This window comes from Limnospira indica PCC 8005 (assembly GCF_000973065.1).
GTDB lineage: Bacteria > Cyanobacteriota > Cyanobacteriia > Cyanobacteriales > Microcoleaceae > Limnospira > Limnospira fusiformis.
Window position 1 is genome coordinate 3,312,389 of record NZ_FO818640.1, and the last position, 115,343, is coordinate 3,427,731.

97 protein-coding genes, 1 tRNA gene and 4 pseudogenes are annotated in these 115,343 nt (G+C 44.4%); 53 read left to right on the forward strand and 49 right to left on the reverse strand.

Annotation, left to right across the window (positions count from 1 at the left end; genetic code table 11):
- Positions 1 to 179 precede the first annotated feature (179 nt).
- Entirely contained in the window at positions 180 to 1,154 is a 975-nt protein-coding gene (rsmH, locus tag XZ46_RS14430) for a 16S rRNA (cytosine(1402)-N(4))-methyltransferase RsmH (RefSeq protein WP_008051437.1), read from the reverse strand.
- Positions 1,155 to 1,261: 107 nt separating this feature from the next.
- On the opposite strand from rsmH, the gene XZ46_RS14435 reads away from it, so the two are divergent.
- The gene (locus XZ46_RS14435) at positions 1,262 to 2,446 is read left to right on the forward strand and encodes an NAD(P)H-quinone oxidoreductase subunit H (RefSeq protein ID WP_008051438.1); all 1,185 of its coding nucleotides are present in this window, start codon (positions 1,262 to 1,264) and stop codon (positions 2,444 to 2,446) included.
- Positions 2,447 to 2,522: 76 nt separating this feature from the next.
- Positions 2,523 to 3,239, forward strand: a complete 717-nt coding sequence (locus XZ46_RS14440) for a TIGR00266 family protein (protein ID WP_008051439.1) — start codon at positions 2,523 to 2,525, stop codon at positions 3,237 to 3,239.
- A gap of 7 nt (positions 3,240 to 3,246) precedes the next feature.
- Here XZ46_RS14440 and mnmE read toward each other — a convergent pair whose 3' ends face one another.
- A complete protein-coding gene (mnmE, locus tag XZ46_RS14445) occupies positions 3,247 to 4,656 on the reverse strand; it encodes a tRNA uridine-5-carboxymethylaminomethyl(34) synthesis GTPase MnmE (protein ID WP_006625173.1) in 1,410 nt (469 codons plus the stop codon).
- A gap of 113 nt (positions 4,657 to 4,769) precedes the next feature.
- On the reverse strand, positions 4,770 to 7,484 hold the full coding sequence (locus tag XZ46_RS14450) for a DEAD/DEAH box helicase (RefSeq protein WP_006625172.1): 2,715 nt from the start codon (positions 7,482 to 7,484) through the stop codon (positions 4,770 to 4,772).
- 212 nt (positions 7,485 to 7,696) lie between these two features.
- Here XZ46_RS14450 and XZ46_RS14455 point away from each other — a divergent pair, with 212 nt between their 5' ends.
- From XZ46_RS14455 to XZ46_RS14465, 3 genes are all read left to right on the forward strand, one after another.
- Positions 7,697 to 8,857 carry a M14 family metallopeptidase gene (locus XZ46_RS14455; protein ID WP_008051447.1) on the forward strand — a complete coding sequence of 387 codons (1,161 nt, stop codon included), beginning with the start codon at positions 7,697 to 7,699 and terminating at the stop codon, positions 8,855 to 8,857.
- 28 nt (positions 8,858 to 8,885) lie between these two features.
- A complete protein-coding gene (locus XZ46_RS14460) occupies positions 8,886 to 9,785 on the forward strand; it encodes a carbohydrate ABC transporter permease (protein WP_006625170.1) in 900 nt (299 codons plus the stop codon).
- A 288-nt stretch (positions 9,786 to 10,073) separates the two neighbouring features.
- Positions 10,074 to 10,910: a hypothetical protein gene (locus XZ46_RS14465; protein ID WP_006625169.1), complete on the forward strand. Its 837-nt coding sequence runs from the start codon at positions 10,074 to 10,076 to the stop codon at positions 10,908 to 10,910.
- Between the two features lie 6 nt (positions 10,911 to 10,916).
- Here the strand turns inward: XZ46_RS14465 and XZ46_RS14470 are convergent, their stop codons facing one another.
- Complete coding sequence (locus XZ46_RS14470; protein WP_006625168.1) at positions 10,917 to 12,266, reverse strand: lysophospholipid acyltransferase family protein; 1,350 nt, start codon at positions 12,264 to 12,266, stop codon at positions 10,917 to 10,919.
- Positions 12,267 to 12,445: 179 nt separating this feature from the next.
- On the opposite strand from XZ46_RS14470, the gene XZ46_RS14475 reads away from it, so the two are divergent.
- Complete coding sequence (locus XZ46_RS14475; protein WP_008051458.1) at positions 12,446 to 13,207, forward strand: DUF928 domain-containing protein; 762 nt, start codon at positions 12,446 to 12,448, stop codon at positions 13,205 to 13,207.
- Between the two features lie 3 nt (positions 13,208 to 13,210).
- Positions 13,211 to 15,448, forward strand: a complete 2,238-nt coding sequence (locus XZ46_RS14480; RefSeq protein ID WP_008051459.1) for a CHASE2 domain-containing protein — start codon at positions 13,211 to 13,213, stop codon at positions 15,446 to 15,448.
- 22 nt (positions 15,449 to 15,470) lie between these two features.
- On the opposite strand, the gene XZ46_RS14485 is transcribed toward XZ46_RS14480, so the two are convergent.
- The gene (locus XZ46_RS14485; protein ID WP_006625165.1) at positions 15,471 to 16,091 is read right to left on the reverse strand and encodes a hypothetical protein; all 621 of its coding nucleotides are present in this window, start codon (positions 16,089 to 16,091) and stop codon (positions 15,471 to 15,473) included.
- A 211-nt stretch (positions 16,092 to 16,302) separates the two neighbouring features.
- Positions 16,303 to 17,004, reverse strand: a complete 702-nt coding sequence (gene rpe, locus XZ46_RS14490; protein ID WP_008051461.1) for a ribulose-phosphate 3-epimerase — start codon at positions 17,002 to 17,004, stop codon at positions 16,303 to 16,305.
- A gap of 176 nt (positions 17,005 to 17,180) precedes the next feature.
- On the opposite strand from rpe, the gene XZ46_RS14495 reads away from it, so the two are divergent.
- The 4 genes from XZ46_RS14495 (at position 17,181) to XZ46_RS14510 (ending at position 21,410) form a co-directional block, all read left to right on the forward strand.
- Positions 17,181 to 17,570 (forward strand): hypothetical protein, encoded by a 390-nt coding sequence (locus XZ46_RS14495; RefSeq protein ID WP_006625163.1) that lies wholly within the window; start codon positions 17,181 to 17,183, stop codon positions 17,568 to 17,570.
- A 248-nt stretch (positions 17,571 to 17,818) separates the two neighbouring features.
- Complete coding sequence (locus XZ46_RS14500) at positions 17,819 to 19,288, forward strand: LCP family protein (protein ID WP_434475090.1); 1,470 nt, start codon at positions 17,819 to 17,821, stop codon at positions 19,286 to 19,288.
- A 97-nt stretch (positions 19,289 to 19,385) separates the two neighbouring features.
- Complete coding sequence (locus XZ46_RS14505) at positions 19,386 to 19,679, forward strand: hypothetical protein (protein ID WP_006625161.1); 294 nt, start codon at positions 19,386 to 19,388, stop codon at positions 19,677 to 19,679.
- Between the two features lie 39 nt (positions 19,680 to 19,718).
- Positions 19,719 to 21,410 (forward strand): DUF3352 domain-containing protein, encoded by a 1,692-nt coding sequence (locus tag XZ46_RS14510; protein WP_008051465.1) that lies wholly within the window; start codon positions 19,719 to 19,721, stop codon positions 21,408 to 21,410.
- A gap of 12 nt (positions 21,411 to 21,422) precedes the next feature.
- Here the strand turns inward: XZ46_RS14510 and XZ46_RS14515 are convergent, their stop codons facing one another.
- Positions 21,423 to 22,466, reverse strand: a complete 1,044-nt coding sequence (locus tag XZ46_RS14515) for an aromatic ring-hydroxylating dioxygenase subunit alpha (RefSeq protein ID WP_008051467.1) — start codon at positions 22,464 to 22,466, stop codon at positions 21,423 to 21,425.
- Positions 22,467 to 22,748: 282 nt separating this feature from the next.
- Positions 22,749 to 24,935 (reverse strand): serine/threonine-protein kinase, encoded by a 2,187-nt coding sequence (locus XZ46_RS14520; protein WP_228116343.1) that lies wholly within the window; start codon positions 24,933 to 24,935, stop codon positions 22,749 to 22,751.
- 268 nt (positions 24,936 to 25,203) lie between these two features.
- Between XZ46_RS14520 and XZ46_RS14525 the strand changes: the two genes are divergently transcribed.
- A complete protein-coding gene (locus XZ46_RS14525) occupies positions 25,204 to 25,443 on the forward strand; it encodes a hypothetical protein (RefSeq protein WP_006625155.1) in 240 nt (79 codons plus the stop codon).
- Positions 25,444 to 25,453: 10 nt separating this feature from the next.
- Here the strand turns inward: XZ46_RS14525 and glyS are convergent, their stop codons facing one another.
- On the reverse strand, positions 25,454 to 27,595 hold the full coding sequence (glyS, locus tag XZ46_RS14530) for a glycine--tRNA ligase subunit beta (protein WP_008051471.1): 2,142 nt from the start codon (positions 27,593 to 27,595) through the stop codon (positions 25,454 to 25,456).
- 2,606 nt (positions 27,596 to 30,201) lie between these two features.
- Positions 30,202 to 32,277: a cation:proton antiporter domain-containing protein gene (locus XZ46_RS14535; RefSeq protein WP_008051473.1), complete on the reverse strand. Its 2,076-nt coding sequence runs from the start codon at positions 32,275 to 32,277 to the stop codon at positions 30,202 to 30,204.
- Between the two features lie 216 nt (positions 32,278 to 32,493).
- Between XZ46_RS14535 and XZ46_RS14540 the strand changes: the two genes are divergently transcribed.
- Together XZ46_RS14540 and XZ46_RS14545 are read left to right on the forward strand one after the other, a co-directional pair.
- Positions 32,494 to 34,257: a peptide ABC transporter substrate-binding protein gene (locus XZ46_RS14540; protein ID WP_052584711.1), complete on the forward strand. Its 1,764-nt coding sequence runs from the start codon at positions 32,494 to 32,496 to the stop codon at positions 34,255 to 34,257.
- 1,133 nt (positions 34,258 to 35,390) lie between these two features.
- Positions 35,391 to 36,230, forward strand: a complete 840-nt coding sequence (locus XZ46_RS14545; RefSeq protein WP_008051476.1) for a hypothetical protein — start codon at positions 35,391 to 35,393, stop codon at positions 36,228 to 36,230.
- A 90-nt stretch (positions 36,231 to 36,320) separates the two neighbouring features.
- Here XZ46_RS14545 and XZ46_RS14550 read toward each other — a convergent pair whose 3' ends face one another.
- Positions 36,321 to 36,623, reverse strand: coding sequence for a sll1863 family stress response protein (locus XZ46_RS14550; RefSeq protein ID WP_008051484.1), 303 nt, complete (start codon positions 36,621 to 36,623; stop codon positions 36,321 to 36,323).
- 102 nt (positions 36,624 to 36,725) lie between these two features.
- Positions 36,726 to 38,744 carry a protein kinase domain-containing protein gene (locus tag XZ46_RS14555; RefSeq protein WP_048895103.1) on the reverse strand — a complete coding sequence of 673 codons (2,019 nt, stop codon included), beginning with the start codon at positions 38,742 to 38,744 and terminating at the stop codon, positions 36,726 to 36,728.
- Between the two features lie 177 nt (positions 38,745 to 38,921).
- Here XZ46_RS14555 and XZ46_RS14560 point away from each other — a divergent pair, with 177 nt between their 5' ends.
- A complete protein-coding gene (locus XZ46_RS14560) occupies positions 38,922 to 39,704 on the forward strand; it encodes a pantothenate kinase (protein ID WP_006668811.1) in 783 nt (260 codons plus the stop codon).
- On the opposite strand, the gene XZ46_RS14565 is transcribed toward XZ46_RS14560, so the two are convergent.
- From XZ46_RS14565 to bcp, 3 genes are all read right to left on the reverse strand, one after another.
- Positions 39,684 to 40,556, reverse strand: a complete 873-nt coding sequence (locus tag XZ46_RS14565) for an alpha/beta fold hydrolase (protein WP_006625142.1) — start codon at positions 40,554 to 40,556, stop codon at positions 39,684 to 39,686. The genes XZ46_RS14560 and XZ46_RS14565 overlap by 21 nt on opposite strands.
- A gap of 316 nt (positions 40,557 to 40,872) precedes the next feature.
- A complete protein-coding gene (locus XZ46_RS14575) occupies positions 40,873 to 41,340 on the reverse strand; it encodes an NUDIX hydrolase (protein WP_006625140.1) in 468 nt (155 codons plus the stop codon).
- Positions 41,341 to 41,345: 5 nt separating this feature from the next.
- A complete protein-coding gene (gene bcp / locus XZ46_RS14580; protein ID WP_006625139.1) occupies positions 41,346 to 41,813 on the reverse strand; it encodes a thioredoxin-dependent thiol peroxidase in 468 nt (155 codons plus the stop codon).
- Positions 41,814 to 42,079: 266 nt separating this feature from the next.
- Here bcp and XZ46_RS14585 point away from each other — a divergent pair, with 266 nt between their 5' ends.
- On the forward strand, positions 42,080 to 44,008 hold the full coding sequence (locus XZ46_RS14585) for an N-acetylmuramoyl-L-alanine amidase (protein WP_008051495.1): 1,929 nt from the start codon (positions 42,080 to 42,082) through the stop codon (positions 44,006 to 44,008).
- A 15-nt stretch (positions 44,009 to 44,023) separates the two neighbouring features.
- Here XZ46_RS14585 and XZ46_RS14590 read toward each other — a convergent pair whose 3' ends face one another.
- Positions 44,024 to 44,755, reverse strand: coding sequence for a DUF3120 domain-containing protein (locus XZ46_RS14590; protein WP_006625136.1), 732 nt, complete (start codon positions 44,753 to 44,755; stop codon positions 44,024 to 44,026).
- 417 nt (positions 44,756 to 45,172) lie between these two features.
- Between XZ46_RS14590 and XZ46_RS14595 the strand changes: the two genes are divergently transcribed.
- Positions 45,173 to 46,087, forward strand: coding sequence for an undecaprenyl-diphosphate phosphatase (locus tag XZ46_RS14595; RefSeq protein WP_008051496.1), 915 nt, complete (start codon positions 45,173 to 45,175; stop codon positions 46,085 to 46,087).
- A gap of 156 nt (positions 46,088 to 46,243) precedes the next feature.
- Entirely contained in the window at positions 46,244 to 47,593 is a 1,350-nt protein-coding gene (locus XZ46_RS14600; RefSeq protein ID WP_006625134.1) for a TIGR03279 family radical SAM protein, read from the forward strand.
- Positions 47,594 to 47,635: 42 nt separating this feature from the next.
- Here the strand turns inward: XZ46_RS14600 and XZ46_RS14605 are convergent, their stop codons facing one another.
- The gene (locus XZ46_RS14605) at positions 47,636 to 48,598 is read right to left on the reverse strand and encodes a glycosyltransferase family 9 protein (protein ID WP_006625133.1); all 963 of its coding nucleotides are present in this window, start codon (positions 48,596 to 48,598) and stop codon (positions 47,636 to 47,638) included.
- A gap of 286 nt (positions 48,599 to 48,884) precedes the next feature.
- On the opposite strand from XZ46_RS14605, the gene ispD reads away from it, so the two are divergent.
- Together ispD and XZ46_RS14615 are read left to right on the forward strand one after the other, a co-directional pair.
- On the forward strand, positions 48,885 to 49,571 hold the full coding sequence (gene ispD, locus XZ46_RS14610; protein WP_008051499.1) for a 2-C-methyl-D-erythritol 4-phosphate cytidylyltransferase: 687 nt from the start codon (positions 48,885 to 48,887) through the stop codon (positions 49,569 to 49,571).
- Between the two features lie 474 nt (positions 49,572 to 50,045).
- Complete coding sequence (locus XZ46_RS14615; RefSeq protein ID WP_228116345.1) at positions 50,046 to 51,635, forward strand: radical SAM protein; 1,590 nt, start codon at positions 50,046 to 50,048, stop codon at positions 51,633 to 51,635.
- Positions 51,636 to 51,700: 65 nt separating this feature from the next.
- Here the strand turns inward: XZ46_RS14615 and dprA are convergent, their stop codons facing one another.
- Positions 51,701 to 52,831 (reverse strand): DNA-processing protein DprA, encoded by a 1,131-nt coding sequence (dprA, locus tag XZ46_RS14620; protein WP_008051502.1) that lies wholly within the window; start codon positions 52,829 to 52,831, stop codon positions 51,701 to 51,703.
- 157 nt (positions 52,832 to 52,988) lie between these two features.
- Here dprA and XZ46_RS14625 point away from each other — a divergent pair, with 157 nt between their 5' ends.
- The 4 genes from XZ46_RS14625 to XZ46_RS14640 are packed head-to-tail and all read left to right on the forward strand — an operon-like array spanning position 52,989 to position 57,392.
- Positions 52,989 to 54,344, forward strand: coding sequence for an FAD-binding oxidoreductase (locus XZ46_RS14625; protein ID WP_006625130.1), 1,356 nt, complete (start codon positions 52,989 to 52,991; stop codon positions 54,342 to 54,344).
- Between the two features lie 55 nt (positions 54,345 to 54,399).
- Positions 54,400 to 55,314, forward strand: coding sequence for a polysaccharide deacetylase family protein (locus tag XZ46_RS14630; protein WP_046319471.1), 915 nt, complete (start codon positions 54,400 to 54,402; stop codon positions 55,312 to 55,314).
- Positions 55,315 to 55,370: 56 nt separating this feature from the next.
- Positions 55,371 to 56,891, forward strand: a complete 1,521-nt coding sequence (locus XZ46_RS14635; RefSeq protein ID WP_008051505.1) for a hypothetical protein — start codon at positions 55,371 to 55,373, stop codon at positions 56,889 to 56,891.
- Between the two features lie 30 nt (positions 56,892 to 56,921).
- Complete coding sequence (locus XZ46_RS14640; RefSeq protein WP_008051506.1) at positions 56,922 to 57,392, forward strand: M67 family metallopeptidase; 471 nt, start codon at positions 56,922 to 56,924, stop codon at positions 57,390 to 57,392.
- On the opposite strand, the gene XZ46_RS14645 is transcribed toward XZ46_RS14640, so the two are convergent.
- The gene (locus tag XZ46_RS14645) at positions 57,389 to 58,639 is read right to left on the reverse strand and encodes an MFS transporter (protein ID WP_008051508.1); all 1,251 of its coding nucleotides are present in this window, start codon (positions 58,637 to 58,639) and stop codon (positions 57,389 to 57,391) included. The genes XZ46_RS14640 and XZ46_RS14645 overlap by 4 nt on opposite strands.
- 135 nt (positions 58,640 to 58,774) lie before the next feature.
- On the opposite strand from XZ46_RS14645, the gene ruvA reads away from it, so the two are divergent.
- Positions 58,775 to 59,395, forward strand: a complete 621-nt coding sequence (gene ruvA / locus XZ46_RS14650) for a Holliday junction branch migration protein RuvA (RefSeq protein ID WP_006625125.1) — start codon at positions 58,775 to 58,777, stop codon at positions 59,393 to 59,395.
- A gap of 159 nt (positions 59,396 to 59,554) precedes the next feature.
- Positions 59,555 to 60,349: a DUF1963 domain-containing protein gene (locus XZ46_RS14655; RefSeq protein ID WP_008051509.1), complete on the forward strand. Its 795-nt coding sequence runs from the start codon at positions 59,555 to 59,557 to the stop codon at positions 60,347 to 60,349.
- Positions 60,350 to 60,405: 56 nt separating this feature from the next.
- Here XZ46_RS14655 and XZ46_RS14660 read toward each other — a convergent pair whose 3' ends face one another.
- The 8 genes from XZ46_RS14660 to XZ46_RS14695 are packed head-to-tail and all read right to left on the reverse strand — an operon-like array spanning position 60,406 to position 66,822.
- The gene (locus XZ46_RS14660) at positions 60,406 to 61,113 is read right to left on the reverse strand and encodes a Uma2 family endonuclease (protein ID WP_008051510.1); all 708 of its coding nucleotides are present in this window, start codon (positions 61,111 to 61,113) and stop codon (positions 60,406 to 60,408) included.
- A gap of 18 nt (positions 61,114 to 61,131) precedes the next feature.
- Complete coding sequence (locus XZ46_RS14665; RefSeq protein ID WP_048895105.1) at positions 61,132 to 61,902, reverse strand: Uma2 family endonuclease; 771 nt, start codon at positions 61,900 to 61,902, stop codon at positions 61,132 to 61,134.
- An 18-nt stretch (positions 61,903 to 61,920) separates the two neighbouring features.
- Positions 61,921 to 62,733 carry a Uma2 family endonuclease gene (locus XZ46_RS14670; protein ID WP_048895106.1) on the reverse strand — a complete coding sequence of 271 codons (813 nt, stop codon included), beginning with the start codon at positions 62,731 to 62,733 and terminating at the stop codon, positions 61,921 to 61,923.
- An 18-nt stretch (positions 62,734 to 62,751) separates the two neighbouring features.
- A complete protein-coding gene (locus XZ46_RS14675) occupies positions 62,752 to 63,480 on the reverse strand; it encodes a Uma2 family endonuclease (RefSeq protein WP_048895107.1) in 729 nt (242 codons plus the stop codon).
- An 18-nt stretch (positions 63,481 to 63,498) separates the two neighbouring features.
- Entirely contained in the window at positions 63,499 to 64,290 is a 792-nt protein-coding gene (locus XZ46_RS14680; protein ID WP_048895108.1) for a Uma2 family endonuclease, read from the reverse strand.
- 18 nt (positions 64,291 to 64,308) lie between these two features.
- Positions 64,309 to 65,163, reverse strand: coding sequence for a Uma2 family endonuclease (locus XZ46_RS14685; RefSeq protein WP_048895109.1), 855 nt, complete (start codon positions 65,161 to 65,163; stop codon positions 64,309 to 64,311).
- 18 nt (positions 65,164 to 65,181) lie between these two features.
- Entirely contained in the window at positions 65,182 to 65,931 is a 750-nt protein-coding gene (locus XZ46_RS14690; RefSeq protein WP_048895110.1) for a Uma2 family endonuclease, read from the reverse strand.
- Between the two features lie 18 nt (positions 65,932 to 65,949).
- Positions 65,950 to 66,822 (reverse strand): Uma2 family endonuclease, encoded by an 873-nt coding sequence (locus XZ46_RS14695; protein WP_006625122.1) that lies wholly within the window; start codon positions 66,820 to 66,822, stop codon positions 65,950 to 65,952.
- 403 nt (positions 66,823 to 67,225) lie between these two features.
- Here XZ46_RS14695 and XZ46_RS14700 point away from each other — a divergent pair, with 403 nt between their 5' ends.
- Positions 67,226 to 67,807, forward strand: coding sequence for a zinc-ribbon domain-containing protein (locus XZ46_RS14700; protein WP_008051516.1), 582 nt, complete (start codon positions 67,226 to 67,228; stop codon positions 67,805 to 67,807).
- A 117-nt stretch (positions 67,808 to 67,924) separates the two neighbouring features.
- On the forward strand, positions 67,925 to 71,059 hold the full coding sequence (locus XZ46_RS14705) for a transglutaminase family protein (protein WP_006625120.1): 3,135 nt from the start codon (positions 67,925 to 67,927) through the stop codon (positions 71,057 to 71,059).
- 15 nt (positions 71,060 to 71,074) lie between these two features.
- Here XZ46_RS14705 and XZ46_RS14710 read toward each other — a convergent pair whose 3' ends face one another.
- Positions 71,075 to 73,486: a hypothetical protein gene (locus tag XZ46_RS14710; protein ID WP_008051518.1), complete on the reverse strand. Its 2,412-nt coding sequence runs from the start codon at positions 73,484 to 73,486 to the stop codon at positions 71,075 to 71,077.
- 2 nt (positions 73,487 to 73,488) lie between these two features.
- Complete coding sequence (locus tag XZ46_RS14715; RefSeq protein ID WP_006668793.1) at positions 73,489 to 74,226, reverse strand: polysaccharide deacetylase family protein; 738 nt, start codon at positions 74,224 to 74,226, stop codon at positions 73,489 to 73,491.
- 600 nt (positions 74,227 to 74,826) lie between these two features.
- Here XZ46_RS14715 and XZ46_RS14720 point away from each other — a divergent pair.
- The 5 genes from XZ46_RS14720 to XZ46_RS14740 all read left to right on the forward strand — a co-directional run bounded on the left by XZ46_RS14720 (position 74,827) and on the right by XZ46_RS14740 (position 79,448).
- Positions 74,827 to 76,620: an NACHT domain-containing protein gene (locus tag XZ46_RS14720; protein WP_006668792.1), complete on the forward strand. Its 1,794-nt coding sequence runs from the start codon at positions 74,827 to 74,829 to the stop codon at positions 76,618 to 76,620.
- A gap of 89 nt (positions 76,621 to 76,709) precedes the next feature.
- Positions 76,710 to 77,936 carry a BaiN/RdsA family NAD(P)/FAD-dependent oxidoreductase gene (locus tag XZ46_RS14725; protein ID WP_008051522.1) on the forward strand — a complete coding sequence of 409 codons (1,227 nt, stop codon included), beginning with the start codon at positions 76,710 to 76,712 and terminating at the stop codon, positions 77,934 to 77,936.
- Positions 77,891 to 78,244 (forward strand): PspC domain-containing protein, encoded by a 354-nt coding sequence (locus XZ46_RS36750; protein WP_228116346.1) that lies wholly within the window; start codon positions 77,891 to 77,893, stop codon positions 78,242 to 78,244. Before XZ46_RS14725 ends, XZ46_RS36750 begins: the two co-directional genes overlap by 46 nt.
- A gap of 53 nt (positions 78,245 to 78,297) precedes the next feature.
- A complete protein-coding gene (bchM, locus tag XZ46_RS14735; protein WP_008051525.1) occupies positions 78,298 to 78,987 on the forward strand; it encodes a magnesium protoporphyrin IX methyltransferase in 690 nt (229 codons plus the stop codon).
- Positions 78,988 to 79,031: 44 nt separating this feature from the next.
- Entirely contained in the window at positions 79,032 to 79,448 is a 417-nt protein-coding gene (locus XZ46_RS14740; protein WP_008051526.1) for a hypothetical protein, read from the forward strand.
- Positions 79,449 to 79,532: 84 nt separating this feature from the next.
- Here XZ46_RS14740 and XZ46_RS14745 read toward each other — a convergent pair whose 3' ends face one another.
- Positions 79,533 to 80,132, reverse strand: coding sequence for a hypothetical protein (locus XZ46_RS14745; RefSeq protein WP_008051527.1), 600 nt, complete (start codon positions 80,130 to 80,132; stop codon positions 79,533 to 79,535).
- A gap of 132 nt (positions 80,133 to 80,264) precedes the next feature.
- Between XZ46_RS14745 and XZ46_RS14750 the strand changes: the two genes are divergently transcribed.
- Positions 80,265 to 80,699: a gamma-glutamylcyclotransferase family protein gene (locus XZ46_RS14750; RefSeq protein ID WP_006625111.1), complete on the forward strand. Its 435-nt coding sequence runs from the start codon at positions 80,265 to 80,267 to the stop codon at positions 80,697 to 80,699.
- A 7-nt stretch (positions 80,700 to 80,706) separates the two neighbouring features.
- Here the strand turns inward: XZ46_RS14750 and XZ46_RS14755 are convergent, their stop codons facing one another.
- The 6 genes from XZ46_RS14755 to XZ46_RS14780 form a co-directional block, all read right to left on the reverse strand.
- On the reverse strand, positions 80,707 to 81,252 hold the full coding sequence (locus tag XZ46_RS14755) for an anti-sigma factor family protein (RefSeq protein ID WP_006625110.1): 546 nt from the start codon (positions 81,250 to 81,252) through the stop codon (positions 80,707 to 80,709).
- A gap of 164 nt (positions 81,253 to 81,416) precedes the next feature.
- Positions 81,417 to 82,076 (reverse strand): sigma-70 family RNA polymerase sigma factor, encoded by a 660-nt coding sequence (locus XZ46_RS14760; protein ID WP_396442569.1) that lies wholly within the window; start codon positions 82,074 to 82,076, stop codon positions 81,417 to 81,419.
- Between the two features lie 79 nt (positions 82,077 to 82,155).
- The gene (locus tag XZ46_RS14765; protein WP_006625108.1) at positions 82,156 to 82,617 is read right to left on the reverse strand and encodes a molybdenum cofactor biosynthesis protein MoaE; all 462 of its coding nucleotides are present in this window, start codon (positions 82,615 to 82,617) and stop codon (positions 82,156 to 82,158) included.
- 42 nt (positions 82,618 to 82,659) lie between these two features.
- Positions 82,660 to 83,715, reverse strand: a complete 1,056-nt coding sequence (locus tag XZ46_RS14770) for a polysaccharide deacetylase family protein (protein ID WP_008051529.1) — start codon at positions 83,713 to 83,715, stop codon at positions 82,660 to 82,662.
- Between the two features lie 175 nt (positions 83,716 to 83,890).
- Entirely contained in the window at positions 83,891 to 85,465 is a 1,575-nt protein-coding gene (locus XZ46_RS14775) for a bifunctional pantoate--beta-alanine ligase/(d)CMP kinase (RefSeq protein WP_006625106.1), read from the reverse strand.
- A gap of 78 nt (positions 85,466 to 85,543) precedes the next feature.
- Positions 85,544 to 86,491 carry a septal ring lytic transglycosylase RlpA family protein gene (locus XZ46_RS14780; protein WP_006625104.1) on the reverse strand — a complete coding sequence of 316 codons (948 nt, stop codon included), beginning with the start codon at positions 86,489 to 86,491 and terminating at the stop codon, positions 85,544 to 85,546.
- A gap of 351 nt (positions 86,492 to 86,842) precedes the next feature.
- On the opposite strand from XZ46_RS14780, the gene purM reads away from it, so the two are divergent.
- A complete protein-coding gene (gene purM / locus XZ46_RS14785) occupies positions 86,843 to 87,868 on the forward strand; it encodes a phosphoribosylformylglycinamidine cyclo-ligase (protein WP_006625103.1) in 1,026 nt (341 codons plus the stop codon).
- Positions 87,869 to 87,955: 87 nt separating this feature from the next.
- The gene (menB, locus tag XZ46_RS14790; RefSeq protein WP_006625102.1) at positions 87,956 to 88,789 is read left to right on the forward strand and encodes a 1,4-dihydroxy-2-naphthoyl-CoA synthase; all 834 of its coding nucleotides are present in this window, start codon (positions 87,956 to 87,958) and stop codon (positions 88,787 to 88,789) included.
- A 29-nt stretch (positions 88,790 to 88,818) separates the two neighbouring features.
- Here the strand turns inward: menB and XZ46_RS29620 are convergent, their stop codons facing one another.
- Together XZ46_RS29620 and XZ46_RS14795 are read right to left on the reverse strand one after the other, a co-directional pair.
- Positions 88,819 to 89,100 carry a hypothetical protein gene (locus XZ46_RS29620; protein ID WP_006668788.1) on the reverse strand — a complete coding sequence of 94 codons (282 nt, stop codon included), beginning with the start codon at positions 89,098 to 89,100 and terminating at the stop codon, positions 88,819 to 88,821.
- A gap of 255 nt (positions 89,101 to 89,355) precedes the next feature.
- The gene (locus tag XZ46_RS14795) at positions 89,356 to 89,955 is read right to left on the reverse strand and encodes a DciA family protein (RefSeq protein WP_006625100.1); all 600 of its coding nucleotides are present in this window, start codon (positions 89,953 to 89,955) and stop codon (positions 89,356 to 89,358) included.
- 33 nt (positions 89,956 to 89,988) lie between these two features.
- Here XZ46_RS14795 and XZ46_RS14800 point away from each other — a divergent pair, with 33 nt between their 5' ends.
- The 3 genes from XZ46_RS14800 to XZ46_RS14810 all read left to right on the forward strand — a co-directional run bounded on the left by XZ46_RS14800 (position 89,989) and on the right by XZ46_RS14810 (position 94,165).
- Positions 89,989 to 91,209, forward strand: coding sequence for a hypothetical protein (locus XZ46_RS14800; RefSeq protein ID WP_006625099.1), 1,221 nt, complete (start codon positions 89,989 to 89,991; stop codon positions 91,207 to 91,209).
- Positions 91,210 to 91,432: 223 nt separating this feature from the next.
- Entirely contained in the window at positions 91,433 to 92,080 is a 648-nt protein-coding gene (locus XZ46_RS14805) for a PspA/IM30 family protein (RefSeq protein ID WP_006625098.1), read from the forward strand.
- Between the two features lie 66 nt (positions 92,081 to 92,146).
- Complete coding sequence (locus XZ46_RS14810) at positions 92,147 to 94,165, forward strand: adenylate/guanylate cyclase domain-containing protein (RefSeq protein WP_008051533.1); 2,019 nt, start codon at positions 92,147 to 92,149, stop codon at positions 94,163 to 94,165.
- A gap of 14 nt (positions 94,166 to 94,179) precedes the next feature.
- Here XZ46_RS14810 and XZ46_RS14815 read toward each other — a convergent pair whose 3' ends face one another.
- The 5 genes and pseudogenes from XZ46_RS14815 to XZ46_RS14835 form a co-directional block, all read right to left on the reverse strand.
- Positions 94,180 to 94,518 carry a DNA primase gene (locus tag XZ46_RS14815; RefSeq protein ID WP_228116347.1) on the reverse strand — a complete coding sequence of 113 codons (339 nt, stop codon included), beginning with the start codon at positions 94,516 to 94,518 and terminating at the stop codon, positions 94,180 to 94,182.
- Between the two features lie 153 nt (positions 94,519 to 94,671).
- The gene (locus tag XZ46_RS14820; protein ID WP_006668787.1) at positions 94,672 to 96,000 is read right to left on the reverse strand and encodes a S8 family serine peptidase; all 1,329 of its coding nucleotides are present in this window, start codon (positions 95,998 to 96,000) and stop codon (positions 94,672 to 94,674) included.
- Between the two features lie 166 nt (positions 96,001 to 96,166).
- Positions 96,167 to 97,234, reverse strand: coding sequence for an RNA-guided endonuclease InsQ/TnpB family protein (locus tag XZ46_RS14825; RefSeq protein WP_369076469.1), 1,068 nt, complete (start codon positions 97,232 to 97,234; stop codon positions 96,167 to 96,169).
- Between the two features lie 37 nt (positions 97,235 to 97,271).
- Positions 97,272 to 97,847, reverse strand: a pseudogene (locus XZ46_RS29625) (IS607 family transposase); the annotation flags it as partial.
- Positions 97,848 to 97,986: 139 nt separating this feature from the next.
- The gene (locus tag XZ46_RS14835; protein WP_006625093.1) at positions 97,987 to 98,382 is read right to left on the reverse strand and encodes a RidA family protein; all 396 of its coding nucleotides are present in this window, start codon (positions 98,380 to 98,382) and stop codon (positions 97,987 to 97,989) included.
- Between the two features lie 199 nt (positions 98,383 to 98,581).
- Here XZ46_RS14835 and XZ46_RS14840 point away from each other — a divergent pair, with 199 nt between their 5' ends.
- The 6 genes from XZ46_RS14840 to XZ46_RS14865 all read left to right on the forward strand — a co-directional run bounded on the left by XZ46_RS14840 (position 98,582) and on the right by XZ46_RS14865 (position 101,065).
- Positions 98,582 to 99,199, forward strand: coding sequence for a class II aldolase/adducin family protein (locus XZ46_RS14840; protein WP_006625092.1), 618 nt, complete (start codon positions 98,582 to 98,584; stop codon positions 99,197 to 99,199).
- Between the two features lie 16 nt (positions 99,200 to 99,215).
- Positions 99,216 to 99,443 carry a DNA-directed RNA polymerase subunit omega gene (locus tag XZ46_RS14845; protein ID WP_006625091.1) on the forward strand — a complete coding sequence of 76 codons (228 nt, stop codon included), beginning with the start codon at positions 99,216 to 99,218 and terminating at the stop codon, positions 99,441 to 99,443.
- A 60-nt stretch (positions 99,444 to 99,503) separates the two neighbouring features.
- The gene (locus tag XZ46_RS14850; RefSeq protein WP_228116348.1) at positions 99,504 to 100,103 is read left to right on the forward strand and encodes a hypothetical protein; all 600 of its coding nucleotides are present in this window, start codon (positions 99,504 to 99,506) and stop codon (positions 100,101 to 100,103) included.
- A gap of 12 nt (positions 100,104 to 100,115) precedes the next feature.
- A complete protein-coding gene (locus XZ46_RS14855; RefSeq protein WP_006625089.1) occupies positions 100,116 to 100,481 on the forward strand; it encodes a DUF1818 family protein in 366 nt (121 codons plus the stop codon).
- Positions 100,482 to 100,529: 48 nt separating this feature from the next.
- Positions 100,530 to 100,603: transfer RNA gene (locus tag XZ46_RS14860), tRNA-Pro, on the forward strand.
- Positions 100,604 to 100,744: 141 nt separating this feature from the next.
- Positions 100,745 to 101,065 (forward strand): excalibur calcium-binding domain-containing protein, encoded by a 321-nt coding sequence (locus XZ46_RS14865; RefSeq protein WP_006668783.1) that lies wholly within the window; start codon positions 100,745 to 100,747, stop codon positions 101,063 to 101,065.
- Between the two features lie 60 nt (positions 101,066 to 101,125).
- Here the strand turns inward: XZ46_RS14865 and XZ46_RS14870 are convergent, their stop codons facing one another.
- From XZ46_RS14870 to trpB, 3 genes are read right to left on the reverse strand one after another with little or no spacing between them, the layout of a single operon-like run.
- Positions 101,126 to 101,749, reverse strand: a complete 624-nt coding sequence (locus tag XZ46_RS14870) for a ribonuclease H-like domain-containing protein (RefSeq protein ID WP_006625087.1) — start codon at positions 101,747 to 101,749, stop codon at positions 101,126 to 101,128.
- A gap of 39 nt (positions 101,750 to 101,788) precedes the next feature.
- Entirely contained in the window at positions 101,789 to 102,307 is a 519-nt protein-coding gene (locus tag XZ46_RS14875; protein WP_006668782.1) for a CAP domain-containing protein, read from the reverse strand.
- 2 nt (positions 102,308 to 102,309) lie between these two features.
- A complete protein-coding gene (gene trpB, locus XZ46_RS14880) occupies positions 102,310 to 103,560 on the reverse strand; it encodes a tryptophan synthase subunit beta (protein WP_006668781.1) in 1,251 nt (416 codons plus the stop codon).
- A 189-nt stretch (positions 103,561 to 103,749) separates the two neighbouring features.
- Between trpB and argB the strand changes: the two genes are divergently transcribed.
- Entirely contained in the window at positions 103,750 to 104,643 is an 894-nt protein-coding gene (gene argB / locus XZ46_RS14885; RefSeq protein ID WP_006616814.1) for an acetylglutamate kinase, read from the forward strand.
- Between the two features lie 146 nt (positions 104,644 to 104,789).
- Here the strand turns inward: argB and XZ46_RS14890 are convergent, their stop codons facing one another.
- Positions 104,790 to 105,626: a photosystem II manganese-stabilizing polypeptide gene (locus XZ46_RS14890; RefSeq protein WP_006616815.1), complete on the reverse strand. Its 837-nt coding sequence runs from the start codon at positions 105,624 to 105,626 to the stop codon at positions 104,790 to 104,792.
- A gap of 283 nt (positions 105,627 to 105,909) precedes the next feature.
- On the opposite strand from XZ46_RS14890, the gene XZ46_RS14895 reads away from it, so the two are divergent.
- On the forward strand, positions 105,910 to 106,221 hold the full coding sequence (locus tag XZ46_RS14895) for a hypothetical protein (RefSeq protein ID WP_008051543.1): 312 nt from the start codon (positions 105,910 to 105,912) through the stop codon (positions 106,219 to 106,221).
- Positions 106,221 to 107,507 (forward strand): bifunctional folylpolyglutamate synthase/dihydrofolate synthase, encoded by a 1,287-nt coding sequence (locus XZ46_RS14900; RefSeq protein WP_006668780.1) that lies wholly within the window; start codon positions 106,221 to 106,223, stop codon positions 107,505 to 107,507. The genes XZ46_RS14895 and XZ46_RS14900 overlap by 1 nt, the downstream gene beginning before the upstream one ends.
- A gap of 3 nt (positions 107,508 to 107,510) precedes the next feature.
- Here XZ46_RS14900 and XZ46_RS14905 read toward each other — a convergent pair whose 3' ends face one another.
- The gene (locus XZ46_RS14905; protein ID WP_006625081.1) at positions 107,511 to 108,542 is read right to left on the reverse strand and encodes a hypothetical protein; all 1,032 of its coding nucleotides are present in this window, start codon (positions 108,540 to 108,542) and stop codon (positions 107,511 to 107,513) included.
- 437 nt (positions 108,543 to 108,979) lie between these two features.
- Between XZ46_RS14905 and XZ46_RS38310 the strand changes: the two are divergent.
- The 5 genes and pseudogenes from XZ46_RS38310 to XZ46_RS14925 form a co-directional block, all read left to right on the forward strand.
- Positions 108,980 to 109,327 (forward strand): annotated as a pseudogene (locus XZ46_RS38310) (DEAD/DEAH box helicase); the annotation flags it as partial.
- Between the two features lie 1,417 nt (positions 109,328 to 110,744).
- Positions 110,745 to 110,876 (forward strand): annotated as a pseudogene (locus tag XZ46_RS38315) (helicase); the annotation flags it as partial.
- Between the two features lie 34 nt (positions 110,877 to 110,910).
- The gene (locus XZ46_RS14915; RefSeq protein ID WP_008051550.1) at positions 110,911 to 111,630 is read left to right on the forward strand and encodes a Uma2 family endonuclease; all 720 of its coding nucleotides are present in this window, start codon (positions 110,911 to 110,913) and stop codon (positions 111,628 to 111,630) included.
- Entirely contained in the window at positions 111,623 to 112,867 is a 1,245-nt protein-coding gene (locus XZ46_RS14920) for a GIY-YIG nuclease family protein (protein WP_008051551.1), read from the forward strand. The genes XZ46_RS14915 and XZ46_RS14920 overlap by 8 nt, the downstream gene beginning before the upstream one ends.
- Positions 112,868 to 112,975: 108 nt before the next feature.
- Positions 112,976 to 114,283 carry an AAA family ATPase gene (locus XZ46_RS14925; protein ID WP_008051552.1) on the forward strand — a complete coding sequence of 436 codons (1,308 nt, stop codon included), beginning with the start codon at positions 112,976 to 112,978 and terminating at the stop codon, positions 114,281 to 114,283.
- Positions 114,284 to 114,550: 267 nt separating this feature from the next.
- Here the strand turns inward: XZ46_RS14925 and XZ46_RS29630 are convergent.
- Positions 114,551 to 114,703: pseudogene (locus XZ46_RS29630) on the reverse strand (transposase); the annotation flags it as partial.
- Positions 114,704 to 115,343: the final 640 nt, after the last annotated feature.

Below are 115,343 nucleotides of genomic sequence, written 5' to 3' on the forward strand. Positions count from 1 at the left end.
ATGTTTGCGCTTGCGCTAACGCGCACGCTGCGCGAACGCCAATGTTCAGAGTCGGTACTATCCAAATCGCACGTCCTTAACCCCTTAGAGATGTTTAACGATTCGGTTCTAGGGCCTGGAACTAGCACGCATTCCCGGGTAGGAACTTTAACTCTTGCTCTGAACGGAGCCAGTTAAGGCTATAGCTGGTCAGCTACCTGAAAGGGGGGCACGAAGCCCCCGTGCTTCAGCCGGGGGTGCTGACTTGCACTTCTTTCGGCTAATCTAAGTTTAGCGGAACGGGCGCGAGGATTTTGGTTAATTTCATCTGGCTGGGGAGTTATGGGTTTTTTGGTTAAGACTTTCAGTAGGGGATGATGGCGAAATCCGTGTTTAACTGGTCTGTCCTCTAGGCTGTGGAAACTGATGATGCCGATACGTCCTCGGGGTTTGAGCCAGGTGGGGGCGGTTTCTAGGAAGGTTTCTAGGGCGGTTAGTTCTCCGTTAACGGCTATGCGTAGGGCTTGAAAAACTCTGGTAGCTGGGTGTATTCGCCCATAACGGTACTTGGAGGGTACACAATTGGCGATCGCATTAGCGAGGTGTTCGGTGGTCTGAAAGGGGCGTTTTTCGACAATCTGCCTTGCTATGCGCCGAGATAGCCTTTCTTCGCCGTAGGTATAAAAGATGTCAGCCAGTTGTTTTTCGTCCCAGGTGTTAATGATTTCGGCGGCGCTGAGGGGGTCTTGTGGGTTCATTCGCATATCTAATGGTCCACAATGACGGAAACTAAATCCTCGTCCTGGGGTATCGAGTTGATGGGAGTTCACCCCTAAATCGGCTATGATGCCGTCAAATTGTGAGGGACTCGATGGATATTGGCTAAAGTTTCCGTGCCAAAATTTCAGGCGATCGCCACAATTACCGATAGTATCCATTAACATGGACTTGGCAGCGGCGATCGCTTCTAAATCACGGTCAATGGCTGTCACTCGCACATTAGGGGCTGCTTGAAAAATCATCCTTGTATGTCCCCCGCCGCCAACCGTAGCATCGAGATAGTGACCACCCTCCTGGACTGCTAACCCCTCAATTAACTCCCGCCCCAGAACCGGAATATGGACAAATTTCCCACCGAATTCCACATTATCCAAATCTCTACCTTTCTCAGACACCCCAAAATACCTATAATCAGTTAAAGGAAACTCAAATTAATCGGCAAGTTACGCAGATTTGACGAGACTATAAGACCATCATAAACTCTAGCGCGATCAAAAACGATATGAGCAGAATCGAAACTCGCACCGAACCCATGGTCATCAACATGGGACCTCATCACCCCTCCATGCACGGAGTGTTGAGGCTAATTGTCACCCTTGATGGCGAGGATGTAGTAGACTGTGAGCCAGTCATCGGCTACCTACATCGGGGCATGGAAAAAATCGCCGAAAACCGGACTAATGTCATGTATGTTCCCTACGTTAGCCGTTGGGATTATGCCGCCGGGATGTTCAATGAAGCGGTAACAGTCAACGCCCCGGAAATGCTGGCTAATATTGAGGTTCCCAAACGTGCCCAGTACATCCGGGTAATCATGTTAGAGTTAAACCGGATCGCCAATCATTTACTCTGGTTAGGACCATTTCTGGCAGATTTAGGGGCGCAAACTCCCTTCTTCTACATCTTCCGGGAAAGGGAAATGATTTATGACCTTTGGGAAGCTGCTACTGGCTATCGCATGGTTAATAACAACTACTTCCGCATTGGTGGAGTCGCCGCCGACCTTCCCTATGGTTGGGTTGATAAATGCCACGATTTCTGCGATTATTTTCTCCCCAAAGTTGATGAGTATGAAAAACTAATCACCAATAACCCGATTTTCCGCCACCGTATTGAGGGTTTGGGAGTTATTACCCGTGAACAAGCGATTAACTGGGGACTATCTGGCCCTATGTTGCGCGCTTCTGGGGTTGATTGGGATCTTCGTAAGGTGGATCATTATGAGTGTTACGATGATTTTGATTGGGATGTTCACTGGGAAACTGCCGGGGACTGCCTCGCCCGTTATGTGGTGCGAATTCGGGAAATGCGGGAATCTGTTAAAATTCTTCGCCAGGCCTTAGATGGTCTTCCTGGGGGTCCCTACGAGAATTTAGAGGCACAACGGATGATGGGAGGGCCTAAGTCTGAGTGGAATAATTTTGATTACCAGTTTATTGGGAAAAAAATTGCTCCGACTTTTAAGATTCCTTCTGGAGAACATTATGTGCGGGTGGAAAGCGGTAAAGGAGAATTGGGCATTTATATTATCGGTGATGATAATGTTTTCCCCTGGCGGTTTAAAATTCGGGCAGCAGACTTTAATAATTTGCAAATTTTTCCCGATTTAGTTAAAGGTGAAAAAGTGGCTGATATTGTGGCGATTTTGGGAAGTGTAGATATTATTATGGGGTCAGTAGACCGCTAATCTCATTTCCCCTTGACATACAGGGGCAAGTCTTCGGGCTTGCCCTCAATAGTGGCTTTTTACGGTGTTTTTACTTATGGCTGATGTAATTGATTACAAAATCTATGGTAATGATTTGCAATTGGTGGAAATTGAACTAGACCCCGGTGAGGGAGTTCAAGCAGAAGTGGGAACCATGACCTATATGGAAGATGGTATTCAAATGCAAACGGGTATGGGAAAAGGGGGCTTATTCTCTGGTTTTAAAAGGATGATTACCGGAGAAAGTTTCTTTATTACTACGTTTTTAAATAATGGTAAACAACGTTCTAGGGTCGGTTTTGCGGCGACTTCACCAGGGCAAATTATTCCGGTTGATTTGGCTCAAATTGGCGGCGAATTTTTGTGCCAAAAAGATGCGTTTTTGTGTGCGGCTAATGGTACGGAAATTAATGTGGCATTTACTAAGAAATTAGGGGCTGGTTTCTTTGGGGGAGAGGGATTTATTCTGCAACGACTAAAAGGGGATGGTCTGGCTTTTATTCAAGCGGGAGGGGCGATGATTCAAAAAAATTTACAACCTGGGGAAACTTTGCGAGTTGATACGGGGTGTTTGGTGGCTTTTTCTCCCTCGGTGCGCTATGATATTCAATTTGTGGGTGGCTTTCGTAATGCGTTATTTGGTGGGGAAGGCTTATTTTTGGCGAAAATGACGGGACCGGGTATTGTGATTGTTCAAAGTTTACCATTCTCTCGACTTGCCGATCGCATTAATTCTATGATTACTCTCCCTCCTGTCAGTAATGATGGATGATTGTTGATTATTTCCCAATACAAAATCGACTGAAAATCCGGTCTAATACTGATTCGGTAACTTCCTCTCCGGTGACTTCTCCTAGGGCGTGAATTGCGCCGCGTAGGTCGATAGTCCAAAAGTCAAAGGGTAGACGATCGCTTATGGTGTTTTCCACTTGTTCTAGGGCTATTTTCGCGCGGGTAAGGGCTGCTGCTTGACGCTGGTTAATGGCAAATTCCAGATTAGCTGATTGTAGGTTTTCGGTGTGAACAGCGTTAAGGATACTCTCTTCTAAATCGGTAATCCCTTGATTAAGAGTGGCGGCGGTCGCAATAATTAACGAGGGTTTAATGTCCAGTTGGTTAATAATAGATTGACGTAAATTTTCGAGCTGTGCTGAGGATAGGCGATCGCTTTTATTCATCACTATAATTATCGGTCGATTTTTGACCTGCTGATAAATCTCATTTTCCGCTTCTGTCCAGCCGTTTTCACAGTCGAGGGTAAATAATACCAAATCCGCTGATTGAGCCGCTATCTGTGACCTTTCTACCCCAATTTGTTCCACTTTATCATCAGATTTACGAATCCCAGCCGTATCGAGAACTTGAATGGGAATACCACCGACCACTAGCTGAGACTCTACCACATCTCTAGTGGTTCCCGGTAGGTCTGTGACAATGGCGCGATCGCTACGACTCCAAGCATTTAATAAGCTAGATTTCCCCACATTAGGACGACCGACAATTGCCACTTTTAAACCTGTGCGTAAGAGTTCTCCCCTATCTGCTGTGTCTAATATATCCGTTAATTGCTGTAAGACTTCTTGCAATTGGTGGATAATTTCCGATTCATTTAAGGGGGGTAAATCTTCTTCAAAATCGACCCTGGCTTCAATTTCTGCTAAAATATCTAAACAGAGCGATCGCAGATGATGTATGGGAGCCGCCAATTTTCCCCGCAGTCCAGCCAAAGCCGCACTAGCAGCCTGGGGAGACTTAGCCCCAACCAGTTCAGCGACACTCTCAGCTTGAGTCAAGTCTAGTCGCCCATTGAGAAACGCCCGCAGGGTAAACTCTCCAGGGGTGGCTAGTCTGGCTCCCGCTTGTAAACAAAGCTGTAGGACCTGTTGAACGGGGATAATACCACCGTGACAGTGAAATTCTACCACATCTTCGCGGGTGTAGGAGCGGGGAGCGAGCATTAATAGCAATAAAGCCTCATCGACGAGTTGCTGTGTGTGGGGATGATGGATATAACCATAGAGAATGCGGTGACTTGACCAGGGCTGATTTCCTGGGGCTTTAAATAGGGTTTTAGCGATCGCGACAGCTTCCGAGCCAGACATTCTGACAATGCCAATACTGCCCTGTTGTGGTACAATGGCGGTGGCGATCGCTGCAATAGTTTCAGTTTTGGTGGAAATTGGAGACATTTTCGTAATAACCAATATTACCCATTATCAAGTAAGTTGTAGGGGCGACATCTAGCCATCATCTAGCCTCCCTCCCCAGAAGGGAGAGGAAGCCAAAATCATCCATGATCCCTTTACTGCACACCCTCATTAACCGGGAAGCGATCGATTAAATTTTTAGCCTCGATCGCATTATCTTTCAGCGTGCTACTGAGGTGAGGAACATGGGGAATTTGCGAGAGAAAATCTCGAGTGCGTCTGATAATCCTGACAATATCCCCTTCATCAAGAGTGGTATTTTTCACCAATTCCGCCCATTCTACCCCACCAGCCCACTGTTCAAGAATAGCACTGAGGCGCTGATGTTCTCGGCGTTCAGGAAGCACCAAAAACTCTACATGGTGGCGACCTTGAACCTTAATCAGAGATCTACGCAAAGACCAGAGGCGGTTCAAAGTTTCCTGTACCACCTCCGAAAGCTGATAATGAGTCCAACTATCAGACCGAGAAACCTCAGTGACCAAAGCAGAACAAGCACCAGCCAAATTATAAGGCTCTAGGTTATCAAATTCTCCCGACATTAGCACCAACCCCAACCACAACTCATTATCCCCTCGCAGGGCTGCTGTCGCCTGTCCCAACTTAGTTGGCTGCAAATCATCCAAAGCCTCAAACTCTTGTAAAATGTCAATCAGATTCAGAAATTCCCGCCAATTGCGTTCTAAATATTGACGCAACTCCTCCTGATAATCAACAATTTCCTTCTGAATAGCCTTCCGACGGCGCAAGCGTTTGAGGATTTTTTGAGGTTTCCCGAACTTTTCGGCGGGGTGTGTAGCTAAAATTTCCTCCACCTGTTCAATGCGAGTTATTTGATTAGCTACCTCTGGGGCGGTATCTTCCACCAACAGTTCTGGAATTTGTACAGCCAGCGCTTCAGTTATTTCATCTCCCCGTCGTGATTGTCCTAATTTAAACTGCATTTCTGGCATTTCCAAATGATCTGCCCAGGTCAGCCTAGGAAGTTCAGCCTGTAAACTAACCACATCCATAGCACCCACTATATACCAACGGTTATCTCGCCCCAAAACTATGAAATAGGGCGCTTGTCCAGGGCTAGGAGTTTGGGCAACCAGTACGGCGGAAATTGGCTCTGAGTCTGACTTGCGGGCGGTGGGGACGTGCTTACCCCGGAGGCTGACCAAAGTACCAACTTCTGCCAAGTCGAGGGCTTCCGCCATTTTTTGGGTGTGGGCTTCTCGTGCTTGTTTTTGCAGGGTTTTTAACAGTCGTTTTTCCTGCTTGAGGCGTTGCTGCTGCTTTTCATAGTCAGCTAGGGTTTCTTCTAGGGTATTGATGTCTAAGTCCTCTCCTAACCCTAATTCGGCTTCAACTTCCGCTAGTTTTGCTTCTAGGTTTTTAATATATTGTTCTGCGGGAACTAAATGTATGGTGGACGTATACTGACCAAAACTGGATTCAACTAGGTTTTTTGCCTCTTCTAGGCTGTGAGTCTGCAACAGGTTCAGGACCATGCCATAACTGGGGCTAAATTGACTCACTAGGGGGTTGGGTTTGGATGTGGCTAAATAGGCTGCTTCCTGGGCTCCCTCAAAAGGGGTTTCTACGGTCACTACATGGCCGATGGTGTCCATGCCGCGCCGTCCCGCACGTCCTGACATTTGCAAAAATTCGGAGGCTCTCAGGAGGCGATGACCGTCGTCTGTGCGCTTGGATAGGCTAGAAATTACTGTGGTGCGGGCGGGCATATTTATGCCAGCGGCTAGGGTTTCGGTGGCGAAAACTACTTTAATGAGTCCTTCCTGAAATAGTTCTTCTACAAACATTTTCCAGGCGGGAAGTAGTCCGGCGTGGTGGGATGCAATGCCTTTGGCGAGGGGTTCGAGTTGTTTGGGACGAGCCGCACCGGGGGTGTCTTTGATGAAACGGTCAATGCGATCGCGTAAAATAGCCGCCTCTTTTCGGTTGACTAGGGATAGATGGCTAACATCACCCACAGCGCGATCGCACCCACGACGGCTAAATATAAAATAAATGGCCGGTAACATATCCCGTTGTTGCAGTCGCGATACAATATCGGCTAGTTCCGGTACAGTGCTTTTGCGGTTATAACTGCCACGCTGACGCGCTCTACTGCTTTTGGCTAATGATGGACTGATGCGGCGTTTGCTACCATCGAGAAGGGGAAACATCCCTTTGCTATTGCAAAAGTAGAACTCTACTGGGACTGGACGAGAATCGGAAGATATTAATTCTGTCGGACCGTGAACTCTTCTGATCCAATCGGTGAGTTGCTGTTGGTTGTCTACAGTAGCCGATAAGGCTAACAGTTGTATATTTCGAGGACAGTAGATGATTGATTCTTCCCAAACAGTGCCGCGCTGTCTATCATTCATGTAGTGGCACTCGTCAAGGACTACGGCTTCCACTCCTTCTAGGGAAGTGCCTACTTGACCTATGGGAGTACCATAGAGCATATTTCGGAAAATTTCTGTGGTCATTACTAAAATGGGGGCATCCCTATGAAAGGAGATATCCCCGGTGAGTAGTCCCACCATCTCATCACCGAATTGTTCCCGAAAATCTCTTAATTTCTGATTGGAGAGGGCTTTTAGGGGTGTGGTGTAGAAGACTCGGCGACCGTTGGCGAGGGCGCGATGGATGGAATATTCCCCAATTAGGGTTTTTCCGGCACCGGTGGGGGCGCATACTACTACGGATTTTCCCTCGTCTAAAGCGGCGATCGCCTCCTTCTGAAAATCGTCGAGTTCAAAAGGGAATAGATCACTTAAATCGAGTTTGGGGCTGTTTTGGATAGGATTTGACACAGGGTAATGTTTTCAGAAAATGAACAAATAAGTTAAATGATTTTGTTACCAAGCTGGTGAGTTACCAACCTAGCTGGACGCTTTTACCAAGCCAGCTAGATGCTGGCACTAACCTATCAGGCTATTGTAACCTTTCCCTGAAAATCAGGAGTTGCCCAGGCTCCCTGGGTCTTGATACAGGTTTGAGATTATACTATCGGGTGTGTGTCATAATGATACCGACAATTTCGACTATTCCGTTATTGCAGTTGGCTTCGGGCGATCGCCTGGGGTTACAGGTTTATCGGTTTCAGGGTGCAGACCCTGGCAAAAAAGCCTATATACAGTCTAATTTGCACGGCGCGGAAATTAGTGGCAATGAGGTAATTCACCATTTGATTGGGTTTTTGTCTCATTTAGACCCATCCCAATTGGTCGGGGAAATTTGGTTAGTCCCGGTTTGTAATCCCCTAGGAGTTAATCAGCGATCGCACCATTTTTCTGATGGTCGCTATCATGTTTATGATGGCAAAGATTGGAATCGGATTTTTTGGGATTATCAAAAAACCGGGGATGATATCGCCAGTTTTGCCCGGGCTAACCAGCATTTAACCCCCCCAGAAATTATCGCCAACTATCGGCAAACAATCCTGGCAAAATTCCACGATTTACATGATCATAAAATCCAGAGTAACAGTCGCCTGACCTACGGGGAATATTACCGCTATCAACTACAATCCCTGTGCCTTGATGCCGATTATGTCATGGATTTGCACAGTTCCACTAATCAAGCGATCGATTATTTGTATTGTTTCCATAGTCGAGAAGAAAGCGCCAGGGCCTTTTTGTTAGATTATGGTATTTGGATGAATGAATATGATGGAGATGCTTTTGACGAGGCTTTTTTAAAACCTTGGTTAGCCCTAGAACAGCAATTAAAACTTTTAGGAAAACCCCTAATTTTTGACATTGAATCTTGGACTCTCGAATTAGGGTCAGGTATGACCATGAACCCAGAGTCAGTCAATCGCGGATTAATCGGTATTAAAAATTATCTCGCCGCTAAAGGTATGTTAAAGATTGAAGGTTTACCCCAGCCGCAAACCGCTAATTATCCCATTAAACTGATTCCCAAAACTCAGATAAAAAAATACTATGCGCCCCAGGGCGGTATGTTTAAAAATTGTATTAACATTGGCGATGCCATTACCAAAGACAGTAAAATCTATGATATACTATCCTTCCACAAAGATAAACAAACATCCACAATTATCCCCGTCTACGCCGAAGCTGATGGTGTAGTCTTCGATATCGCCACCAACCACAGTGTTAATGAGTTTGATTATGTTTTATCAGTCATGGAAACTCCAGCAGATAAAACTAATCTTACTTAATCAATGAATATTCCCCATACCCTATTATATGAATCCTAAAAAATCAACCCCCAAGTTAACCTTAGATCAAGAATCAGTAGCCGCCTGGGTGTTCCTAACTCCCGCCTTATTTCTGATGGCGATATTTATTGTCTGGCCGATTATTTATTTAATTTACCTCAGTTTCACTCAGGGAAGTTTTACCCGGTCTGGGGTCGAGTTTGTAGGATTCACCAACTATCTGCGCTTAATTGTCAGTCCTGATTTTTGGCAGGTTATTGGTAATACAATTTACTTTACCATTGCTACAGTTATTCCGAGTTTAGTCATCCCCCTCGCCCTAGCTGTAATGCTAGACCAAACCTTGATGTTTAGGGGGTTTTTACGGACGGCTTATTTTATCCCTTCTATTACCTCCTTAGTCGCCGTAGGTTTGGGTTGGCGATGGCTATTTCAAACTGATGGTCCCGTTAACGGGTTTTTATCACAAATTGGCTTCGATCCAATTCCCTGGTTAAGTAGTACCGTCTGGGCTATGCCAGTTTTAATTTTACTAAGTATTTGGAAACAATTAGGCTTTAACTTAGTGGTATTTTTAGCCGGACTGCAAACCATTCCCATTAACCGTTATGAAGCGGCGGAACTTGATGGCGCGGGACCCTGGCAAAAATTTTGGTATGTGACTTTACCGGGTCTCCAACCTACCTTAGTATTTGCTACAGTCACTACAGTTATTTTTACCCTGAGAAGTTTTGAACCAGTTTATGTAATTACTGGCGGCGGTCCCCTCAACTCTACTAATTTACTGGTTTACTATATTTACGAACAGGCTTTTTCCCAGTTTGATTTTGGCTACGCAGCAGCAGCGGCGACTTTATTGTTAGCGATCGCCCTAGTCTTAGTCTATTTCCAGCTTCAGATTTTTGGGGAAGACCAAGCCAGCAAATAATCAATAAGTGATCAATCACACTTGCGGAATTTGCCATAATCCTGTTGTTTATTAATTAGCAGGGGTGGGGATCACCCCACTTAGTCCCCTGGGTGCGTATCTCTAATTAACCGCCAGCCGCAAAAGTCCCTAAAATGATGATGGATAATGCCAAACCTGGTAATAGGAGAATACCTAGCATCAACATTTCGTGTTCAGTCATTGAGTCGATTACCTCATAACGTTAACGAATAGCCTAGCATTTTCGGACAAAAAAAGCACACTCACATCTAGTCGCTGGATTAAACCATGAAAAAACGAGTTAAACTTCTGTCTTTCACTGTAGCGATGACAGTTTGTCTGTTGGTAATAGGCGCGACATTAGCCGTGTTAGGCATTTTTGATGATATGTTAAACTGGGATATTTTTAGCCCTCAAGTTGAACAGGTTTTAAGGGCAATTATGGCCGGGTGTATTGTCTTGAGTGTTTTTGGTGTCGCCATTACTTTTGTGTTGGGTATTCAAGAAATTGTTAAGTCTATTGGCTTACTCAACAAAAGTCGAGGTTTAGAGGAGTTGGAGACCGTTAGCGAAGCGCCCAAAACTACCTATATGTTATATATGTCGGGAGTTGTGGCGGTTTTTGCTGTGTTAATTAGTGTTTTATCTGTCGCTAATTTGATGATTACTAATCATCGTAACCGGGTATTTAAACGCATTGCTACAGAACAAATGCAGCAACTAAGGGATGAGTTTTTGCAGCAGGTATCTTTATTAAATGAACCGCCGAGGACTGATGTTCCTGACACCTTGGATGATTTAATTAGGAGCGTGAAAAAGTTATCCTTTGTCAATGATATTACTCTGTATTTACCTGACCAACAGGATGATATTATTATCTGGAATTATAATTCTATGTGGGTTGATAATCCCAAAAAAGGATTTGAACGTCAAATTGTGGCTAAGGAATATGAACAGGCGATTCAAATCGCCTTTCGGGGACAACCGGAACTTCTGCAAGCCTTGAATGGGAAAAGTAGCTTTCAATGGTATTATTTAATCCGTGATCAACAAAATCAACCCTTGGCTGTGTTACGGATTAATGGTAATGAAAGGGAGAATTTTCGGGAGTATAAATTAAAATAAATCTGCCTAAACAATTAACTCTTCTAGGGCGATTTGTAAATCTTGGGTTAAATCAGCGATCGCTTGACGACGGCTGCTTTGATAACTAGCCCAACGTGGGGATACAGCAATAGGTTCACCCACTCTAGTTTTAACCAACTGTTTACCTAAGTTGGGGGTTTTATTAGGGTTAACGCCTTTTAATCTAGCGATCGCCGTCCAAATAATGATTACCGTATCCGCAAAGCGATCGAACGAGGGATTTTGTTTAATATATTCCCCAGTCACCGCTACAAAACTTTCCACTAATCTCATGTGCCACATTCGCAAACTTGCCTCTTCCGCCAGGCGATTAGCTAGTCCTAAATCTACCGCTGATAAATCTTCTGGAGACTTGAGGTTTTCCCGATATATATACTCCCAACCCGCCTGTTCCAGACGGCGACAACGGCTAGTTAAATCCCCTATAGGTTGAATCCCAAAATAGCTTTCAGAAACCTTTAACGCGATATCTAGCAGCGAATGGAGGCGCTGGGATAAATCTTGATTATCACTTGACTGGGGAATATTTTGATGATAGAATTTACCATAGAGATTTTCCATCAAATTTAGTAAATAGTTACCCAGGTTAATTAAACGGGGATATAAATGCTCAAAAACAGGCTGATGGTTAGATGTCGATAAGCCACAATCTGTTTCCATCTCGGTTAACAGGGACTCTAAGGCTTTCCAGTTATCTTGAACATAAGAGTATTGAACTCCCAGGGGAACAATCAAAACTGTTTCTGTGCGCTGGAGTTTGTGGAGGTCTTCCACACACCAAAAAGCCATTTGGGCGATACCGGGTTCTAGGGGGCTAATTAGTTGATTATGGCCGTTAGTTGCACCTTCTGGAGCCGCAGCTATGGGGAAACGACCGTTAACAAATAAATGGCGGGCAGATTTTAAGCCAGGGCGATCTATCGTGCCGCGTAAAATGGAACTGCCGCCCAATTGAGGAAATAACCAAGTCACGAAATTTCCCGCCCACAGAGGAATACCGCGATCATAAATAAAATGAAAATGCACGGGGTCCTGAAGGTTGACACCCTGAGATTTTGCCAAGGCTGGAATACGTCGCCAAAATACCTGGGAAAGGGCGATGGGGTCATTGGGGTTGGGATGACGAAAAGCGAGGAGGAAGCGAATTTTTGAGGCTTGGAATTGTTGGAATAATTCAATGATGCGATCGCCTTGTTCTATCTGAATATCAGCGATCGGTGTTTTCCCGGCCATCCAGAGAGGCATCAAGATCTGGCACAGTCGCAAAACCAGAGGGTTAAACTTGGGGGGGAGAAATTCTAGGGGGGGTTGGGCGTAGGTTTTAGTTTTGGGCATATAATGTTAGGGGATTTGACTACAAGGTTCGGGAACGTGCCGATTATGCTATGAGTCTCTAAAATAAATTAGTGCTGTTTTTACCAACTTGAATTGAAAAGATTAAACTAGGGTCATCAGTTGAGTGCATCAGTTGTCTGTAAATTGGCTCAACGGATTATGGAGGTATATAGTTTTACATGAAAATCAAATTTTGGCGTGGGCGGACACTGTTAACGGCGATCGCATCTACTATATTAGCGATCGCAACTCCCCTTTCCATGACCACAGCCCTAGAATTTCCACAAGGTCCAAGTCGCCAGCCACCTCAGTCAACCGCTGGGGGAGGAACCCGAGGGAATGCCACCACCATGGTCGATGGCACTTGTGACAACAACAGTGATTTTCTCATCCCCCTATTACCCATAGGTTACGAGGTCTTAAAGACAGCTTCCCCCAATCCCACCTTTTTCCTGTACGTTCCCAAAACCAAAGCCGAAAAGGCTGAATTTTTGGTGCTAGATAGCCAAGGTCGCGATGTCTATGTTGGAAGTTTCGCCACACCTGCACAAGGGTCTATTATGAAAATTAGCCTACCAGAAACCGTTTCCTTGAGAGTGGGAGAAACCTACACCTGGCAATTTTCTCTATTTTGCGATCCTAATCAAAGGGATTTAGACGAATCCATCACCGGGGCTATTGAACGAATAGAATTAGATGACGAACACAAAGCTAGAATTGCCGCCGAAACTGACCCCATTGATCAAGCCACACTGTATGCAGAACAACAGATGTGGCCGGAGACTCTCCTGATTGCGTTGGGACTGCGAGAAACCCATCCCGAAATTTGGGAACAGTTGATGGAGTCCGTAGGATTAAAAGATATCGCCTCTGAGCCCATCGCCCCCTGTTGTCCCCCAGAAATTGACGAAACTGTGGGTTCAGAAATCGAAGCATCCTAACTAATGCCCAAAACCATTAGAGAACGATTCTGGAATTGGCGGGTTGTCCTGGTGACGACCCCCTCTGTCACCCTAGCCGTGATTTTATTACGGCTAACTGGTATTTTGCAAACCTTGGAATTAGCCGCCTATGACCAATATATGCGCTGGCGGCCCCCGGAAACCCGTGATAGTCGCATTGTCATCGTTGGTATTGATGAGAATGACCTTCAATTTATTGGTCAAGGTTATGTACCAGATGGGGTGTATTTTGAGTTAATCCAACGACTCAATGCCATGAATCCTAGGGTAATCGGATTAGATATTTATCGAGATTTACCCTTTGAACCTGGCCATTCCCAATTGGTGCGGCTTTTTGAAACTACAGATAATCTAATTGGTATTGAAAAAGTTATAGGTGATCACTTTTTTAGTCGGGTGGGACCCCCTCCCGCCTTGGCTGCTAGAGGACAAGTTGGGGCGAATGACCTGATTGTTGATCAGGATAATAGGGTGCGTCGCGCTTTGCTATATTTCCCTAGAGAAAATGGGGAAACTGTCCATAGTTTTGCCGTTCATTTAGCCCTCAGATATTTAAGTGCAGAACCTGACTTTTCCGTTGAGATTGTAGAAGGTACAGATAATTGGTGGAAATTTGGTGATGTCGTGTTTGTTCCTTTTGAGGGGAATGATGGGGGTTATGTGCGCGCCGATGATGGTGGCTATCAAGTTTTACTTAACTACCGAGGACCTAGCCAGCATTTTGAAATTGTCTCCATGCGAGATATTTTTGAAAACCGGGTAGCCTCAGACTGGGGAAGCGATCGCATTATTTTAATTGGTTCCGTCGGCGAAAGCATGAAAGATTTATTTTCTATCCCCTACACCCTAGCGCCTGATCAACGCATGACTGGCGTAGAAATTCATGCTAATATTGTTAGTAAAATCATCAGCGCCGCCCTGGAAAATCGACCTCTGATTAGAACTTTACCAGAAGTTGTCGAGTGGCTATTGATTATGTTCTGGTCTGGTCTGGGGGCGACCTTGACTTGGCGACTACGCGACCCCACTAGAGTCGGACAATTCCTATTTAAAAGAGTTGTGATTTTGGTTCTGGCTGGGGGTATTTTATTAGGCTTTACCTGGGTCGCTTTTTTAGGCAGTTGGTGGTTGCCTGTTGTCCCTTCATCCATCGCTTTGGTGGGTTCTGTAGCCGTAATTACTGCTTATATTGCTCGTTCAGCATCAGATATCCGTAAAACTTTTGGTCGATATCTCAGTGATGAAATAGTTGCTAATTTGCTGGAACACCCAGAGGGATTAAAAATGGGTGGAGAACGTCGTAAAATCACTATTTTAACCTCCGATTTACGGGGTTTTACCGCGCTTTCTGAACGCTTACCACCGGAAGAAGTTGTGCAGGTGCTGAATTTCTATTTATCCTATATGGCTGATGTCATTACCCATTATCAAGGGACAATTGATGAATTTATGGGGGATGGTATTTTAGTGTTATTTGGTGCGCCTACCCTGCGCGAAGATGACCCGGAAAGGGCCGTGGCTTGTGCCGTAGCCATGCAATTGGCTATGGCTCAGGTAAATGAACAAATGGAGAAGTGGGAATTACCAGCTTTAGAAATGGGAATTGGCATTAATACCGGGGAAGTTGTCGTTGGTAATTTGGGTTCGGAAAAACGCACCAAATACGGAGTTGTAGGAAGTCATGTTAATCTCACCTACAGAATCGAGTCTTACACCACAGGCGGACAAATTATTATTTCCGAAGAAACCCTAAATTGTACTACTCCTAATTGGGTCAAAATTGATGACAAGAAATTGGTACAACCCAAGGGGGTGAAAAATCCCATAGCTATCTATGAAGTCTCTGGAATTGCCGGTAAATATAACCTATTTTTACCTAAAGAAACCGAAATATTTTATTCTTTGTCTCAGCCGATATCATTACAATATACCGTCTTAGAAGGTAAGCACGTTGGCGAAAACCTATTTTCTGGGCGGTTATTACAACTCTCCGATCGCAGTGCTTTAATAGGTGCAGAAGATGGTACAGACTCTTTACCGCTGGTGTTAACTAACATCAAACTGAATCTGAAATCATCTAACTTGGAACTGCGGGAAGATATCTATGCCAAGGTATTAGAAAAACCAGCAGAACCGGGTAAATTTTATATTCGTTTCACTTCTAAACCTCCTGTAATTGAAGCTAAACTTAATGATATTTACCAGATGATTAAAGGCTAAATCAGATTAGGTATCGGGAAAATTAAGGAATTCCGTCAGTAATTTGGGCTACTTCCTGACGGCGATCGCTCCAAATTTCCATGGCTGTGGCTGCTTCCTCCAAGTCGGAAAATTCCGGCATTTGTCGTTCAATTTCCGGGGCCAAATTATCGAGAGATTCCAGACTTTGGCAGTGTTTCAGAATCACCCGCCAACCTTCCAGCCATTGTTGACAAGCCTGCTGGTGTTCGCGAAGGGGTGATAGATTTTCTTCTTCCTGAATTCTGATAAGTTCTTGTTGTTTGAGTTTCTGGGATTGTTCCGCCCAAGCCGATCGCCACGCTTCTATTTTGGGGGAATTATAGTGTTTCGAGTAGCGTGAGATTTCTGTGCTAAATATTTCCCCCAGAAGATCTAGGCGATCGCGATCGCGCGTCTCCCTAATAGCTGCAATTCCTTGTTCCACCCACAGAGGGAGAACCCGAAAACTAACTAATGTGGCCCTCATCCCTAGGAGTTTAACCCAAATTTGATGTGTCCAGAACTCTAGGCGATCGATTTGGCGAGGTGGGACTCCCAGATAAGTAGCCACCTCCAACCAAACACGGGCTAAAGGCCATTGGCGGGGATTGATGATGCCTGATGTGATTAGTGTTTGAGCCATACTTTCTTAGATAACCTAGATTCTGAAGCCATGCCAATCCTAACTCGATGTCCACATTTAGTAGCTCAACAGGAAGGCTCACCCATAATAACTCACTATGTGGCGTGTGATTGCATTTATCGAATCAAGGGATTAGGGGGAGCGATTTTAGCAAGTCCCTAGTAGGATACTCCCAGATCACGCCCCCCCTGAGTTCACTCAAACTAGGACTTTAGACCGTCGCTAATTCAGGAGTAGGGCGCTTACTATTACGAATACCGGCGATCGCTTCCGAATAATTATCAGCATTAAACACCGCCGAACCTGCCACAATAGCATTAGCTCCAGCTTCCAACACCTGCCAGGTATTATCAATCTTCAGGCCGCCATCAACTTCAATCCAAGGGTCAAGACCCCGCTCATCGCACATTTGGCGCAGTTGACGAATTTTAGGAACCACAGTCGGGATAAACTTCTGACCTCCGAAACCGGGGTTGACACTCATAATCAACACCAGATCGCACACATCCAAAACATACTCAATCAAATCCAGGGGAGTAGAAGGATTTAATACCACACCGGACTGTTTACCACATTCCCTAATCAGGTTGAGAGTCCGGTGGAGGTGGGGGGAAGCATTATGTTCAGCGTGAACCGAGATAATATCAGCCCCAGCCTTAGCAAAATCTTCAACATACTTCTCTGGTTCCACAATCATCAGGTGAACATCCAGAGGCTTTTTCGTAACCGGTCGAATAGCATCAACAATCAGGGGACCAATGGTAATATTAGGGACAAAGCGACCATCCATAACATCAACATGAATCCAATCTGCGCCAGCCTCATCAACGGCGCGAATTTCTTCTCCAAGACGACTGAAATCTGCTGATAATATAGATGGGGCGATAACAACTGATTTTTGGGATTGGCTCATAGCGATTGTGTTTCCTCCAACATCTGGTCTTTTTATCCAGTGTATCAGAATTTGCTGACCCCAAGGGACAAACAAAAAAAGTGCTTTTGCCATCCCCGCTGGTGATTTCCCTAGGGAATATCTTCCCATACCGACCCCAGCCATCCAACCTATCAGCCTGGAGATGAGGATATCTTATGCGGCATGATCCTTACCAACCCACCGATAGAATATCTATCCAACAATTTGTGTATTTAATTCCCGTGTTGGGCTTTGTCCCCGCCATCTGGACTTTGTATCGCCATCAGGGTACACCCCAAGAACGCGCTACCTGTCGCTTAGTGGTGACTTTAGCATTTAGCTGGTTGATTGGCAATTTACTTTTGCGCGGTGGTGCTAGTCTTGCGGAAATCCCCGAACTACCTGTGTTGTTCACTAGCAGTGTCCTGACCACAACTTACTTTTTAGTTAACTTTGGCTTAATGGTGCGTCTATGGAAAGATAAACCCCTATGGTTGCCAGCAATCAGTCCTTTTGCCGAAAAGGTTATGCGTCGTTATCTGCGGGATAATCCCCCTAACTCCTGAGTCTCTTAATATTACAGGACCGGTAGATTTTGGTGAGTTGTATATCCTGTTAGCGCTGGCTGATGCTGAAAGAATGGATTATTCTGGCGGCTCTGATTACTCCCCATTGATCTACCCACTACTGATAGCTAACCATTGCTAACCAGGGCGATCGAAGACTACAATTGATGAGTAGTCAATTGATCTCAAAATTTCTCGGAAGTGTCTGTCAACTCTTTGTATATTAAAATTGGTGTGTGAGGAAGCCTGTGTCAAATCATCGAATCAAACGGCAAAAACCACTTAGATCTCAACCTTCTCGACCTATTCTGAAAAAGTTCACCAGGTCTAGCCCCGCCAAATGGCTTGGTATTGGTATGGGTTTAACTGGAGTGGCTATGATTTCGGCAACGGCCGGAGCCTTGCTGGCTGTTTCCTTATCTTCAACTCCCCTCATGCAGGAAAAGTTAACACCTGAACAAGAGGCGGTTTTTTCTAAGGGTGAAATGGCGCGGGTGAATATGCGTTTACCGGAATTAACTCGTCCGGTAAATATTCTGGTTTTGGGTATTAAAGTTTTAACCTCCGATTTAGATGAACCGCCAGAAGAAGACCTGGGATATCATGCGGTGGTAGACTCCTTTAAGGGTCTTTCTGATACCATGCTTCTGTTGCGTTTTGACCCTAATACTAATAAGTTAAAAGTTCTTTCTATTCCTAGGGATACCCGTACTTTTGTCAAGGGACGGGGGATGACTAAAATTAATGATGCTAACTACTATGGTGGTCCGGCACTTAGCGCTAAGTCCGTCAGTGAATTGATGGGCGGTGTCGGTATCGATCGCTACGTTCGCGTTAATGTCTTGGGCGTTGAAAAGCTAATTGATGCCTTGGGAGGAGTCACCGTTTATGTTCCTAAAGATATGAGGTATCAAGATGATAGCCAACATCTTTATATTAATCTGAAAGAGGGTGAACAACATCTTGATGGTGATCGTGCTTTACAGTTTTTGCGGTTCCGATATGACAATTTAGGTGATATTGGTCGGGTACAGCGTCAGCAAATGCTGATCCGCTCTTTTATTAACCAAGTGTTAGATGTGAGTACCATCTCCCGTATACCTCGGTTAGTGTCCATTATTCAATCTCATATTGATACAAATTTGACCTTAGAAGAATTGGTGGCTTTGGTGAATTTTGCCGCCCAGGTGAGTCCCGATGATGTACAAATGCTTATGGTTCCTGGACAGTTTAGTGACCCGAAAGAGTATAGGGCTAGTTATTGGCTAGCAGATTATAGTCGCCTTGATGCCATGGTGACCAAACATTTTGATTTTGGTCATAACCGTTGGAGTTTTGATAATGTTGATCCCAGGGATTTGAGAATTGCTATCCAAGACAGCACTGATGATTCCTATGCCGTTGATGATTTCATGTCTTCTCTCAATAGTAAGGGATATTGGAATCTGAGACTGACAAGACCCTGGAATCAACCACTTGATGTCACCCGTATTATTGCTCAAGATGGCGATGTCAGAGGCGCACGAACTATTCAGGAGGCTTTGGGATTTGGGGAAGTTGTGGTGGAAAGTACCGGTCATCTACAGTCCGATATTACCATTCAGGTAGGATTGGATTGGCTGGAAAAATACGAAGCTAAATTTCAGGAGGAAACTGAGCCACAATTACAGATCGAGGATGATTTCGGCAGCTCCCGACGGCGACTGTCTGGACCCTAAAACCTATGGTAACACCTTTTTGTCCCGGTTCCCTTGCTTCCTGGTCTGTTCAGGGACTATCCTGGAAAGTAGATGAATTTGACAGCGAGATAACCTGATGAGACTTTGGCAAGTTTGGTGGCAGAATCTGGTTTATCTAACCCAATATAATCCGCCTCAATTTATTGAGGTTCTCATGCTACTGTTGGGGATGACACTATTGCTGCTGTGGGCTTTAACAGGACGGTGGCCATATTTGGTCTTGTGTCTTAGTTATGTGATGGGGTCTTCGGCTTCTATGTTAGTTCGAGAGGCGATTTTTCCCTCTAACCGCTTACTGCTTACCCAATTGGTTGCTATCCTATTGTTGGCTCTAGGTTTCTACACTTTGATTGATTTAGTGCTACTGTGAACTGAGATCTGAGTTTTTTCGATTTCCCATGGGCTAGTTATGCTTGCAAAAAATAAACCGTCCCTGCTTGTAACTATAGGTGCGATCGCTGTTTTGGTTGGTGGTGGGGTTGCTGCCTATTTCGCACTCACCGCTAGAAGAACTATTAGAGATGTGCCTTTGGGGGCTAATATTGTTCCCCAAGATGCGCTGTTAGCTGTTTCTGTTTCTACTGCGCCACAAAAATGGCAAACACTTCAACAGTATGGCACTTCACAGTCTCAGGCGGCTTTTGAACAATTGCTAATTCAGTGGCGCGATCGCATTTTTACTGATCAGGGCTATAATTTTGAGCAAGATATTCAGCCCTGGATTGGTAATGAGGTGATGATGGCTTGGTTGCCTGATCCGGCTTTGGTCTCTGGTCAGCCTTCCCCCTCCGGTGATACTCCCCGTCAGTCTCCCATGGCTTCCGCTAGGATCTTATTACTTCCTATCGCTAATCCTCTCCGCGCTCAAGAAATTTTGTCCGCACGAAAGTCTTTAAATCAAGGAGAAATTCTCGAACGTAACTACCGGGGAATTGATATCTTTGAAACTCAAGGACGATTGCAAAATTATTCTATTGCAGTCCTGGGTCGAGAGTTTCTTCTCGTTTCTGATGACCCTCGTGCTACTGATAGGGCGATCGATACTTATCACGGTGATAGTTCCCTCGCTGCTACTCCTGGATATTCCGCAGCCATTCAACAAATTAGAAATTCCCAGGCTTTTGCTCAGGTTTATCTGAATATTCCCGTCGCTGCTTCTTTGGCTTCTATGACGGCGGCGCAGCCTATTCCCCCAGAAAGTTTGGAACAATTGAAACGACACCAGGGCTTTGCTACTACTGCTATTTTAAGAGATAATGGCATTAATTTTCAGGGGGTTTCCTGGTTGCAGCCTAACACTGATAGAAAACTCACTGTTGGGAATTCTACTGATGGAATGCTCAGACGTATCCCAGATACGGCAATTATGACTCTCGGTGGCGGCAACCTTAAACAGTTCTGGAGTGATTATAATCAGGGTGCTAATGCTAATCCGATCGCTCCTTTTAATCCACAGGCTTTGGCTGCTATTTTACAAGAGTCTCTTGGTATGGAGTTGCAGCGAGATTTCCTTAGCTGGATGGATGGGGAGTTTTCTCTGTCTGTAATTCCGGGTATTTCTAATCCTAACACCCCTCAACGCTTTATGGCTGGTTTGGTGTTTATGGTTAGGGCGAGCGATCGCAATGCGGCGGACAACGCTTTACAACAATTAGATGAAATTCTCAGGGGTCGCGGTTTCCAGGTTGGTGATGCTCAACTTAATGGTCAGCCTGTGGTTCAGTGGACTTCTCCCTATGGCGGCTTTACTGTGCTTCGCGGTTGGTTAGATGGAGATGTCGCTTTTGTCAATTTGGGCGCTCCTGTGGCTAACCAAATTATACCACAACCTCAAACCGCCATTAGTTCCAGTTCTTTATTTCAACAAACTTTCCCCTCTAGTCTTAGTCCTAAACATGGGAATTTTTATATTAATGTTGAACAGGTATTTAATCGCCAAAACCTTTCTTTACCCCCTTTACCCCCTCAACAAGAAGTCTGGATAAATGCTATTCAATCTATCGGTTTGACTACGGCTGTCACTGATGAACACACCAGCCGTTATGACCTATTTGTTAATCTAAAATCTGCCGCTGTATCTACTGATAATCAGGAGAATTAGATGGTTAGTTGATTAATTGGCGATCGCCTGCTTTTTCATCACTCGCTGCACAGATGCGATCGCTTTATTTAATTCATAACCCCGCCGCTGGGGGTGCTTTTGATAAGCCTGTTGTTCCTCCTCTATCATTTTCACATCCTCTGCCACTAAACCATCTAACATTTTTTTCGCACAACCAAATAAGCTGTTTTTGATGAATTTACGAAATTTAATCGGGAGTTTATGCAGTCTCCAAAAGGCGTTAAGTGACGTGAAATGGATTAAGTAGGCGCGGGTTTCACTTACACTAATTGGACAGAGTAAACAGTAAATCTTGAAGTCTTCACCGAGAGTAGAATACCAATGGGGATATATATAACTAACCGTCAGCCTTTCCGGGTGGAGTTGTCGCAGCGACCGGAAAAATAGTTGTGATATAGACCAGATTTTGTCTATTTTATAATAGCTTTGTGCTTCATAATAAGCATCAACTTTATTGTCGGTTTCTGTGATATAATCTAATTGCGCCTCCGTCCAGGCTTGCCAGTTTTGGTGTAGGTGTCCGTGGTACATATCCATCAGGTTTTCGACTAAAAAAGAATAGTGCGCCTGGGTGTGAATTGTCGCCACGGTGGCTATGTAGTTCAGGTGTTCCCATTCGGGAATTTCTAGGGGTTCATTATCTGGCTTTTCCTCTCCTATGAATATCCAAATAAATCCATATAATTCTCGCACTGGATAGGTCTTGATTCCGCATTTTGGTGGTTTTTGACTCTCCTGTAAATACGGTACATAAACACAGTCTCCACCACCATTAAACCTCCAGCCGTGATATGTACATTCTATCTCGTCTCCGATCGCTTTTCCGTGACTTAGTTTCACTTGGCGATGGGGACATCTGTCTTCTAAGGCGTTTATTTTCCCCTGAGTGTCTCTGAATAACACAATCGGCTGATTCCACAAAATTACCCCCACCGGGCTACTGGTGACTTCCTGGCTGCTACTAACAACATACCAGCAATGGGGGTTAATCCCTAATTGTCTGATGTCCCTCCTATTTGCGTAACTTGGGGTCATGCGATCGCCTCTATTTCACCAGCTTCCAATTTTAGCCGAATAGGGATAATCCTAAAATACTCAAAGCACAGCGCAATTTTGACACTCACCGATTATCTTAGCATGATACTAACTTGATGTCAACTGTTTTTTTAGGAAAATCCGAAATTTTTAATCGTGGACTATTCCAGATCTTGAGGTCAACCAGGTTGACCATAAATGGAAAATCTCCCTATCAAAGCCTATCGGAAAATCCCCGGTTTAATCACGACTTGATAATCCCTGCTATAAATAGCTGGTAGATTAGTCAGGAATTTGCCAAATTTCCAGGTTGCGATTATGGCTACCACTAACTAAGAGGGGACGTTTGGGAGAAAAGGCGATCGCTTCAATTTTAGAGGAAGGTCCTCGCAAGGTAGCGATCGCTTCTTGATTTTTGAGGTCCCAAAGTTGGACTGTATCATCATCACCACCACTGGCGATAATTCGACCATCAGGACTCACCGCGATAGATTTAATCGCCTGTGAATGTCCGTGTAAGGTAGCCATAACTTCCTTAGTGGTAACGTCCCATAATTTCAGAGTTTTATCACTACTTCCGCTGATGAGAGTTTGACCATCTCGACTAAAGGCGATCGCATTAACTGAGTTATCATGGGATAATAAAGTCGAGATTTCCTCGCGGCGGTTAAGATCCCACAATTTCACCGTATTATCCTGGGAAGCACTAGCCAGCAGTCTACCATTAGGACTAAAAGCCACCGCGCGAATTTCCCGATTATGCCCTCTTAATGTACCAATGAGTTCATTAGTCCCTAAATACCATAAAGTAATAGTATGGTCGTGACTACCGCTGGCGAGAGTTTGACCGTCTCGACTAAAAGCGATCGTCGTAATATCCCTTTCATGTCCTTTCAGCGTGGCGATTTCTTGTTTGCTGTGAAGATCCCACAATTTCACCGTATTGTCGCGACTACCACTGGCGATAACTCGACCATCAGGACTGATAGCAATCGAGTTGATAGCGCCTCCATGTCCCGTTAAAGTAGAAAGATGTTCAAAGGTTTGTAAACTCCATAATCTCACCGTATTATCATCACTACCACTGGCGAGAGTTTTACCATCAGGGGTAATAGCCACAGTTAATACCCTAGCAGTGTGTCCGGTTAAGGTTTGTCCTAACCTCGCTTGATTCCACGCCGACACCGGAGTTATCCAAGACATTAACGTTGGGGGGGTATTTTTTAATAGTATATTTCCACCCGTCCCCAATAACAATAATGCCGCACTAGCGATCGCTATCGTTTTCGCAGGTTTTCGGCGGCGGGATAATCCCATAAATAAAGGATGGGAAATCACTGGGAGAGGATGACTATTAGAGTTGAGGTCTCTTAAAACTTCGGCGGCGTTGGTATAGCGATCGCTTAGGTCTTTCTGAAGTAGGCGATCGATAATTTGTCCTAATTCTGGACTGATAGGAGTTGGTAGATAATTACGCCAGTTTTTTGTCCAGCCATAACCTTCTTCTGTCCATAATTCAAAGGGATGAATTCCCGTGAGTAAATGAAAGCAGGTGACACCCAAACTGTATAGGTCACTGGCGGCGTAGGCTTCTCCCCCACGCATTTGTTCTAAAGCCGCATAACCATCTGAACCTACTCTTGTCCCTAGAGGGTTAACCATCACCGTTTCTGATAGTTGTTTGGATACCCCAAAATCAATTAATACTAAATCACCGATATCTGTGGTTTGGGTAACTACTTTATCTTGAATGATAGTGGGTGCGCTTTGGTTAGGGGTAGGGGTTAAATTATGGCGATCGCTTATCGGTTGAGGAACCCTGCTACGATGGATGATATTTTCCGGTTTAATATCTCGGTGAATCACCTGGCGACTATGGATAAATTCTAAAACCGGAAGCAATTTTAACAGCAGTTGGCGGACTTGTGCTTGATTCCATCTTCCACCCTGTTCTAAAAGTTGCGCCAGGTTTTCTCCTTCTATATATTGTTGGATTAAATATAGACAATTATCTTCTTCAAAATAACCGTAAATTCCCGGAATTTGTGGGTTACCTTCTAGTTGCTGTAATTGTTGCGCCTCCAACTTGAACAAGTCGGCTGCCTTTTGTAGTCCCCAGTTACTTTTTACCTCCGCCACCAGTTGTTTGACTACACACCGACGGTTGAGGTTATCCGTATCCTCAGCTAGATAGGTGCGACTAAACCCTCCTTTTCCTAACGGTTTAAGAATGCGGTAGCGTCCCCGCAGTAGGGAAATTAGGGGGGTATTACAGCTTTGACAATATGTAAGGTTGTCGGGGTTTATCGGTTGCGGACAGTTGGGGTTGATGCAGCAGGTCATAGCGATCGCATTCTGAGTGACAGCATAATATTTATTGTGCCTCAATTTTTCCATTTTGGTGGCACAATATTTTCGCGATCGCAGATGATTTCCATATCTACCAGAGTTTTTAAAAATTCTCCCCACCCAGACAACAGCCGACCTTTATCTCTCTCTCCAACATCTTTCTACCACCAGGGGAGTTGACTGTCATTGTGTCAATCAGGAAACTAGCACAGTTACAGTCACCTGGAATAACGGTCAATAACCAGCAATTCCACTATTTGACAACTGTTATAGGCAATTTCCCTATAGGTCGGTTAGGAAAGTTGCAGTATCGCTTGATTGGATAATTACACAGGCTTCTATTTTGGGTCTAGCAACCATAACAGTTACCACTAGGAGTCTCATGGTCATGGAAATCAACTTCGCTGGATATCTACCTTCCCTAATTGCGATCGCTATCTCTGTTGCTGCCATTTTCGTTTATACCCACACCCAAGAAGAATTAATCAAGCTAGTCTCAGGAGGCATTGCTTTAGTTGCGGTTGTCTCCAGTTTCCTCTTGGCTAATTGGGTGATTCTGACCGGGTTAGTCATTTTGGTGCTTAATGGATTCAAATTTTTTCCCAAAGAAATCATGACAGAATTTTAAAATCTACCATTTACCCCTTGACAATTGCGCCAAAATCTGCTAGTACACGCGCATGATTTCGCAACAACCCTAGTAGGTTGAGACGGTTTCGCTGTACTTTCGGATTAGAGTCCATCACCAAGACGCTATTTTCACCATCAAAGAATTGGGTAACTGTGGGAACAATTGCTGCTAAGGCTGTCACTAATTGTCGATAATTGCGAGTTTCTAATGCGGCTTGAGTGTTGGGTATCAAGTCTTCTAGGGCTTCCATAAATGCTTGTTCTGAATACTTTTCAAACAGAGAAGGGTTAATCACCGCATGGGGTTGAAGTTCCCCCGTGTCGAGGTCGCCTTGTTTAGCGAGACGGGTGGAACGGTTGATAGTTTCATAGATGATGTCTAAAGTACCGTCACCGCGAATTTCTTGTAAAAACAAAGCGCGATCGCGTACATCTAATAAATCTTGTAACGCGCGTTCCTTATATTCTATGTCTTCATCTCCCAACACCGCATTAACCAAATCATAATCAATGGCTTTCTCGTCCTGCAACAAAGTCCGAATGCGCTGTAAAAAGAAATCTTCTAAATGATGAATCAGACCTAACATCGCGTTAGGATGACTATTAACGAAATCCGTCGTTAAATCCTTTAGCAGTTCATGCAAGTTTAAAGGTAGGTCAGCAGACCAGATAATATTCACAACTCCATTAGCCGCCCTTCTCAGAGCAAAGGGATCTGATGAACCTGTGGGAAGCATTCCCAAGCCAAAAATACTAACTAGCGTGTCGAGTTTATCAGCTAGGGCGACCACTTGACTAATGATATTTGTCGGGAGGCGATCGCTTGCTCCTTTGGGGAGATAATGTTCAACTATAGCCTTAGCGATCGCTTCAGGTTCGCCGCCAGCTAAAGCATATTTTTCCCCCATGATTCCCTCAAGTTCGGGAAATTCATAAACCATCTGAGAGACTAAATCCGCCTTACATAATAAGGCTGCCCTTTTTATCTGGGCGAGTTCCCCTTCGCTTACTTCTAGCTGTTTACCAATGCGATCGGCATTGGCAATAATTCTATTCACCTTGTCGCGAACTGAACCCAAATCTTCTTGAAACGTGACATTTTCCAAGTCGGGGAGATAGTTTTCTAGGGGTTTCTTTAAATCGGTTTTATAGAAAAATTCTCCATCTGCTAATCTCGCGCGGATTACCCGTTCATTACCCGATGCAATAATTGCAGCTTTGGCTGGATCACCATTAGAAATCGTAATAAAATATGGTTTCAGATTACCGTGGGTATCTAGGACTGGGAAATAGCGCTGATGTGTCACCATTACCATTTTAATCACTTCTGGTGGCAGCACTAAAAAGTCCGCGTCAAAAGTTCCCACTACTGCTGTCGGCCATTCCACTAAGTTAACCACTTCATTCAGTAACTCTTCGGGAATTTCCGCCTCCCCGCCTACGCTGTTCGCTGCTACTTTTACCTGGTTGGCGATCGCTGTTTTTCGGGTCTGCGGATCTACTTCTACAAACGCTTTACCCAGGGTTTCCGCATAGTCCGTCGCTTCCGCAATACTCACTGAGTTCGAGTGTAACACTCGATGACCTTGGCTATGGCGATCGCTGCTAATAGTTTCCGAACCGTTGGGGATACTTAGCGGTAATATCTCCTTATCTAATAGGGCTACTAACCAACGAATCGGACGGGGGAAGCGGATATCTCCATCTCCCCAGCGCATAAATCTTTTACCTTCTAACCGATTAATCCATTGGGGTATTAATTCCGTTAAAATTTCCGACGTTTTCCGTCCGGGAATTTGTTTGAGGACAAACACGAAATCCCCTTTGGGGGTCGGGCGAATTTCGATATCTTCTAAGTTGATATTCTGTTTTTTCGCGAAACCTTCCGCTGCTTTCGTCGGTTTCCCGTCTTTGAAGGCAGCACTGGCGGGGGGACCTTTGATTTCTTCTTCGCGATCAGGTTGCTGTTGTGGCAGTCCCGCTATGACTACAGCCAGTCTTCGCGGTGTGGCGTACACTTTCACCGACTCGCAGGTGAGGTATTGTTCTTTTAGGCTGGCGGGAATCATCGCCTCCCATTGGGCGATCGCGCCTTCGACAAAGGTTGCTGGTAATTCTTCTGTACCGACTTCGAGTAAAAAGCTAGGCATGGGAGACAGTGCAGGTGGTCAGTGTTCGGACAATTTTACATCCTACCACAGTTTCGGTTGGTTTCGGTTCTAACTTCCCCCCCCACCTTTCCCTAAATTGGTGTCGCCGCATTCCCTCTCCGACTCCTGTCAATTTCAGAAGTTCACGACACCATAGGGGTTTCGGGGAGGTTATCCGGTTATAGACACGAGATAGGCATTATCTTTAAAATATCACGCCGAATTTGGTTTTGTCAATTACTGTTAGGAAATATACCGAAAAATCACTCAATTACCCGTAGTATTTCCGATACATTTAAAAACTCTTCCTGGCGTGAGGGTTAACTCGTGAGTTGGGGGAGGTAAATTAGACGGGTGTGGCTGTAACCTTTTCCGGTAGGGGTATAGAGCGATCGCCTTTCCCCCCCCACCTTTCCCTAAATTGGTGTCGCCGCATTCCCTCTCCGACTCCTGTCAATTTCAGAAGTTCACGACAGAATCATGGTTTCCGGCAGGTTATCCAGTTATAGACACAAGATAGGCATTATCTTTAAAATATCACGCCGAATTTGGTTTTGTCAATTACTGTTAGGAAATATACCGAAAAATCACTCAATTACCCGTAGTATTTCCGATACATTTAAAAACTCTTCCTGGCGTGAGGGTTAACTCGTGAGTTGGGGGAGGTAAATTAGACGGGTGTGGCTGTAACCTTTTCCGGTAGGGGTATAGAGCGATCGCCTTTCCCCCCCCACCTTTCCCTAAATTGGTGTCGCCGCATTCCCTCTCCGACTCCTGTCAATTTCAGAAGTTCACGACACCATAGGGGTTTCGGGGAGGTTATCCGGTTATAGACACGAGATAGGCATTATCTTTAAAATATCACGCCGAATTTGGTTTTGTCAATTACTGTTAGGAAATATACCGAAAAATCACTCAATTACCCGTAGTATTTCCGATACATTTAAAAACTCTTCCTGGCGTGAGGGTTAACTCGTGAGTTGGGGGAGGTAAATTAGACGGGTGTGGCTGTAACCTTTTCCGGTAGGGGTATAGAGCGATCGCCTTTCCCCCCCCACCTTTCCCTAAATTGGTGTCGCCGCATTCCCTCTCCGACTCCTGTCAATTTCAGAAGTTCACGACAGAATCATGGTTTCCGGCAGGTTATCCAGTTATAGACACAAGATAGGCATTATCTTTAAAATATCACGCCGAATTTGGTTTTGTCAATTACTGTTAGGAAATATACCGAAAAATCACTCAATTACCCGTAGTATTTCCGATACATTTAAAAACTCTTCCTGGCGTGAGGGTTAACTCGTGAGTTGGGGGAGGTAAATTAGACGGGTGTGGCTGTAACCTTTTCCGGTAGGGGTATAGAGCGATCGCCTTTCCCCCCCCACCTTTCCCTAAATTGGTGTCGCCGCATTCCCTCTCCGACTCCTGTCAATTTCAGAAGTTCACGACAGAATCATGGTTTCCGGCAGGTTATCCAGTTATAGACACAAGATAGGCATTATCTTTAAAATATCACGCCGAATTTGGTTTTGTCAATTACTGTTAGGAAATATACCGAAAAATCACTCAATTACCCGTAGTATTTCCGATACATTTAAAAACTCTTCCTGGCGTGAGGGTTAACTCGTGAGTTGGGGGAGGTAAATTAGACGGGTGTGGCTGTAACCTTTTCCGGTAGGGGTATAGAGCGATCGCCTTTCCCCCCCCACCTTTCCCTAAATTGGTGTCGCCGCATTCCCTCTCCGACTCCTGTCAATTTCAGAAGTTCACGACAGAATCATGGTTTCCGGCAGGTTATCCAGTTATAGACACAAGATAGGCATTATCTTTAAAATATCACGCCGAATTTGGTTTTGTCAATTACTGTTAGGAAATATACCGAAAAATCACTCAATTACCCGTAGTATTTCCGATACATTTAAAAACTCTTCCTGGCGTGAGGGTTAACTCGTGAGTTGGGGGAGGTAAATTAGACGGGTGTGGCTGTAACCTTTTCCGGTAGGGGTATAGAGCGATCGCCTTTCCCCCCCCACCTTTCCCTAAATTGGTGTCGCCGCATTCCCTCTCCGACTCCTGTCAATTTCAGAAGTTCACGACAGAATCATGGTTTCCGGCAGGTTATCCAGTTATAGACACAAGATAGGCATTATCTTTAAAATATCACGCCGAATTTGGTTTTGTCAATTACTGTTAGGAAATATACCGAAAAATCACTCAATTACCCGTAGTATTTCCGATACATTTAAAAACTCTTCCTGGCGTGAGGGTTAACTCGTGAGTTGGGGGAGGTAAATTAGACGGGTGTGGCTGTAACCTTTTCCGGTAGGGGTATAGAGCGATCGCCTTTCCCCCCCCACCTTTCCCTAAATTGGTGTCGCCGCATTCCCTCTCCGACTCCTGTCAATTTCAGAAGTTCACGACAGAATCATGGTTTCCGGCAGGTTATCCAGTTATAGACACAAGATAGGCATTATCTTTAAAATATCACGCCGAATTTGGTTTTGTCAATTACTGTTAGGAAATATACCGAAAAATGGCTGAATTGTTGAGAAGATTTAAACATGATTTTGACCATTAACGAACATATCAAGAGAGAGATTTAGCAACCATTAACTAAGTTTAGGGAAATGAACGACAATAGTCGCAACATCTGAATGAGCGCGAACAATTGTTTCTGGTTCTACCAAGCCGCTTCTAGAGAATCCGAAAGCCTGATTCTCATGACTGCCGGGAGTTAATAATAACAAATCATTAGTTTTGAGCATTCGGGAAACTTTCATAATAAAATTCCCTTGTATTTGTTGAACTGGGGTATCTTTACTTAGACCGAAGGATGAAAGATTTAAATCCACGGTCAGATAATCAGTCACCAATACCAATAAGTGTAATTTCGCTTTAATTTCTTCAGCGATCGCTTTAGTTATTTCCAGAGTTTGTTTAAATTCCCAAGAGGAAATTTCCCCTTGATTGAATACCATAAATACCCTCTCCGTATTTTCCAGAGGCTGAGGGAAGCGAGTAATCAAAACTGGCACAGGTGAACGCCTGATAATCTGATCAATTACGCTACCAAAGAAATTCTCTTGATAGGTTGAATACCCCTTCCAACCGCAAATAATCAGCGTCGCGTTGCGTTCGGTGGCACTACGAACAATTCCCCTGGATATAGCTGCATCAATTCTAGCAATAGACTCAACCTTAACCGTTGCGGCGTGAGCTATCTGTTCAGCCACAGACAATAAACGGCTTTGTTTAGTTTTAGCCGAGGAAGAAATATTACCGTTTTTGTCAGAAATCACATTAAGAGGTAATAGAGTACCTTTAGATTTTTTGACCAGCAAAATCGCCAATTGTAATAGGTTATCTTCTGTGCTAGGGTTAGCGACCGGAACTAATACCCTTTCCGACCAATTGCGCTGATTGTCGCCGTCTAATTTTTCGGCTGGTTTGACTAATTTACCCCAACGATTGACTATCCAGGGAGAAGCGATACAACTAAATAAAATCATGGCAATAATACCATTAACAGTTAACTCATCTACTAATTCAATATTAAAAGCAACCGTAATCGCTGCCAGAGTCGAAGCAGCTTGAGCTACAGACAGACCAAAGCAAACCATTTTCTCTGGAAACGGCCAGCCAAAAACTTTGCCGGAAGTCCAAGCGGCTGCATACTTGCTGATAAATTCTGCCACAATCATGACTACTGCGACTAAAAGAGAGCGAGGTTCTTTGATTAAAATTAGAGGGTCAATTAACATCCCTACAGAGATTAAAAAGAAGGGAATAAATAGGGTATTGCCAATAAACTGAATCCTGTTCATTAATGGACTCAAGTTAGGGATAATAGGAGTCAGAGCAATACCAGCCAAGAAAGCGCCAATAATGGGTTCAATTTCGATGAGTTGCGCTACATAGGAAGCTACTAATAATGTGGCGACAACAAAGGTAAATTCTGCGCCTTCGTCATGACCAAATTTTCGGAAAAACCAGCGACCAATTTTGGGAACTCCCCAGAGAGATGCGAAGGTATAAATGGTTAAAGCCGGAATTAAAAATAGCCAAAATTCTAGGGTTAAATCGCCGCGATGGGCTTTGACGACAACTGCTAAAACTAATAAGGCTAACACATTGGTAATTAAGGTTCCTCCTAGGGTGGCGGTTACGGAGGAAGCACGCATAATTCCCAGACGGTTTAAGATGGGTAAAGCTAGGAGAGTATGGGAAGCAAAACAAGAGGCTACTAAGATGGCAGCTAATACACTGTAACCCAGAGCCATCATGGCTATAGTTCCCAGTATCATCGGTAATAAAAAGGTGAGTAAACCGAAGCAAAAGGCTGACTTGGCATTTAGTTTGAGGTCGTCTAAGCTGGTTTCTAAGCCTGCTAGAAACATCAAGAATAACAATCCCACAGTCCCCAATAAAACTATGGTATTATCTCTGGCAAGTAACCCTATGCCATGGGGACCAATAATAACTCCGGCTAAGATTAATCCGACAATACCAGGTAGTTTTATGCGTTCAAATACTAGGGGAGCAATGAGCATCATCCCCATAATAATTAAGAAAACCGCTACGGGGTCCTGAATGGGTTGTGATAAAATTTGCGCGAGGGGAGTGGTCAGATTAATCATGGAAAACCCATCTACGTCTGTATTGATTAAGTATCCCAAAGTATCCATGAGTTAGTTCCCGGTAGAATTGCTTAGACTTATATAAAGGGAGAAAGATGCCAAGCCTCAGCCTGTCTCGCCGATCGCCCTAAAAGAGGGATTATAAAAGGTCGGTTACATAGACTATAGACTTATAGCATAATCTTGGGATTCTGACAATCCTATTTTTAGGGAAAGTAGGTTAATCGAGAGGTGGTTAACTAAATCGGTTCGCCAAATGTGCTAATGTCTGCTACAAATTTAAGGGCGGACATTGATTACCCTAAAAATATGATTCGGCGTTTATTCCTACCTCTAGTGATTCTTTCCTGTTTCTTGTCTATCACCTTCGCAGCCTGTAGCCCCCAGGACGCGCCAACTACTCAAAATGACAAAAACCTTAAACTTCTCTATTGGCAGTCTCCTACTATCCTTAATCCTCACTTGGCGACAGGATTTAAAGACTTTGATGCGGCTAGGTTAGTGTATGAGCCTTTGGCGAGTTATGATCATAGCGATCGCCTGATTCCTCTTCTGGCGGCGGAAATTCCCAGTCGAGAAAATGGGAGTGTCGCAGCAGATGGAAAATCGGTAACTTGGAAATTGCGATCGGGTGTCACTTGGTCCGACGGCGAACCTTTCACCGCCAAAGATGTGGTTTTCACTTATGACTTTATTACTAACCCTGATGTAGGTTCATCTAGTGCTGAGGTTTACGCAGGTATTGAAACCGTAGAAGCCTTAGATGATTACACCATAAAAATCACTTTTAAAAATATTACTCCTGGTTGGTCGGTTCCTTTTACTGGTCAAAGAGGCTTAATTCTCCCAGAGCATATTTTTGCTAGTTACAATAATTCTAATATTCGGTCCGCTAGGGCGAATAATCAACCCATTGGCACGGGACCCTATAAACTGGTAAGTTTTAAACCGGGAGACTTAGCCCTTTATGAAGCTAACCCCAATTATTGGGAGCCAGATAAACCCTTTTTTGAAAGAGTAGAAATTAAAGGGGGTGGTGATGCAACCTCAGCCGCTAGAGCCGTCTTACAAACGGGAGATTTTGATTATGCTTTTAACTTACAGGTAGAAGGTCATATTCTCCAACAGTTAGCAGCCGGAGGGAAAGGCAAAATTTTGGCGAATTTTGGGTCCTATGTGGAAAGGATTATGTTTAATTTTACCAACCCTAATCAAGCTACCGCAGATGGAGAACGTTCTAGTGTTCAATTCCCCCATCCCTTTTTTAGTGATAAACGAGTCCGACAAGCCTTTGATTTGGCTATAGACCGTGATACTATAGCTAATCAACTTTATGGGAAAACAGGTCGTCCGACCGCGCAATTAATAGTTATTCCAGCCGCTTATAGATCCAATCAAATTAACTATAGCCACGACCTAGAAAAAGCTAAAACTTTGTTAGATGAAGCTGGCTGGAAAGATACTAATAATAATGGTATCCGTGACCGAGATGGATTAGAAATGCGCGTGGTGTTTCAAACATCAGTTAATCCCGTGCGCCAGAAAACTCAAGAAATCGTTAAACAGTCTTTAGAGGCGATCGGGATAAGGGTCGAATTAAAAAGCATTGACCCGGGTATCTTCTTCTCTGGCGACCCCGCCAATACCGACACCATTAATCATTTTTATGCAGACCTCCAAATGTTAACTACAGGAAATGAAAGTCCCGACCCAGGACCTCACATGAAGTGGTGGACCTGTGGGGAAATTTCCCAAAAAGAAAATAATTGGCAACGACCTAATTATGCTCGTTATTGCAACCCTCAATATGACGAAATGTGGCGAAAAGCAACCACCGAACTAGACCCAGAAAAACGAGCCTTATTATTCCGTCAAATGGATGAGTTTCTACGGGAAGATGTCGCAGTAATGCCCATTGTTGAACGTGCGACTACTACGGGAATTAGTAATACTTTAACTGGTATTGAACCCTCCCCTTGGGATGCTAATACTTGGGATATTAAAAATTGGCAGCGCCAGTCAATTTAGTTAATCTAGCGCTTCTCATCTCTATGAAATACAGCCCTCACCCCAAACCCCTCTCCCAGAAAAGGAGAGGGGCTTTGAAAAGTACCTCATCACTCCGGGAACTGCTATATCGGATATTTCCTGCTGGTAAAAAGTGGCAGCGCCAGTCAATTTAGTTAATCTAGCGCTTCTCATCTCTATGAAATACAGCCCTCACCCCAAACCCCTCTCCCAGAAAAGGAGAGGGGCTTTGAAAAGTACCTCATCACTCCGGGAACTGCTATATCGGATATTTCCTGCTGGTAAAAAGTGGCAGCGCCAGTCAATTTAGTTAATCTAGCGCTTCTCATCTCTATGAAATACAGCCCTCACCCCAAACCCCTCTCCCAGAAAAGGAGAGGGGCTTTGAAAAGTACCTCATCACTCCGGGAACTGCTATATCGGATATTTCCTGCTGGTAAAAAGTGGCAGCGCCAGTCAATTTAGTTAATCTAGCGCTTCTCATCTCTATGAAATACAGCCCTCACCCCAAACCCCTCTCCCAGAAAAGGAGAGGGGCTTTGAAAAGTACCTCATCACTCCGGGAACTGCTATATCGGATATTTCCTGCTGGTAAAAAGTGGCAGCGCCAGTCAATTTAGTTAATCTAGCGCTTCTCATCTCTATGAAATACAGCCCTCACCCCAAACCCCTCTCCCAGAAAAGGAGAGGGGCTTTGAAAAGTACCTCATCACTCCGGGAACTGCTATATCGGATATTTCCTGCTGGTAAAAAGTGGCAGCGCCAGTCAATTTAGTTAATCTAGCGCTTCTCATCTCTATGAAATACAGCCCTCACCCCAAACCCCTCTCCCAGAAAAGGAGAGGGGCTTTGAAAAGTACCTCATCACTCCGGGAACTGCTATATCGGATATTTCCTGCTGGTAAAAAGTGGCAAATATCCGGTTTAATTAGACTCAAAAATCCAGTTCGCAGATGGCAACCCCCCCCAAAAAAATGCGCGGTTTATACTGGCTGAACCCGTTTTTAAAAACCCTCAAGTGTAATTAAATGGTGACATGGGCTAAATTATTCCCCCTCCGGGGGATTGCAAATATTGGGAGAAACCAAGATAATCCCAATATGCTGTCAATGGATAATCTGAATCAAATATCAATGAAACAATTACTCTGGCTTACTGGCTTAATTTTGTTAGCACCTATGGCGTTAGTGGGGTGCGCGCCAGAAACTGAGACTGCTACTGAGACTGCTAATGAAATTGTAACTAATGGTCAGGAAGGGGGAACCTTAACCCTAATTGCAGATGCAGAAGATAGAATGCGAGAAGGGTTCGTTAGTAAAGATGGTTGGGAACTTAATTTTAATCATGCTCATGCCACTTTTAATAATATCAGAGCCTACCAAGCACAATCGCCTTTTGATCCAGATACTGACTCTCAGCCGGATTATATCACGCTTGTTGAGCTTCTCAACTCACCGACCACTGTAGATTTAGTTGGTGGAACAGAAGACACTCCCACAGTGACCACAGCCATAGCACCTCCAGGACATTACAATGCTCTTTCCTGGGAAATGGTGACGGCTACAGAGGGAGAATTTGCGGGGTCTACGCTGGTTTTAGATGGTACAGCGGAAAGAGATGGTCGCACTATCAATTTTACGATCGCTTTAAATAAACCTGTAGCTCATTTTTGCGGTGAGTATGTCGGAGATGAACGTAAAGGGTTTTTAGAAGCTAATGGGGTAGCTAAATTAGAAACAACTTTTCACTTTGACCACTTTTTTGGTCGTTCTGACCGTCCCATTGACCAATCTCCCAATGATGAGGCTATTGGTTTCCAGCCTTTTGCTAATATCGCTGAGGGAGATACTCTTAATGTTACCAGCCAAGAACTTCAACAGCTTTTGACTGAGGAAGAATATAATACCCTCGTATTTTCTGTGACTGAATTAGGTCATGTTGGCGAAGGTCATTGTCGCATTGAGCTACTTTAATTAGCTAAAGGGACACACTAGATCAGGATATGATTAACCTGATTAATGGTGTTGTCCCTGGCTTCAGTTAATCACTAAAATGACTAATCTCTAGCCGTTTAATTTCTCCCAGGCATTTTTCAAGGCAGTTTCTGCATCACTCAAAACCTTTTCAAAGCCGATTCTGATTTCTTCCCAGGCTTCCTCACCAGCCTCTTGTAACTCTTGTAGCTTCTTCGTCAGGTCATCTCGCTTGGCTTGTAGTTCCTCAATTTTCTCGTGATACTGAATAGTCGCATCTGCTTTGGCTTGTTGGCCTTTAGCTTTCATTTCATCTAGTTGAGCATTGAGTTTCTCGATTTGTGCTTTAACTTTAGCTTCGTAGGCTTTTTTGTCTTGGGTGCTAGTTGCCATAATTAAAAATGATTTGATTGCGAATAACACTTTAACTATAGCTAGTTATTGAGGTGATGACATCTACCCTCAGCTAGAGTTTCGATCTACCCCCCCCCAGAGTTAATCTTCCCGACAGCGCCAAACTAACAGTTGATGATTTTCTCCCCGACAAATTAAGGTATGACTATCTATGCCAAAAGTAATAGGACTGTATCCAGAAATCTCTGAGAGTGGCTGCTGTGATAGTCCCTGCATCTCAATTTTCCAGAGTCTAATTTTGCCATCATTGCTACCACCTGCCATAAATTTACCGTCAGGACTAATTGCTATTGAAGATATTATGGCTGGGTCTACAGTCTGTGTACTTAGTATAATTCCTTGTTGAAAATCCCAGAGTTTAATTGTGCCATCTTCACTACTACTGGCGAGAATTGTCTGGTTAGGACTGAATGCTAACGACAGGACTCCCCCTGAATGTCCGGTCAAAGTTTGCAGGCTGTGGAGTTTCCCAAATTGCCAGATTTTGATTTGTCCGTCCGCACCACCACTGGCGAATATACTGGACTGGGGATGATTAAATAAACCTTCGTGATTACCGGAATTATTGGCTGGGGAAAATGCAAAGGTGACACAAAAAACTTCCCCGGAATGTTCACACAGACGATAGAGAAGTTCCCCGTTGCGTTGATTCCATAATTTGATGGTAGCATTACCGCTACAACTGGCAATTATGTGACCGTCAGGACTGTAGGCGACGGCGTGAATTGGTCCGCAACGGTGACTATAGGGGGAACCTGAATGACTGAAAAATCTATCGGTCATGGTCCCTGTATTCAGGTTCCAACCTAGTAGGGTGCGGTCAAAACTACCACTGACTAAACGACGACCATTGGGACTAATGGCGATCGCATTTATGGCGGCTACATGACCACAAAAACGCTGGATTAATTGACCTGTATTCAGGTTCCATAGTCGGATACTTTGGTCGGCGCTACCACTAATTAATATATATCGATTCGGACTAATGGCGATCGCATTTACTGGCGCTTTGTGACCTTTCATGATGGTTTGACATTCCCAATTTGTCCCCGATATCTCTGGGTTTATCTGTCCGCTCAAATTGGCGCGTGATGTCGATAATAGTGACGGAAACACACAGGGGACAGGCGGCGGCATTCCCCAAATTGATTGATGAGTTGCTATGTGAACTGCTACCATAATCTGTAGGCTGGAAGCCGGGAGTTTTAGACTCACTGGTGGCTGTATATCCGCTAACACGGCGGCGGCTGATTGATAACGATCTTGTACTTTATCCGCCAGCATTTTATTGATAATATGCTTCAGTTGATGACTAATATGGCGATCGCTTTTCTCTAGGTGCGATTCCCAAATAAATTCTCCCTTATATGGGTCAAATAAACTCTGGGGATTTTCTCCTGTTAATAGGTGAATACAAGTTACCCCTAAACTATATAAATCACTGGCTGCATAGGCTTTCCCGCCGCGAATTTGCTCTAAGGGAGCATATCCTATGGTTCCGGTCATGGTTCCGGTTCTGGGATGTAAAATATCTATCTCGTGTTTGGCGACTCCAAAATCTACTAATACTAATTTACTGTCTAAATGTCTCCTAATAATGTTTTCTGGTTTGATATCTCTATGAATAACTTGATGGTCATGGATAAATTGAATTACGGGTAGTAAATCTAAGAGCAGTTCCCGCAATTTACCCTCCTCTAAAGGTTCCCCCAATTCTAGTTCGTCTAGGAGGTTATCTCCTTCTATATACTCCTGTATTAAATAGAGTCTGATGTTTGCTTCAAAACAGGCAAATAAATGGGGGATTTGCGGATGATTTTCTAACTCCTGTAGTCGCTTCCCTTCTTGATAAAATAGTTCCGTGGCTTTCTGAATTTGGGCGACATTCTGCTGTTGTGGAGAAAATTGTTTAATAATACAGGGGGTTTGCAGGCGGTCTTCATCAACCCCTAAAAATGTCCTACTCATACCACCACCCCCCAGACTTTTTAAGCCTCTATAACGTTGTTTCAATAACAATAATGAGCCACAGCTTGAACAGACTTGGCTTCCCAGAGGATTTACTGGATTTAAACACAGGGGGTTCAGACAGTAACTCATTAGCTTAGGAATTAGGGGGAGTTAATCTTAACTGCTAATGGATTTTACTACCCCCTAGCCACCATTCACGAAATTCTTAATGATAATTTAGCTTTTTCATCCCCCAGATAGCCGCCAGCCATTGAATGACCCCTGATTAATTATAATCATCTCATCCTATATTATCTATGTAATCCCATGATGAAATTGCGATCGCATCCCCCAAACTGGCTAGGATTAATGATTGGTAATTCCCGACTACACTGGGGGAAATTTCAGGCTGATACTTTAGTGGAAACCTGGGACACTCAACACCTTAATCAATCTCCCTTAGAAATGGGATGGTCTTGGCTTCATCAAATATCCCCTGTACCCCTATTTATAGCCTCTGTAGTGCCTGAACAAATGCAATTATGGCAAAACTACCCCCAAGCTGAAATTATCACCCTAGAGTTGTTACCATTAGGGGGATTATATCCAACTTTCGGAATAGATAGGGGTTTAGCTGTTTTAGGTGCGGGGAATCAGTTGGGTTTTCCCATATTAGTTATTGATGCAGGGACGGCATTAACTTTAACCGGAGTAAATCAAAACCGCCAATTAATAGGCGGCGCAATATTACCCGGTTTAGGATTACAGTTTTCTTCCTTATCTAATCGTACAGCCACCCTCCCACAAGTGGCTTTTCCTGAGAGTTTACCTCAAAGGTGGGGTGTGAATACATCAGAAGCGATCGCCAGTGGTATTATCCACAGCATGATAGCTGGTCTGCGGGAGTTTATAACTGCTTGGTGTCAGGAGTTCCCCCACAGTAAAATTAGCATTACAGGAGGCGATCGCATTCCTCTCATGACCTACCTTAACAGTCAATACCCAAAAATAGCTGCTTTGATTGTAGATACCCCTGAAGCTATTTTTTGGGGAATGTCAGCTATGGTCAGAGATAGAAATCTTCCCAGTTTAAATCGGGTGAGTTTGTAGAAACTGACGGATATATTCACTGACTACGGCGGGAAACTCTTGGGGGAGGTTTTCGCCGCCAGCAACCATAGAATTTAGGCTAGAATTAGGTAGGATGGAGTTCAAGGTTTCCGCCATGGCTTGAGTCATCGGTTGATCACGATTTCCTTGTAAAATTAATACGGGTATGGTTAATGAGTTTAGCTGCTCATTAAGTAATTCCCCTCGGATTTCAGCCAGACGGCGATTAAACAAAAACTGGCAGGAAATAGGCGATCGCATCATCACTTCTCGCGCTTTTAACCAATCGGCGATCGCATCCCCTTTCCCCAATAAACGGGTAAATGGATGTACCAGTTTTAGCCAAGTTGCTAAAAGGGGAGGATTTCCACATAACCACCGCATCCACCACCATTGTTTTTCGATTCCATTCACTGCTACCCCCTCTGGGGAAATTAAGACTAGACCTTTGACTTTATGCTGATAGCGAATTGCGTAACTGGCTGCTATCCATCCCCCCAGAGAATGTCCGACTAAGTGAACCTGATCTAATTTCAGCCACTCAATATATTCCGCTAAGTTTTCCACCGCCATCGTGATAGAATAGTGGATATTGGGGGATTCCGACTCACCACAACCAAGGCGATCGGGAGTATAACAATGATAGTCTGAGGATAGTTCTTCTATAATCGGCAGCCACTGACTACTATCTTGCCATGACCCATGTAGATAAACTACATCAGGACCCGCGCCAACTTCACGCCAGAATACTTGTCCCTGGGAAAGTCTCACGCGGGAATGGCGCAATGGTTGGGACAATAACGGTGTTTCCTGGGACTCAGCATAGGGAAAAGAACGTTCAAACATAGCCATATAATGAGATGCAGTATGATGAGTTGACTATTCTCGCGATGGTTAGTCATATCCCGGGATCGCAGATCATAGATGGGAATAGCCAGAAGCGAGATGATGTCATTATAGTATATATTATCAGCATTAGACCTAAAAAAATACGGTTGATAGCTTTTACCTGGCATATAATTGGCATAATTGGCAGGTATCCCAGAGGCTTAAATCCCCCAAATTTGAGGCTGTTAGGGGGGGTTAATGAGGATTATATATTGGTAAAATCTCCACCGATTATTAATAAGATATAGCCGTGTAATTAACAGTGTTCATGGTCGTAAAATTAAGCGATCGCTGTGCGACCTTGCAAGTAGTCTTGGATTTGTTGTTGATAATCATGACTAAGGTTATCCATTGGTATTTGTGTCAAGTCAAAGCCACGAACTTCCGCAATTTCTAAGGTGTCTTGAATGTGCATATTTCCGGTAACTTCTGCCGACACAAGAATACAAATAGAATGGAGTCTAGGGTCACGATGAGCGCCCGAATAAACTCCTACCAAACGCCCAAGTTTAACCAGTTCTAAACCTGTTTCCTCAGCCAGTTCTCGCTTAACAGTGGTGAGGATATCTTCACCCCAATCTATCATACCTCCAGGTAAAGCCCATTTGCCATTATCCTGGCGGCGAACCAAGATAATTTTGCCATCTGGCAATAGAGGAACGATGCTAACTCCGGTAACAGGATGGCGAAAAATAATGCCCAAAACCGTATAAACAAAACGCATCCAGCCCTTCACCAATTCTAACATATTTTCTAACCTTCCCCAGATAAATCTTGAAGAATAGTGATAGCATGACCTTCTGGCTTAACCTTGGGATAAATTTTGTGAATATAGCCATCTGGGTTAATGATGAAAGTTTGGCGATAAATACCCATAAACTCTCGACCCATGAATTTTTTTAAGCCATAACTATCATAGAGGGTGGCAACTTTACCATCCGGGTCACAGAGCAGAGGAAAAGGCAGATGGTATTTGTTGATAAACTTGGTATGAGATTTAGGGTCATCGGTGCTAATTCCGAGAACAATGATATTGTTACTTTGATAATCTGCATAGACATCGCGAAAACCGCAGGCTTCCTTAGTACAGCCAGGAGTGTGATCACGGGGGTAAAAATAGATAACCACAGTTTGACCGCGAAATTGACTGAGGGTAATCAAATTTCCGTCCTGGTCGGAGAGAGTAAAATCTGGAGCGAGATCACCAACATTTAGATTCATAGTATTAGGGGATTTCAGAGAATAATGGGGGAATGAGGGTCAAACCTTTCTGAATAGCGATCGCCACTGTCGTTAAATAATAATGGTTATGGCAATATTTAAACATCGACAATGATACCGTCACTATGGTTGACCCAAAACCTTTGTATGTTATCATGCTCTAGCCTGCTACCAGACATTGGGCTATTTTCAGGTTAAGCGTAACCCGATTAGCTAGAATGTCAGGTGTTCCATAAAAGCTCAACTACCTCCTCCACTTGTTTACCGTGTTAAGAATTGGATCCAATCTACTCCAACGCTGGTTACTCCCCAGTTTAGTAAGTGTCTTGCTGATGGCATCAGGTGCCGAAGCTGCCGAAGTTCGGTCTTGGGAATTTGAAAGTTCCCAAAATCGTCTGTCATTTACTACAGATGAAGGAGTACAGCCTACCGCGAAATTGCTCTCGAACCCGACCCGTCTGGTAATTGAACTACCAGGGACAAGTTTAGGTTCTGTGTCCGGTCAGCGTTCATCACCAGGGGGAAATATTCGTGAAATTCGTTGGGAACAAACCGATAACGAAAATGCCCGAATTATTGTAGAACTGGTAGAAGGTTATACCCTAAACCCGCAAATGGTGCAGTTTAGAGGGATTTCTGCCAGTGAGTGGATGGTACAACTACCACAACCCCAAGCTATTGGCTCATCATCACCCCCGGCTGCACTTCCGGCTCAAGCTACTGTGGTTAGCGCTACTGAAGCAGTCCAACAGCAATTTCAACAGCCAGTCCAACAACAATTTCAACAGACCGCTCAAGCTAACCCTAACCGTTCAATTCCTAACCAGCCACAAACATTTGTTGAACAAATCGAAATGCGCGATAACGGCATTGTTTTAAAGACCACAGGTCAAATGCCGCAGATTGAGTTTAAACGCTCTCAAGACCGCACTTGGATGACCTTAGATATTTTCGGCGCGAGTTTGAGGGGTGCGACCACAAGGGGGAGAGCAGTCAACCGGGAAGGCGTAGCCATAAGTCAAGTTACCCAACTTTCCACAACCCCCCCAGTGGTGCGGGTCACATTCAGTACCCCTAATACTAATCAAAATTGGGAAGCCAGAGCAGTAGCGGGAGGGGTATCAATTTGGCCCCAAGGCGGAGTTCCCCCGGCTGTGCAGGCAAGTTCGAGTATAGTTACCATTGAGTCGATTACCCTTCAAAATCAATCCTATTTCGCGGTGAGGGGTAATGGTCCTCTCAACTATACTCACGGTTGGGATGCAGAAACGGGAGCTTATGGTATTACGTTTTTCTCGGCTAGATTAGCTGACGGGGTGCGACTTCCCCAAAGAGAAGTGGGAGGACCGATTATTTGGTCTCGGTTGCGTCAGGAAGACCCAGATACTTTTACGGTGTTATTTCAACCAGCTACCAGGGTGCAGGTAGGACAGGTTAGCCAAAATAGTCCTCAAGAATTGGCTATTCCTATGGGTGTGCATTTAGCGTCTGGCGCTCCTCCCCCCAGAACTCCAGCCCCGGTAACACAACCACCTATAAATAATCCGAATCCTTTTCCGCCTCCGGCTCAAAATCGACCACCTTCGTCCCTCCCACTACCTTTTCCGCCGCCTAATCGTCCATCTCCTCAGCCTCCTGTGGGTAGAAATCCTAATGCTAGGGTATCTGTGGTTATTGACCCTGGACATGGCGGCAGTGACCCAGGAGCGGTGGGAGTTGGTGGTATTCGAGAAAAGGATGTTGTTATTTCTATTTCCCTGCAAGTTCAGCAGATTTTGGAGCAGAATGGGGTTAATGTGGTGATGACCCGCACTGACGATCGCACTATTGACCTGGAACCGCGAGTGTCATTAGCTAACCGTGTTGGGGCTGTGGCTTTTGTGAGTATCCATGCCAATGCGGCTTATCGCGCTGGTGCTACGGGTGTGGAAACTTTCTACCATCAAACTGGCTATAGCTTGGCTCAGTACATTCAAAACAGCATCCTGGCTAATTTCTCACTGCACAATCGGGGTGTGAAGCAGGCTCGGTTTTATGTCCTCAGAAATACGACTATGCCTTCGGCTTTGGTGGAGGTGGGGTTTCTCACTAATGCTAATGATGCTCGTTTGTTGGCTGACCCAGCACAAAGAACTCGCATGGCTCAGGCGATCGCTCAAGGTATTCTTCAATATCTCCGAGCCAGTGGATACTAGGCTTGACTTGCCTATTTAAGCAAAGCAGGCGGCTACTAAAAATAGGCTATCCACTAAAATGGTGCTTAAAACTGCGCCGCCAAATACCCACCACTGGGGTTCTGGGGACTGGAGGGGAAATACTCCTACTCCGAATAGGGTCATGGCTAATACTACCGCCCAGCTAATTCCCCACGGGGTTCCTGCTAGGGCGATCGCATTTTGGAATATAGGCATGGCCATTGATGGATCGACCTGCATTAATTGTCGCCAACTGGGGATTAAACCTGCTATATAAAAGTATCCGTCCGTAACGGCGGTTCCGAATAGAGACCCTAGGTAAAACCAATTGCCTACTTTACCCCATCCCCGCCACAGACACCACACCGCAAAGGGAACTCCTATCGATTCTACCGGTAAATGTAGCAGGGGTTCCCACCTCAGCCAACCCCAATATATCGACCCGGTTAACCAAGTCCAGCTAAATCCAAATAGCAAATCTCCCCATAATTCCGTTTCTTTGGTTCTCAGTAAATATAAACTTACCCCTAACCATCCCCCGGTCATGATTAGGCTCAACATTGGCCAGATTCTCACTAGGGGCGCTTGGAAAAATACTGGGACTGATACTAAAAATACGGCGATCGTAAATGGTAACCACCTTTGACTCTGTTGGGCTTTTTTGACAAATGTTGCCCAAGACCACTGCTGTACCCACAGCGGTTGAGTTGATGTCAGAATGTAGGCCAGAAGAATATTGCTAAACAAGGCTTCTTTAAGATTTGTTACTGAAGTTCATATTAATTGATGATATCACAAATATTTATCCCCCCCAGGGGCATAAATTCTACACAAAAATCAATAGTTGATTTTTTGGTCAATTATAAAAAAAAGATAAAGGGGGGTTGACAGGGGGGACGATTTGGGGTATTATATTGACATATTGTTAAATAATTGGATATTAGCAAAAATAAAAAAAAGGCATAAATCCCATTATTAATATAGTAACACAAGTGACCTCAAAAAGATATCCCATTTCCCCAATCCGCAAATTTTTTAACATTTCTTAATATTTGTTACAAAACTTAACAAAACTCTGTTAATTGACGAGAGGATGTTAAATTGGTCCAGTGCGTAGAAGTGTAAATTTCAGATCTAGAGTTAATGAGACAATTCCCCACAATCATGGATTTCCAGAGTCTTCCGGTCTATATGGCAGATTTAGTCACGCCAGGAATGGGAGAAATTGAAGTAGAATCGCAGATGACGTTATTCCAGGCGATTATTTTAGGGATAGTCCAGGGACTAACGGAATTTATCCCGATTAGTAGCAGCGCCCATTTAAAAATAGTTCCGATGGCACTAGGATGGGGAGATCCTGGGGTAGCATTTACGGCTATTATTCAATTGGGGAGCATGGTGGCGATTTTCTCGTTTTTCTGGTCTGATCTGAAAAAGGTAGTATTGGGGGCGATAGATGCGATCGCTAAATCGGATTACCAGTCGGTAGATTTTCGTATGGCTTTGGGAATTGGTTTGGGAACTCTACCGATTGTGTTTTTTGGGTTACTGATTAAATTATTTATACCCGATTACGATAGTTCACCTCTGCGGAGTACAGTGGCGATCGCGATCGCTTCGATTGTGATGGCCAGCCTATTGGCGATCGCGGAAAAACTAGGAAGCCGAAAGCGAGACTTTGACCATCTGAATGCTAAGGACGGGGTACTGATGGGTTTGGCGCAAACCTTAGCGCTGATACCGGGTGTATCCCGGTCAGGTTCCACCATAACCGCCGGGTTATTTATGGGACTAGAAAGGGGAACCGCCGCCCGATTTTCGTTTTTATTAGGAATTCCGGCGATTACCCTAGCAGGGTTGGTAGAATTAAAAGACTTCTTAGAGGCTGGAATAGACGACATTAGTACAGCGGCGTTAGTAGTGGGTTTAATTTCGTCAACCATATTTTCCTACCTATCTATCGCCTGGTTAATCCGTTATCTGCAAACCAGTAGTACATGGCTGTTTGTGTGGTATAGACTAGCTTTTGGTGTGGCGATTTTAACGGCAGTGGTAGGCGGCGCTTTGGAGAATATTTAATATAGAATAGGGAGAGGGCGATCGCGATCGGGGGAAGTTCCGCTAGTTCCTCCCAGGCGGGCCAGAAGATTAAGAAACCAACCCGTCCTACCTCACCAGGGAATTAATGGATAATTGATTGTGGTAGGGTATTATCTGTGAGGTTGAGATGGCAGTATGAGTGTATCTTCTATCCGTCCGGCGCTAATTACTGAGGTGTTACCGGACTCCATTGGGGCTGATGTGGGTTTTGAACCCGGAGATGCGATCGTGTCCATTAATGGAACTCGTCCCCGCGATTTAATCGATTATCAATTCCTGTGTGCGGATGAGTTTCTGGAAATTGAAGTGATTGACAGTCAGGGAAAAACCCATCATATTGAGCTAGAAAAAGACTATGACGAGAGCCTAGGTTTAGAGTTTGAAACCGCCCTATTTGATGGTTTAATTCAGTGCAATAACCGCTGTCCTTTTTGCTTTATAGACCAGCAACCGCCTGGAAAAAGAGGTTCTCTTTACTTAAAAGATGATGATTATCGCCTGAGTTTTCTCTATGGTTCTTATCTAACCTTAACTAATTTACCTCAATCTGAGTGGGATAGAATTGCTCAGATGAGAATTTCGCCTCTGTATGTTTCCGTCCATGCCACCGAGCCAGAAGTGAGAAGTTTGCTGCTGAAAAATAAGCGAGCAGGTCAGATTTTAGAGCAGTTAAAATGGTTTCAAAAGCACCGTTTACAAATTCATGCTCAAGTGGTGGTTTGTCCGGGGATAAATGATGGTGTTCACCTAGAAAAAACTTTACTAGATTTGGCGGAATTTCACCGGGGAGATATTCCGGCGGTGGCTTCGGTGGCGGTGGTTCCGGTGGGGTTAACTCGTTTTCGACCCCCGGAAGATCAACTGATTTCGGTAAGCCAGGAAAAGGCGAGGGAGGTGATTAAGCAAGTGCAAAACCTCCAGGATAAATTCAAGCAAGAATTGGGGTCAACTTGTGTGTGGTTGGCGGATGAATGGTTTTTAATCGCCCGTGAGGAGTTACCACCAGAGTCTGATTATGAGGACTATCCGCAAATTGGTAATGGGGTGGGGTCTATTCGTAAGTTTTTAAGGGAATTTGAGACGGCTTTTGAGAGGGTGAAATGGGAAACTGGGAATGGTGTGGCTAGTCCTCGGCGCTGGACTTGGGTGGTGGGGAATGCTGTAGAATTGGCGTTTAAGCCTATTGTCGCCCGGTTGAATGGGGTGGAAGGGTTAAGGGTGGAAATGGTGGCTTTGGCTAGTGATTATTGGGGACAGGAAATAACTGTAACGGGGTTGTTGACGGGTCAGGATTTAATCGCGGGACTCCAAGGACGAGATTTGGGTGATGGGGTTTTGCTTCCGTCTTTAATGTTGAAAACTGGGGATACTCGCTTTTTGGATGATTTGACTGTGGCGGAAGTAGAGGCGACTTTGCAGACTAAAATTGTAACTGTAAATGGGGTTGATGAATTGTTGGCGATCGCCTCAAATCTGACACACTGAAAGCCAGAAGCCTCAGCGTGTCGAGTTGGTCCACAAAAAAACCTAATTTCCCCAAATCCGCTTTAAGACTTCATCAGGGGAGATATCAGCCATTTTTCCGGTGGGAGATTTGACAGCGATCGCCCTTTCGCTGGGGGGGAGTAATTTATGAGGATCAGTAGGACCAAATAAAGCAATGGTATAAGTACCAACGGCGATCGCCAAGTGCATGGGGGCGCTATCGGTACAAACCATAAGATTAGCAGCAGCGATCATCGCCGCGAGTTTACCAATATCCTCTGGTTGTGTCAACTTAACTTGAGGACAACGCTGGGTTATTTGAGTAATCAGGGCTTGATCTTCAGGTCCTTCGACCAAAACCACAGGTAGGTTAGGCTGTCGCTGTTGGATATCCTCAATAATCTTCTGCCAGCTTTCAACCGGGTAAATTTTATCAATGCCCTTATTAATAGCCATCTGACTAGACCCGCCATGAATAAGGATATAGCCACTTTCCTTAACTCCGAGGCTTTCCTGTTCCCTATCAGCCCAAGCCAAGTCCGACTTAGGGACATTAATCTGTAATCCGCTAAAGGGGGTGATAATGTCTAGGCCCTGCAATAAATCATGGTACATCTGGGCTGCATACTGTTCAGTTTTGAGGGGGACAGCATCGGTGAGAAAGATTTCTCCGCTACTCCCTGCATAACCGACGCGGTTAGGTATTCCCGTCAGCCACAGCAACAGCCCTACAGTCCATCGTTGTCCGAGGGAGATCACTACATCATATTCTCGGTCACGGACAATGCCAATCAAATTACCCCAGTCGGCGAGACTATTGCGCCCTTTAAAATCATAGGGGATAACTTTGGATACTGACTTACAGACGCGGTAAGCAGTTTGGGCCCTAGGTTCGGTCACTACGGAAATTTGGGCATGGGGATAGGCTTGCTTTAAATCGTCTAGGGTAGGGAAAAACAGAATTTGGTCGCCAATCCCACCTGGGACAAGGGCTAGTATTTTCATTTTAATTAATAGAGTTAATCTACTTATCAGCTTAATTCTAAATGAAGACAGTTCGGAAAACCATAGAAAAATATCTCAGGTTTACTGGGCGGGGGTTAACCTGAGTGGGTGAAGTAGGGGGGAATAATTTTTGGGCAGCGCCACAGCCTGTATGCCATGGCTGAAAGGGATGGAAATTGGTTTTAGAAGAATAATTAAAGAGGGCGCGAGATGAGCATCGAATGGTTTGCCTATTCTCAGTGACGCTCTATAATACTATCACCAAAAACAAAAGACTTAGGTAATCATGTATTTACTAATTCCCGCCGCCGGAAGTGGACGGCGTATGGGGGCAAGCTGTAACAAATTGCTACTGAAATTATTGGACAGATCCCTACTTGGTTGGACTCTAGCTAGTGCCGGGGCATCTAAATCGATTATTTGGATTGGTATTATCGGACAAACTGCTGATTTCCCGGATTTTAAGGCGATCGTAGACGAGGTTTCCCTGAATCTACCCATAAAGTTCATTATTGGGGGAGAAACCCGTCAGGAGTCGGTTTATAACGGCTTACAAGCTCTTCCCCCTGAAGCCGACCGGGTTTTAATCCACGACGGCGCGAGATGTTTAGCGACCCCCGATTTATTCGATCGCTGTACGAAGGCTCTGGAATCGGTATCTGGTTTGATTGCCGCTATTCCAGTCAAGGATACCATCAAAATAGTAGATGGTAATAATTTTATCCAGGATACTCCCGATCGCCGTCAATTATGGGCCGCCCAAACTCCCCAAGGTTTTGAAGTTCCACTACTGAGGGAATGTCACGAAAAAGGCCGTCATCTGGGTTGGGACGTTACTGATGATGCGGCGCTGTTTGAACGTTGTGGTCTTCCGGTTCAGGTGGTGGAGGGGGAGGAAACTAATCTGAAAGTTACTACTCCTGTAGATTTACAGATTGCTGAGTTTATCCTCCGGGAAAGGTTGGCTAAATAATGTTAAGGTGACATAAATTTATAATTATTAAGTTAACTGTTGTTTCGGCTCTCTTCAAGGAATTGATGGGTTGCTCTTGTTCATCACAAGACCAACCTAACGGCACCCATTGGTAGACTTGACAAAACCACCCTGAACATAGTATATAATTATCAGAAGATTCGCGCTAAGTAGCGAGTATTAGTTGTAGCAGTAGTGTAATCAGTTGCTGGATTCGGATCTCTGATAACTGCCCATTATGGTACTGAATGGGTTAAAAGCAACAGAAAAAACTTAATTAGCTTCAATTTAAAATGGGTTTTCTTCTTTTTCAACCCTCTTATGGAGTATGGAATTATGTACTGTGAAATCCTGAGTACGCTTTACGTCAAATCTAATGGAGACATTCCCTGCGATGATGACTATGGTGAGCAAGTTATACTTGCTAATTTAAATGATTCTCCGACCATAGGTCAGATAGTCAAATCTCCAACATTGAATAATATTGAAACCCGACTTTTATTGAAATTAGTACCCCATGATGGTATCTGTCAAAACTGTGCTTTTTTTCACCCCGAGCAAAGTTTTGAAAATCGTATACGCAAATTTCATTTAAACAAAATTCAAGTGGAAACATCTCTTTCTTGTTCTTTAAGTTGTTGGGGTTGTAGTCGAATTAAACAGGTTAGGCAACGGCGAGGTCAACTTTTTTTAGACAAGAAGCAGTTCCAAACTTTGATTGTATCTTGTGCAGAAGATAACTATAATATAGATTGGGTTGAATATTGCGGACAGGGAGAACCTCTGAACCACCCTGAGTTTTCTCAATTTGTGAAAATTGTATCTGAGTTTTTTCCCAATACCCAGCAGACGTTAACTACCAACGGTAATAACAACTTTAATCTATCTGTTGGAGAAGAAACCCTCCATCAAATTATTGTTTCTTGTGATGGAGCGTCCCAGGAAAAATATGAAATCTATCGAAGGGGAGGTGATTGGGAAAAGTGCATCCGTTTTATGAAGGATGCCGTTGCTAATAAGAATGCAAATAATCATCCCCATGTGATTTGGAAATATATCCTGTTTGACCATAACGATTCGGACGAAGAGATAGCAAAAGCTAACGAGATTGCTCAGAATATTGGTGTAGATAGATTATTATTTATTTTAACCCACTCTCAAGGTAAATCTAAACGCTATACCAACGAAAACTTCAGCGAAATTTTAAAAATAGCTCCCTCAGCCGTAATTAATTTGACCTGTGCGTTAATTAATTCTGCTCCCAGAAAATACTCTCATGTCTATGTAGGTAAGGCTACTGAGCAGTTGGGATTAGCGGAAAATAAACAGAAGTTTAGACTATATTTAGATGAAATAAAGATGATAGATAAACAACATTTATTGTTGAAAGGATGGGCGGCAAATTTAGACTTTTCACAGATTAAAAAACTCAAGGTTTTTGCTAACTCTAAGTTTCTGGGATATATAGAAGTTTCACATCTCAGAAGAGACGTTATGAAACACTTTCATATTAAGGAAAATACACAGTTTGGTTTTGCGGTAGTTCTGCCGACCAATGAGTTAAGTGTTCAGGACATTTTCTCGTTAGAAATTACCCCAGAAAGTTGGTCATTCACCAATTATGAAACTCACAAATATCTGGTTAATTTTACTCCTTTAACATCCTCCAATGGCTATGTAGGTAAGGCTACTGAGCAGTTGGGATTACCCGAAAATAAACAGAAGTTTAGACTTGGGTTAGATGAAATAAAGATGATAGATAAACAACATTTATTGTTGAAAGGATGGGCGGCAAATTTAGACTTTTCACAGATTAAAAAACTCAAGGTTTTTGCTAACTCTAAGTTTCTGGGATATATAGAAGTTTCACATCCCAGACAAGACGTTATCAAACAGTTTAATATTAAGGAAAATACACAGTTTGGTTTTGCGGGGGTTCTGCCGACCAATGAGTTAAGTGATCAGGAAATTTTCTCGTTAGAAATCACCCCGGAAAGTTGGTCATTCACCAATTATGAAACTCACAAATATCTGGTTAATTTTACTCCTTTGATGTTGAGTTAGGATGGTGGTAATAGTAAAAGTTGATGTTTTTGTAGTAGTTTCTTAAGGGGGAAAGTAGGGATTGATTATGCTCTCTGATATCGCATTCCGGGAAGCTGGGTAACTAACTCCAATAATTCTAATTGTAATAATTGGCTGGAGACAGTTGCGGCATCCATTCCCGACTGTTCAACAATTAAATCAAATGGTGTGGGTTGGGAGGCGATCGCATTTAATATTTTAGCTAAATCTGGGTCTAAATTAGGAGATTCTGGTCGGGGTTGGGTCTGTTCCAGAATAGAAAGCTGGGTAGGTGTGTCTAATTGAGGGATAGCGCCAAGTTGTTCTAGGAGTTGTTCAATGTCCACGGGAATCACGCCAGCACCGCCATCAATTAACTTTAGACAACCGTGGGATTTCTCATCATCTAAACGACCTGGTAAAACATAAACATCTCGGACAAATTCATTGGCAATACGGGCAGTAATTAAGGCTCCTGAACGTTGAGGTGCTTCCATGACAAATACTGCCAGACTTAGCCCAGCAATAATGCGGTTACGTCGGGGAAAATTGGTAGCGTTGGGTTTAGTGCCACTGGGAAATTCACTAATTAATAATCCCTGTTGTAATACCTGCTCACAAAGGGGGCGATTTTCTTTGGGATAAGCAATATCAACTCCCGTGCCTAAAACGGCTAGGGTACGTCCTCCTGCTTCTAAACAACTGCGATGAGCTTCTGTGTCGATACCTGCTGCCATTCCTGATACAATAGTAAAGCCATGGTGTGCTAGGGTGCTGCTAATTTTGCGAGTCCAGCGTCGTCCATATTCTGTGGGGTAGCGGGTTCCTACAATGCCAATGGTGGGGACATGGCCTTGATTTTCTTCGGGGTTGATTATTCCTCGGTAATAAAGCACTGGTGGTGGGGAGGGTATTTCTGATAAAAGCCGAGGATAATTTGGGTCGGCGGGAGTCCAAAAGTTAGGGTTTTTAATCAGATGATTTTGCAATAGTTGCTGGGGGTTAATTTGCGATCGCTCAGTGATCACTTTTTCTAAACTCTGTCTTCCGAACCCTTCTACAGAACCTAATTCCATGGGGGATGCCTGCCAAGCGGTGGCTAGACTTCCGAACCTTTCCTGTAATCTTTGAAGGGTGATGGGGCCGATACCATGAATTGTTGACCATGCCAGCCAGTAAACCCGTTCCTCAGACATTGGGGATTTTAATGAAAATTACATTTAACCAGTATATGCTACAATATAGTATAGCACAATATCCGCAAATCAGCAATGAATAAAAACTTGGTTTTTGGGAGAGAGAGCTGGTAATTGGCGGGGATGTGCGGTGAATTGAAATTCAAGGTAAAAGCAAATGACACGAGCAAGTGACCAGCACAACTGGGATGATTTTTGTGCCATGTTAGGAGAGATTGAAACGATAAGCGATCGCTCTCAGGTAGCCAAACTATCCCAAGACTACTACCACTTTAGCCCCATCTTAAAACCGCTTTTACAAGACAAAACGGGTGATATTGTAGTGCTTCCCCGTTCGGAATCGGAAGTTTTAAAAGTAGCTAAACTCTGCGTTGACTATCAGATACCCCTAACGGTTAGGGGAGCCGGAACCGGGAACTATGGGCAGTGTGTACCCCTGAAAGGTGGGGTAATTTTAGATATGTCTAAAATGAATAATATAGTCTGGATTAAGCCAGGTTGTGCCTGTGTAGAACCGGGGGTTAAACTAGCAGCATTAGACAAAAAAACTCGCGAAATTGGTTGGGAACTGCGGATGTTTCCCTCTACCTATCGGACAGCGACTATTGGGGGTTTTATTGGTGGTGGTAGTGGTGGTATTGGTTCGATTACTTATGGACAATTACGGGATAATGGCAACCTTCACGCCGTCCGTGTTGTCACCTTAGAAGCGGAACCTAGGATAATTGAACTCAGGGGAGATGCCGTGCAAAATATTAATCATGCCTATGGTACTAATGGCATTATTACCCAATTAGAAATACCTCTAGCACCTGTATATCCATGGGTGGAGTTAATTGTCACCTTTAACGAGTTTATGAATGCTGCGAAATTCGGTCAGGCTTTAAGTCAGTCCGATGGTATGATCAAAAAATTAGTTTCTATTTGCGCCGCCCCAATTCCATCCTATTTTATTCCTTTTCGTGAGATGATCCCATCTGGTGAACAGGCGGCACTGTTAATGGTAGCTGAAACTAGCCTCGAACCTTTACAAGAATTGATTAAAAATTTTCAGGGTAAAATCTGCTATCAAAAATCCACCCAGGAAACCGTAAAGGGTACAACTATCATTGAGTTTACCTGGAATCATACGACTTTACACGCTCGCAGTATAGACCCATCTTTAACCTATTTACAAACCCTATTTCCAGCCGACCCAGAATTAAAATTGATTCAGGAATGTTATGATTATTTTGGGGATGAGGTGATTCAGCATTTGGAGTTTCTGCGTACTGGGGGAAATTTACACCCAGCCGGGTTACCAATTGTCCGATTTACGAATGAAGCTAGGTTAAATGAAATTATCCAATATCATGAAGACCGAGGGGCAATTATTTTTAATCCCCATACCTACATTTTGGAAGATGGGGGAATGAAGAAGGTTGATCTACAACAATTAAACTTTAAACGAAAATATGATCCTCTAGGTTTACTCAATCCTGGTAAAATGAGAGGATGGGTGGATAATGGATAATGTAACTATCTCTGAAAGAGGGTTGGGGAGAGGCAGGTATAATGGTGGAGAATCAATGACTAATATTAACAGGTTTTTGGAGATATTAATAATTGCTAAAAGGCTATCTATACGGAGTATATGGCTATTACTGTTAAGTTTATTAAGTATAAGTGTTTCTGGTGCTAGTAAATCTCCATGGGTGAGAGTTCCTATCTTTGGATTTCATGATATTATTGATAGCCGGGAAGACTTAGTTAAATTTCAGCGTCCCCTAGTTAGTACAGATTACGAAAAACGCCAGCTTTATAGTTTTTTGAATTACCTAGTAGTTAATGATTATTGGTTTCTGTCTAGCCAGGATTTATTTGTTTATTTTATCCAAAAGTCTCAACCTATACCGGCTGAGTATGAAAACCGCAAGCCAGTGATGATTACCTTTGATGATGGTTATGCTGGGGTTCATGATCATGTACTGCCAATCTTAAAAGACTTGGAATATATTTATCGTGAAAAAGTGAAGGTGGTTTTATTTGTTAATCCTGCTTATATGGGGGTTAATATGCCTCCCTATATTCCTCATCTAAGTTGTGAGGATTTACGATATGGTTTTGCCAAGGGATATTATGATATTCAGTCTCACGGCTATTCTCATCAAAATCTGACTAAACTAGATGCTAATAATTTACGGATTGAGTTGGAATGGGGGAAATCTCAATTACGGAAATGTACCGAAGATTTAGATCGTAATCAATTAGTGGCTGCTCATATTGCTTATCCTTTTGGTGCGTTATCTACTCAATTAGAAAGATATCTGAGAGGCTATCATTTAACTGGGTATCTTTATGATAATCGAGTCTCCCGACCAACTCAGTTAAAAAATCCGTTCCGAATTTCTCGTATTCCGGTTAATAAAGACACCCAAATTCATGAATTAATTAAGATGGCAGAAATGGCTAAACCTGTGAAATTGTCTATCAGTGATAACTGAATTTTGGTAGTTGTGCTAATGTAGGACAGGATCATAAGCATACATATAGAGGAACTATGACCAGCTTTCCATCTAAATTGAGGAATTTGGCGGAAAAAAGTCAACCGTTGGATCGAGCGGCGATCACTTTGATGTTAGTTTTGGGTGTGTTAATTTTGGGGGTGGTTTTGAGTGGCGATCGCACTATTCCTCGTGTGCGAGAGTTCAGTTGGGCGAATAGGCTGGTAGGGGCGGAAGATAGGGCGTTTCTGTTGACATTTAACCGTCCGATGGACCGGGAGGGGGTAGAGAGAAATCTCCGCATTGACCCGCCTTTACCGGGAAAAATCAGTTGGGCGGGAAAGCGCATGGCTTATACTTTGCTAGATCCGGTTCCCTATGGTACGCCGTTCAGTGTGCAGTTACAAGGGGTAACGGATCAATTATATGAGAATCAGGAAGGTCAGTTAATTGAACCGTTTACGGGCTATTTTCGTAGTCGCGATCGCGCTTTTGTATATATTGGGGTGGAAGGAGACCAGGAAGGGAGACTGATGCTGGTGAATTTGTCTCAAGACCCGACACCTGTGGCTTTAACTCCTGAAAATTTAACGGTAATACAGTTTGAACCTTATCCGAGGGGCGATCGCATTTTGTTTTTAGCTATAGAAAGGGGTGATCGTAGTAGTGGACAGTTTGACCCACAATTGTATACTGTGATGACTGGTATTAACCCTGAATCTGTAGGTCAAGGTTCTTCAGCGCCTCAACATCGTGGTCAATTAGAAACAATTTTAGATAACAAATATTACAGTAACCTCCGATTTGATTTGTCTCGTGATGGTAAGGTGATTGTTGTGCAGCGGGTCAACAAAAAAAATCCGGTTGATGCTAGTCCTTGGGTGATTCGGGAGGGACGTTCTCCGAGACCTTTAGAAACTCAGGGGGGAAATTTTATGATTGCACCTGATAGCAAATCTTTGCTGATTTCCCAAGGGCCGGATCTGACGACTATTTTACCCTTAGAACCCAATGCTGAGGTGCTGGAATATTTACCCAAGTTTGGTCAGGTTTTGGGGTTTGCTGCCGATGGGTCGGCGGCGGCGCTACTAAAGTTTAATTCCGATGGAACCCGATCGCTATTTGTGGTGGATACGGTAGGTAATGAACGGGAATTATATAGAACTGCTGAGTTTGGCAATATTCTGAGTATCGATTTTGACCCTAGCCAGACAATTATTTATGCTCTAATTACTGAGCTAATTGAGGATAACGAGGAATACACAGAACAGCCTTATATTGTGGCGATCGACTTAAAAACTGAGGAGATTTTCCCGCTGGTAATTTTGCCGAATCAGCAACAAATTAATCTGAGTTTATCTCCCGATGGTCTGGCTTTACTGTTTGATCAAACTATAACTAGAATTATGGATGAAGAGATAGAAAACCGACCTCGTACTGATGGGGGAGATACTATTACCACGAGTCGCCTGTGGTTATTGCCTTTAGTAACGGATAGTTCAACAGATGCTAATGCTTCTCAATGGAAACCGGAAGAATTGCCGTTTTTGGGATTTAACCCCCGATGGCTACCCTAGGTAAGTAGATGGTTAATTGATGCCAAAATTATGTTAATTATCACCTCTGAACAAGTTGCTAAAATTCGGAATCATGCAGAACAAAGTTATCCCCAGGAGTGTTGTGGTTTGCTCATGGGGCGGCAAGACTCAGGCGATCGCAAAATGATTATGGAAGTTTGGTCGATGGAAAATGCTTGGAGTCCAGTCACTGCTGAGGTATTCCAAGGGTTAGACAATAGCCCCAATATAACCACTCGCCAAGAACGTTTTACGATCGCCCCAGAAGCGTTAATGAAAGCGCAAAAGGAGGGACGCGATCGCCATCTTTCGATTATTGGTATATATCATTCGCACCCCGATTATACTGCGATTCCTTCAGAATTTGATCGGGTTTGCGCCTGGTCGGAATACTCCTATATTATTGTTTCTGTGATCGGGGGTCAGGCTACTGACTTACTCAACTGGTGTTTAGATACTAACCATCAGTTTCAAGCTGAAGAATTGATATATAGGGATTAGTGGTTGAGATGCTTCATGGTTTTATGCAGATGCTGTAAAATGGCGATCGCTATCAAGACACTTAGGGCTAATCCTAACCAAAATTGGCTAATAATTTCCTGGGTTTGATCAAGGGCTAATCCCCCAAGAGGGGGGCCGATTAAATAACCGATCGCCCAACATTGAGAATTAATAGCTAAATAAATTCCTCGCAGGGAGTCCGGGGCCAGATTAGCCGCTAAGGACGAGGCGGCGGGGCTATAAGTAACTGTAGCGATCGCTAAAATTCCTAATCCCAGAATAGCTAAGGTTAAAGTTCCGGTTTTTACTATTCCCATTAACCCCGTAATTAAAAATCCTATGCCCCATAGTATAGCTGATACAATTAGGGCATGGGGGCGACTGAGAGGATTAAGAATGCGGGACATGGGGAGTAAAAGTAAGATGGCGATCGCTGTGTGTCCGGCAAACAGGGCGCTAATGGTGATGCTGGAAAATTCGGCTTTCACAAAGTTGTTAAGATATAGGGGAATGGTGCTATGAATTTGCGACATATAGAAGGTAAATAAAATATTGACTGCTGCATAAATTAATAGGGTGCGATCGCTTAAAGCCACCATCCAACTATTAGAAGATGCAGCGGATTCGGTATCTGTTGATATAATGGGGGGTTGGTAGGTTTCCGCTATCGCTAGATAAATCACTATAAAAAAGATGAGGAAAGACAATCCATCTAGCACAAATAACAGTCGATAAGCCCCCGTTGTGGCAATCACTACCCCACCCATGATAATGCCGACCTGTAAGCCGATATTATCCCCCAAACGAGTGATAGCATAGGCTTCGTTGCGGGTCTTTCCCGTGGTTAAATCAGCTACTATGGTTTCTGTGGCTGGCCAGTAAAGTCCGATACCTAATCCTAACAATAAATTCCCTAGAATTAACATCATAAAATTGGTGGTAAATGCTAGGACAAAAGATGAGAGGGCAGAAATTATCGCCGATACCAATAATGTCCAGCGCCGACCGAAGCGAGGAGAGTCACAACAAGACCCCCCGAAGACTCTCCCAATTACCCCGGAAATTTGGGCGCTTCCTAGCGCTATTCCTACGGCGGTTGAGGATAAACCTACCTGATTAACAAAGAAAATTGGCGCGTAAAATAGGGTAAATCCTGTTCCCGTTTGGGACAGTAGACGACCAACTGCTAAAATCCACACTTGTCGTGACAGTTGAGGTAGCCAAGACCAAAAGCGATTTGTACTCAAAACTATTGCCTTAATGCTATTTTGTATGTTGGCGATCGTAGCAAATTACAGTCAAACCGTGAATAGCTATCTCAACCAGAGTGAGTTTATTCGTTAGCCGGGGTTAATTTATGATAATTTGAGGAAAAATAGACTATGATTGGTTATTTAAATGGCACTGTAGCTGGTATTTATAAAAAGACGGGAAATAGAGTCTTTTTATGGCTTGATGTTAATGGAGTTGGTTATGAGTTGCAAATTTTACCCAGGATGCAGAATTTAGATGCTAAAATCGGCGAAAATTTACAGGTATTTACTCATCTACATATCCGGGATGATCTGATGGTTTTGTATGGGTTTAGCAGTATGGCGGAACGAGATCTATTTCGTCAATTAGTGAGTGTTAGTGGTATTGGTATGCAATTGGCGATCGCCCTTTTAGATACCCTCGCATTACCGGATTTAGTCCAAGCAATTGTGGGCGGAAATACCGGGATTTTAACTAAAACTCCGGGAGTGGGAAAAAAAACAGCCGAACGGATTACCCTAGAATTAAAAACCAAGTTATCAGAGTGGCGAAAACAAGCAGGACTTCCTACAGTTTCCACATCTAATTTAAGTGCAGAAATCCAAGAGGAAGTAGAAATATCTCTGTTGGCTTTAGGTTATACCACTTCCGAAGTTATGCAAGCCTTAAAAGCTATTACATCTCATCCTAATTTATCAGAAAATAATAGTGCAGAAGATTGGATTAAATATGCGATATCGATTTTATAGAGACAAAGCCGACATGGAACCAATCAACAATATAGTCACAATTAGTGTTATTATAAATAGCAGTTAAGATATGATTTGTCTTTGACCTAGCAACTTTCGCCAAACTATGCTAAAACAGTATCAAGTTCTTTAAGACTGTGCGCCGTCGCAGTTTTATTTATGGTAACACCTCGCTTGTTAGAAGATTTACCCCCGGAGTTTGAATCTCTGCGTTCTTTCCTGGTTAGTAATGTGCAACCCTATATTAATCTGGCTTTTAATAAACAGGGTTTTTTAGCCAAAGACCTCAGCAATGATCCCCTGAAGTTGTGGGAAACTAAGGTCGGAGGGTTGCCCTATTTACCCAAGGGAATGGAGTATCCTTGCGATCGTCAAACTGGGGAAATGATGATGTTTTTACTCCAGATTAACTGTGCGGAGGTTCCTTCTCTCCCCGGGTTTAAATTGCCATCTCAGGGTCTATTACAGTTCTATTCTAGTCTCAGTGTCCCCATGTGTGTACTGGGTCCAGAACCACACCGGATTATCTATTTCCCAGAAATTTCTCAAGATGAAAGCACCCTGGTCACAGATTTTAGCTTCACCCTAGATAAGCGTTACAGGGATGAATGGTATCACCATATTTATACAATCGATTTTTCTGTAGGAGAGGATATATTTTGGGATTATTGCTACAATAGTATTCCCGATAAATTGACAGACATTGGCGATGAATTTGACGAATGGTTTTTAGATTATCAGCCAGAAAATCAAGTTGGTATTAACGCTAAAATGGCAGGATTTCCAGAGTTTCATTCCTATGTACCAGAAGTTTTACATAATGCCAAAGGACAATTATTATTAGAATTTAATCATCCTTTTCATTGTTCTGATTATTTATATTTCTATATTGACGAAGAACAGCTTATTAAAGCCGATTTTGGCGGTGTTCAATCCTATTTTATGAGGGCTTGAAAGCTGTCAGAGATTTAAGTATTTCTAATGTCTGTAAATTATTTAACCCGCATTATTTACAACTGTTCAGGGTCAATCCCCAACTCTCGCAATTTAGCAGCTAGTTTGTCTTTCTGTTGTCGTTCAACTTCTAACTGCTGTTGAGCTTCCGTAGCTGATTCTTCCGGAGTCGGGACTAAAACACCATCAGGACTAAAAAAGCGGAGTTGACGATTTTCTATCCCTAAGAATAGTTGCAGTTGTTCACTCCATAAATGTCCCATATCATTGGGGGTTATCGGTTGATAGGTTCCCTGAATTAACGCAAATCCTTGAAACTCTAAACTCTCCGGGTCAAACCAGAAATATTCCGGAGTGCGAAAAATATCCTGATAGATTTTCTTTTTCTCAGTCCGGTCAGTCTTAGCTGTGGAACTTGATAATAACTCGACAATGATATTAGGATATTTTCCCCCTTCTTCCCACACTACCCAACTTTTCCGCGATCGCCTTTCCGTATCTAACACCACAAAGAAATCTGGTCCACGAAAATCCGATGATTTTTTCTGATGAGGACTATAATAAATAGTCAGGTTTCCCGCATCAAAATAATCATTTCGGTCTCGCCATAACCAGTCTAGGCATTTAATTAGTAACAAGATTTGTTGTAAGTGTAAATAGCTTGACAATGGCAACTCCTGACTTTCTAAATCTCCGGGTGGAAACTCGATATCTTCCCATTCGGCTGAGGTTTCCAGTGATGCTAACTGTTCCGTAACTGTCATAATTTTTACCTCAATTATCTACAACTGTTCGGGGTCAATTCCTAATTCTCGCAGTTTAGCAGCTAGTTGGTCTTTCTGTTGTCGTTCAATGGCTAACTGATTTTGGACGCTACCCAATTGATTTTGAGTGGTTACTAACTCATTTTGAACACTTCCTAACTGCTGTTGAGCTTCCGTAGCTGATTCTTCCGGAGTTGGTACTAAAACACCATCAGGACTAAAAAAGCGGAGTTGACGATTTTCTATCCCTAAGAATAGTTGCAGTTGTTCACTCCATAAATGTCCCATATCATTGGGAGTTATTGGTTGATAGGTTCCCTGAATTAACGCAAATCCTTGAAACTCTAAACTCTCCGGGTCAAACCAGAAATATTCCGGAGTGCGAAAAATCTCTTGATAGATTTTCTTTTTCTCCGTGCGGTCAGTCTTAGCTGTGGAACTTGATAATAACTCGACAATGATATTAGGATATTTTCCCCCTTCTTCCCACACTACCCAACTTTTGCGCGATCGCCTTTCCGTATCTAACACCACAAAGAAATCTGGTCCACGAAAATCTGATGATTTTTTCTGATGAGGACTATAATAAATAGTCAGGTTTCCCGCATCAAAATAATCATTTCGGTCTTGCCATAACCAGTCTAGGCATTTAATCAGTAACAAGATTTGTTGTAGGTGTAAATAGGTTTCCAATGGCAACTCCTGACTTTCTAAATCTCCGGGTGGAAACTCGATATCTTCCCATTCTGGTGAGGTTTCCAGTGATGCTAACTGTTCCGTAACTGTCATAATTTTTACCTCAATTATCTACAACTGTTCGGGGTCAATTCCCAACTCTCGCAGTTTAGCAGCTAGTTGGTCTTTCTGTTGTCGTTCAATGGCTAACTGATTTTGGATGCTACCTAATTGATTTTGAGTGGTTACTAACTGATTTTGGATGCTACCTAATTGATTTTGAGTGGTTACTAACTGATTTTGGACGCTACCTAACTGTTGTTGAGCTTCCGTAGCTGATTCTTCGGGAGTGGGTACTAAAACACCATCAGGACTAAAAAAGCGGAGTTGACGATTTTCTATCCCCAAGAATAGTTGCAGTTGTTCACTCCATAAATGTCCCATATCATTGGGAGTTATTGGTTGATAGGTTCCCTGAATTAACGCAAATCCTTGAAACTCTAAACTCTCCGGGTCAAACCAGAAATATTCCGGAGTACGGAAAATATCTTGATAGATTTTCTTTTTCTCAGTCCGGTCAGTCTTAGCTGTGGAACTTGATAATAATTCCACAATGATATTAGGATATTTTCCCCCTTCTTCCCACACTACCCAACTTTTGCGCGATCGCCTTTCAGTATCTAACACCACAAAGAAATCTGGTCCACGAAAATCCGATGATTTTTTCTGATGAGGACTATAATAAATAGTCAGGTTTCCCGCATCAAAATAATCATTTCGGTCTTGCCATAACCAGTCTAGGCATTTAATCAGTAACAAGATTTGTTGTAGGTGTAAATAACTTTCCAATGGCAACTCCTGACTTTCTAAATCTCCGGGTGGAAACTCGATATCTTCCCATTCTGCTGAGGTTTCCAGTGATGCTAACTGTTCCGTAACTGTCATAATTTTTACCTCAATTATCTACAACTGTTCGGGGTCAATTCCCAACTCTCGCAGTTTAGCAGCTAGTTGGTCTTTCTGTTGTCGTTCAATGGCTAACTCATTTTGGGCTATGCCTAACTGTCGTTGAGCTTCCGTAGCTGATTCTTCGGGAGTGGGTACTAAAACACCATCAGGACTAAAAAAGCGGAGTTGACGATTTTCTATCCCTAAGAATAGTTGCAGTTGTTCACTCCATAAATGTCCCATATCATTGGGAGTTATTGGTTGATAGGTTCCCTGAATTAACGCAAATCCTTGAAACTCTAAACTCTCCGGGTCAAACCAGAAATATTCCGGAGTGCGAAAAATCTCTTGATAGATTTTCTTTTTCTCCGTGCGGTCAGTCTTAGCTGTGGAACTTGATAATAACTCGACAATGATATTAGGATATTTTCCCCCTTCTTCCCACACTACCCAACTTTTGCGCGATCGCCTTTCAGTATCTAACACCACAAAGAAATCTGGTCCACGAAAATCTGATGATTTTTTCTGATGAGGACTATAATAAATAGTCAGGTTTCCCGCATCAAAATAATCATTTCGGTCTTGCCATAACCAGTCTAGGCATTTAATCAGTAACAAGATTTGTTGTAGGTGTAAATAACTTTCCAATGGCAACTCCTGACTTTCTAAATCTCCCGGAGGAAACTCGATATCTTCCCATTCTGGTGAGGTTTCCAGTGATGCTAACTGTTCCGTAACTGTCATAATTTTTACCTCAATTATCTACAACTGTTCGGGGTCAATTCCCAACTCTCGCAGTTTAGCCGCTAGTTGGTCTTTCTGTTGTCGTTCGATTTCTAATTGATTTTGAGTGGTTACTAACTCATTTTCAACACTTCCTAATTGATTTTGAGTGGTTACTAACTCATTTTGGACGCTACCTAACTGTTGTTGAGCTTCAGTGGCTGATTCTTCCGGAGTTGGTACTAAAACACTATCAGGACTAAAAAAGCGGAGTTGACGATTTTCTATCCCTAAGAATAGTTGCAGTTGTTCACTCCATAAATGTCCCATATCATTGGGAGTTATTGGTTGATAGGTTCCCTGAATTAACGCAAATCCTTGAAACTCTAAACTCTCCGGGTCAAACCAGAAATATTCCGGAGTGCGAAAAATCTCTTGATAGATTTTCTTTTTCTCCGTGCGGTCAGTCTTAGCTGTGGAACTTGATAATAACTCGACAATGATATTAGGATATTTTCCCCCTTCTTCCCACACTACCCAACTTTTGCGCGATCGCCTTTCCGTGTCTAACACCACAAAGAAATCTGGTCCACGAAAATCTGATGATTTTTTCTGATGAGGACTATAATAAATTGTCAAGTTTCCCGCATCAAAATAATCATTTCGGTCTCGCCATAACCAGTCTAAGCATTTAATCAGTAACAAGATTTGTTGTAAGTGTAAATAACTTTCCAATGGCAACTCCTGACTTTCTAAATCTCCGGGTGGAAACTCGATATCTTCCCATTCTGGTGAGGTTTCCAGTGATGCTAACTGTTCCGTAACTGTCATAATTTTTACCTCAATTATCTACAATTGTTCGGGGTCAATTCCCAACTCTCGCAGTTTAGCAGCTAGTTGGTCTTTCTGTTGTCGTTCGATTGCCAACTCATTTTGGACGCTACCTAATTGATTTTGAGTGGTTACTAACTCATTTTCAACACTTCCTAATTGATTTTGAGTAGTTACTAACTCATTTTCAACACTTCCTAATTGATTTTGAGTGGTTACTAACTCATTTTGGACGCTACCTAACTGTTGTTGAGCTTCCGTAGCTGATTCTTCGGGAGTGGGTACTAAAACACCATCAGGACTAAAAAAGCGGAGTTGACGATTTTCTATCCCTAAGAATAGTTGCAGTTGTTCACTCCATAAATGTCCCATATCATTAGGGGTTATCGGTTGATAGGTTCCCTGAATTAACGCAAATCCTTGAAACTCTAAACTCTCCGGGTCAAACCAGAAATATTCGGGAGTACGGAAAATATCTTGATAGATTTTCTTTTTCTCCGTGCGGTCAGTCTTAGCTGTGGAACTTGATAATAACTCGACAATGATATTAGGATATTTTCCCCCTTCTTCCCACACTACCCAACTTTTGCGCGATCGCCTTTCAGTATCTAACACCACAAAGAAATCTGGTCCACGAAAATCTGATGATTTTTTCTGATGAGGACTATAGTAAATTGTCAAGTTTCCCGCATCAAAATAATCATTTCGGTCTCGCCATAACCAGTCTAAGCATTTAATCAGTAACAAGATTTGTTGTAAGTGTAAATAACTTTCCAATGGCAACTCCTGACTTTCTAAATCTCCGGGAGGAAACTCGATATCTTCCCATTCTGGTGAGGTTTCCAGTGATGCTAACTGTTCCGTAACTGTCATAATTTTTACCTCGATTATCTACAACTGTTCGGGGTCAATTCCCAACTCTCGCAGTTTGGCCGCTAGTTGGTTTTTCTGGTGTCGTTCGATTTCCAATTGATTTTGAGTAGTGATTAACTCATTTTGAACACTTCCTAACTGTCGTTGAGCTTCAGTGGCTGATTCTTCGGGGGTTGGTACTAAAACACTATCAGGACTAAAAAAGCGGAGTTGACGATTTTCTATCCCTAAGAATAGTTGCAGTTGTTCACTCCATAAATGTCCCATATTATTGGGAGTTATCGGTTGATAGGTTCCCTGAATTAACGCAAATCCTTGAAACTCTAAACTCTCTGGGTCAAACCAGAAATATTCCGGAGTGCGAAAAATATCTTGATAGATTTTCTTTTTCTCCGTGCGGTCAGTCTTAGCTGTGGAACTTGATAATAACTCGACAATGATATTAGGATATTTTCCCCCTTCTTCCCACACTACCCAACTTTTCCGCGATCGCCTTTCCGTATCTAACACCACAAAGAAATCTGGTCCGCGAAAATCTGATGATTTTTTCTGATGAGGACTATAGTAAATCGTCAGGTTTCCCGCATCAAAATAATCATTGCGGTCTTGCCATAACCAGTCTAGGCATTTAATCAGTAACAAGATTTGTTGTAGGTGTAAATAGGTTTCCAATGGCAACTCCTGACTTTCTAAATCTCCGGGAGGAAACTCGATATCTTCCCATTCTGGTGAGGTTTCCAGTGATGCTAACTGTTCCGTAACTGTCATAATTTTTACCTCAATTATCTACAACTGTTCGGGGTCAATTCCCAACTCTCGCAGTTTAGCCGCTAGTTGGTCTTTCTGTTGTCGTTCGATTTCTAATTGATTTTGAGTGGTTACTAACTCATTTTGGACGCTACCTAATTGATTTTGAGTGATTACTAACTCATTTTCAACACTTCCTAATTGATTTTGAGTAGTGACTAACTCATTTTCAACACTTCCTAATTGATTTTGAGTAGTTACTAACTTATTTTGGACGCTACCTAACTGTTGTTGAGCTTCAGTGGCTGATTCTTCCGGAGTTGGTACTAAAACACCATCAGGACTAAAAAAGCGGAGTTGACGATTTTCTATCCCTAAGAATAGTTGCAGTTGTTCACTCCATAAATGTCCCATATCATTGGGAGTTATCGGTTGATAGGTTCCCTGAATTAACGCAAATCCTTGAAACTCTAAACTCTCTGGGTCAAACCAGAAATATTCGGGAGTGCGAAAAATATCTTGATAGATTTTCTTTTTCTCAGTCCGGTCAGTCTTAGCTGTGGAACTTGATAATAACTCGACAATGATATTAGGATATTTTCCCCCTTCTTCCCACACTACCCAACTTTTCCGCGATCGCCTTTCCGTATCTAACACCACAAAGAAATCTGGTCCGCGAAAATCTGATGATTTTTTCTGATGAGGACTATAGTAAATCGTCAGGTTTCCCGCATCAAAATAATCATTTCGGTCTTGCCATAACCAGTCTAGGCATTTAATCAGTAACAAGATTTGTTGTAGGTGTAAATAACTTTCCAATGGCAACTCCTGACTTTCTAAATCTCCGGGGGGAAACTCAATATCTTGGTCTGGAGTGATTTGAGTGGGTTCTAATTCCTGAGCTATAGTCATAGCTGTCTCCAGTAATGTATTTATAGTATAGTCTATTTTTTGAAAATTATACCATGGGGAGGCGGGAGTTGGGTGTGCCAAACATGATTATTAATGACTAAGTATTTATTCGGGATTTTATGAGTTATTGGTATTAGATTAAAAAGGAGTAATTGTATTGATAAATATATGGAGAGCGATCGCCACAGTAGATTTATCAAATATCGATGACATAACTAGGGGAATTTGATACATAAGTTTATATACTGGATGAGGAGGGCTGCCAAATGTTAAGAACCTGTATAGTCGGCTATCTGTATAGTTTTGGGGAATTTATAATATAAATGTTAAGAAGTAGGATTTGGTGAGGAAACAATTTTACAATATCAGCATTAGATGTTTCTTATGGTAGGAAGAGGCTATTATGCCTTATGTATGCGAGCTAGGCACCGGTCAAAGAGTTTATCTTGATAACCAAGGGTCGCAAACTGTTGTGACGATCGCCAGTGGATCACCCGGACAGCAACAGCAAGCCAGCAATGGGTTCCAGACCGGAACCTGGACTTCCCCCCCCTCCCTGTATCGGACGGGAAATGGGGTAGTGTTGAAAATAGAAACTGCTCAGGGTGAACACTTCGTGCAACTCCAGGGAAGTAGTATGAGTGTCATGGGTCAGACACCCTCCCTCGGAAGCGCCCAGCAGATGTCAGTTCAGCAGGTTTCGAGTACCCCGGCATCTTCGATGCCACCGATGAAACCGATGGAACCGATGAAACCGATGGAACCGATGAAACCGATGGAACCGATGAAACCGATGCAAATGGGGAATATGCAAATGAGTATGAACCCCATGGAAATGCGGATGGGTAACATGGAACTAAAAATGGGTTCTTCTGAGCCATCATCTGCGCCATCATCAGGAAATCGTAAATTCTGTAGTAACTGCGGTGCGACAGTACAACCTGACGATCGCTTCTGCGGAAGCTGTGGTCATCAACTCCATTAATAGCAATGGGCAAAAGGCAAGAGACAAAAGGCAAGAGAGGTAACTTTTTTGTATTGTCTTTTGCCGGCTGAAATTGCGAAATTCCGAACCATATATCCCTCTTGCCCAAATTGAGTTATGTCAGTAAAAGTTAGCCTAAACCATCAGCTTGTCTACCATTTTGAAAAGCCAGTAATTCTAGGTCCTCATACATTAGGATTGCGACCTTCTCCCCACTGTCGCACCCCCATTAATAGCTATTCCCTCAAGATTGAACCTAGTGATTATACGATGACCTGGCAACAGGACCCCTATGGCAATTATTTGGGGAGGCTGAACTTTTTATCAAAAACCGATCGCCTAGGGGTCACAGTAGATATTATTGCGGATTTACACCCGATTAATCCGTTTAACTTCGTCATGGAAAGCTATGCCGAACGCTATCCGTTTATCTACGAAGAACAACTGGGGCGGGAATTAATCCCCTTTTTAGAAATAGATGAATCCAGCCCCATACTCAAAGACTGGGTAGAACAGCACCGGGTCAAAGATATATATACCCCAGAATTTATCATTACCATTAATCAGAAAATTTCTGATTATATTAATTATACAGTCAGATTTGAACCAGGGATTCAAACCTGCGAAGAAACCCTAAAAACTCAAATAGGTTCCTGTCGAGATACAGCATGGTTAATGGTGCAGATTTTGCGGCACTATGGACTCGCTGCCCGTTTCGTATCGGGTTATCTGATTCAACTGAAACCCGATGTTCCCCCATTAGATGGACCCCCAGGACCAGAGGCTGATAATGCAGATTTACACGCTTGGGCGGAAGTATATATTCCCGGCGCTGGTTGGATTGGTTTAGACCCCACCTCTGGTTTTTTAGCAGCAGAAGGTCATATTCCCCTAGTGTGTACCGCCGACCCCCAGGCTGCCTCCCCAGTTCAGGGAACAGCGGAACCTTGCGGGTCAAATTTAGAGTTTGCGGTGACAGTTTCTCGCTACGAAAATCAACCCCGCACCAGTCAACCCTATAGCCCCACTCAATGGGAAACCATAGACCGCCTCGGGGAAGCAGTAGAGGATAAATTGCAAAGTTTGGGAGTAGGTTTAACCATGGGTGGGGAACCTACTTTTGTTTCTATTGATGATTTTGAGTCTCCCCAGTGGCAGGTACAAGCCTTGGGAGAGGAAAAGCGCAGGTTAGCCGGACAGTTATTACACCGCCTAGAAAATAAGTTTTCCAAGGGTGGCGGCTTGCTACATTATGGCATGGGAAAATGGTATCCGGGGGAAATTTTGCCGAGGTGGGCTTTAGGCTGTTATTGGCGAGAAGACGGTAAACCTATTTGGCATAATCGGGCTTTCATGGCGGTAGATGGTGACGATTATGGCTATGGGATTAAACAGGCGGAAATCGTTATTCAAGAATTAGTTAAACATTTAGGAATCGAAAGCGATCGCATTATTCCCACCTATGAATTAGAAACCGAAGAATTAGCCGGTTATGCCTTACCAATTTTACCAGTTGTCGAGTCCGAAGAATTACGCTGGGGTAGCTGTCCTTGGAAATTACCACAGGAGAAATTGATTTTATTAAAAGGTGATTCGCCCTTGGGATTTCGACTGCCATTAAGTAGCATAAGTTGGTCAGAAGAATTGCACCCAGAAGCGCGAGTATCTCTAGATCATAAACCTGCTGTGGTTGGTTCCGAACCCATCAATTTACCAGAAAATTCCGTGCGGGTAGCCATGGCGGTAGAAGCGCGGGATGGCTGTATATATGTTTTCGTTCCTCCCATAACTTCCGCCCGGTGTTTTTTAGATTTAATTACAGCCATTGAAAAAGCCGCCACTGCTGTTAATATTCCCGTGTTAGTTGAAGGATACACCCCCCCTGGAAATGATGGGATTATGGGATTTCAGATTACCCCAGATCCGGGAGTAATTGAAGTCAATATTCACCCCGCCAAAAATTGGTCAGAATTAACCGAAATTACCACCACCTTGTATGAGGAAGCGCGGCTATGTCGGTTGGGAACCGAAAAATATGCCCTAGATGGTCGGCGCATAAGTACCGGAGGCGGCGCACATATCACCATTGGCGGTAAAAGCGTTCAAGATAGCCCCCTATTACGTCGCCCAGATTTATTAAGAAGTTTGATTTCCTATTGGCAAAATCACCCTAGTTTATCCTACTTATTTGCGGGGTTATTTATCGGACCGACTAGCCAATCACCCCGGGTAGATGAAGCCAGACACGAAGGATTATATGAGTTGGAAATCGCCTTTCAAGAGCTAGAAAAGGGGCGAGAAATACCACCCGGATTGGTCGATCGCTTATTGCGAAATCTGCTAATTGATGTCACCGGAAATACTCACCGTTCAGCATTTTGTATTGATAAACTCTACCCATTAGAGAATTATCGCAACCAGTTAGGGCTATTAGAGTTTCGGGCTTTTGCGATGCCTCCCCATGCACAAATGGGGCTATTGCAAATGTTGTTAATTCGTTCCCTAGTAGCTTGGTTTTGGGAACATCCCTATACTAAACCCCTAATTCGTTGGGGAACTACCCTACACGATCGCTTTTTACTGCCCTATTTTATTGAAGAAGATTTAGGCACAGTTTTAAGGGATTTAAACGCGGCGGGTTATCCCTTTAATTTGGCGTGGTTTAAACCATTTGTAGATTTTCGCTTTCCCGTCTATGGAGAAATTACCCGTGATGGGGTGACATTAGAGTTAAGAAATGCCATAGAACCTTGGCACGTTTTAGGAGAAGAAACCGGAAATGGTGGTAACGCTAGATATGTTGATTCTTCCATGGAAAGGCTACAGGTTATGTTACGGGGGGCGATGGGAAATTCTCCCGGTTTAGATGGCTTTTCCCATCGTTATATTGTCACCTGTAATGGCTATGCAGTGCCGTTAAAATCCACCCTTAAACCAGGGGAATATGTGGGCGGGGTCAGGTTCCGGGCGCGACAATATGCGGCTTTATTGCATCCTTCTATTAACCCCCATACTCCCCTATTATTCGATATTGTTGATACTTGGGCTATGCGTTCTATTGGGGGATGTAGTTATTATATCAACCCTCCTAATGGGGTAGTTTATACAACATTTCCCATTAATGAAAGGGAGGCTGAGTCCCGGATGTTAGAAAGGTTTGTAGCCATGGGTCACACTCCCGGAACTTGGGAAATTTCCACCCCCAATTTAAGCCCTGAATACCCTTTAACCTTAGATTTGCGCCGGGTATAAATCCATTAAAGTCGCCTAAAACTGATAAACCGCCCCAACACCTTCTAAGCCGATATTCGTGTCTGGGGCGGCAATTATTAGCCCTGCATTAAAGCTGGCGATCGCACTACCAAAGTTCAACACTCCATCACTGGGAGGAAGTTCGGGGTGTAAATAGGTTTCTAATAATTCCCCGGTGCGTAACTGGAATTTGAACGCCGCCCCAAAATCGAAAGGACCGAAACCGGGAGATCCTACCACAACATTATTGTTGCTGGTGGTGGTTATGAACTCACCAAAGCGATCGCCTGTCCGCAAGTTTTCCGGTGTGTAATTTGCCAAAACTGACCCAGTAATACCATCAATTAAAAACGCCGCCCCAGCATTTATTCCCCGCTGGTCATCACCCGGAGATCCGATGATAATATCCCGTCCAATTCCCGTCCAGGCGACAGCATGACCAAAATTATCTAGTCCTGGGTTAGGGTTACGGAAAGACTGGATTAAATCTCCCGTTACACTATTAAATAAATAAGCCGAACCCGGACGGTTTGACTGACCAATTCCCAAGCTACCCGGTGCGCCAATTAATACCCAGTCTCCCACAGAGGCGATCGCCGCCCCAAAATAATCATCTGGTTGCGGGTTAGGATTATTAAAAATTTGCCGTAATTCTCCGGTTATACCATCAAATAAATAAGCAATTCCCCCTCGCAATTCCGATGTACTATCCCCTGGCGCACCAATTATTATATCATTACCAATAGTCGCCAAACTGTAGCCAAAATAATCAAAAGGTTCTGGGGTGGGATTGAATAATTGAGTTACGGGTAAACCAGTTATCGTATTATAAACATAAACCGCACCAGAAGCAAAGGCGATGCTACTATCTGTGGGCGCACCAATTACCGGGGCTAAACCTAAACTAGCAATAGCAGCGCCAAACTCTGAACTTCCAGCATTAGCAGAAGGGTTCTCAAAGGCTGGTAAAATTTCTCCCGTTGTGCCGTCTAAAACATAAACTAGACCTTGAGAATTATTCCATCCCGGACTACCAATTAAAATCTGATTGTTCACAGTTTCTAAAGCCGCGCCAAACCTAGCAAAAGATTCAGGTATGGGGTTATTAAAGGTTTGGATAGGGTCAGGGGGAGTCTGGTCAGAAATAATGCTTAATGTCGCCACAGTGGGATTAATTAAAGTAGCATTTCCGGTGGCATCTTGTAACGATAATTCTAAGACTTCAGGATAGGTAACAATGGGATTATTAGCGATGGGAATTGATACAGTTTTACCCCCCAATTCTCCATCGGGAAAATTAATCATAATTGGGCTGATATCAACACCCCTGGGAGGTAAAGGAGTTAATAAACTGGGAATCAAAGTTACACTAACTGCACCATCTTCACCACCGGAACGCACCACGGTAATGGGTTGGGTACTCATGCCATTATCCTGTACTTCAAATCTGGTTGATTCAAAGGATAAAACACCCGGAACAAAAAAGTCACTGCGGTTAATATCATTAGGACGGATACCTCGCAATAGGGCTATAATTTCTCCGGTGGGAGTTTCCAGAATGGTATTATTTATATTAGGGTTAGTGTCATCAAGAATAATATTTAGCTGGTCTATGGGAGCATCTCCCAGTAGCAAAATAGTATCTTGTCCGGGGGTAAAATCAAAAATCTGATCAGTGTCAGCAATGGTGGTCCAACCATTACCAGCCTCTAAGACAAAGGTATCATTTCCCGTCCCTCCCACTAGGGTATTACTCCCGGAATTTCCGAATAGTATATTATTACCCTCGTCTGCTAAAATCAGATCGTTTCCCAGTCCCCCATAGATGGTATCATCCCCCTCGCCACCGCTAATAATATCATCACCAGATCCGCCCAAAATCAGATCATTTCCCAGTCCGCCACCAATTTGATCATCATCAGTTCCCCCATATAAGGTATCATTTCCTGGTCCGCCAAAGATGGTATTTTCTCCAGCATCTCCAAAAATTAAATCATTACCTTCTCCACCCCTAAGAATATCAGAACCTTGTCCACCATAAATTAGATTATTTCCCGCATCTCCATCAATAACATCATTTCCCGGTCCCCCAAATATGGTATCATTTCCCGGTCCTCCTGATAGGATATCATTCCCAGCATTTCCAAAGATTAAATCATCACCTTCATTACCCTCGATATAATCATCTCCCTGACCGCCATATAAGGTGTCATTTCCTCCCCCTCCAAATATTTGATCATTCCCCTGGTTTCCATAAATTAGTGCTGGGTCTACTAAACTTCGGACTGTATCATTTCCAGACCCTAGAAATACTCCCAAGGGAAACACCCCTAATTGATTCTCAAAAAAGGTGATATCTACGGGGTTATCATCTCCGACAAGGCGCAGCAAACCAGTAATTGGATCAGTTTCAGGTCTTAATACCATAGTTAATTAGGCGATCGCATTTTATTACTAACAGGGAACAGGGTATCATTTTTTCTTCCCATCCACAACTGATCAATAGTGACAAACTCATATCCTTGTTTTAATAATTTTGGAATCACCTTAGCGCTAGTTTCTGCTACATGACAGCCACCAAAATAGCCATCATGAAGGACAATTATCGAGCCATTTTTAGTCTGTCGCAAAATGCGATCGCTCACCACCTCTACCCCCGGTTCTACCCAATCTTCCGGAACCACAGACCACATCACTGTTCGATAGTTCCAATTATTCAGAAGTTGTAAAGTTTTCCCGGTAAACAATCCATTAGGAGGACGCACATAGATAACTTGATTTTCTGGCAATCCACAAATCTGACAAATCGCCGATTGAGTTCGGTCTAAACTTAACTTTAATTCTCGTTTATTTAACCTAGTAAAAGACTTGTGCTGATAACCATGAATCCCAATCAAATGCCCGCGCTGATGGACTTCTTGAGCAATTTTAGGATATTTTTCGACGAAAATTCCCAACCAAAAAAAACTAGCTTTAATCTGACAATAGTCCAAAACTTGCAATAATTCCAAGGTATATTGAGGATGGGGACCGTCATCTATAGTTAGGGCGATTTGTCGTTGAGATAAATTACCACTCCATAAACAATTAGGAAAACCGAATTTTAACAGAGGGTATAATAACGGATACAAAAAAGCTAGTTGCAGTTTGATGGGAGATTTAGCCATGTTACCAATTTCCTTACTCGTGACCTACCAACAGTTATTGAGTTGATGAACTTAGGCGAAACTCTCACCTTCAGCCAGACCAGTAGACAACACCGACTCTATAGCGTGTAATAGTTTATCCTCCCCATTAACATAGGATTTGCGAAAAATCCGAGTTTGATCTATAATCGTACTTAGACCAATTGTAGCAAAGTCAGCACCCCCGGCTGAAGCACGGGCGCTTCGTGCCCCCCTTTCAGGTAGCTGACCAGCTATAGCCTTAACTGGCTCCGTTCAGAGCAAGAGTTAAAGTTCCTACCCTGGAATGCGTGCTAGTTCCAGGCCCTAGAACCGAATCGTTAAACATCTCTAAGGGGTTAAGGACGTGCGATTTGGATAGTACCGACTCTGAACATTGGCGTTCGCGCAGCGTGCGCGTTAGCGCAAGCGCAAACATTACCCCGCAAGGGAGTCGGAGCCAACCATAGCTCCATGGAGGGGCAACCATACCCCTCCACCCCGCAAGGGGGTGCTGGCGGCGGTCAGCCGCTTGAGTCGGTTTTCCTCTCCGTGATCAATCACGGAGCTTCCAACCCTCCCAGGAGTTTTACGTGATTATCAATGTATTTTGACCAATCATACTGGCGTACACAAATTCTCAAAATTCAACAAGATGATGTAGTAGTTCGTTTGCACAATTCCCTCCACAGTGATCAATTAATTTCACGGGTGGCTAAACCCGAAGCAGAAACTAATGGCAGAATACCCCAATTATCCCTAACATCCTCGTTAAACCCTGCATTTAGGGAACAATGGCGACACCAACTCCCGGAACATATTTTTACCAGAAAAGAAGGCGAAGAACCCCAACAAACAGTCCTAGATATATTTAAAGTATCCCAGCAGAAACTATTAATTTTAGGGAAACCAGGAATAGGAAAAACCACCCTACTTTTGAAATTAGCCAGAGATTTAATTAAAATCGCCGAAGAAGACTCAGATAGTGCTATCCCGATTTTATTTGAATTAGCTACTTTGAACAATCCTAAACAATCTATTGATAGTTGGCTGGTTGAAGATTTAAAAAATCGCTATAATTTACCCAGATTTATTGCCAAAAAATGGCTGAAAAATGGTAAAATACTGCCTCTTATTGATGGATTACAACAAGTACCTTTTGAGAAACTAAGTGAGTTTTTCAATGTTCGAGATGGAGTAGTTTGTTGTCGTGATGACCACTATTTACAATCGGGAAAAACTATTGATTCTTTACAAGGATTAGTGTATTTACAACCATTAACTGATCAGCATATTCATAATTATCTCCACTCTTTAGACGGCGGACATATCTGGGAGGTAATACAAAACGACAAAGGATTGCTCACCTTAGCTAGTATTCCCTTATTCCTGGATTTAATAACTGTGATTGATAGGGAAAATTTATATCCTCAAATAGATAGTTATTTGTTTCATAATAACGATGCTGATCTCAGTCAATTGCAGAGTGATTTATTAGATATCTATATTAGCCAAAGGTTAACTAAAAACCTACCCAACACACCAGATAAATCTCATGGCATTTTGAACCATGAACCCGTCATGGCTAAACGGTATCTGCGATGGTTAGCCAAGCGTATGCAAGCACAAAATCAGTCAGAGTTTGTACTACACCAAATCGGACATAATTTCTTGGGTAATAAACTGTTGGAGTTTATTTATCTGATGATTCTTGTGTTGATTTTTGGCGCGACAATCGGCATTCTTATTGGTACAATACATAATTTTTTATGGGATGTATTTTTTTTATGGGATGTATTTTCATCAGGATTTGTGGGGTTGATTGCTGGCATACTAGCTAATGATTTCAACCCGCATTTCTTAAATTATGGTTGGTCTAAAATTAAGAAGGGGGTAATTTTTGCTATGGTAGGCGGCATAATTACTGCCTTAATTGCTGGGATAATGGGGCAGTTGATTTATGGGTTTATTTATGGATTAATGGCTGTCTTGATTATCCTGGCGCTGTTTCCCTTAACTCAAATGGGTATAACTCATATCAAATATCCGAATCAGCCGATTAATCAAGCGGCCCAAAATAGCCTGGTGATGTTCTGTATAGCCTGTCCAATAGGTATAAATTTATCGATGTTATATCTGTATATAACCGGGGAATATATCACCATATTATCAGCAATAATTCCGGGAATAGCCATAGCCTTAATGTTTAGTTTGTGTTTAGGAGGTGCAACTATAATCGAACACTATAGCCTGCGCTGGTTTCTGTTGGATAAAAAAGTAATACCCTGGAATTATGTGGAGTTTCTTAATCAAGCCTGCGATCGCCAAATTCTCCAAAGAGTAGGGGGAAGATATCGTTTTGTCCACGACCTGCTGCTAGAACATTTGGCGGGATAAGTATTCCTGAATTGTGCCTGATATTTACTCAGCATTTATCTGTGGTATTTATCGGGTACAATTATTAATAAAACTTTGAGAAACAAGACATGATCGAAGTCATTGTAATTGGTGGTGGGGCGGCGGGTTTTTTTGGGGCGATCGCCTGTAAAGAAACCTACCCTAAAACCCATGTTACCCTATTAGAAGCTGGAAAAACTCCCCTAGCCAAAGTTCGTATTTCTGGCGGCGGACGCTGTAACGTTACCCACGCCTGTTTTGACCCTGTGGAGTTTATTCGCAACTATCCCAGGGGTAACAAAGCCTTGCGCGGACCTTTTACTAGGTTTCAAGCTAAACATACCGTAGACTGGTTTACCCAGCGAGGAGTTAAGTTAAAAACCGAGGCTGATGGTCGAATGTTCCCCATAACTGATGATTCGGCAACCATTGTTAATTGCTTATTAAATAGCGCCCAAAATGCGGGAGTCAAAGTCAAAACCGGGGCGGCGGTTGTGGGTATTACTCAACTTGAGCGAGGCTTTCAAGTCTGTTTAAAATCCCAGGAAGTTTACCAATGCGATCGCCTATTACTAGCCACAGGAAGCACTCCCGCCGGCTATAATTTTGCCCAAAAATTAGGACATACTATCATCCCCCCAGTTCCCTCCCTATTCACCTTTAATATAGCCGATAAACCCTTGCAGGAATTAGCCGGAATATCCGTAGATTCAGTGAATCTAAAACTAACCGGAACCCCCTTAACCCAAACCGGACCCCTGTTAATTACTCACTGGGGAATTAGTGGACCCGCCGTCTTAAAATTATCAGCTTGGGGGGCCAGATTTTTGCAGGAATGTCGTTATAAAACCCCGTTAATAATTGATTGGCTACCAGAATTAAATATAGACCAATTGCGAGAAATTATCCTCCAGACTAAATCAGAATTTGGCAAGCGATCGCCATCTTCCCACTGTCCGATTAATTTACCCCGTCGCCTCTGGCAATATCTAATTATGCGAGTAGGAATCCACCCCCAACAACCTTGGGCGGAACTATCTAAAAAACACTTAAATCAACTCATCGAAGAATTAAAACGCAGTCGCCATCAAATCACTGGTAAAGGAGTCTTTAAAGAAGAATTCGTCACCTGTGGCGGAGTCAACCTGAAAGAAATAGACTTTAAGACCATGGGAAGTCGGCGGTGTCCGGGGCTATATTTCGCCGGAGAAATTCTTGATATTGACGGCGTGACAGGAGGCTTCAATTTTCAAAACGCCTGGACAACCGGATGGTTAGCCGGACAGGGGATAGGCGGTTTTCCGAACCCCAATTAATCATGAAGCGATCGGGAATTGTTCCATCAGAAATTGAAGTGATCACTGTCAACCAAAACGATCGCCCATTAGAGGAGGACACCATGAAAAAATTATACCGCAGCCGTGAACATTGCCAAATCGCCGGAGTAGCCGGAGGAGTCGCCCAATACTTCAATGTTGACCCCTTGCTAGTGAGACTCACCTTTATTATTTTAGGCCTATCCGCCGCCCCCGGCATTATCATCTATGCCATACTGTGGGTGTTAGTCCCCAAGGAACCCACCCTTCTTGAGGAATTTGAGGATAGCAAAACCTCCAAATTGTAACCCCTAAATGGTAGAATCAAGGGTTGGACACCCTTTTCACAGCAGGCAGTTTCATGAGTGTGGTAGACGATAAAACCGTTGTTCGGCAGTATTTTAATTCAACGGGCTTCGATCGCTGGCAAAGAATTTATGGTAACGGCGAAGTCAACCGGGTACAGCGGGATATCCGCGACGGACACCAGCAAACCGTCGATCGCGTCCTAGAATGGCTGCAAGCTGATGGAAACCTAGGCGGCTTAATGGTATGTGATGCAGGCTGTGGAGTCGGAAGCCTCAGCATACCCTTGGGAGACGCAGGGGCGATCGTTTCCGCCAGCGACATTTCCGAAAAAATGGTCGCCGAAGCATCCCAACGCGCCAGAAACCAACTAATCACCCGCGCCAGTAATATCAACTTTATGGCGCAAGACCTAGAAAAATTAACAGGTCGCTATCACACCGTAATTTGCTTAGATGTGTTAATTCACTATCCCCAAAACCAAGCAGCAGAGATGATATCTCATCTATGTTCCCTCGCCGAAAACAGGATCATTCTGAGTTTCGCCCCCAAAACCTTAGCCCTGAGTATACTTAAAAAAATTGGCGAATTTTTCCCTGGACCCAGCAAAACCACCCGCGCCTATCAACACCGGGAGGCAGATATCATCAAAATTCTCTCAGATAACGGCTTTACCGTTAGCCGAGAATCGATGATTTCTACCAGGTTTTATTTCTCACGGTTGTTAGAAGCCATACGCTGTTGATATTATTAATTTAGCCTCAATAAGGAAGTCAGGGGGATGAAACCATGCAGATATTTAAGCTGATAGTCGCCAGTTTCTTGATTCCCCTGGGGTTGATATTCTGGTTATCCGCTGCTACCGAATTAATTAGCCCCACCAACATATCAGATAATCCCTGGGGGAAAGTGGCGGGGGGGTTGATTTTGGGCAGCATTCCCCTGTTTATGGGGGGGTGGTTTATGTGGGAATGGTATCGCGAAAGACGCAGGGAACTCTACCGCCGCCAAAGATATAAGCGATCGGTATTTCTGCACCTAATTCGAGATCATAGAGGCTTAGTAACGGTTTCTAGCCTAGCCCAAGCCGCCAATATATCTCCCCAGGAAGCTAAAGAATTTTTAGACAGGGCGGTAGCTAAATATCACGGCGATTCCCCGCAATTAATAGACAGTGAATATTATTATTTTTTTCAGATTGATTAATCACTGCCAAATCTACCCATTTAAACCAACCTGAGAGACAAGTTAAACCTTGTCTCTTTTCGGTTCATTATGGCTATTTACGGGTTAGTTTTTTACCTCAGAAAACTCTAACACCCGTCCATCCCAATCCTTCACCAAAAAATTTAGAGGTCTTTCACTGCGGATTTTAAACTTGAGGGCTTGGGTTTGTACCCGCATCAAAATTTGGTCTAAACAATCGCGATCGAAACAAACATGGCGATGGCGATTTTTTGGACCATAACTAGCACCACTGATAATATGAAGTTGTGTATTTTTCATCAACTGATACCACAAGCCATCAGAAGCCCCTAAATCTTGGTTATTAGCAGTTGATATGTTAGTGGAAAGGTACAAAGGATCGATGCCAGTAGCTCCCCAAGTTTGCTCATAATTATAGTAGTAGTGTAGGGGAACATCAGCCACTGGCAAATTTAGCAACCCCTCATAAAACTGTCTGGCCATATTTAAGTCAGTGACCATAATGGTATGAACCTTGGGGGCGCTAGTCAGGAACATCCACATAGCGACAGCATAAGCGGCCAGTAGCATCACCATTACCCCTTGAGTTGAGAAAATGCTGTCGAGGCCCAATTCGGGTAAAAAAGCACCTAGGGGCAGTGGATGCGGTAGGAAATTTTCTATAATGCTAGTGGCTAAAACCATGAACGATAATAGAACATAAAGAACTGAACTGGATAGCTGTAGCTATGAAAGGTTGCGGGTGCAACATAACTGATAACGCTTTCAGGCCTATTCCAGATTTAGTGATTATCTTAACAAACATTTTGGCAGGCGATGAAACCCACAGTCACCGAAAACGATCGCATAAATGATCTCATCCATGTATTTGTCTACGGGAGTCTCAAACCCGGCGAGTTCAATTACAACCGTTACTGTCTCGGACGCACCATAGAGGAATTACCAGCGTGCGCCCTAGGTGAATTATATTCCCTCTCCCTAGGTTATCCAGCCATGACCACAGGGACGCGCTGGGTATCTGGAGTTATCCTATCCTTCACAGACCCCAGCCTTCTCGCCGACCTCGATCGCCTGGAAGACTACCAAAGCGATCGCCCACCGGAGCAAAACCAATATCAACGCCGCCGCATTCTCACCTACACCCCAGATCTAAAACCTCTGCGTGAGACCTGGGCTTATTTCATGTATCCCCAAGTAGTTAGCTCCTTTCAGGGAGTCTTGATTCCCTGTGGCGACTGGAAACCCAGCTAGAATTAACCTAGGGGTGAGCTATGGGACCTTTAGGAATCACAATCAGCGGTTGATCTATGGTCAAACTAACCGCCTCTGGATTTACAATGGGTAGCAAAGGCTCATTCAGAGCAATTTGTAGTGGTTCCGACTCCACCCGGTTCAACTGAGCAAAGAGAGTACCACCCCCACCAGTGGGAGCCCAACTCGCTAAAACCGCCAAAAACAGAGCGGCGATCGCACCCCCACCACTGACCACCATCAAATTATTCCGGCGTTCAACCTGGTTGAACACAGCACCAGCCAACTGTTGGGCGGATTCAGTATTTTTCGGCCCCGGCATTGAGTGCCAACGCGATCGCAGTTGCATCATTTGCAAATAAGCCGCCTTATATTGGCGATCAATATCCAACCGCTGCTGAACCTGGCGGCGTTCTGCTGGTGTCGCCTCACCATCAATATAGGCTGAAAGTAGCTCATAATACATTGGTTCATCCCAAGTCCCTTCTCCCTGGGACTCAGGATGCCAATTCGGATTTAAATTTCCTAAGCGATCGTCATGGTTAGACTTCATTGGGACACCCCCCTAAAACGCAAGCAGAAATCGAAACCAACGGTCCAACCTTTTTGAATTTAATCGGGGAGAAAATGTAGAGCCACAAAAATCAACAGACCGCCGGTTTCTGACCATTAACTTCCTATTATATTCCCTCCAAACGGAATTAGTCATCATCTCAACTAATCATTTAGATAAGGTTGTAGTTGAGATTGTAACCGCTGACGCGCCCTAGCAATACGAGACTTAACAGTTCCTAAAGAAACTCCGGTGATTTCGGCAATTTCCTCATAAGCTAGGCCTTGAATTTCCCGCAGCACAATAGTAGTGCGGAACACCTCGGGCAAATCAGCGATCGCCTCTTGTAGATGATCATAAAACTCTCTAGTCGCTAAATCCTCATCAGGACCCGGACGATCTGCTGGCAATTCCCATTCCATCTCCCCATCATCAACAGTACGAGGAGCATCGAGAGACAAAGCCGGTCTCACCCGTTTCCGTTTCCGCAGTTCATCATAAAATAAATTAGTCGCAATCCTGCTCAACCACCCTTGAAACTTAGCAGGTTCCTGTAGTCGCTTAATATTGCGGTAAACTCGAATCCATATTTCTTGGGCCAAATCCGCCCGATCTTGCCAATCAGGCGCTAGGTGAAACAGAATCTTATCCACATGGGACTGATAGCGGCGTAATAGTTCTGTAAAGGCAAGACGGTCTGGTTGCAAGCCTTCCTGACATCGTAGAACTAGATCATAGTTCGACAGCTTTTCAGGAGATAATTTAACTTCGGGAGCGGTTGCCGACCCGGAAGACCAGGATAGGGGTACAAATTGACTGATCATGGTTTCAAATTTGCGTATTGAGGCAGGCTGTTGATGTTTGACGCGACATGAACGGATTAAGTTCCTAATGTTCATCTGGTTAGCAGGTAGCTTCACATAAGCCAATACTAACCCAACTACTAGATCCGTCAACCCAATGTTCCTTTTTCCAAATCGGGGCATTATGCTTTAGGGTATCAATGGCATACTGGCAAGCCTCAAAAGCCTCTCGGCGGTGAGGACAACCCACGGCCACCAATACACTAATATCCCCAATTTGTAGATGTCCGATCCGGTGTTGTATAACCACCCGCGTTACATCAGGCCATTGAGTTTTAATCTGTTCGGCAATTTCCTGGAACACCCGCAGCGCCATGGGCTGATAGGCTTGATATTCCAAGGACTTAACCGGTTTGCCGTCCGTTTGATTGCGAACCATGCCACTCATTACCACGATCGCACCATTGGCCGGATCGTCCACCAGATTATAAACATCTTCCAGGGACAACTGCCCTAGGGAAATGGCAAAATCTGACTGAGTTGGTAAAGAATACAGGTTCATTGTTTAATTATTTCCATCTTCGGCAATGTTAATCAGGATCTTCTAATAAGGTAAAGGGGATTGATACATCGGCATTTCGTCACTCTCCGACATTTCTCGAGCCTTTTGTTCCTGGCTGGCGATATCTTCATCACTCATATACTCATCCGCAATTTCCAACAGTTCCGGTATTGTTACAAACTCATAACCCTGCCGTTTCAATTCCGCAATAATTCTGGGGAGAGCCGCTACGGTAGGCGCACGGTTCCCGCCTCCATCGTGCATCAGTACAATGCCACCGGGTTTGGCTTGAGTTAAAACATTACGAGCGATCGCATCTGTACCCGATCGCCAATCCGCTGAGTCCACAGACCACATAATATTAGCTTGATTTTGGCTATGAACATACTCAACCAAACCATTAGTCATTACCCCCCCCGGCGGTCGAAATAGAGCCGTTTTAGTTCCTGTCACCTCCTCAATTAAATCCCCTGTACTATTAATCTCCTTCGCTGCTTCCGCCTGACTTACTTTATGGTAACGGTGGTTCCAGGTATGATTAGCTAACGCATGACCTTCATCTGCTACTTTTTTGGCAATCTCCTTGTTATTATTCAAAGCCGCCCCAATTAAGAAAAAAGTCGCCTTAATATTATTTTTTCTGAGAATATCTAAAACCTGTTCCGTCGTTCGCGGCCAAGGACCATCATCAAAAGTCAGAGCAATAACTTTCCGTTCGGGTGGCAAATTAACCTCTTTTATAGTAGTTCCTTGGAATCGTTGAGGAACCGAAAAAGTAAAGCGTTCATTTTCTAACTCGTTCAAGGCGCTTTGTGTTGATTGTAACCTTTGAGTTAGAGCCAGTTTGACCCCAGGTATTCCTAAATTAGGGACAGGTAGCTGTCTTGAATTATTAGAGTTTTCTACCTCTCCTTGTGTCTGTCTCTCAGCCGCTACTTGCTGACTTATTGGCGGCTGATATGTAACTCTCGCTTCCCGGTCTATATGTAAAGTCCAAGGTAAAGCTACACCCATCACAAAACTACTTAATGCTGCCAATATTGCCAGAGTTAAAACTCTTTGTTGGCGACGATATACTCTGTAGTAAGGCTGAACCACGTCATATCTCCTTCACACCAATTAAATTTTCTGTTAATTTTCACTAGGTAGTTATTATTGGGGAAATTGATCTACAATTACCCTAGGTTACTACAGATTACGCTAATCCCAGCAGATTCACCGGAATTTTAGATAAGTTCAATCCCTGAGACAGTAGCTCTATCTCGGCTCTCCCTTAAACCCCATTACTGGAGCCAGGAGCATCATCATTTTTCAGATGTTCTGTATATAACCTAACAATTTCATTAGTAACTTGCTCAATACTTAGTCCATCGGTACTAAGTTCGATCGCATCAACTGCCTTTCGCAGTGGAGCAATAGTTCGGTTACTATCCAATTCATCCCGTCGGATAATGTCCTGTTTAATCTCTTCTAAACTGGTATTTAAATCACCCTTTTGTTGTAATTCCAGATAGCGACGCTTGGCTCGTTCTTCCACAGAAGCAGTCAGAAAAATTTTCAACTCAGCATCGGGGAAAACATGAGTGCCAATATCGCGTCCTTCCGCCACCAAACCGCCCCGACGACCTAACTGCTGTTGTTGTTTAACAAGACCACGACGGACTGCCACCTGAGCAGCGATCGCCGATACATTGCGGGTAACTTCCTGGGTACGGATCGCCTCAGTCACATCAGACCCATCTATCAAAACCCTAATTTGATCTTGATCAGGAATCAACTCAATCCGTGAACCACTAACCAACTGAGCGATCGCCGGTTCATCATCCACAGATATTTGAGACTGAAGCACCTTCCAGGTAATAGCGCGATACATCGCTCCGGTATCAAGGTACATCAAATTTAAAAGTTGTGCAATATGACGGGTAACAGTAGACTTACCCGCTCCGGCCGGGCCATCGATCGCCACAATAGGCTGGCGAGTATTGAGCATAATATTATCAATCAAACGAGTATTTCCCACAGAGGCGGCGATCGCCAAAAGTCCTATTTCCTCAACAGTTTCCAATTGAACTAAAGTATCTGGCGCAACCAGTTCCAAATATTCTAGCTTCACGCCCGGCACTCTCGCCAGAATTTCCTGCGCCGCCTGTAGCAGACCCGCACGCGATCGCACTCCCTCACCGCATCGCCGCCCCGCCGCCTGCAAAGCCTTATATAAAACTGTAGCTTGCTGTTTCTGTTCCCGTGTCAAATACTGATTACGGGAACTATAAGCCAGTCCCGAAGCCTCTCGAATAATCGGACAGGCCACAATCTCAATCGGCCAATTCAAATCCGCCACCATGCGCCTAATTACCGCCACTTGTTGAGCATCTTTCTGACCAAAATAGGCGCGGTTGGGTTGAATTAAATTAAACAATTTAGCCACAATAGTTGTCACCCCCTGAAAATGTCCCGGACGGGATGCACCACACAGCCGGGACGTGAGCGAGTCAGGGACAATCACACAAGTTTGTTGAGATAAGCCAGTTTCTGTGTTTCCCGTCTCCTCAGAGCCATAAATCTCCTCAACCGACGGAGCAAATACCACATCAACCCCATTTTCCCGACCAAGTGCTAAATCCGCCTCCAAATTACGGGGGTACTTTTGGAAATCTTCCCTAGGTCCAAATTGTAGGGGGTTAACAAAGATGCTAACCACCACTAGATCAGAGCCATTACGAGCCTGACGAATTAAGCTCAAATGTCCTGAATGTAAACCCCCCATAGTGGGGACTAAACCTATTTGCCGATTATGGCAGGCTTGGGAATACGATCGCCAAGCCGCAACAGTTGTAAACAGGCGCATAAAAGTAGTTGTGGGTGCAATAATTGCACCCTAATATCAATCATTCCCTTCATTGTATAGGGAACAGCACCATCCACCTTAATTAGCTGGCGTGATCACCTCCACCGTTACCGGAGCCACCCCACTGCTAATCATACCGATCGCCTGTGCTGCTCCAGCAGACAAGTCAATAATCCGACCTCCGATAAATGGGCCTCGGTCATTAATTCTCACCACCACAGAACGACCGTTATGCTGATTGGTAACACGGACTTCTGTACCAAAAGGTAAATAACGGTGAGCCGCAGTCATAGCATATTGGTTGTAGCGTTCACCATTAGCCGTGCGGTTCCCATGAAAACCAGGACCATACCAAGAAGCCCAACCCTGGAGACGATTAGCCACAGAACGCACAGCTACTGTAGTCACTTCCGGCTCTGGTCTTCCTTCAATGTCGCTGAGGGGTGGCGCATTACCTACCTGTCTCCGCAGGCGGTTAGTAGCTTGTAGTGCATCTGTAGCCAGATCACGGGTATTGTCGGGGAGGATAGTATTACCATCAATGGCTACTAATTTTTCCTCACCTACTTGGATCACATAATTTTTTTCCTGATCATTCCATCGGACTCTGATGGTATCTGCATCAATATTGTCTCGACTGATCTGATTAATTTTGACCGCGACATTATTGGCTCTAGCGACTGGATCGCTGGCTTGTGTGGGGTAAGCCACTATTAAATTACCAGTTGAACTCTCAGCTACATTGACAGATTGATAGTTGATGGGGCGGGCTGTCGTTTCTGAGGGGTTTTGAACAAAGGTGAGAACGGGGATATTACGAACGAAGAGGGTTGCAGCTTGTTTGTCGTCTAATTCATGGGTTTCAATTTGGGTGATGTTCCCCTGTGATCTGGCTAATTGCTCAACATGGCTTCTCCCATCACTTTCTGGACATAAAAGGCGATCGCATTCAATTTCAGCATAAGCTGGCGCGCAAACTGATAGAACCAGTAAAGAAACTAGACCACTCCAAGGTTTTGCGTTCATAAATCTCTTAGATGAAACAACCACGTTTGAACTGAAATTCACTTAAACCCTACATGGGAGCCTATTACAGCACCATAGTCATGGGTACTCAATTTCCTGTTCGCTTGGGTTGAAGGAACTGCAACACACTAGCACGAACTTTTCTATTTGGGGAGCTAGTCTGGGGGCATAGTTTGCCGTCGGACTGACAAACTGGACAGTTTGGTTCCGGCTCAAATTCCCGGTCATCAAGACTTGGGGTAATTTCTACTGACGCAATACTAAGTGGTTCCAAAAAGTATTAAAGTTTCTTATAAGCCTTATAGGAGAGTTCGCGGGCCAAGCCTGAACACAAAAAAACAACAATCAATTATGGATTATCGAGAAGCTGGTGTTGATGTGGTAGCGGGTCGGGATTTTGTTAACCGTATCCGCGATCTGGTACAGGGAACTTATCGCCCAGAAGTATTGGGTGGTTTAGGGGGTTTTGGCGGCTGCTTGGAGTTACCCACAGGCTACCGTCAACCCGTCCTGGTATCTGGTACTGATGGTGTCGGTACTAAGCTAAAGATCGCTCATGCTGTTGACCGCCACGATACTATCGGTATTGATTTGGTGGCTATGTGTGTTAATGATGTGTTGACCTGTGGTGCGGAACCTCTGTTTTTTCTCGATTATCTGGCTACCGGAAAACTAGAACCAGAACAATTAACCCAGGTGATCACCGGAATAGCTACCGGTTGTCAACAAGCTGGATGTGCTTTACTGGGGGGAGAAACGGCCGAGATGCCGGGATTCTATCACCCAGGTGAGTATGACGTGGCTGGGTTTTGTGTCGGTATTGTCGAAAAGCAACAGTTACTTGATGGTAGTCAGGTGAAAATCGCAGATGTGGCGATCGCTTTAGCTAGTAGTGGTCTCCATAGTAATGGCTTTAGTCTCGTTCGTAAGATTATCGCCGATCGCCAAATTGATTGGAATGACCGCCCTACTCAATTTGAGGGTCAAACTGTTGGCCAGGTCTGTTTGACTCCTACTCGCATTTATGTCAAACCTATTCTGAATGCTATTGCTAAGGGTTTACCCATTCATGGTATGGCTCATATTACTGGCGGAGGACTACCGGAAAATTTGCCCCGAGCTATTCCGGAAAATGCTGCTATTCGCATGATTCCCCACAGTTGGCCGATTCCTCCCATTTTTACCTGGTTGGCGGAATTGGGAGATGTTCCCCAAAGTGCTATGTGGGAAACTTTTAATATGGGTATTGGTTTTGTCGTTTTTGTCCCACCCGATCACGCCTCAGAGGCGATCGCATTCTTTCAATCACACCATATCCCTAGTTATACCGTCGGGGAGGTCGTCCCTGGAAATCGAGAATTAATTGGTTTGGAATAGCAACAGGAGAAGTTTTGGCTAAAAAAAAGCTCCTTTGAGATACAATGATATTTCGCCATCAAATACCAAAGCGACCTTAGCAAAGCAATGTCCATTCAATGGCAGACCGCTAAAACTTACCAAGATATTCTTTATTGTAAGGCGGACGGAATCGCCAAAATTACCATTAACCGCCCGGATAAGCGCAATGCTTTTCGCCCGAAAACGGTATTTGAACTGTATGATGCTTTTACAGATGCCAGGGAAGATCAGGCGATCGGTGTGGTTCTGTTTACCGGGGCTGGTCCCCATACAGATGGCAAATATGCCTTTTGTTCCGGCGGCGATCAGACTGTGCGCGGAGAAGCTGGTTATATTGATGATATCGGTGTCCCCCGTCTCAATGTTCTCGACCTCCAACGCCTAATTAGATCAATGCCTAAAGTCGTTATCGCCCTGGTAGCAGGTTATGCGATCGGCGGTGGTCATGTTCTCCATCTCATTTGTGATTTAACTATAGCCGCCGATAACGCTATTTTTGGTCAAACTGGGCCGAAAGTTGGCAGTTTTGACGGCGGCTTTGGGGCGAGTTATATGGCTCGTGTTGTCGGTCAGAAAAAAGCGCGGGAAATTTGGTTTCTCTGTCGGCAGTATAATGCCCAACAAGCCTTAGATATGGGTTTAGTTAACTGTGTCGTTCCCGTTGATCAGCTTGAGGCTGAAGGGGTCACATGGGCGTTGGAGATTTTGGAAAAAAGCCCGATCGCTATTCGCTGTTTGAAATCCGCTTTCAATGCTGACTGTGATGGTCAGGCGGGGTTACAGGAGTTGGCAGGGAATGCCACTTTGTTGTATTATATGACTGAGGAAGGAGCCGAGGGAAAACAGGCGTTTTTGGAAAAACGAAAACCAGATTTTCGTCAGTATCCATGGCTTCCTTGACCGCTTTCGCGCTAAACAGCGATCGCTTCTCAGGGTTGATCCCTTGAAGCTTCTAATTCTGGGTGAGTTGCAGTTATATTTGGGAAGTCTCCCACCATTGCTTCTCGTAGGGTCGGGAGAGTTTGATTCAGATGAATTACTGTATCCACCGTTTCCCAAGAAGGTGCAAAGACGGGAAGTGCTAGGGGACAAGCTTTCCAACTGCCCTGGACCGGAACGTGGAGTTGATGGCATAGCCCGCCACGTCTCCCCTCAGGAGTGTAGTGTTGACAACAACGACAAGCAGACGTTAACAGGTTTGAAGCTCCCATAGCAGGCTTCCTCGCTCAAGAATGATCCAATACCTATATTCTCGTATATCCTTGATCCCTGCCTATAATCCGTCATCCCTTATCCAGTATGCCTTAGAATCCGTTTTTATCGTTCAGGAAACTTTATAATTGTTTTATATTCTCTTCATATATAGATACAAACTTAGCTAATTTGTTAAAGAAATGTAAAGCATCGGGGATCCAGTTTAAAGACATCAAAACCAATTGGGGATCAATGCTAATTGATTGAATCCCCTATTCGTCTTGGCATTTATCAGGTGTCAGGAGTTCGGCAAAGCAAATGTGGCAAACAGACCAGCGTTGTAGTTCACCGGGAGGGGTGGGGGATTGACATCGAGGACATAGGGGCCAATGTTGCGATCGCCTTTGGATTTTGCTGGCCCAAATTTCCCAAGCAGCGATCGGCGTTTTCGGTGCAGCCACATCCTCAGATCCCCTCTGCTCAATAGTCCCAAATTCCCCATTAACCGGGATAGTGCTGGGATGTTGTTGAGTCTCCTTGGTTTCCGTCAAAGCACCCGCCGCCAAAAGATTAGACCCATCAGACCACTGAGCCGTGGAAAACTTGATATCATGCAAAGGATCACACAGCCACTGATTTAGGTGTCGGACAATTTGCTTACGCCTGAAGGTAAGCTCCTGAGTCCAAGCCGCGCTAGAAGTAGCTACCTGCAGAATATTTCGGTAAATCGTTATGGGTCGAGTATGAGCCTGTGCTGATTTTCCGACCACATCAGGCCAATGGCTAACTACTAGCTGAAACTGCTGTTGTTCCGGGGTGAAAATCCGGTCAGCAAAGGTATTTATAATCTGATCAATGGATTCAAAGTTCAATTAAAATCAACCCCATTTTCCAGGAATTTTGTTATGAGCCAATCTTCTCAAATTGAAACTACCTCCTCCCCCCCCCAACTACAACCAGTCCTCCAATCGGTTTTGGAAAGCCTAGACGTAAAACTAGAGCAGGAACTAACCCGCTATCGGCGATATAGAAGGCAATCTCAATCTGATAATCAGCAGCCTAGGGAGCCATCTAATAACCAATCGCAATCATTTCCAGGTGCGATCGCTCCTCCTGTCAGAACTCCAGAATTACCCGCAAGTCAAGCAGAACCACAGCGCCCCCCCACAGGCTGGGAATCAGTCGTCTTACCAGAACCCGCTCCCATTGTTCCCCATAGCCAAAACCAAACAACAGCCAACGGCAATGGTTCCAGCGTCGAAACCTCAAGCGCCACCTCACCGTTAGGCTACCTGGAATCGACCGAAAAACTGATTAGCAGCATCGAAAAACGTGCCGAATATAGAAAACAGCAACGCAGTCAAAGTTGGACTAATAGATTATTTACCCCCTTGGGGATGGTCTCTATGCTGCTGCTGTTTATTTCTAGTGCCATTTTAGGCTATGTCGTCACAGGTGGTGCCGGCTTGCAAATACTAGGCTTCAATCGTCTGTTTAGGGATTCTATGACTCCTACTTCTGAGCCAATGGATGCCAACAGAGTAGAACCGACATCTCCTAACCTGGCTACCCAGGAGTTTGTGGAGTTAGATCTCAATACCCTCAGTACCATCAATCCTAATCCTAACCCCCCTACCACTGCACCCCAAGCCGCTCCACTAGATGGCAGCGCAACACCTCCCCCCGCTCCATCTCCGTCTGTGGTGATTCCCACTGGTCCTGGACTTAATAACCTATCCCAGGAACTGTTACCTCAACCTGTCGCACCTACACCCGCACCCGCAGCACCCGCAGCACCCGCAGCACCCGCAGCACCCGCAGCACCCGCAGGCGGAACTACCCCCCAAGCTAATACTCCCACCCCGGCGAATACTCCCACCCAGGTTAATGCTAATCCTGTGAGGGCTGAAGATGGATTCTATTATGTGGTAACAGATTACGACAATGATGCCAAGCTAGAAACAGTGCGCCGAGTGGTTCCTGATGCCTACATCCGCAGATTTAAAACAGGTGTCAAAATTCAAATGGGTGCTTTGGGTGATGCGGAATCGGCTAAACTCCTCGCTGAAGAATTACGAGCCGCAGGAATTGCCGTTCAATTTGATACCCCATCACCAGGAGAGTAATCTTAACCATGGTTCACATGATAAGCCCTCCTGGTAACTCCGAGGTATTAATACCAGTAGAACCCACTTAATTGCTGATCATTTTCGGGGAACGAAAGGCTACAATAAGGACAGGTTAACCTGCTAGGTATTGCTGCTATCTGTGGATAGTATCATGCTTCGCGCCTGTCCGTTGACCATCTCTGAATATTGGTCAAGTGTTCACCTTTTCAGGTCATAATAAATGCAACTCCTGAATCAAGTTTGGCAGATGGTTGGCTCCCATGTTAGCCGCCTATTTAACCAAACTAAAGATCCTGACCAACTGCTCAAGGAAGCTATAGACCAAATGCAGTCAGATCTAGTTCAACTACGACAGATCATAGCTGATACCCGTAGCACCCAAAAACAAATAGAACAGGATTATATTGATGCTGAAAAAAGTGCCCAGGAGTGGCACAAAAGGGCTCAGTTGGGTCTGAAAAAGGGTTCTGAATCGGTAGCACGGGAGGCTCTAATTAGAAGGAAATCTTACTTACATACAGCTAGTCAGATGCAAGAACAGTTGCAGATACAGCAACAAATTTTGGCACAACTTAAATCTAATTTACGAGAACTCTCGGAGCGTGCAGCTAATGCTAAAACTCAGCGGGATCTGTATCGGTCTAGATCCTATTCTCTGGAGGCTTACCAACGTTTGAATGAAATGGAGGAAAGCCTTGATTATACTAGGATTATAGACCGCCTTGAGGAGCGAGCTATTGAATTAGAAGTGCGATCGCAAGAATTAATCAGCCGGGGAGATGAATACAACTATGATAACTATTCTGATGCCGAAATTGAAGCTGAGTTAAATGCTATGAAAGCTCAAATCCGATGGCGATCGCATTGACCATCAAATCCTATCAATATTTCACGGGTTCAGTTTAGACATCTTGGGAGGCACTACTAATCAATCATGCGCTTATTTATTATCCCCCCTATACCCAAGTTATCTTTACGTCTAGTCTTAATTGTCCCTTTTTTGCTACAAATTACCATAGCTTTCGGATTAACAGGATGGTTATCTTATCGGAATAGAACCCGCGCGATGAATGACCTAGCTACCCAGTTACAAGTTGAGGTTAGTAACCGGATTAAACAGGAAATGAATACCTATCTGGAAACTCCTCACTTGATTAATCAAATTAATGTTGATGCTATCAATCAAGGGTTAATTTCCATAGATAACATTCCCGCACTAGAACGCTATCTATGGACACAATTACAGCAGTTCCCCACCGCCAGCTATATTGGTATGGGTATGGAAAACGGGGATTATATTGGCGCGGGACGCTATGATGATGGTTCTATTGAATTTGATATTTTAGCTGATAGCACTAATCGTCAGTTAGAAAAATGGTTAACAGATGATCAGGGGAACCGAACTGAGTTGGTGAGTTCCCGGGATAATTATGATCCTAGAGTTAGACCTTGGTATCTGGTCGCGGTGGAGGCGGGTAAGCCGGTTTGGAGTGAGATTTATGGGTATTTTGGCTCCCAAGCCTTAGTGGTTTCTGCTAATCGACCAATTAATGATCCGGAAGGAAATTTACTAGGTGTAGCCAGCAGTGACCTAACTTTAAAGCGAATTAGTGAGTTTCTCGGTACCTTAGAAATTGGCAAAACCGGACAAACATTTATTGTGGAACGTAATGGTTATTTGGTGGGAACTTCTACCCTAGAAAAAACCTTTATTACTGATGAAGAAAATCGCGACACTGAAAGAATTTTAGCAGCGGAAAGCAGTGACATAATGACCAGAGAAACTGCCCGATATTTGGCTAATAAATTAGCTTATATTAGTCAAATAGATAATCACGATCGCCTCAGTTTTTATGCTAGTAGTCGGCGAGAGTTTGTCCAGGTAACTCCCATGATTGACCCTAGGGGAATTGATTGGTTAATTGTGGTGGTGGTTCCCGAAGCGGATTTTATGGAACAGATCCATGAAAATACCCGCATCACAATTTTATTATTTATGATGGCGTTAGTGTTAGCGATAATTTTGGGTATTCTGACTGCTAGATGGATTAGTGAACCGATTTTACGCCTCAGTGAAGCCTCCAGTGCTATTGCTAGTGGCGCTCGTAATGCTACCGCTAGTGCTGAGTTAAATCAAAAGGTAAAAGTTGAGAAGATCCGAGAATTGGGGATGTTATCTGAATCCTTTAATATGATGATACAGAATTTGCGGGATTCATTTATTGCGCTAGAAAATACTAACCGAGAATTAGAACAACGGGTGTTAGAAAGGACGGCGGCGCTGCTTCAAGAAAAGGAGCGATCGGAAGAGTTATTACTTAATGTTTTACCTAAGCCTATTGCAGACCAGTTGAAAGCCAATAAAAAAGCTATAGCTTCTGCTATTGAAGAAGTGACTATTTTATTTGCTGATATTGTGGGATTTACTCCCCTATCGGCGCGGATGAACCCCATTGAGTTAGTCAGTTTACTTAATGAAATGTTTTCGATTTTTGATAACCTAGCCGAGAAACATAAATTAGAGAAGATTAAAACCATTGGCGATGCTTATATGGTGGTGGGAGGTTTACCACTACCGCAAGATAATCATGCGGAGGCGATCGCTGATATGGCTTTAGAAATGCAAGCAGCAATGAAGCAGTTTCAAGGTAGTTATTTAGTGGGTTCAGAATCCTTCCAAATTCGCATTGGTATCAATACCGGAGCCGTGGTAGCTGGGGTAATTGGGATTAAAAAATTTATTTATGATTTATGGGGAGATGCGGTTAATATTGCTTCCCGCATGGAATCATCAGGAACACCGGGTTCTATTCAAGTCACCGAGGAAACCTACAATCGCCTGAAGAAGAATTATATATTTAAAGAACGCGGTCCTATTCCGGTCAAAGGAAAAGGACAGATGACTACTTATTGGTTATTGGGGAAAAAACCAGTAGTAGATATTTCCTCATGATTACCATCTATCTATCAGTTAATATCCTGATCCTCAATTATCGATTTAACCGCATTAGATTGACTAAGGACATAAACACCAGCCACAGTTATTTCAACGGGAATCGTACCCAGTAAACTAGGGCTTGGGGCGAGTAATTTACCATTATACTGATTCAGAATAGGCTTAATCTGATTAAGGGAACTTTCCGCCGCCTTTTGTGTAGCAACCATTTCAGCTTTTCGCTGTTCAGGAGATAGACGTGGCGATCGCTGATGATTTGATGGGGGAACCTGGAGGAAAACCAAAACCCGGATTTTTTCCTGAGACTTGAGACGCGCCAAACGAGCAGCAAATTCGGGGCTAATTTTCATATCGCGGTTCTCCCTAACACAAATGTTTAATGGGGTTAATGGGGGGAGCGCTGCTGGGTTAGCATCTCCTAGCACCACCCCCAGCAAAGTCAATCCAATTATGCCGTATGGGATCATCACAATTACCCCCCCTAACTAATATGATAATTAAACCTATTTCAGAGCTTGTAGAGCTTCCCAGGGCTTAATTAACCCCCATCCCCAACGGTTATCCGGGCGCATTTGTTCTCCCCCAGGATGTTCGGCGGTTTCTCGCAACACTTCCACAATTTTACTCACCGGAACATCAGGTTGTGCAGCTAACAATAGCGCCACCACTCCAGCCACGTGGGGAGTCGCCATAGATGTACCATCCATATAAGTATACTCAAAAGACCCATTAGCCTGTTTAGTGGGAGGAACAGCCGAATAAACCTGAGCCCCAGGGGCTGATACATCAGGCTTAGTCACTAAGCGGTTAGGAGCATCATCTGGAAATACTAAACTTGCGCCACTGCTAAAAAATGTAATTCCCAGTTCAGAATTAGGGAGCATTTCCACCGCGCCGATAGAGAAAGCATTATGAGCATTTCCTGGACAGCTAGTATTACCATGATTTTCGTTACCGACCGCCACCACTGGGAGAACATCATATTGATTGATCAGCATATCGAAAACCTGAGCAAACAGAGGCTCATAGTAACTCATACCCAAGGACATATTAATCACATCTGCCCCATTCTCAATTGACCAGGAAATACCCTCAATTAAGGTTCGCAGGGTGGCATTACCAATCAGAACCCCTCCCGCCAGTAAGTCAGCTTCTGGGGCGACACCAATTGAAACCCCACTTTCCGTTTTACCACCAGCCACAGTACCACAAACGTGGGTTCCATGATTTCCACCGTCAAAGGAAGGGGTAGCGGTAATTCGTCGCCCTAAAGGGTCGATGACTACAAACCCTTTCACCCGGTCTTTTAAGGCTGGATGATCTCCATGTACTCCCGTATCGAGAACGGATACTGTAACTCCTTTCCCTTTGGTTTTTTCCCACATTTTGGGAATTTCTAAGAGTTCTAATCCCCAGGTTAATTTGTTGTTTTCTTCCTGTCTCCGTAATTGTTGATAGTCAATGGCGCTAGGTTCAATTAATTTGATTTTTTGGTTGGGTAAAACCACTACCACTCCTGGCTGTTCCACTAAAGCTGGTAAAGTCTCTGCGGTCACTTCTACTGTAGCAATGGGTAATGCACCTGAACCAATAGCAGATACATTGAAGTTTTGACCGACAGCACTTTTATAACTGGCTGCTAGTTTACTAACTTCGGCTTGGTGACTGGTGGCCGTTTGCTGGATAGTATTAAATCTTTGTTGAGAGTCACGCGGCGCGATATTTGTGGGGTATTGTCCCTGGAAAATTACGATCGCATCTTGTTTCCCTTGGGGGTCGGTGTTGGATAAAAACGGAGCAAAAGCTGGTGAAATTTTGGGGTTAATGGTCATTATCTTATGTCCTGTGAATTGATTTAAATTGCCTAGGTAGACAGGTTCACTAATCTGGTTTAGGATGACCCTGGTAATCGTGAAACCATTGCCTACCCCTTTGACTATTTGACCCCAGTTTACTCAGATAGTGACATCTGGGGTGAAGGGTTCCTCCCTGATACATTTACGCGACATTTATCCGGCTATTGCCTGACAATGCGACGATAGCACTATTACCCGTTAAGGTAACAGAGGCGGTATCCCGCAAAGCTTTTAGAAAGATTCCAAAAGCACCGTTCCAGTCCCTGGGTAGAGTGAACCCGCACTCAGGACATCGGAACACTTTTGAGCCACCTAGCTGGGAATGCACATGACCACAGTGAGTACAGGTTTTGCTGGTGTATTCTTCCGTCACATCTACAACTGTGCTTCCAGTTATCTCGGCTTGATGTCTCAGGGTTAGTTTGAATCGATAATGCGCCCATGTCAGCATGGCGCGGGCAGTCTTGGATTTGATTTTCCGCTTGGCTTTGGCAACCATGTTGGAAGTCTCGAAGGTCGGCAGAAAAATTATGCTGTAGTTGTGAGTCAAGTAGTGAGCAATTTGTTTGTGGGCTTCATCAACTAGATTGCGGATTTTGGTTCTCATTCGTTGAGCCGCTTGCCTCATCCGTCGCCTTCTTGAACGACAGGGTTCCTTGGCGATTCGGCTCATCAAATCATCCAAATGTTGACATAGCCTAGTAATGCGTCCAATATCCTCGGAGCCCAATTCCAGAAATCGAGAGCCATCAAACCCAGTTATGAAAGTTCGCACACCCGGGTCTAATGCAATTACGCCATTCGCTTCAGTTGGGGTAACGGCAACTGGTTCAGGGAAAATCGCCAACCATCGACCTTTGGTAAACACCAACTGAGTCCCTTGCCCGCAAGTTTTAGGGATGGGTTCGGAAACCATGAAAGTTAATCCTTTCGTTAGTCTTGGATACCAACTCCCTGAAGAGAAATTAGTATTATTGAACTTAATCCCTTGAGAGCTGTCACGACAACTTCTAAACCTGGCATCAGGACTGGCGCTCAAAGCCTGATAGGCATCAAAGATGGCATTTTGCCGAATGTGGCAGGGTGTTTCTTTGACCCATTCGGGTAAGTCACTCTGCATCACTTTATTGCGTAACTTTAACTTGCTTAGTCGTTTACCACTCCTAGATAATGCAATTGCTTGGTTGTAGCAATACCTACAAGCAGCCAGCCATTGGCGCCAGACTTGATTTAGCTCGGGGCTGGGGTAAATCCGGATCTTCTTTGACCTGAGTTTTGTATTTACGCACTCCGTATAATCGGGAACTGAAGCAGTGGAGGATGGCGAGGATGTCCTCAACCATTTCTCGTTCTGGACTGAGACTTGTCTGGTTGAGAACCATGAGTGAACACCTGTTTTGCTCACAGAGCCATCGAAACAAGTCAAATCCCCATATTGCCAATCGGTCTTGGTGGGCAACGACAACCATGCGGACATCTCCTGACAAATGATGTCCCAGTAAGGCCAGCATTTTCTTTCCCTTGAAGTTGAGCCCGCCTCCGATTTCTGAGACGACTTCTGCTTCGGGGTAGAGGTTGGACAGTGCGGCCACCTGTCGGGTGAGGTCGGACTGCTGGGCGCGGCTACTAACTCTGGCATAGATAACGACTTTGCGTTTGTCACTGCCTGATATGGAATCAGAATATGACTCAACGTTGTATCGTCGTTGCCCAGCGGGGGTTCTGATGGTGTCGATTGAGCCATTGTCGTCCCATCTGCGGAGTGTTCTTTCATGGACTCCAAGGATTTTGGCCGCTTCCTTGGGTTTGACATATCTGGCAATAGGTTTATCCTCAACCCTTCTCGCTTATTATACCGTATTGCCCTAAAATATTAACCGAATTTGTGATTAAATCATGCTCTTGTGGTTGTCAGTCCTCAAGTTCACTCACCCGTCAACCATTTCCGGCAAGGTTGAGATTTTAGCTGTCAGATACTGTGGCAATGCAGTCTATTTCTACCAGTACATCTTTGGGTAATCTGGCTACTTCTACGCAGGCACGAGCGGGAGCATTTTCGGAATCGAAAAATTTTGCATAAATTTCATTTACGCTGCTAAAATGGCTCATATCCTTGAGGAAAATGGTGGTTTTGACTACTTCTGACCAACTGCTTTTGGCGGCGGTAAGGATGGCTTCTAGGTTCGCCATTACCTGTTTGGTCTGTTGTTCAATATCTCCTGAACCGATGAGTTGATTGCTTTCTGGATCGATCGCAATTTGGCCGGACACAAATACCATACCATTGACGATCACTGCTTGGCTATAAGGCCCCACAGGAGCAGGGGCGCGATTGGTGCAGATGATTTGACGCTTCATATTTGGGGTAGTTATCACTACTATTGTTGATCTTACATTACACCTGCTCGTCAATATGCGATCGCCCGTTTTGAGATTTTCATCTTCCCGAAATTGCCGGAATCATTGCCCGGATCAACAACACAGTATAAAATCACTCGATGAGGGAATTATTGCCGGGTAATATTTCCCAACCTACCGCAGTGGCAGTTAACTCGAAATGACCATGATTGATGAAGGTGTTATCAAATATCAATGTAATTGGATAGAGGCTGAACCCTTAGCCTCACCCGTCTTAGGGGAGTTGATGTATTGGCGCGATCGCTTATATTCTTTAGGACTAATTGGAGTCTATGACAATGGCATTGGGTTTGGTAATGTCAGTGTGCGTGTGGGAAACTCCCGGGAATTTATCATCACCGGAACCCAAACCGGACACCTAGCCCATTTAACTCCCCAACATTATACCCTGGTTTACGATTTTAGTTGGCCGGAAAATTGGATCACCTGTCGCGGTCCGATTAAAGCCTCATCAGAAGCCTTAACCCATGCTGCCATATATAGCCATCAACCTCAAATTACGGCGATCGCCCATGTTCATCATCCCCAAATTTGGCAGAAATTGATGTTTAAAGTTCCTACCACTAACCCTAATGTTCCCTATGGAACCCCGCAAATGGCAGAGGAAATGTTCCGTTTATTCGCCGTGGAAAATCTAGCCGATCAGCGAATTTTAGTCATGGGAGGACATGAAGACGGCTTTTTGAGTTTTGGTCAGAATTTGGCAGAAGCTGGGGAAGTTCTGCTAGAATGGGTTAACATATATCCGACAAGATAACTATAGTTGGAGTCTTATGCAAAGACGTTCTATCGATTCTTTGGAAATTAATCGTCGCGCAGTACAACTTTTTGATGCTGCCTCTAACCGCTATAAAATTACTGTTCAGGTGGCTAAACGCGCCAAGCAGTGCCGCTACGAGGATTTTGATAATTTTGACGACAACCTGATGAAGCCAGTTATGCGGGCTATTGTGGAAATGTCCGATGAGTTAAGCCAACCGGAAATTATTGTCGATCGCTAAAGTTTCATGAGACCAAGTTCAACACGGCGCGCGCCATATCCTAGACTCGTTGCATTAGCAGTGGCGAGTCTGATCATATTCACAGCGATCGCTACTTTGACCAAATCTCCGACCCGCGCCCAAATTCCCCCCCAGGAGTCCTCGCAATTAGCCCAAGGGGGAATGTTGCGGGTGCGTGATGTCTGGCAACAGGTATATGAGCTTTTACCAGACCTACCCAAGGAAAATCACCACATTTCCACCGAAACCGGAGAACCTGCCGAAGATAACACCCTAATTGATCGGCTAATTCGCTATCACGTTTATATCCAAAATCGCCCTACCCAATTTCGCCTAGACTGGAAACTGACCCTGGCTGATTATTTAGGTGCTAATCAAATAATGAGACCTGAGCAATACCCCCGCGCTCGTGTTTTGCAGGAAAATCCCCTAGAGGGAGACAAAAAGGCGATCGGCACTTTGAATAGACAACAACGGGATGCCTTAGTTGATGTTCTGGTGGGGATATTTAATCCTAGCGCGGCTAATGCTGTATCAGAAAGACAACCCCCAGCAGACACGCCGCCAATACCTCCCCCATCAAATGATGCTGGTGATAATGGCCGTTTTTCCCTCCCTCGCCTTCCCCAGCCGGGAGACTCAGAATTGTTGCTTCCTTAGTTGAGTTAACAAATGGACAAAATTTTGAGAAAAGGGGTCGGCTGGCGGTTAGGCTGGGACCCCAACGCCTCCGAGTTTAAAGGGTTAGTCGGGGGAGAAGGATGGGCGGTTGAGTTAACGGAACCGGAATTAGATGATTTGTGTCGTCTGTGTGGACAACTCGCCGACACCGTTAGTGAAATAGCTGCGGAAATTATGGACTCCGAACGCCTCGCCTGTGAAGCTGAAAGCGATCGCCTTTGGGTACAGCTAGAAGGCGTACCCCACGCCTACAGCCTAGAGTTTATCCTTAGTAACGGGCGGCGCTGTGAGGGCAGTTGGCCGCCGGAGGCAGTCCCGGAACTCCTGGCCGCCATGAAAATTTTAAAAATGTTCTAAAAAGTTGTTGGAAATTTCGATTATGTGTGTTATGATGGTGAAGCACATCGGGGCGTAGCGCAGCTTGGTAGCGCACCACTTTGGGGTAGTGGGGGTCGTGGGTTCAAATCCCGCCGCTCCGATTTTACTTAAACCCTTATCCTAAGGGCGATCGACGGGAACACTTAACCGGGTAGTCGCTCTGTTGCAGACAATTTGCAGACAATTTGCACCTAGCATAGGGGTAGAAACTATTGTAACTCAATCGAACCAAGTTGGAAGAGATGAAACGGACGCTGTTTGCAATTATTGTAGGTGTGTTGATCGCGGTCACTTTTTTGGTAGTCCCGCCCGCAGTTGCTGCTACAAATGCGGTTACGGGAGGACAAGGTAACCCGACAACTAAGCCAGTTGTCAACCAGACAGCAAGGAAAAGAACAGACAATTTGCGGGCTAAATGTGACCCTTCCTATCCTGATATTTGCATCCCACCTTACCCACCAGACCTCAATTGTAAGGATATCTCAGATCGCAAGTTTCGGGTGATCGGTTCTGACCCCCATAAGTTCGATCGCGATCGAGATGGAATTGGCTGCGAGAATTAGCCATTAGTCCTATCTAAAAACCTATGCTCTAACTTGACTGTTAATTAAGCCCACGATTGACTAATGCTTAAAAATATCATCGAACTGCATTAAATCTAAGGTTACAATAGTCGGCAAACATTGGAAACAATCCAGGGCTAAATCCCAGCGTTCCTCACGCTTGAGCATCTGAATTAACTTATCTTTAGCTGATAGTAAATATCGCACATCATTAGCTGCATAATTAAGCTGATTTTCCGATAAATTTGCAGCATTTCCCCAATCGGAACTTTGAGAAGATTTATCTAATTCCACCCCCTCCAATTCCATGATTAAATCTTTTAAGCCATGTTTCCCAGTATAAGTCCTGGCTAATTTACTGGCAATTTTAGTACAAAATACTGGGTTAACTTCAATCCCCAGATTATGGCGCAAAGTAGCGACATCAAACCGGGCGAAGTGAAAAACCTTGAGGATATTAGCAGTTTCTAAAAGGGTTTTTAAATTGGGTGCTTCCCTTTGTCCGCGTTCAATCCGAATCGCCACCACCTGTCCTTTCGGGTCACAAATTTGCACCAAACAGAGGCGATCGCGCCCAGGTAATAAACCCATAGTTTCCGTATCGATAGCCAAAGCCTCAGCTGCCATGAACTCCGAAAGACGAGAATCACTCAAATCGCGATCGCACACCTGAAAATCATTCATAATAACTCACCCCTCTGGTGTATTTAACCATCCATCCTCTCAGCGAGGGCGGACAAAAATCTGGGTAAAATAATACTCACCCTTAGCATTCCTCGCCACCCCAATTCCGGTTAAAGAATAATCGCCGATCATATTTTTATGATGACCCGGACTATCAATCCAACCCTTAACCGCCTGTTTTACCGGATCAGCATAACCAGAATTATAGGCAAGATTTTCAGCAATTTGGCGGAAGCGGATCTGACTACCGATCGCATCAAACCTTTCTCTTGAACCATCATGGCTAAACCGAACCCGTCCCGCCGCCATATCCTCCGAATGACGACGAGACTCATTACTGATACGAGAGTCAAGTTGTAGAGGTGACAAACCTCGGCTTTGGCGGTACTCATTCACCTGTTGATGAACCTGTCGTTCCAAACTAGCAATATCTCTGGTAGAAGCAATCACAGAACTTGAGGGATTAACAACTGATAAAAAATCCACTTCCGGGAAGAAATGATAACCCAAGATTAACCCCATTCCCACAGAAGCCAAAGCCATTAAATTGCGTGTCATAGTCAAATCTCTGAATCGAGAAACTTAGCTACAGTTTGCACATCCTTATCACCCCGTCCCGAACAATTGAGAACAATATTAGGGCTACCTTCCAGTTGAGGACAGAGAGTTTCTAAATAAGCGATCGCATGGGAAGTTTCCAAAGCCGGAATAATTCCCTCCAACTGGGATAAACGCTGAAAAGCATCTACCGCCTCTCGGTCAGTAACGCTGTAATATTCAGCCCGTTGGGTATCCTTCAAATAACTGTGTTCCGGTCCCACTCCCGGATAATCCAACCCCGCGCTAATAGAATGTGCTTCAATAATCTGACCATCATCATCCTGCAATAGATAACTCATAGCGCCATGTAGAACCCCCACACGCCCATGAGTTAGGGTGGCGGCGTGTTTTCCAGTCTCCACACCAGAGCCGGCTGCTTCTACGCCAATTAGACGCACAGAGGACTCATTAACAAATTCATGAAACAATCCCATAGCATTAGACCCACCACCCACGCAGGCGAGCAGAATATCTGGTAAACCACCCCATTTCTCTAAACACTGGGCGCGGGTTTCCCGACCAATTACCCCATGAAAATCTCGCACCATCATTGGGTAAGGATGGGGACCTGCTACCGAACCCAAGATATAGTGGGTAGTTTCCACATTTGTCACCCAGTCCCGAATCGCCTCAGAAGTGGCATCCTTGAGGGTTCCGGTTCCCGCTGCCACCGGTCTGACTTCTGCCCCTAATAGCCTCATTCTAAACACATTCAGGGCTTGGCGTTCCATATCCTGTACGCCCATATAGATTACACAGTCTAAGCCGTAGCGGGCGCAAACCGTAGCGGTAGCGACTCCATGTTGACCCGCCCCAGTTTCCGCAATAATCCGTTTTTTGCGCATTTTGCAGGCTAGGAGAGCTTGGGCGAGGGCGTTGTTAATTTTATGAGCGCCAGTATGGTTGAGGTCTTCCCGTTTTAAGTAGATTTTCGGACCGCTACCGTCAGGTCTAGCATAGCGATCGCTTAAACGGGGGGCAAAATACAGGGGACTCGGTCGCCCTACATAGTCCCGGAGTAAGTCTTCTAGTTCCCTTTGGAAGTCGCGATCGCTCACATAATGTTTAAAAGCCGCTTCCAGTTCCGCCAAAGCTGGCATTAAAGTTTCCGGGACATATTTACCACCAAATTGCCCAAACCGTCCTACAGATGGGTCAATTACTGGATTGGGGTTCGTTGAGGAGTTGGAATGTAGGGGAGTGGTTGTCATGAACAGGGGATTAATTTTCAGTACATCCAATGATTATAAGCCCTTCGAGACAGGTTGCACAATCGCCCTAGGAGTTGATATTTGTCTGTACACCCAAGCTATTTCCGACATAAGTTTGTCGGACACAGCCCACAATACTTGTCTGAATCGCAGCTAAAATCATTAAGCGAGATTTTTATATGCCCTACCATGCTCAAACATAGTGACTTTTCCCAAATAGACCAGACCATTCGCGTCCAAATTCTGAGCGAAGCACTCCCCTATATCCAAAAATTTGCTGGTCGTACCATTGTCGTTAAATATGGCGGCGCAGCCATGAAAGACAGTAACCTTAAAGATACTGTCATGCGAGATATTGTGCTGCTGTCCTGTGTGGGTATTCGGCCAGTGGTCGTACATGGTGGAGGCCCAGAAATCAATACCTGGTTAGGGAAACTGGGAATTGAACCCCAATTCAAAAACGGCTTACGGGTCACAGATGCCCCCACAATGGATGTAGTCGAAATGGTACTCGTGGGGCGAGTCAATAAAGAAATTGTCTCCCTCATCAATCAGGTAGGAGGTTTAGCAGTAGGATTATGTGGTAAAGATGCTAACCTGATCCGCGCTCGTCCCCAGGGTGAAGAGGGCATAGGATTTGTGGGAGAGGTAACCAGTATTGATACCAAGTTACTAGAATCCTTAGTTGATGGCGGTTATATACCTGTAGTGTCCAGCGTAGCATCTGATGAAACAGGTCAAGCCTACAATATCAATGCTGACACTGTTGCTGGTGAAATCGCCGCCGCTTTAGGGGCAGAAAAATTGATTTTGCTCACCGACACAGCCGGAATTTTAGAGGACTACCATAAACCCGAGACCCTAATCGCCAAGTTAGACATTCAGGAAGCCAGGGGACTGATTGAACGAGGAATTGTGGCTGGCGGTATGATTCCTAAAGTTACCTGCTGTGTGCGGAGTCTCGCCCAGGGAGTACGCGCCGCCCATATTATCGATGGTCGCCTTCCCCATGCCTTGCTTCAGGAAATCTTTACCGACGCGGGAATTGGCTCTATGTTAGTAGCCTCTGACCTTAAATACTAATAGCCAATCCCGTCACTTAATCATATAGCGGGCTATCTAGCCCGCACCCCGGAGAAGGGGCAACCCTTGTTGGCACGGTATGCCTCATCTGCACCGTAGCCCCAATTCGTCAATTAGGGCTACTGCCATTAGTGGTGGGTTGTTGACTATGCTTTAGGCTCAATACGAGCGTAGAAAGCACCACGGATTTTCACCTCAACAGCTTCTTTCGCACCTAAATCATTATCAGAAGGCTGTTCGCTTTCAAAAATGCCAGCAATTTCGCCAGTTTCGCCATCAACTTTAGCTACCTGTAGGGAAATATGACCAGCCTTAAACTTGGTATCAGCAAGTTTAACATTGGCATTAACATAATCTTCCTCGTCAGCAGTAGCAGGTAAAGCCACAGCATTATCATAACCAGAAGCCAAACCCCGTGCCTTCGGATCGAGGAAAGTAGACCCACGATAGGAAGGGACATTAAAATCCCCAGAGAAGTCGGTAGAAGTATTAATGCTAGTCAGTCCAGGTTGACTGGTGGCTACTAACCCTTTAATAGTGAATAGGAATGGCACTTGCTCACCACCAGGGAGTAAAACGGTAATGGGCTGAAAATCAATCCCATCTTTTTCAGTAAATTTCAGGCTGCCATCTGGCTGAAATTTCAAGAGACCGCGAACCTGGTCTAAGCTATAAGTGAAGCGAGTTAACAATCTGCCTGGTACAAACTCAGCCTCTTGTCGCTTATTAGCCGGTTCTTCTTTCACAAAGTAGCTAGTAGGTTGCAGACACAAGCCTGTAATTTCATAGGAAGCATTTTGGTCAAGGGGAATTGAACCCCGGGCGGTTTCAGGAAGACTCGGACAGTTAACCGCTAAACCAGTGTTCCGAATATCATCATAAGTTAGTAATGATGGATCTTTTGCGGATGGACTTTCAGAGCAAGCTGTGAGTACCGAAAGGCAAAATGCCAAGAATGTCGCCACTAAAGCGCGATATTTCATTTTCAACCTCAATATCCAAAATCGATATGTGACATAATTTTCTAGTTGGCAGAATCGACGCTCCCCGCTCCCTAGATTGAGCGAGTCACCTGATCCCACCCCATTTATATGGGGGCTGTCCAATACAGCATTTTACCCTGATTACGACTTTTTTGTTACCAGAAGTACAAATTTATCGGCTTTAAGTGTTTTTACCTGGGTTTATTTACGGATTTAAGCGGAAATTGGTAGCAGGTTAGATCTATGATGAAATCGTGAACAAGCATAATCATAATAGGAAATTATGGAGCAGGAGACTGATTTTGAGGCTCAATTGCAGTTGTTGACCCAGAATATCCAGGATTTGACCGTCCAAGCTAATGATGACACCCTCATGCTGTTATCCCTATTGCGAACCTTAGAACAGCTTCACCAAAAAATCCGAGAAGATGTGTTTCAGAAGACTTTACCCAAGAACAGACAGGAACTTTATCATTTACTGCGCGAGATAGAAGCCCAAGGGGGATGGCCATATATTCCCCGTAAATCCCTAAGATTCATTTTGAAAAATCTGGATTTATCAACCCCCTCTGAGCCGGAGAATAAGGGGGCGTAGTGAGTATAGATGCGATTTTGGGGTCTTTTGAACGTTTTGGCATTAATCTGGGCTTAGAACGCATTACAGAGCTTATGGTGAGGTTAAATAATCCTCACTACCAAGTCCCTGTTTTGCATATTGCTGGAACTAACGGTAAAGGGTCGGTATGTGCCTATTTATCCTCAGTGCTGACGGAGGCGGGATATCGTGTGGGGCGCTATATTTCTCCCCATTTGGTCGATTGGACTGAGAGAATTTGTATCAATGGGGTTCCCATAGATAATCGGGATTTGCAGATTTTACTACAAGATGTGATCGGGGCTATTTCTTCTGATGAACTGTTACCTACTCAATTTGAGGTGATTACGGCTGCGGCTTGGCTTTATTTTGCCAGAGAGAAAGTCGATGTGGCGGTGATTGAGGTAGGCTTAGGGGGACGACTTGATGCTACTAATGTGATTGATCAGCCTTTGGTCAGTGTAATTACTAGCCTCAGTCGAGAACATTGGCAGCGCCTTGGTCCGACTTTGGCGGATATTGCTAGGGAAAAGGCGGGTATTCTTAAACGAGGATGTCCGGCGGTGGTGGGACCCCTTCCGCCGGAAGCGCGAAAAGTGGTGAACGATCGCCTTTTAACTCTTGGCTGTCCAACTACTTGGGTCGAACCAGCACAATTGCTCAAGTCTGACCCTTTTCACCCGGTAGCTAGTTATGGAAACTGCCAATATATTTTACCCATGCCCGGACAAGTTCAATTGCTCAACTCAGCTTTGGCGATCGCTGTTTTGGAGTCTCTCAAACAACAGGGTTGGGCGATTTCTGATACAGCTATAGTCGAGGGTATCGCTAAAACTCGCTGGCCGGGTCGTCTACAATGGATAAGTTGCCATGACAATCGCTCATTTTTGCTTGATGGAGCGCATAACCCGGCGGCGGCGGCGGCTTTGCGTGAATATGTGGATGAGTTGCAACAGAGGGGAACTGTTGATGGTCCGATTACCTGGGTAATGGGGATGTTATCGACTAAAGACCATGATGATATTTTCAGGGCTTTATTACATTCTGGCGATCGCTTACATTTAGTCCCGGTACCTGATCATAGTTCAGCGATACCGGAACAACTCGCCCACCTCGCCCACCAAATCTGTCCGCAACTGGGATCTTGTCAAACCCATAGCGATCCTATTGTAGGCTTAGAAACAGCTTTAGCTAATTCAGATAATAGTCTAGTAGTCCTGTGTGGTTCCCTATACTTAGTAGGTTATATCCTGAAAGCTGTCTCATCAGGTGGGGGAGGACATTAATACTCAGTCCGAGAGAATTTGGAGGCGGATTTTGCCGTCGTCGCTATCTCCTAGATTAACCTCAATCACCTGACCCGCTAACTGTTCGAGACAATTAAGGAGCGATCGCAAGTGGGGGGTACTGGCTCCGGTATCTACATATAAGCGATCGGCGAGACTCCCCACTCGTCGCCAAGTGCTATGAAGTTTAACAATAGTTTGTTCCAACTGAGTAGCCTGCTTGACCAAATCGGAAGCGGTACTCAAACACCCCACCCGCAAAGCCTCTTCTAAAGCCATTTCCAGATCTACCGAAGACTGATTTAAAGCCTGAACCTGTGCAGCAGCATCGAGATATTTAGCTAAACTACGAGCATCAGAGGTTAACTGGCGCACGGTATCCACATCAGGGTTAGTGACCATTTCCCGTTGAATTTCGCCAACGTGGGTATCTGGCAACTTTTCCATTTCCCGCACCAGAGGCGCTAGATAACGGGGTGGAATTGCTCCGATAGCAGCTTTTTCCCGGACATCATCAGGAACCAAATCGGAACTCATAGCGGTCCATTCATCAGCGAGTTGGCGGACTTCCCGTCTAGTGATGCGATCGCCTGCACAGGCCACATCACTAACCATTTGCTGTACTTCTGGGGAAGATTTAGCGGTTTCGATAAAAGCTCGTTTACTGAAATTGTTAATAGCATCGGGGTTCAGGTGTCCCTGAGCCAGGAGAGCATCAGCACTATTAGCCAGTTCAATTAAAGCATAAGCCTGACTTTTGCTGATTTCTCGCTGTTTGAGCCAGTGGAGAAAACCCATTCCGCGACCTTCGCCGCCTCGTTTTTCGCGATCGCGAACCGCCCGCAAAATCCGTCCCCGCCAAATTTCGGTTTGTAAATCAAAGCGATCGCATACTTTCCAGGCTGTGTCTACCTGATCGGCAAATTCATGCTCGGAAACTTCCTCATCTTCGGGATCAGGGAGTTCAAAATTAAGGTCACTCAACTCGGTGAGAACCTCAGCCAGTTCAGTCGCAGATTGGGGAATTTCAGGCATCTACTAGCGTAATGGTTATGGACTTGGGGGAACATTATACATTAACAGGTCTTAGGCAAAGCTGTTTCTGGGTAAATCCGAATCTTCTTTGATAACAGACCTGTATTTCCTGAGTCCGTACAATCGGCAACTGAAGACCTGGACAATGGCATGGTTGTTGTGTGAGACAATGAGTCAATATACCACCATAACTGGAAGAATATTTCTGGAAATATCCTTAAATTACTTGTTAATCCCCCTCTAATCAGAAACACCGAACTATCATGAAGCAAGCGATCGCCATTCCTTCCGTTTCCGTAACCTACGCCCAGGATGGCACTTCCACCCGCACCAACGCCCTGGGGATGCGCCATAATCAAGAGATCGCCTACCAGAAAAGGGGAGAACAATATCTGCTGATTAAATCTCCCCCCGCCTCTGGGAAAAGTCGGGCGCTGATGTTTATCGCCCTCGATAAGCTGGAAAACCAGAACCTGAAACAAGCGATCGTCGTTGTCCCGGAAAAGGCGATCGGTGCTAGTTTCCATGATGAACCTCTGACTAAGTTTGGCTTTTGGGCAGATTGGCACGTTGAACCCCGGTGGAACCTCTGCAACGCACCCGGCAGCGATGGCGGTAAAGTAGAAGCGGTGAAAACCTTTCTCGACAGCGATGATAAAGTCTTAATTTGCACCCATGCCACCTTCCGCTTTGCGGTGGATAAATTTGGGGTGGAAATGCTAGACGATCGCCTGATTGCGGTTGATGAGTTTCACCATGTTTCCTCTAACCCGGACAACAAGCTGGGGGACCATATCCGCCAACTGATGACTCGCGACAAAACCCATATCGTGGCCATGACGGGTTCTTATTTTCGGGGGGATGCCGAAGCAGTCCTACATCCCGAAGACGAAGCCAAATTTCACACCGTCACCTACACCTATTATGAACAACTCAACGGCTATGAACACCTAAAACAACTGGATATCGGCTATTATTTTTACTCCGGTAGCTACACCGATGAAATCATGCAGGTACTCAACCCCAACGAAAAAACTATCCTGCATATTCCTAACGTTAATTCCCGCGAGAGTACCAAGGACAAAATCCGGGAAGTGGAACATATTATTGAGGCATTGGGAGAATGGCAGGGGATTGACCCGACCACCGGATTTCAACAGGTCAAAACCGCCGAGGGGAAGATTCTCAAGATTGCCGATTTGGTGGATGATGACCCCAACAAGCGGGATAAAGTGGCAGCCGCACTGAAGGACCCCACCCACAAAGATAATCGCGATCGCGTTGATATTATCATTGCCCTGGGGATGGCTAAAGAAGGCTTTGATTGGATCTGGTGCGAACACGCTTTAACCATTGGTTACCGTTCCAGTTTGACCGAAATTGTCCAAATTATTGGGCGAGCGACCCGCGACGCACCGGGTAAAACCCGCGCCCGGTTTACCAACTTGATTGCGGAACCTGATGCCAGCGAGATGGCAGTGACAGAGGCGGTGAATGATACGATTAAGGCGATCGCAGCCAGTCTGCTAATGGAACAAGTCCTAGCCCCCCGCTTTCAGTTCAAACCCAAGCGCCCGGACAATCAACCCACCCCCGGCTTTGACTATGGAGAAAGTGGCTACGACCCGAGTCGATGCAATGTGGGAGTTAATCCAGAAAGCGGGGAAATTCAGCTAGAAATTAAGGGTTTAGCCCTACCAAAAAGCCCGGAAGCCTCCCGCATTTGTCGGGAAGATTTAACGGAATTGGTGACGGCTTTTGTCCAAGATAAGCCGAGTATCGAGCGCGGTCTATTTGATGAGGAATTGGTACCAGAGGAACTCACCCAACTACGGATGGGTAAAATTATTAAACAGAAATTCCCCAACCTGGATGAAGGCGATCGCGAAGCCGTCCGCCAACACGCGATCGCCGCTCTCAATTTGGTACAACAAGCTAAGAAAACCAGTAACGAAGGGGACGGGTTAGCCCCGAAAAATACCGCCCTAATTGACGGGGTGCGGCAGTTTGCCCTATCGGTGACAGACCTCGATATTGATATGATTGACCGGATTAATCCTTTTGGGGAAGCATACGCGATTCTGGCTAAGTCCATGAGTGCGGAACGGCTGAAACTGGTCGCAGAAGCGATTCCCTCCGGGACGCTTCGCGAACGCCGCCAAGCGAGTCAATCTCTCGGTAGAAGAAGCGCGAGAGTTAGCAAAGCGGGCGCTACAGTTCAAACAGGAAAGGGGTCGGTTGCCTTCCCTCACCGCCGCCGATCCTTGGGAAAAGTGCATGGCGGAAGGGGTTGCCTTTCTGCAACGGAAAGTTAAGGAAGAAAAAAAAGCCTAAAATCAATTGATAGCTCATCTGGAGGTTAAAATCCATGACCCTCTCCCTAGAAAAACCCACCCCCCCAAACTCCATCCTCCAACGGCACAACGCCACCTGGCAAGACTATGTGGCTATCCGGGATAACGGGGATATAGACTGGCAAAAAATCTCATTTCATCAAGGATGGTTGTGGGTAGATATGGACAGAGAAGGACCCAATCATGCCTCGTCCAGTGATTTGATGACGATGATTTTCTCTGTTTGGGTACTCCTACACCCTGAGTTTGTTTTGCAATCTTATGGACGCTGTGTCATTGAACGCCCGGATACCCACGCCTGTGCGCCAGATTTAGTGCTGTACAAGGGTGATAATATTCCCCGATGGCAACCCGGAGAACCGCGCCGGATTGACTTGCGTCGCCACCGTTTGCCGGACTTGGTGGGGGAAATTGCTGATACTACCCTCAGCCTTGACCTGGATGAACAAAAGCAACTCTACGCCAGCTTAGGGATTTCTGAATATTGGGTGGTTGATGTGAAAGGGCGGCGGATTTTTGCCTTTAGCTTGACTCCATTGGGGCATTATGAAGCGATCGCCCAGTCCCAAGTATTGACGGGGTTGCCGATCACCCTTTTAGAACAAACCCTAGAACGGCTGAACACCGAAACCAACACCGCTGCTGCCAATTGGTTAATCCAACAGTTACAAAACCCGCCAGAACAAAAGGAGAGGATTGCTGAACCTGAACACCAGGACGAAAACAATGGCTAAATCCCCGCCCAAATCTACCACTGATGAAGATTTAGAACTGTTGGCACAGTTGGGGATAGATATCGCCCCGGAAGCGACTCGCGAATATTCCCCTAGAGAAGAACGGATTATCGCTGGGTTTGAGGAAATCGATCGCTTTGTTGCCGAAAAAGGTAGACTTCCTCAACTTATGGGCGATCGGGATATTTTCGAGCGCCTCTATGCAGTGCGCCTGGAACGTTTGCGGGAATCTGCGGAATGTCGCGCCCTCCTTGAACCTCTGGACTCCCGAGGACTTTTAAACCTCGAAAATGATGCCAGTTTTACCTTAGCAGAAAACCTGGAAGAGGACCAAATTGATGCGGCGCTTTTGGCTTCTTTGGGGGTTGATGCTGCTCCCGAAAATGATATCACCCAGTTAACTCATGTGCGATCGCGTCAAGAAATTAAGGCGGCGGAAGAAATTGCCCAGCGGTTTCCCTGCCAGAATTTTGATGAATTTAAACCCATCTTTGAGGAAGTTCAGCGTCAGTTAAAAACAGGCGATCGCCAAGCCGTCAAATATCAGGATTATGCCACTATTAATCAAGGGGATTTGTTTATTCTTGATGGTCAAAAAGTTCTGGTAGCAGAGACGGGGGAGATGTTTATCACTGACTATGGTCTGAGAAATTATAGGCTCCGGGTAATTTATGATAATGGCACGGAGAGCAATCCTCTGTTTAGATCACTTCAGCGAGCCTTAAATAAGGATAAAACCAGCCGCCGCATCACTAAGCTGGATCGGCGGGATTGGGGGCCTTTATTTTCCGGTCAGCCGGAACCAGAAGTTAAATCAGATGATGATGATTTAATCACGGGTTATATTTATGTATTGCGGAGCCTATCTGACGAGCCTTTTATAGCCAAAAATCGGTCGATTATTCATAAAATTGGCGTGACGGGTGGGGATGTTAAAAAGCGGATTGCTAAGGCAAAGCATGACCCTACCTATCTGTTAGCAGATGTGGAAATTGTAGCCACTTTTCAACTGGCAAATATCCACCCGAAAAAGCTAGAGTTTATCCTACATAAGTTTTTCGCCAGGGCGCGATTAGACCTGGAATTGATGGATCGTTTTCAGTTCCCAGTCCAGCCTAGAGAGTGGTTTCTAGTGCCATTAGATGCCATTGAAGAGGCGATCGCCAAAATCCAAGACGGCACCATTGAGCAATTCCAATATGAGTTGGAAACAGCCAGTATTATTAGAGTATCATAACACATTTTAGTAATAAAAAGCAATTGGGTTCCCACAATGGACATTTTCCCATGGGTTTTGGGAACCCGCAGAGTTTAATAGTTTAACTCACCAACGGAGTGAACGACGATGATTACAGAAATAGAGTTAAAAGATTTCAAAAGTTATAAATCGGCGACATTGCACTTAGGGCGGCTTACGGTATTAATTGGAGCCAATGCTTCCGGTAAAAGTAATGTTATTGAAGCCTTGCGGCTTTTATCTCGGCTTGCCACTGGGGAAAGACTTGGATTGCTCAGAAATCCGCAAAAAAAAGGAGATAATTTCTTTCGAGGTAATGTCGAACATTTGGGATATCGAGGAAAGCAGACATTTCAACTAGCTGGCTTGACAAACCATCCCGATTGGGAACGTTTTGAGATTCAACTCGGACTCAGTTCAGACAACCATTTGCAGGTTATGCAAGAACGGATTACCAGTTCAACTTCTAAAGTTCCGTTGTATGAAATCACCAGTGAACCGCAAGGGGCAGGAAGTGATATTTTTGTGACTTATAATAATTTTGCAAGAGGCGGCAAAAAACCGAGCCTGGTTTGTAGTAGTCATCTGGCGGTTTTTACCCAACTTTTAAGTTCCATTCGATTTCGACCCGAAAATCTCAAAAGTCGAGAAATTATCCCGAATGTTTGCGAAAAATATGTCCGTTGGTTAAGTGGAATTGTGTTTTTAGAACCAGAGCCTAGCTTGATGAGAAACTATGGTCACAAAACGGATTTAATTTTGCGGGAGAAAGGGCAAAATTTATCGGGAGTTATTTATAATTTATGTCAATCTACAACCTCTAAGCAGGCGGTTTTAGACTTTGTTTGTAGTCTTCCAGAACAGAAGATTGAAGAGATTAGTTTTTTAGAAACCCCTCGGGATGAGGTGATGTTACAACTCACTGAAACCTTTGGAGGGGTGGCAACTCCTTATGATGCCGCCAGATTGTCTGATGGAACCCTGCGAGTTTTATCCATTGCAGCAGTATTACTTTCTGCACCGGAAGAAAGTTTAGTAGTCATTGAAGAAATCGATAATGGTGTACACCCGAGTCGTGCGAGTGCCTTACTGTCTCGGATGGCTGAAATTGCTCGAAAACGTAACCTCCGTATTCTCATTAGTAGCCATAATCCGGCTTTATTAGATGCTCTTCCTGATGAGGCAATTCCTGAGACTGAATTTTGTTATCGCAGTCCTGATGATGGGTCAAGTCAATTAATTCGGTTGCAAGATATTCCCGATTACCCGGAACTGATTGCTCAGGGTTCCGTGGGTCATTTAATGACTCGGGGACTGTTAGAACGTTTTGTCAAGCAGCATCCAGGAAATGAGAACAAAAAACAGCAGGCTCTAGACTGGTTGACTTCGCTTAATTCCATGGTGGAGGCTCACTAATGGCCGATGTTTCGATTGTCGATACTTCGGTTTTTTGTAATGTTCTTAATATTCCTAAATTGAATGATGAGCGAGGCTTAGTCATGGAACAACTTAGGGATTTTTTGGAAAAAGGAACCCATTTGCTGTTACCAATGGCGGTTGTTTATGAAACCGGAAATCATATTGCTCATATCAGTGAGGGTCGTTTGCGCCGACAATGTGCTGAGTTGTTTGTTGAGCAAGTTAAAATGGCGATCGCCGGAGAAACCCCTGGGAGGGTGATGCAGGTTCCCACTGCGGAAGATAGAGTAAACGGCATTGAGCTGCCTCCACCAGTTCAGCAATCCGCCCCCCTTTATGAAACGTTGCATTGTCCAATACTAGAGCCTGACCTGGCTTCAATGTTGGAATTAAGATGAACTCCAACCACAACTCAAACTAGGAGGCTGGCATTTTTGGTCTTCTTAGTCATCTCGTCCTCTCCATTATACGTCCTAACTTTCCTGTTTTGTGCTGGTAGGGGTCGAAAGGAAAGTCACCTTTCCCAACTCCCATTCAAAACCGTGCTTGATACTTTCACATCACACGGCTCCTGATGTGGATACCCTATTTTGTCAGTAGGAACAAGGTTACGACCCCCTGCTTTATGACCTCAACTTTCATAGCTATATGCTTGCGTTAGTCTTTAAACTCGCTTTCGCCATTAAACTATTACTTATCGCGGTCTCTATATCCACACCGTGACTAGTGGGCATATCCCAACCATTACAGTTAGGCATTGGCTTTCAGTCACATCCCTTCCCCTTATAGGCTTGCGCTTACACTTTTCACTACTCTACGAGATGTACTCGTAGAGAGCCCAATAGGGGTTTCAACGTTCCGTATATATGGGCATTCCATCTTTAGATTTGTCCTATCCACCGGGTTACTTAAAAAGGTCTGTGTAGGTAGTTCATAAAGACCCCTACTTTTCTCCTTGCTCTTTTGAGCGCAGCGTGTCAACCTGTTTCGCTGCTTCATACTGACGATGGTTCAAGCCAGACATTCGGTTTCCCTAATCATGGATGGTTGGCAGTGG

Bases quoted from the DNA above. Each gene is read 5' to 3' on its own strand.
- XZ46_RS14435 (WP_008051438.1), top strand. From the start codon at position 1,262: ATGAGCAGAATCGAAACTCGCACCGAACCCATGGTCATCAACATGGGA.
- XZ46_RS14440 (WP_008051439.1), top strand. From the start codon at position 2,523: ATGGCTGATGTAATTGATTACAAAATCTATGGTAATGATTTGCAATTG.
- mnmE (WP_006625173.1), bottom strand. From the start codon at position 4,656: ATGTCTCCAATTTCCACCAAAACTGAAACTATTGCAGCGATCGCCACC.
- XZ46_RS14455 (WP_008051447.1), top strand. From the start codon at position 7,697: ATGATACCGACAATTTCGACTATTCCGTTATTGCAGTTGGCTTCGGGC.
- XZ46_RS14460 (WP_006625170.1), top strand. From the start codon at position 8,886: ATGAATCCTAAAAAATCAACCCCCAAGTTAACCTTAGATCAAGAATCA.
- XZ46_RS14465 (WP_006625169.1), top strand. From the start codon at position 10,074: ATGAAAAAACGAGTTAAACTTCTGTCTTTCACTGTAGCGATGACAGTT.
- XZ46_RS14470 (WP_006625168.1), bottom strand. From the start codon at position 12,266: ATGCCCAAAACTAAAACCTACGCCCAACCCCCCCTAGAATTTCTCCCC.
- XZ46_RS14475 (WP_008051458.1), top strand. From the start codon at position 12,446: ATGAAAATCAAATTTTGGCGTGGGCGGACACTGTTAACGGCGATCGCA.
- XZ46_RS14480 (WP_008051459.1), top strand. From the start codon at position 13,211: ATGCCCAAAACCATTAGAGAACGATTCTGGAATTGGCGGGTTGTCCTG.
- XZ46_RS14485 (WP_006625165.1), bottom strand. From the start codon at position 16,091: ATGGCTCAAACACTAATCACATCAGGCATCATCAATCCCCGCCAATGG.
- rpe (WP_008051461.1), bottom strand. From the start codon at position 17,004: ATGAGCCAATCCCAAAAATCAGTTGTTATCGCCCCATCTATATTATCA.
- XZ46_RS14495 (WP_006625163.1), top strand. From the start codon at position 17,181: ATGCGGCATGATCCTTACCAACCCACCGATAGAATATCTATCCAACAA.
- XZ46_RS14505 (WP_006625161.1), top strand. From the start codon at position 19,386: ATGAGACTTTGGCAAGTTTGGTGGCAGAATCTGGTTTATCTAACCCAA.
- XZ46_RS14510 (WP_008051465.1), top strand. From the start codon at position 19,719: ATGCTTGCAAAAAATAAACCGTCCCTGCTTGTAACTATAGGTGCGATC.
- XZ46_RS14515 (WP_008051467.1), bottom strand. From the start codon at position 22,466: ATGACCCCAAGTTACGCAAATAGGAGGGACATCAGACAATTAGGGATT.
- XZ46_RS14525 (WP_006625155.1), top strand. From the start codon at position 25,204: ATGGAAATCAACTTCGCTGGATATCTACCTTCCCTAATTGCGATCGCT.
- glyS (WP_008051471.1), bottom strand. From the start codon at position 27,595: ATGCCTAGCTTTTTACTCGAAGTCGGTACAGAAGAATTACCAGCAACC.
- XZ46_RS14535 (WP_008051473.1), bottom strand. From the start codon at position 32,277: ATGGATACTTTGGGATACTTAATCAATACAGACGTAGATGGGTTTTCC.
- XZ46_RS14540 (WP_052584711.1), top strand. From the start codon at position 32,494: ATGTCTGCTACAAATTTAAGGGCGGACATTGATTACCCTAAAAATATG.
- XZ46_RS14545 (WP_008051476.1), top strand. From the start codon at position 35,391: ATGAAACAATTACTCTGGCTTACTGGCTTAATTTTGTTAGCACCTATG.
- XZ46_RS14550 (WP_008051484.1), bottom strand. From the start codon at position 36,623: ATGGCAACTAGCACCCAAGACAAAAAAGCCTACGAAGCTAAAGTTAAA.
- XZ46_RS14555 (WP_048895103.1), bottom strand. From the start codon at position 38,744: ATGAGTTACTGTCTGAACCCCCTGTGTTTAAATCCAGTAAATCCTCTG.
- XZ46_RS14560 (WP_006668811.1), top strand. From the start codon at position 38,922: ATGATGAAATTGCGATCGCATCCCCCAAACTGGCTAGGATTAATGATT.
- XZ46_RS14565 (WP_006625142.1), bottom strand. From the start codon at position 40,556: ATGGCTATGTTTGAACGTTCTTTTCCCTATGCTGAGTCCCAGGAAACA.
- XZ46_RS14575 (WP_006625140.1), bottom strand. From the start codon at position 41,340: ATGTTAGAATTGGTGAAGGGCTGGATGCGTTTTGTTTATACGGTTTTG.
- bcp (WP_006625139.1), bottom strand. From the start codon at position 41,813: ATGAATCTAAATGTTGGTGATCTCGCTCCAGATTTTACTCTCTCCGAC.
- XZ46_RS14595 (WP_008051496.1), top strand. From the start codon at position 45,173: ATGGATTTCCAGAGTCTTCCGGTCTATATGGCAGATTTAGTCACGCCA.
- XZ46_RS14600 (WP_006625134.1), top strand. From the start codon at position 46,244: ATGAGTGTATCTTCTATCCGTCCGGCGCTAATTACTGAGGTGTTACCG.
- XZ46_RS14605 (WP_006625133.1), bottom strand. From the start codon at position 48,598: ATGAAAATACTAGCCCTTGTCCCAGGTGGGATTGGCGACCAAATTCTG.
- ispD (WP_008051499.1), top strand. From the start codon at position 48,885: ATGTATTTACTAATTCCCGCCGCCGGAAGTGGACGGCGTATGGGGGCA.
- dprA (WP_008051502.1), bottom strand. From the start codon at position 52,831: ATGTCTGAGGAACGGGTTTACTGGCTGGCATGGTCAACAATTCATGGT.
- XZ46_RS14625 (WP_006625130.1), top strand. From the start codon at position 52,989: ATGACACGAGCAAGTGACCAGCACAACTGGGATGATTTTTGTGCCATG.
- XZ46_RS14630 (WP_046319471.1), top strand. From the start codon at position 54,400: ATGACTAATATTAACAGGTTTTTGGAGATATTAATAATTGCTAAAAGG.
- XZ46_RS14635 (WP_008051505.1), top strand. From the start codon at position 55,371: ATGACCAGCTTTCCATCTAAATTGAGGAATTTGGCGGAAAAAAGTCAA.
- XZ46_RS14640 (WP_008051506.1), top strand. From the start codon at position 56,922: ATGTTAATTATCACCTCTGAACAAGTTGCTAAAATTCGGAATCATGCA.
- ruvA (WP_006625125.1), top strand. From the start codon at position 58,775: ATGATTGGTTATTTAAATGGCACTGTAGCTGGTATTTATAAAAAGACG.
- XZ46_RS14655 (WP_008051509.1), top strand. From the start codon at position 59,555: ATGGTAACACCTCGCTTGTTAGAAGATTTACCCCCGGAGTTTGAATCT.
- XZ46_RS14660 (WP_008051510.1), bottom strand. From the start codon at position 61,113: ATGACAGTTACGGAACAGTTAGCATCACTGGAAACCTCAGCCGAATGG.
- XZ46_RS14665 (WP_048895105.1), bottom strand. From the start codon at position 61,902: ATGACAGTTACGGAACAGTTAGCATCACTGGAAACCTCACCAGAATGG.
- XZ46_RS14670 (WP_048895106.1), bottom strand. From the start codon at position 62,733: ATGACAGTTACGGAACAGTTAGCATCACTGGAAACCTCAGCAGAATGG.
- XZ46_RS14675 (WP_048895107.1), bottom strand. From the start codon at position 63,480: ATGACAGTTACGGAACAGTTAGCATCACTGGAAACCTCACCAGAATGG.
- XZ46_RS14680 (WP_048895108.1), bottom strand. From the start codon at position 64,290: ATGACAGTTACGGAACAGTTAGCATCACTGGAAACCTCACCAGAATGG.
- XZ46_RS14685 (WP_048895109.1), bottom strand. From the start codon at position 65,163: ATGACAGTTACGGAACAGTTAGCATCACTGGAAACCTCACCAGAATGG.
- XZ46_RS14690 (WP_048895110.1), bottom strand. From the start codon at position 65,931: ATGACAGTTACGGAACAGTTAGCATCACTGGAAACCTCACCAGAATGG.
- XZ46_RS14695 (WP_006625122.1), bottom strand. From the start codon at position 66,822: ATGACTATAGCTCAGGAATTAGAACCCACTCAAATCACTCCAGACCAA.
- XZ46_RS14700 (WP_008051516.1), top strand. From the start codon at position 67,226: ATGCCTTATGTATGCGAGCTAGGCACCGGTCAAAGAGTTTATCTTGAT.
- XZ46_RS14705 (WP_006625120.1), top strand. From the start codon at position 67,925: ATGTCAGTAAAAGTTAGCCTAAACCATCAGCTTGTCTACCATTTTGAA.
- XZ46_RS14710 (WP_008051518.1), bottom strand. From the start codon at position 73,486: ATGGTATTAAGACCTGAAACTGATCCAATTACTGGTTTGCTGCGCCTT.
- XZ46_RS14715 (WP_006668793.1), bottom strand. From the start codon at position 74,226: ATGGCTAAATCTCCCATCAAACTGCAACTAGCTTTTTTGTATCCGTTA.
- XZ46_RS14720 (WP_006668792.1), top strand. From the start codon at position 74,827: ATGTATTTTGACCAATCATACTGGCGTACACAAATTCTCAAAATTCAA.
- XZ46_RS14725 (WP_008051522.1), top strand. From the start codon at position 76,710: ATGATCGAAGTCATTGTAATTGGTGGTGGGGCGGCGGGTTTTTTTGGG.
- XZ46_RS36750 (WP_228116346.1), top strand. From the start codon at position 77,891: ATGGTTAGCCGGACAGGGGATAGGCGGTTTTCCGAACCCCAATTAATC.
- bchM (WP_008051525.1), top strand. From the start codon at position 78,298: ATGAGTGTGGTAGACGATAAAACCGTTGTTCGGCAGTATTTTAATTCA.
- XZ46_RS14740 (WP_008051526.1), top strand. From the start codon at position 79,032: ATGCAGATATTTAAGCTGATAGTCGCCAGTTTCTTGATTCCCCTGGGG.
- XZ46_RS14745 (WP_008051527.1), bottom strand. From the start codon at position 80,132: ATGGTTTTAGCCACTAGCATTATAGAAAATTTCCTACCGCATCCACTG.
- XZ46_RS14750 (WP_006625111.1), top strand. From the start codon at position 80,265: ATGAAACCCACAGTCACCGAAAACGATCGCATAAATGATCTCATCCAT.
- XZ46_RS14755 (WP_006625110.1), bottom strand. From the start codon at position 81,252: ATGAAGTCTAACCATGACGATCGCTTAGGAAATTTAAATCCGAATTGG.
- XZ46_RS14760 (WP_396442569.1), bottom strand. From the start codon at position 82,076: ATGATCAGTCAATTTGTACCCCTATCCTGGTCTTCCGGGTCGGCAACC.
- XZ46_RS14765 (WP_006625108.1), bottom strand. From the start codon at position 82,617: ATGAACCTGTATTCTTTACCAACTCAGTCAGATTTTGCCATTTCCCTA.
- XZ46_RS14775 (WP_006625106.1), bottom strand. From the start codon at position 85,465: ATGCGCCTGTTTACAACTGTTGCGGCTTGGCGATCGTATTCCCAAGCC.
- XZ46_RS14780 (WP_006625104.1), bottom strand. From the start codon at position 86,491: ATGAACGCAAAACCTTGGAGTGGTCTAGTTTCTTTACTGGTTCTATCA.
- purM (WP_006625103.1), top strand. From the start codon at position 86,843: ATGGATTATCGAGAAGCTGGTGTTGATGTGGTAGCGGGTCGGGATTTT.
- menB (WP_006625102.1), top strand. From the start codon at position 87,956: ATGTCCATTCAATGGCAGACCGCTAAAACTTACCAAGATATTCTTTAT.
- XZ46_RS29620 (WP_006668788.1), bottom strand. From the start codon at position 89,100: ATGGGAGCTTCAAACCTGTTAACGTCTGCTTGTCGTTGTTGTCAACAC.
- XZ46_RS14800 (WP_006625099.1), top strand. From the start codon at position 89,989: ATGAGCCAATCTTCTCAAATTGAAACTACCTCCTCCCCCCCCCAACTA.
- XZ46_RS14805 (WP_006625098.1), top strand. From the start codon at position 91,433: ATGCAACTCCTGAATCAAGTTTGGCAGATGGTTGGCTCCCATGTTAGC.
- XZ46_RS14810 (WP_008051533.1), top strand. From the start codon at position 92,147: ATGCGCTTATTTATTATCCCCCCTATACCCAAGTTATCTTTACGTCTA.
- XZ46_RS14815 (WP_228116347.1), bottom strand. From the start codon at position 94,518: ATGAAAATTAGCCCCGAATTTGCTGCTCGTTTGGCGCGTCTCAAGTCT.
- XZ46_RS14820 (WP_006668787.1), bottom strand. From the start codon at position 96,000: ATGACCATTAACCCCAAAATTTCACCAGCTTTTGCTCCGTTTTTATCC.
- XZ46_RS14835 (WP_006625093.1), bottom strand. From the start codon at position 98,382: ATGAAGCGTCAAATCATCTGCACCAATCGCGCCCCTGCTCCTGTGGGG.
- XZ46_RS14840 (WP_006625092.1), top strand. From the start codon at position 98,582: ATGACCATGATTGATGAAGGTGTTATCAAATATCAATGTAATTGGATA.
- XZ46_RS14845 (WP_006625091.1), top strand. From the start codon at position 99,216: ATGCAAAGACGTTCTATCGATTCTTTGGAAATTAATCGTCGCGCAGTA.
- XZ46_RS14855 (WP_006625089.1), top strand. From the start codon at position 100,116: ATGGACAAAATTTTGAGAAAAGGGGTCGGCTGGCGGTTAGGCTGGGAC.
- XZ46_RS14865 (WP_006668783.1), top strand. From the start codon at position 100,745: ATGAAACGGACGCTGTTTGCAATTATTGTAGGTGTGTTGATCGCGGTC.
- XZ46_RS14870 (WP_006625087.1), bottom strand. From the start codon at position 101,749: ATGAATGATTTTCAGGTGTGCGATCGCGATTTGAGTGATTCTCGTCTT.
- XZ46_RS14875 (WP_006668782.1), bottom strand. From the start codon at position 102,307: ATGACACGCAATTTAATGGCTTTGGCTTCTGTGGGAATGGGGTTAATC.
- trpB (WP_006668781.1), bottom strand. From the start codon at position 103,560: ATGACAACCACTCCCCTACATTCCAACTCCTCAACGAACCCCAATCCA.
- argB (WP_006616814.1), top strand. From the start codon at position 103,750: ATGCTCAAACATAGTGACTTTTCCCAAATAGACCAGACCATTCGCGTC.
- XZ46_RS14890 (WP_006616815.1), bottom strand. From the start codon at position 105,626: ATGAAATATCGCGCTTTAGTGGCGACATTCTTGGCATTTTGCCTTTCG.
- XZ46_RS14895 (WP_008051543.1), top strand. From the start codon at position 105,910: ATGGAGCAGGAGACTGATTTTGAGGCTCAATTGCAGTTGTTGACCCAG.
- XZ46_RS14905 (WP_006625081.1), bottom strand. From the start codon at position 108,542: ATGCCTGAAATTCCCCAATCTGCGACTGAACTGGCTGAGGTTCTCACC.
- XZ46_RS14915 (WP_008051550.1), top strand. From the start codon at position 110,911: ATGACCCTCTCCCTAGAAAAACCCACCCCCCCAAACTCCATCCTCCAA.
- XZ46_RS14920 (WP_008051551.1), top strand. From the start codon at position 111,623: ATGGCTAAATCCCCGCCCAAATCTACCACTGATGAAGATTTAGAACTG.
- XZ46_RS14925 (WP_008051552.1), top strand. From the start codon at position 112,976: ATGATTACAGAAATAGAGTTAAAAGATTTCAAAAGTTATAAATCGGCG.